We start from the raw sequence: 112,199 nt of genomic DNA on the forward strand, positions 1-112,199 counted from the left end.
TTGACCACGTAGCCGCTGGCCCCGGCCAGGATGGCGTCGAGCATGGCCTGTTCGTCGGTGAACGAGGTGAGGATCAGGCAGCGGAACTCGGGATGCTGGTTCAGCAGTTCACGGCATAGTTCGATGCCGTTGCCATCGGGCAGGCGCACGTCGAGGACCACGACGTCGGGACGCAGGGCCGGGATGCGCGCCATCGCGTGGGATACGCTCCCGGCCTCGCCGACGACTTCGAGATCGGGCTCGGCACTGATCAGGTCGGCCACACCGCGACGCACGATATGGTGGTCGTCCACTAGAAACACCCTGGTCATTTCGCTGTGTCTCTATGCAGCATTCACTCAGCCTAGGGCGGTGTTCGTGATCGCGGGTCGGAGTTCGACCCTTGATTGGTGACCGAAGCCCCTTGCCTTTCAGTGTGAATAATGTTGTGCCACGCGCAAAGTGCTACGGCGGTGGTGTCGGCAAGCATCAGACTGGTGTCCACGGGTAGCGCCTGAGGCCAGACCGCTGCGATGGCCGACATGTCGGCGGCGATCTGGGTGGTCGCGTCGGAATCGCCGTCGCCGCGCAGACGGATGCGGCGCTCCGCCACCGAGGGCGGGCATTGGCACCGCAGTTGCAGCAGGTCGGCGTTCGCCTCGGCCGCGAGTGTGGCGGTACGCTGCCGCTCGTCGGCGTCGATCCAGCTGGCGTCCAGGATCACTGAGCGGCCGAGGGCCAGCAGCTTTCGGGCTCTGCTCCGTAGTTCGGTGTAGACACGAGCTTTACCTGCAGCGGAATACGTTCCGGCGCCGAAGGTTCCGATCGAGCCGGTGACCTCACCGGTACCACGCAACTGCTTGCGCACATGATCACTGGAGAGCAGGACCGCTCCCGTGCTCGCAGAAAGCTCCACGGCAACGGTCGATTTCCCGGTGCCGGGCGATCCGCCGACCAGCACCAGGCGAACCGCGGCCCGCTCGAGATGGCGCAGTGCGAGCCACAGGTGCCGGTGCATACGATCGCGGGCCGTGGACTCGCCCTGGCCGAAGCGGATGACGTCCACCTTCGCTCGCACGAGCGCCCGGTAGGCAACGTAGTGGTCACGCAACGAGGCGGGCGCCGGATCCTCAGTGATCCGCTGGTAGTCGTCGAGCAGCCGCTCGCCCAGTTCGGTATGCCCGCGGAACTCCAAATCCATGGCCAGGAACGCGAGGTCGTCGAGGCGGTCGACGTAACGCAGCCGGTCGTCGAAGTCCAGGCAATCCAGGATGCGGAAGCCGTCGGCCAGTTCGAAGATGTCCTCGGCCTGCAGGTCGCCGTGCCCGTCCACGATGTGCCCGTCGGCGATCCTATTGTTCAGCAACGGTTCTCGGCCGTCGATGTAGCGCATCGCGAGCCGGTCGATCCGGTCGAGGAGATCCGGATCGGCGACGTCTGCCCGCTGTTCGGCAAGACTGCCCAGCAGCACCTGCCACCGATGGCGCAGTGCGTCCGCGGTGCCCTCCGCGTCGATCTCCGGTCCGCGACGGGCCCTGTCGTGGAAGCTTGCCAGCATCTGTGCCAGCGCCGACAGCTCCGCTGTGCTCTTAGCCTGGTCGGCCAGGATGTTGGACAAACGGCCGTCTTCGGGCATGCGGCGCATGACCAGCAGCGGCTCGGCGGGGGAGCCACTGGGGTCGCTGAGATGGGCCAGGCCGAGATATACGTCCGGAGCCAGGCGGCGATTCAATTCGAGTTCCCTGACACAGGCGTGCTCGCGCAGTTGCGGCGTGCTGAAATCGAGGAAGTCGGTGCGGACGGCCTTCTTTACCTTGTAGGCCCGGTCCCCGTACAGAACAACCAGTCCGGTATGGGTTTCCCGTAGCTCGGCGGGTGCGGCGAATCCGGGCATGGCGCAAACCCCTTTCGGTGTGCTCACTGGTTTTTCGGAAGAGGCCGTCCTGATCGGGCCTCCCAGCGTGCAGAGCCGCGACAGCGGCGGCATCGGCTGGAGCGGTCGATCAGGCCGGGGATCGGTGGGTCCTCGACCACCTAGGTGGTGATGTCGAGGTCACCGACCGGTGTGGCGGCCACCGTGGCGAACTCACTCGACGCGGCGACGGCGGCCGCACCTTGTTGCCGATACATGTCCTAGTGGATCTCACGGAAAGCGATGTTCGGTCCGAAGTCGACCGGGGCGGCGATGCCGTACACGATGTGCAGAGGTGCGCGGTGGTGGACAGCGTCGACGGCGGCCCATCGGGTGGCCGCGGCGGCGGTTTCGGAGCCGTCGATGCCGACCATGACGGGAGGGTTGATGGCGTTGGCAGACATGTGATGTCGCTACCTTCCTGTCGGAGCGGGGCTTACTCCGGGTGGACGACCATGACCGGGCACTGCGCGGTCTGCACCAGTGCGTTGCTGGTTGAGCCGAGCAGCAGCCCGCGGAATCCGCCCCGGCCCCGGCCGCCGACCACGAGAAGTTGAGCGGACTTCGACCAGTCGAGCAGCGGTCGGCGAGGCCCGGATAGGTACACCTTCCGGATGACATGGATGTCCGGATATTTCGCGTGCCACGTCGTCAGCTGTCCGGCAAGGAGCGCCTGTCCCGCGGTCTCGATGTCGCGGTCGGAGCGGATGCTGGGGAATGGGGTGAAGATGTCGAGGTACAGCTCACCGCAGGCATGGACCGCGACGAGTTGGCTTTCACGCTCGTCCGCCTCGGCGAACGCGACCGCGATCGCGGCCTCGCTGACCGGGCTCCCGTCCACGCCGACGACGACGGGACCGGCGTCGCGGGTCTGCTGTTCGGTACCGGTGTCGCGGAGTACCACGATGGTGCCGTGGCCGTGGTTGGTCACCGCGAGCAGGGTGGAGCCGAGGTGGGTGAGCGTACCAGCGGTGCCCGCCGCGCCGATCGCGACAAGATGCGCGGCTTCGGATCGGTGGATCAACAGCTGGGCCGGATTTGCCTGGGAGACTTCGGTTTCCACGGCCAGGGTGGAGTCGACCCGATGGGCCAGGCGCTGGGCCATCAGCACGTAGTCTTGGCCGCGTCCGCGGATCTTCCCGAGCACACCGGGTAGCGCACTGAACGCCGCCCTGATCGAGGAGAGATCGAGGCCGTGCACGATGCGTAGTCGGCGTTGCCGGCGTGAGGCCGTTTCGGCGGCCCAGCGGACGGCGAGGTCGGAGGCTTCGGAACCGTCGACGCCGACGACTACTTCGGCCGAGGTCAGTCGGTGCGGATCATCGTTGTTCGGGGTGGCCATGAGCGCGGTGTCCCTTCACTTCCGATGATCCGGTTACCCATACATTAGGAATCCGTACTGGCCGGGCACGGCTGTCGTTGGTCCCCAACCACAGGGCCTAAAGACAATTCATGCCATCGTGGACGGCAAGCAGCGCAGGGGCGCTCAGGGTAGGGGCGCCGACCAGCTCAACACCATGCCCCCGCCCTCGCCCCGCGCAATGCTGAAACTGCTGCCCGATCGCTCGCCCCGCAACAGATCTGCGCGACGATCTGGATGCGGCCGGACTGACCGCGAAGATCGGCGTGGACCATCTGTACCCGACCTTGCCGACCGCGATTTCGGCCTACCAGGCGGCCGAGAAAGCGAGGTCGGTGGACCCTGGGGAGCGATGACCTTCTTCTCTGCTCGCGTACGCGCCAACGCGCGATGCTCGAGTCAGGACAAATGCCACCGGAAGAAGGTGACTGGTGTTGTCGGAGGACTCGGTGTTCCCCGTCAGTGGCGCGTGGTCACCGCTGCTGCGGGTGTGGTGGTTGCGACCGTGGCGTCCGAATCCCCTGCTGCGGCCGTTGGATCGGATCGAGGCCGTGCTGCGGATCATAGTCGTCGTCGCGGTGCTCGTCGCGATTCCGGTTGCCGGAACGCTTGGGACGACGGCCTATACCGGCGCCGCCGCTCGGATCCGTACCGAGAACGCGGCGAAGTCCGCTGTCAGCGCGGTGATCACGGAGGAACCCCAGCTGATGTCTTCACATCTGCTCGAGGCACGGGTGCAGTGGCTCCGGGATGGCCGACCCGGTACCGCGACGGTGCGGGTGCGTGGCAGTGCCGCGATCGGTGATCACGTGACGGTGTGGCTGGGACCCGAGGGCGCTCCGACGGGCCCACCACAGCCGTCCAATGTCGCCGCGATGACCGGCATCGGCGTCGGTGTCGTGGTGCTGAGCGGCACCTGGGTGGTCGCATGGCTGCTGCTACAGGGCACCGTATGGCTGCTCGAGCGTCGCCGTCGGATGCAGTGGGACCAGCAATGGCGAAATCTCAACCGCCCGATAACAGAGGACAGGCAATGAAGGGAACGACCATGGGCAATTCCACAGTGCCGGAGATAATTGTGGCGGTCGACGGCTCGGCCAGTTCATATCAGGCGGTCGCCTGGGCGGCGGTCGATGCCGCGCTGCACCACTGCCCGCTGCGCCTTCTCACCTCGGTGGCGGTCCCCGACTTCGGCCCCGACCGGACCTTGAACGAGGCGGACATCGACTGGTTGCGCCGCGACGGTGAGCGGATCCTCACCGAAGCGACCCGCGTGGCACACCAGGCCGCCCCAGGCGAGGAGCTGGACTTGGCCACCGAGGTGATCTTCGCATCGATCATCTCGACCCTGAGCCTGCACTCGGCGCAGGCCAGGATGCTGGTAGTCGGCAGCCGCGGGATCGGCGCGCTCCACCGCGGACTTCTCGGCTCGGTCAGCACTGCGGTCACCCACCACGCGCATTGCCCGGTCGCCGTTATCCACGGGAATTCGGCCATCGATCCGGTGTCGGCGAGTAAACCCGTCCTGGTCGGTGTCGACGGGTCATCCAATAGCGTGCCCGCCATCGAGCTCGCGTTCGAGGAGGCATCGCGCCGCAAGGTCGGACTGACGGCGCTACATACCTGGAGCGATGCCAGCGGCATCGATCTGCCGCATTCCGGCTGGGAGGCCGCGCGTGAGTCCGAGCAAGAGCTGCTGGCCGAGAATATGGGCGCCTATCGCGACCGGTACCCGGACGTGTCCGTGCTACGCATCCTGAAGCTGGACAGGCCGGTTCGAGCGCTGCTCGAAGAGTCGGCAAATGCCCAACTGCTAGTCGTCGGAAGCCACGGCCGCGGCGGATTCGCAAGCATGGTCCTCGGCTCCACCAGCAACGCCCTGCTACATACAGTCGATTGCCCGATGATCGTGGTACGCAAGGGGTGACGGTCACCTGCCGCTTGCAGCAGTTTGGGGGTCTATACGCGGACTCGGGCTGGGTAAGACTGCTTTGGGCCTGTGCGCGGCGGCTCAGGGGTGGCCGTCGCGTGTGGCAGCCCGAGTGACGAGGCGATCAAGGTGGTCCAGGCGAGAATGGCGGCCCAGTCGCGCAGATCGCCGGGCCGCAGATCTGCCGCCGTCGACTAGGCACGTTCATCGCGAACATGCTGCACCGGTCGCTCGTCACAGACCCGACGGGTACATCTCCGGGGATCGTGCCCGTGACCGGCGTTGTGCGCGCGCAGCCAGTTGGCGAATTCGCGGGCCTCGGTGTTGCGCCACACCAAGGTCGGGAATCGTTCGAATCCGCGCAGCGCCTATTCGGTGCTGGTGTCGTTGCCGCGCCCGTGCACGTACTGGTTCACCCGGGTATGTATCGGGCCAGTCCGCCTCGGCGGCGACCGCGGTGAAGCCCTTCTTCTCGGTCAGCCAGCGGGTGATCGCCGGGCGGGCCCGGTAGAACTCGTGTGTGCCCTGCGAACTTTCGCCGATCAGCACGAACCGGGCCTTGCCGATGAGTTCCTCGAGCACCCGAGTGTGTGGGAGGCCGTCGGGTGCGTCGATGGCGGCGGCGCCGATGGTCGCCGCGGTGTCGACGAGCGCGACGCCGGTGGTCGAGAAGCCGAGCAGAGTACGCACCTGCTCGTCGGTGACCTGGGTGAAGTCCCAGAACCATTCGCCGACCGCGCGGAACGGCGAAGGCATTGTCGCGCAGACCATTTCGTCGATCGAGGCACCGAGTTCCCGGCAGGTCGACTCCGGTGCGGCGGGACCGCGACAACGATCCGCTTCGGCTCGCCCACCCAGGTCGCCTCGATGGCCGCGAACATGCTCGCGCCGTTGGCCAATCCGTTGTCCACCCAGGATCACCGTCCGCCCGGCCACCTCGATCGAGTCTCGATCGGCGCGATAGGTGGCCTCGCGCCGGCGCGCGGCCACCATCCAAGGGCCGAAGGTTGAGAGGTCGCGCCGGGACAGGCGTTTACCGCCGTCCGCTTTCCGCAGGACCCGGTCAACGAACTGATCTTGGCGCAGACCGATGGACCGATCGGTTCCCCGGAGCACAAGGTGACGGCTGTGGCCGTGCGCCGTGTAGCGAGCGGGGACGAACGTCCTCGGTGAGCGGGTCCTCGGGCTCTGGGGCAGGGGCCTATGCCAGCGGATAGTCGAGATAACCGGCGTCTCGCCGCCTGCGCGAAGGAAGGTGCCCCCGATGATTCGGATGGATGGGCTGACGAAATACTACGGCCGCAAACCCGCGCTGGTCGACGTGACGCTGCAGATCCCGGCCGGGGTCGTTTTCGGCTACCTGGGACCCAACGGCGCGGGCAAGACGACCACGATTCGGATCCTTGTCGGACTCATGCGCCCCACTCGCGGTACTGCATGGGTACAGGGAGCGGACACGGTCCGAGAACGCGAGGCCGCCCAGCGCTGCCTCGGGTACCTGCCCGGGCAATTCGTCGCCTACCACGATCTGACCGCACAGCAGTACCTCGAGTACCTAGCAAACCTGCGCGGCGACGTCGATCCCGCGGTGCGTGAGGCGCTGGTCAAGCGGCTTGACCTGGACCCGACGGACCGCATCGGCGCGATGTCGCATGGCAACCGGCAGAAGGTCGGCATCGTGCAGGCGTTCATGTCCGAGCCGGATGTGCTGGTGCTCGATGAGCCGACGCAGGGGTTGGATCCCTTGGTACAGCGCGAATTTCTCGCGATGGTGCGCGAAGCCCGCGACGCCGGACGCACGGTCTTCCTGTCCTCCCATGTGCTCTCGGAGGTGCAGGCCGTCGCCGACACCGTCGCCATCCTGCGGGAGGGACGAGTGATCGCCGAGCACTCGGTGGCCGAGCTGACCAATCAGGCACGCCACCGCATCGACCTCACCTTCGCCGGCGAGCCCCCGGACTTGGGCGTACTGCGCCGAATCGATGGCGTGCGGCGGGTCGAGCAAAGCGCCGTCGCCGTGCACGTCGACGTGGACGGTTCGACCGCCGAACTGCTCAAAGCCGTCGCACCCTACGACGTGGTCGACATTGTCAGCCATGAACCGGATCTCGAAGAGGTCTTCCTCGCCTACTATGGACAGGAGTGAAAGACCATGCTGCGCAACGTCTATCAGAAGAGTCTGCGTGATCAGCGGCGCGGGCTGCTCGGCTGGAGCATCGGGATCGTCGCGCTCGTGCTGATGGAAAGCGCGTTGTGGCCGTCGATCTCGGATATGGCCGGCATGCGCGAGTTTCTGCAGAACTATCCCGAGCCGCTGCGCAAGCTGTTCAATCTGGACACCTTCGGCACCGGGACCGGCTTCCTGAACGCGGAACTGTTCAGTATGTTGCTGCCGATCCTATTCCTGGTCTTCGCGATCGGCCGTGGCGCGCGGGCGATCGCGGGCGAAGAGGAACTCGGCACACTCGAGGTGCTCTTGGTGACCAGGGTCTCGCCCGTGCGCTTGGCGCTCGAACAGGCGGCCGTGCTCGCGACCGCCGTGTTCACGCTGGGCGCTGTGCTGTTCGGTGCGATCGTGGTGTGTTCGGCGATCTTCGGCTTGGACATCGCAATCGGCGCCGCGCTGACCGGAGCATTGTCGATGGTGCTGCTCGGCATCGAATTCGGCTGGCTCGCAGTGGCTGTCGGCGCTGCCACCGGTAAACGGTCTGTGGCACTTGCCGTCACGGCGGTGTTCGCGGTCGGCGCGTATGTGCTCTACGTCGCGAGCAAACTGGTCGAGGCCGTGCGGCCATGGGGACCGGCGTCGCCGTTCCATCAGGCGATCGAGGGCGGGCCACTCGGTGCTGGGCTGCCTGCGGCATATGGCTGGCTGGTGCTGGCGGGTGCGGTGGCTCTGGTGGCCGCCCTGCCGGTCTTCGACCGCCGCGACATCGCGGGAGTGTGATCCATCGCCGTGGCGGAATTCGGGCCTGCAGGTTTGATTTGGGACGGGCTGCGGCTGGGGGGCCGCAGCCACAGCCGCGTGCGGCAGGTGTTGTCTCGGCCTACTGGTGTTACGTCGTGAGGATATCGGTGAGCGGGCGGTGCGGCTCAGTGGCGCATGGTGAGGATGTCAGCGAGGGGGCGTCGCGGCGTCGGCGGGGTCTCGGCCTCGTCGTCGGGCGCTGTGCCGATGCGGATCACGACTTGCGGCACGCCTGGATGGGGGAGCAGGCTCGCGAGGGCCTTTCGGCCGGTGGGTAATTCGGTGATATGGGTCAGTGCGCAGGTCGCCAATTTGGCGGCGGTGCACTCGAGTAGTAGGGCGGACAGCGCCTCGCCGGTGTACAGCCAGTCGATTTGGGAATCGGTGATCGAGCTGAGCATCAGCAGTCGCGACTGGTCCTCCAGCGTGTCGCGGCGGGCCGAATGCGGCGCGGACGGGTATTTGCGTCCTACACTGACGCGGGCGGATTCGGCATCGGAGACCAGCGCGTTGCGCGGAATGCCCTCCGGACCGCTGGAATGTCCAACCCACCAACGCAATTCGGACTGGTACTCCATATCGTATCGACGCATCGCGGTGGCCTGCTCAGATGCCGCCGCGAGTCGGGAGCGGACGCTGTCGTCGAGGACGGACAGCTCCAGATCATGGAATGTCACCAGCATGCGCGCGGTGTGCACCAACTGCGGCCAGTCTCTCGGCGGCAGCATCGGCAACCGGTCGGTGTGCCGCCGATCGATGGCGCGAGCGCGAGCGAGCACACTGTCCGGTGGGTCGGGCCACCCGCGGAAGTCGATGACCGCGAGGTAATCGGGTTGCTCCGGATCAGGCAGGCGTGTGGTGTCGGTGTGCCAACCCTGCGCGGCGAACGCGGTGCGCACATGGTGCAGCATCGCACCGCAGCTGATCACCAACTGCCTGCCGAGCGGGTCCGCCGCGCTCAGCAGCCGGTCGTTGTCGCGGCGCAGATGCAGCCGAGTGCCGTCGAACTCCCAGCGCCACGGCTGGGTGTTGTGCACCGACGGCGCCCGGCTGGCCAGCCGCATGGCCGCCAACACGGTCGGATGGTCCGGCGCGGACGGGACTGAAGAGGGGTTGCTATCGGTCATACCGCGAGTGTCGTCCGTCGCCATATCGTTCGATATGGGATTTGCGCCCGTTCTCGAGGGCACATCGTCACCGGCCGGAACATTGGCGTCCCGGGTGTCGGAGCCGACCTCGATACGCCGGTGGTCGAGCCCTTCTTCGTCGAGTAACCGATCCAGCCGCGCGCCGACCTCCCGCCCGGCGGTATGTAATGCGACCGCCGAACCGCCCAGCCTGCCCACACATCGGGCGACATTGATCCCACCTCCGCCGCGGCTCACCGAGCATCGCCGCGCGCGGTTCCCGCCCTCGCTGATCAGCCGGTCCCCCTCGAAGGCGACGTCCACGGTCGGATTCAGGGTGACCGTCACAACCGTGGACACAGGATGACTCCTCTGCCCGGGCGTATGACTCAGCTTCGGCCACGGCGGCCGCAGTCGCACAGTGCCGAAGGCCCCCGAATGGATGCCGTTGGTCGGTCGGGCCGGATCGACCGTCGCCGTCACCCCGACCGCGGAATCATGACCTTTGCTGGTGTTGGAGTGTGAAACTAGTTCGGGTGCACGACCATGACCGGACAGTCCGCATGCTGCACGAGCCAGCTGCTGGTCGAGCCGAGGAGTAGACCGCGGAATCCGCCGCGGCCGCGGCTGCCGACGACGAGCAACTGTGCGGACTTCGACCAGTACGCCAACTGTTCGCGTGGCCCGGTAACGGAGACCTTGCGGGTTACGGTGACGTCAGGGTATTTCTCCTGCCAACCTGCGAGACGCTCGGCTAGCAGTGCGTGTTCGGCGATCTCGAGGTCGACGATGGGGATTTCGAGATATGAATTTCCGGCATACTCGCCCAAAGTCAGGTCGCTCCAAGTGTGCACGGTGACGAGTTCGGCATTGCGCTCGGACGCCTCGGCGAATGCCGCGCCAAGGGCGGCTTCCCCGACCGAGCTGCCGTCCGCGCCCACCACGACCGGCCCGCCGCGATGAGGCGGTTCTCTGGTGCCCCGCACGACCACGATCGCGCCGTGGCCGTGCCCGGCCACCGCGAGCAACGTCGATCCGAGGTGCGCGAGCGAGCTGACGCTCCTAGTGGCGCCGAGGACAACGAGGTGCGCGCTTTCCGAGAGCGCGATCAGCGACTTCGCCGGGTTTGCTTCGTAGAGTTCGGTGGCCACGCTGCGATCGGGAGCGATATCGCACGCAAGAGCACGGGCCTCGGCGAGGATGTGATCGCCATGGCCGCGCATCGCCTCGATGACCGAGGACATCCTGGTGAGGTGGCTTCCGAGGACCGCGCGAGTAACCGCGAGGTCGAGGCCGTGCACGATCAGCAGGTGCCGCCCCTTCCGAGCCGCCGTTTCGGCCGCCCATCGGACGGCGGCATCGGCAGTCGCGGACCCATCGGTCCCCACCACCACTGCAGCCGAGGCCAACTGGTGCCGATCCGCATCATGTCTCATTCCGCTGCCCCCTAGATCGCGATGTTCGCGTCGGTGTGTATCGGACTGTCGAACAAAGCATCTCGCCCGACCGACTCGGCTGTGAGGTGCCGAACGTCATCGGTCGCGATGACCAAGAGCATGTGACGGTTGTGTGGTCCAGCCGCGGGACTCAGGTCTCCATGGGCACTGGAACACGGGGCGCCGGTCATCGATTCATGACGGTCGCAAGAAGCGGGGAAGGGTTCGGTTTGCTGCACCGGGCCTCCCGCGGCTGAGGACTATCCGGTTGCGATCCCGGCGCGCGCCAGCTCGGTCAAGGTCGCCTGAACCACCCGTGGGCGCGCTGCCGCGACGGGGCCGGACAGGCCGACACCGAGGTCGAGGGTCGCTGCTTCCACGGCGATGACGACAAGCTCGTGGGGGAGGCGGCCGAGCGCGCGGCCGAGAGGCACCGCGTCGGGGATGCCGAGGGCGTGGGAGCTGGTGGCCGTGGTGAGTTCACGCAGGGCCTCGACAGTTGTACACCAGGCGCGGCCCGGAGTGGACGGTTCACACTCGACGGCGTCCACGACGACGGCGAGCTCGGCGCCGTCCCAGGCATCGAGCAGTCCGGTCGGTTCGCCGTCGCAAAAGGCGACGAGAACACCGGGCAGGTCCAGCGCTTCGATGTCTCGGGCCACGGCCGGGCCGATCCCATCGTCGCGACGGAACTCGTTCCCGACGCCGATAACGACGGCCTGCGGCCCGGTCACCGGCGCACCACATCGAGTGCGAGGAAGTGCGCCGAGCACGAGATGCATGGGTCGTAGTTGCGGATGGTGCGTTCGCACAGTGCGGTGAGCGCCGCGTCGTCGAGGTCGAGGTGGTCTGTGACGACGCGACGCAGGTCGTCTTCGATGGCGGCCTGGTTCTGCGAGGTGGGTGGAACGATGTCGGCGGAGCGGATGATGCCCTCACCGTCGACGTCGTAGCGGTGATACAACAGACCCCGTGGTGCTTCACTCACTCCGTGGCCGGTAGCCGCCCGAGGGGCGACGGGAACGAATGCGCTCGGGGGTGTTTCGTAGTCTTCGATCAGCCGTAGCGCCTCCTCGATGGCATAGACGACCTCGACGGCGCGAACCAGGATGCTGCGGAAGGGGTTTCGGCATTCACCGCCCAGTCCGATCTCGGTGGCAACCTGACGGGCTAGCGGCGACAACCGGGTGGAGTTGAGTGTGTACCGGGCCAACGGTCCGGTGAGGTAGCGGCGGCCGTCGAGGGTCGCATGCAGGGCGGTGGAGTGCGGAACCTGAGCTTCGGCGACGTGGTCGGGGAATTCGGCAGCGGAGAAGGTGAGCCCGGTACTGCTGTGGATATCTCCGGATTCGATCGCATACCGGTGCGGGTCGGAGGCGGCGAGCAGGTCGTAGTTCAGCTCGACGTCCGGAAATTCCAGGCCGCCAGCGTAGCGGGCGGTATGCACGGCGTCATCGAGGGCGCGGCGCAGCTGTTCGGCTAGTGGCGCGAAATCGATAGGGGATGGAACCGAGTAGAAGCCGCCGACCCGCACGTTGATCGGATGGATGGACCGTCCGCCGATCAGTTCGAGCACGGCGTTGCCGGCCTTCTTCACCGCCAGGCCCCGTTCGACGAGCTCACGATGATCGGCGGCGAGGGTAATGGCGTCGGGGTAGCCGAGGATATCGGGTAGGTGCAGCAGGTAGATGTGTAAGGAATGGCTGGAGATCCACTCTCCGCAGTACAATAGGCGGCGCAGCCGCGCCAGGGGTGGGTCGAGTTCGGCGCCGCACAGCTGCTCGAGTGCGTTGCAGGCGCTGGTCTGGTAGGCGACGGGGCAGATGCCGCAGATGCGGGAGGTGATGTCGGGTGGTTCGGTGTAGGCGCGGCCGCGCAGGAACGCCTCGAAGAAGCGGGGCGGCTCGTAGATGTTCAGTTCGGCCCGTTCGACGGCACCGTCGGCGACGATGATCCGCAGCGCGCCTTCGCCCTCCACTCGCGCAAGCGAACTGACTCGCAACTGCCTAGTGCGATGACTCATCGGATCTCCTGTCCGCGAAGGCCGGGGCGGCCGCCGCGACAGTGTGAAACACTCGGTCGATATCGTCGGTGGACATGCCATTGACACTCAGAATCGGTAGCAGCGCACGGATATTCGGAGACGCCATCGGGCCGAAGCAGCCGTAGCAGCCGCGATGAAAGGCCGGGCACAGCGCACCGCACCCGGCGTGGGTGACCGGGCCCAGACACGGAATGCCGTGTGCGACGGTCACACATGTGGTACCGCGGCGCTTGCACTCGGTGCAGACGCTGGTGTTCGGCAGGTCAGGTTTGCGCCCGGCGAGGAAGGCGCACAGCGTGTCCAGCAGTTGGCGACGGTCGATCGGGCAGCCGCGCAACTCGAAATCCACCGGCACGTGTGCCGAGATCGGTGTCGAGGTGGCCAGCGTCGAAATGTATTGTGGGCTGGCATACACCACGGAGGTGAACTCGGTGACGTCGGCGAAGTTGCGCAGTGCTTGGATGCCGCCGTGCGTTGCGCAGGCACCGATGGTGACGAGAATCCGTGACTGCGCCCGGATCTCGATGATGCGGCGCTGTTCCTCCGGCGTGGTGACCGATCCTTCGACCAGCGACACGTCGTAAGGTCCGGGTTCGACCGTGCTGGTCGCCTCGGTGAAATGTGCGATGTGCAGGCGTCCGGCCAGGCTCAGCAGCTCGTCCTCGCAGTCGAGCAGGGTCAGCTGGCAGCCGTCGCAGGAGGTGAACTTCCACACCGCCAAGGTCGGGGTCTTCGTCTGGGAAGTGTTCATCACAGCTCCCGAATCGATAGCAGCGGTTGGGCTGTCGCGTAGTCGACGACCGGGCCATCGCGGCACAGCAGCAGCGGTCCGAGTTGGCAGTGCCCGCAGCGGGCGACGCCGCACTGCATGTTGCGTTCGAGCGCGATCCGGATGTCGGTTGCGGCGATTCCCTTGCGCAGCAAGGTTTGCGCACAGAATCGCATCATCGGTTCCGGACCGCACAGGAACGCTGTTGTGCGACCGGTATCCAGCGTGAGCCTGGTCAATGGTTCGGTGACGAAGCCGACCGTGCCGGTCCAGCCCGCTGCCGGATGATCGACAGTTTGCTGTAATTCGACGTCATCGCTCGCGGCCCACTGCTGTTGGTCGTTTCGGAACAGGATGTCGGTCGGGGTCCGGGCACCGGTGATCAGCACCATCCGCCGGTAGTGGTCGCGAGCCGCGAGCGCAGTGAGTACGACCGGCCGCAGCGGCGCCAGTCCGACGCCGCCGCCGACGATCACAAGATCGCGCCCGCGTGCGGATTCGGGGTCCCAGCCGCTGCCGAACGGCCCGCGCACGCCGATCAACCCACCAACCATCGTGTCGTGTAACGCGCGGCTGATCGCGCCGACGGCGCGGATCGTGTGTTCGAGGACGTCGTCGTCGGCGGCCGGGTTGCCGCTGATCGATATGGCGATCTCGCCGACCCCGAAGCTGTAGAGCATCATGAACTGCCCGGCCCGAAACCGTTGCGCTGCCTGGTGAACCGGTTCGAGCATGAGGGTCACGGTGTCGCGGTTGTGTGGGATTCGGCCGACGACCCGGTAGGGCAGCATGGTGTCGCCCGGTGCCGGTGTACCCCGTGCGATGGTGGCGCTCGTCGTCGCGCCGGGGCGGCTCATCGACTGTTTCCTCGGTCGCCGATGCCGCTCAGCGGTGAGGGTGTGGAGGTGTCGCCAGGATTTCGGTACAGATCGAGCAGCCGTGCCCGGGTGGCCTGCAGGCGTTCCAGCACCACTTCGAGCAGCATGCGGTTCAGGGCACGGCCGAATACCGGGTCCAGGTCGGCGAGCTCGGTTAGTCGAGCGGAATCGAATTCGATCGCGAGTACCGGTTCGATCGTGTGTGCACCGAAATGCCAGCGGTATGGCGGCATCAGCCACGACCAGCCCAGCAGGTCTCCGCTGCCCAGCGTTTGGACGACGATATCGCCGCGGCCCGGGACGTGCGCGTCGAGCCTGACCAGGCCGTCGCGGATCAGCCAGCACCGGTCGGCCGATTGCCCCTCGGTGATCAGCTGCCGCCCGGCCGGGAAGCTGACGTCGCGACCGGCGTCGGCGAGTACGGCGAGTTCCGCGTCGGTCAGTGACGCCAGCTGAGCGAACTGCGATAGTTCGTCAACTGCGGTCACTGGCACCCCCTTCGGCGAGCGCGGTCATTTCGGCGGTGATATCGATCCCGGCCGGGCACCAAGCGATGCAGCGTCCGCAGCCGACGCAGCCGGAACTGCCGAACTGGTCGTGCCAGGTGCCGAGCTTGTGGGTGAGCCACTGCCGGTACCGGCTCTCGCCGGACTGCCGGACACTGCCGCCGTGCTGGTGGGAGTAATCCAGTTCGAAGCAGGACACCCAGCGTTCCCAGCGTTCGGCGTGGTCGCCGGTCAGATCGGTGACGTCCTCGGCGGAGGTGCAGAAACAGGTAGGGCACACCATCGTGCAGTTGCCACATGTGAGGCACCGAGATGCCACGTCCTGCCACTGCGGCGACTCGTGGGATTCGCGAAGCACAGTAGGCAGGTCGGCGTCCGGCATCGACCGTCCCATCCGTCCGGCCGCAGCGTCGACCGCCGTCCGGGCAGTGGTGAGGTCAGTGGTTTCGGCGGGACGCGTGGCGAGGTACGCGAGCACATCCGCTCCGGTCTCGCTGCCGACATCGACCAGGAAGCGATGCCCGGCGTCGTCGATCGTTTCGGTGAGCGCGAGGTCATATCCTTTGGAGACGCCGGGCCCTGTGCCCATCGAGACACAGAAGCACACGCCTCCCGGCTCGGTGCAGTTCACCGCGACCACGAACAGGCCCGCGTTGCGACCGGTGTATCCGGTGTCGGGATATGTCCCACCGCCGAGTACGCGGCCCAGGATCGCGATCGCGGCGAGATCACACCCACGCACACCGAGAAACGCAAACCGTTGCGCGGAGTCTTCGGCGCGTTGCTCGATCAGGTCAGGTCCCATCTCCCACACCTTGCGGTGTGGCGGATGCAGGAACTGCTTCCACGAGCCGGGCCCGGCCGAATGCGCGAAGACAGCCGCATCATCGCGGCGACGCAGCCGATACCGTCCGGGCGAGGTATCCACGCTCCACCCGGCGGGCAGTTGCGCTCCGGACGTGAGGTCGTCCAGCACGATCGCACCGTCGCGCTCCTGCGGACCGATGACGCGATACTCCGCCTCGCGCAGGACTTCTACGAGGCGGTCCAGGCCGGCGCGGTCGATCACTATGGTGTCGCCAGGCTTCATGAGGCCCCCTGCCGATCGCAGTATTCGTACGATGTCGAGTCTTGTGAGCGGATACCTGTGCGACGAGGGCCGAAGGTCACCACTCACGGCGACCGATGCCCCGAGCGTGACGGCCGCTGCGCTCGCGACGTTCCCTCGGTCAACGGGCTGCTGCCTGAGGGGCAAGAGGGTCCCACCCTCAGGCGGGCTGACGGCAACCAGCAGGGCCGCGGACAGGTCGACCCCACCTTGGTGGGCGATGCCCCACAGGCCGATGAGGGTCGCTGCTCCGTGGGCAGGTAACTCTCGCACCGCCACACGTTGGGCCCGGATTTCCCATGCTGCCAGAGTCTTTCGTCGGTACCCAGGAGATTCCGTCCACTTGCTCGATACGCTCGTGGTTCGATCGCTCCGGATCAGACCGGTGTCGATCGAGATGCTTCGGCAGTGGCGTCGGCTTGCGGTGCGCACTCGCCGCCGAGGCGGAGCACGGTAGCGAAGCCTGCGGCGAGGCATTCGGTCAGGGTCGCGAGGTCGGGGATCGCGGCGGTGTCCGCGTTGATCGCGACGTAGCAGGTTCCGGTATGCGAGGTCATTGTCACGTTGACCGCCGTGCCGATGGTGGGGCCGAAAGCGTACATAGCGTCTATGCGCGCACCGGCGATATAGAGGGGCACCGGGGAACCGGGGACGTTGGAGGCGACAAAGTCGACATGCTTGAGCATCTCGGTGACCACTCCGACCGGCAACCGGTTGAACGCCGCCGCGACAGCACCTGATAGCGGTATGGCCGGCTCGCGGCGCCAACGGTCGACCGCGACGTCCACGGCGCGCATCAAATCTGCGGTCTCGGCGATGTCGACCGGCAACGCGAAACGTGCGAGCGTGATCCGGTTGCCGCCGAGTGGATCATCGGCCGTTCGGAGACTGATCGGCATGGTCAGCCGCAGATGGTCGACCGTCGCCCCGTGCTGCTCGTGATACATGCGCAGTCCGATGACCACAGCGGTCAAGAAGGCATCGTTCATCGTGCAGCCCACGGCACGCGCGGCGCGGCGTATTTGCTCGACGGGTGCATCGAGCACCGCCAGTCGGCGACCGAGACTGCGTTCGATCATCACTGGCGACAGCGTCGCGGTAACAGGCTTGGCCAGACGGACCAGCGAGGTCGCGAACGCGGCGCTGTCGCGTAGCGCCCGCGCGGGATGAGTGAGAGCTCGCCACGCGGTTTGTGGCGTCGCGCTGATACCGCCGCGAAGGAGATCTGAGCCGACCGACCAATTCCATGCCACGATATCGCGCAGTGCGCCGTCACTGTCGTGCGGCAGCTCGGGCGAATTGCCGCGATCGGTGCCAGCACGATCGAAATCGAGTAGCGCGGTGGCGATCTGAATGCCGCCGATACCATCGGTGAGGCTGTGGTGCACTGTCATCACCAGCGCGCATCCCCCATCCGACAAACCGCTGAGCAACGTCGAGCGCCACAGTGGACGAGCCGGATCGAAGGCGGTCATCGCCTCGGTGCGCGCGAATTCGAGTACCGCGGACATAGTCGCCGGTTCAGGCAGCGCAACCCGTCGCAGGTGCCAGGACAGGTCGAAGCCCGGATCGAGGGCCCACCTGGGCGGAGCGAGACCGAACGGCACGGTGATCAGCCGATGCCGCAACCTCGGCACGAGGCGGGTGCCGCGATCGATCGTCTGCACCAGGCGATCCCAGTCCGGATCGGTATCGAGGATCAGAACCGCGACGATGGTCGAACGCAGGACCGGATCGCGCTCCATGTTCCATGAGAACAGGTCCGATTGCGACATGTGGGATTCGCGGGGGCCCATAGCCTGCTGCCTTCGTCTTCGCCGTACCGCTTCGCTTGTGCTTCCCCAGACCTCCACGGTCCGGGTCGGTTCCGCCGAGGCGGTCGCGCGGATCTTGTCTTCCAGAACCGTCGATCGCCGCACGCGATGCCAAGGCATCGCCGCACATCCGTTCCGATAACTCGACGCTGAACGCGATGTAGGCAGAAACACTTGGCGACCACCGGATATCGTGTCCCACGCCGAGCAGCATGCGCTCGATGTCGCAGGCCCAAGGACGGCGCGCTCGGCGGTATCTGTATCAATAAGCCTGCTCGGTCCCGACCGAAGACAACCGATCACGAAGACCTTTATGTCGAGGCCCTTTGTCCTCTCCCTGGGCCGCTGGCGGGTCGGGAACCACCGATGGTCCGGGGTTACGCAGTTTCGCCGTACCCCTCGGTCAACGCGCGACTATGCACTCAGGCCCGGGGCCCGCCGACGCGGGTCTGCAGGTTTCTGTCCCGCTTTGGACAGACCTCGGCCTGGGACTCGGTAGAATCGAATGATGACGTTCCTCCGGGAATCCGAGGAACTTTCCGATCTCAGCAAGATCGAGGACCGGGCGTCCTCGGTCGCCCAGATGCTGGTCGACCGAATCACCGCGACTCCAGACGCGGAGGCGTTCCGATTTCCTGACGGCAAGGGCTGGACCAGCGTGTCCTGGAAGCAGTTCGGCGACCGCGTCAATATCCTCGCCGCCGGATTGATCGCACTGGGAATGCAGGCCGAAGACCGGGTCGCGCTCGTATCGTCCACACGCTATGAATGGGTGCTCGCCGACTTCGCCGTGATGTGCGCCGGTGCGGCCACCACCACCGTGTACCCCACGACCAACGCCACCGGCGTCGCGTTCATCGTCGCCAACTCGGGCAGCCGTATCGTGATTGCCGAGGATCAGACCCAGGTCGACAAACTGATCGAACACCGCGTCGAACTGCCCGACGTGCAACGGGTAGTGATCGTCGATGGCGAGGGCGACGGAAACTGGGTCATCACTCTCGACGACCTCGAAAAGCGCGGACGCGGACTGCTCGCCGAATCCCCCGACGCGGTCGCCGACCGCATCCGCGGGATCCGGCCCACGCATCTGGGCAGCATCATGTACACCTCCGGGACGACGGGCACCCCGAAGGGGGTTCGGCTGCCGCATTCGGCATGGACCTACAGCGCCGCAGCGATCGACGCCGTGAACGTTCTCAGCTCCGACGATCTGAACTTTCTGTGGCTGCCGCTGTCCCACGCGTTCGGCAAGGTGATGTTGGCGCTGTCGCCACTGATCGGCTTTCCCACCGCGATCGACGGCCGGGTGGACAAGATCGTGGACAACATGGCGGTACTGCACCCCACTATCGTGGCGGCCGCCCCGCGCATCTTCGAAAAGGCGCATGCCCGGATCGAGGGCACGATGGCCGAAGAACGCGGGCTCGAGAAGAAGCTCTTCGACTGGGCGATCGGGGTCGGCCTGAAGGTCTCGCGTGCCAGGCAGGCTGGCGAGAAACCGTCGCCTCTCGTTTCACTGCAGCACAAAGTTGCCGACAGGCTGGTGCTTTCCAAAGTCCGTGAACACTTCGGTGGTCGGCTGCGGTACTTCGTTTCGGCATCGGCCCCCTTGGACCGTGATGTCGCGCAATGGTTCGACGCGATCGGCATCATCGTGCTCGAAGGCTACGGCCTGACCGAGACCGCCGCCGCCTCGTTCATCAACCGCCCAGGTGCATACCGGTTCGGAACTGTAGGCAAACCGTTCCCTGGCACCGAGGTCAAGATCGCCGAAGACGGTGAGATCCTGATCAAAAGCCCGGGTGTGATGAGCGGCTATCACGACCGCCCCGACGCCACCGACGAAGCTTTCGACGCGGACGGCTGGTTCCGCACCGGCGACATCGGCGAGATCGACGCAGACGGGTTCCTGCACATCACCGACCGCAAGAAAGACTTGTTCAAGACCTCGCAAGGCAAATACGTCGCGCCCTCCGCGATTGCCGCCACATTCAAGGGAATGTGTCCATACGCAGCGGAATTCATCGTCTACGGAGAGACACGACCCTATTGCGTCGCATTGGTCGGCCTCGACGCCCAGGCCATCACCGAATGGGCCGGCAAGCACGACCTAGCCGACAGACCGCTCGCCGAAATCGCTCGGCACAAGAAGACCCATGACGTCATCGCCGCCTATATCGACCAACTGAACACCCAACTCGATCGCTGGGAACAGGTCAAGAAATTCGACATCATCGACCACGAACTGTCCGTGGAGGCTGGTGATCTCACACCGAGTATGAAACTTCGCCGCAAGATAGTCGTCGAGAACCTTGCCGACAGCATCGACACCCTCTATCACTGAAGTCGATCGAGCAGTGCCCGGCGCGGGCCCGACAGGTACACCTTGCGGATGACCTGAACGTCCGGGTACTTCTCCTGCCAGCCCGCGAGCTGCTCGGCGAGGATCGCCTGTCCGGCGGTCTCGGCGTCGTGGTCGGTGATTGTGTAGGGGAGTCCGGCGAAGCGGTCGTAATACAGATCGCTCCAGGCATGCACGGCGACGAGTTGGGCGTTGCACTCGCTGGCTTCGGCGAATGCGGCCGCCACCGCAGCCGAGCTGACCGGTCTGGCGTCGGCGCCGAGCACAACCGGGCCGATGCGCCGGGCCTGTTGTTCGGTGCCGGTGTCACGGACCACCACGATCGGGCCGCGGCCATGGCTGGCGACGGCGAGCAGTGTCGACCCGAGATGGCTCAGGGTGCCGCCTGCGCCCTGAGCGCCGATCGCGACCAGATGCGCGGTTTCGGACAGCTCGATCAGCAGGCGTGCCGGATTGGCTTCGGAGACTTCGGTTTCCACGGTCAGCGTCGGATCCACTTGGTGAGCCAGCCGACGCGCGGTACGGACCAAGTCTGCACCTTCGCGGCGGATCGCATCGATCACCGGGGGCATGATCACGTCATAGATCCCATAGACGGCCTCGGCGGCAGCGAGTCCAGGCCGTGCACGATCCGCAGGCCGCGGCCCCGACGCCGTCTCGGCGGCCCCTCGGACGGCGAGATCGGCGGCTTCGGAGCCGTCGATGCCGACCACAATTTCGGCCGACGCCAGTCGGTGTCGATCATCGTAATGCTGGGCGGTCATGGGCAGTGTCCCTTCGGATTCCGAAAAATCTGCTACCCGAAGATTCGGAATCCGAGATGGTCCGGCACGCCTGGCGTTGGTCCCGAACCGCAGAGCACAAAGGCCGCTCCTGTCGTAGCTGATTCGGCATGCACGAGGCCCTGCATGGTGGACATGCGCGTGCCATCGCCAGGTGCGAGCGTGCGTGCTGTACCGGTAGAACTCAGGGCAGCGGCGCGGACCAGCGCAGCACCGTGCCTCCGCCGAGACCGTTCGCAACGCGGAAGCTGCCGCCCGCTTGTTCGGCGCGCGTCGCCAGATTCGCAAATCCGCTCAATCGCGCGACATCGTCGGGCAGGCCGATACCGTCGTCGGTCACCTCGATAGTGACGTCATCGCCTACACGCAGATGGACCGTCACCGTCGTGGCCTGCGCGTGCCGCACCGCGTTGCTGACTGCTTCGCGCAGTACTGCCTCGACGTCTTCAGATAGTGGCGGCGCCAGCACCGAGACCGGGCCGACGAGTCGAATTGTGGTGCGCAGCCCGCTTTCGCCGACCATGTCGGCAATGATCGCGTGCAGTTGTTTGCGCAGCGTCGGGGCGCCCGCGGTGGTGCTGCTGTGCAGGTCGAAGATCGATTCCCGGATGTCTTGGACGATCGACTGGATGTCGGCGATGGTGTCGATGAGCCGGGATTTGACCTCTGGTGCGCGGGCCCGCTGCGCTGTGCCCTGTAGTGAGAGACCGACCGCGAACAGGCGCTGAATGACATGGTCGTGCAGGTCGCGCGCGATCCGGTCGCGGTCGGAGAGCACATCGAGTTCGCGCATCCGCCGCTGGATAGTCGCCTGCCGCAAGGCGAGTGCGGCTTGATCGGAGAAGGCGGCCATCATCGACTTCCCAGCCTCGTCCAATTGTTGCGCACCCGCCGGTTGCACGGTGACGAGCACGCCGATGACCGAATCCTCGGCGCGTAGCGGCAGGATCAGCGCGGGCCCGAATTTCGATGGTTCATAGAAGACCGGCCGGAAGCGCAGTTCGTCGACCGCGACGACCCGGCCGGACCGGAACGCTTCGCCGGAATTCGATTCACCCATCGGGATGCGCTCGCCGAGCAGTTCGTCGGCGCCGACGCCCGCGGCGGCCTCTACCATCAGTTCGGTGACATCCTCGACCGGGACTTCGGGGTCCTCGGGCAGGGCGAGGAAGGTGCACGCCGACTGGGTGAGTTCTAGCGCCCGTTCGGCGACCAGCTCGAGTGCCGTACCCGGTTCGCCGCCCGCGAGCAGCTCGGTGGCCACATCGTGGTTGGCTTCCAGCCATTGCTGGCGGGTCTGGGACTGCTCGTAGAGGCGGGCGTTGGCGATGGCGATGCCCGCCGCAGCGGCGAGTGCCTGCACCACGACCTCGTCGTCCTCGGTGAACTCCTGGCCACCGGCCTTCTCAGTCAAATACAGGTTGCCGAAGACTTCGTCGTGGACCTTCACCGGTACGCCGAGGAAGGTGTGCATCGGTGGGTGGTGGGAGGGAAAGCCGACCGAAGAGGGATGCCTCGAAAGGTTGGTCAACCGAAGGGGTTTGGGCTCCTCGATCAGCAAGCCGAGCACACCGTGACCGCGCGGCAGATCGCCGATCATGACCCGGGTGCGGTCGTCGATGCCCTCGTAGACGAACTCGGAGAGCTCATTGCTGGTCTTATCGGTTTCTCGTACGCCGAGCGCGCCGTATCCGGCGTCGACCAGCTCGATGGCGGTGTGCACGATCGAGCGAAGCGTGTTGTCCAGGTCCAATCCGGCGGTGACCACCAGCATCGCCTCGATCAGGCGATCCATCTGATCGCGGACACCGACGATCTGGACGATCCGGTCCTGGACTTCGCCGAGCAATTCACGAAGTCGCAGCTGGGCCAGGGTCTCCGTCACCGGAGTTTGGCCGGGTCCGGTGGACATGCCGCCATCCATCCCCCCATTTTCGCATGACCTCTACCCCATGGGGCGCCGTGTAAACCTCCCCGCGCAGCACCCATGACACCGATGTGTTTTTGCGCAGCTGCGCGGACGCGGCTGGGGTCACTGCCATGTTCCGTGCGCTTCAGCGGGTTCGACGAGTGTCATGCCTGCGGTAGCGCCACCGTCGATGACGAATTCCGATCCGGTCGAGAAGGTGGCCTCATTGACGATGAAGCCCACCATCGCCGCGACCTCCTCTGGCTCGCCGAAACGCGGAAGCGGCTGGGCCGCAGCAATACTGGTATCGAAGCCGGCTGTCATCGGAGTGTGGATCGGTCCAGGGTGCACCGAGCAGACCCGGATACCGGCGTCGCCGAGTTCGAGTGCGGCGGCCTTGGTCAACCCGCGCAGGCCCCATTTGCTGGCAACGTAACCGGCGATCCCGGAATAGCCCATCAGACCCGCGGTCGAGGAAATGTTGACAATGACACCTCCGCCATTCGCGCGCAGCCGCGGGGCCGCCAGATGCATACCGAGCCAGGCGCCGAACAGGTTCACATCGACGACGTGCCGGAACATCGCGGGGGATTCGGACTCGATACCGCCGAAGTCGATGATGCCCGCATTGTTCACCACAACGGCCAGTGGTCCGAAGTCCGCTTCGGCGTCGTCGAGTACCCGCCGCCAACCATGTTCGTCGGTGACATCGAGGTGCCGGAACATCACTGTCGGACCTAGGGATTCGGCCGTCGCGGTGCCCTCGGTGTCGAGGAGGTCGGCCACCACGACGCGCAGGCCGGATTTGACGAGCGTTTGCGCGATGACCGCGCCGATGCCGTGCGCCCCGCCGGTGACGACGGCGCTTCGGCCATGGAAATCGGGCATGGTGCCCACCTCCTTATCGCTGACGCGCAGCGGTTCCTGCTGATGTACTCAGGATTTCGCAACAGGCGCCCCAGCGTGATGGCCGAAGGTCATTGATGTGACGGGACTTCTGGACCGTCCGCGCACTCCCGTTGCCGGCGGCCGACCGTAGCTGGCGTCCTGGAAGTCCCGCCAGGATGGGGCGTCTTGCCCTACCTGCGGTATCGCCGCGGTGAGAGCGTGAATTGGGAGGAAAGAAAGGATGACGATGGACCACGGACTGCCCGATGATCACAGCGTGCGGGTTGCACTAGCGCTCGCGGTGCGGGCGCCGTCGGTACACAACACCCAACCATGGCGATGGCGGATCGCGGACCGCAGCGTCCACCTGTATCTGGATCCGACCCGGGCTTTGCCCCCTCCCGACCTCGACCAACGCGATCTCGTCTTGAGCTGTGGTGCCGCGCTGCATCATCTGCGCGTCGCGTTCGCCGCGCTCGGCTGGTCAGCAGTGGTGCGACGGCTGCCGAATCCGGCGCAACCGAACCATCTGGCATCGATCGAACCGGTGCGCCATCGGCGAACCCCGAATGAAATCGAGTTGAGCGCCGCCATCACCCGCAGACGAACCGATCGCAGGCTCTTCACTGAGAGGCCGGTGCCGCCCGGGTACCTCGGATTGGTCACCGAGCGCGCGGCGATCCTGGGGGCGACCGTGCGGCAGGTGACCGACCGGTCGCGCGACTACGTGGTCGAAGCGATGCGGGCCGCGGCGGAGCAGCACGCCGGAGAGCCAGAATACCGGTTCGAGCCGCCGGAATGGCGTGACGGACCGGCCACGGCCGCGGTGCCCGCACACGAATGCGACTTTGCCGAGCTGCTCGTAGTCGGCACCTCCGCCGACGATCTGCTCTCGCGATTGTGCGCGGGCGAGGCGTTGAGCGCGGTGCTGCTGACCGCGACGAATGTCGGGTTGGCCACCTGTCTGCTGACCGAACCGCTCGAGACACCGACACTGCGGGACCGTGTCCGTGCCGGCGTCCTGAACAATTACGGCTACCCCCAAGCCGTGATCAGAGTCGGCTGGGCACCGACGAGCGATGGACAGTTACCCCGCACACCTCGTCGGGCGGTCGAGGATGTGTTGGCTCCATCGACGGTAGGGGTCGCCGAGGCGACCGCCTGCTGACTGACGGACTTGGACTACTTCGGATCGGGCGATCGCTTTTCCGCCGTCTCCAGGCGTTTTTTCGCGGTCGCCAGGGCAGCCGCCAATCGGTCGCGTGCTTCTCGGGCAACCGCACGCAGCTCCGGCCGGTCGGTGTGGTGCAGGACCTCGCCGCACAGCAGCAACACCGGGTCGACCGCTTCGACGAGGGTGGTGTCGCCGTCAGTGCGCACTACGACGTTGCACGGCAGCAGCAGTCCGACCCGGGGATCGGCGATCAGCGCACGCTGCGCGAGGATCGGGTGGCAGGCGCCGAGAATCAGGTAGTCGTCCATCCGCACACCGAGCTTCGTCTGCAGCGTGGCGCGCACGTCGATCTCGGTCATAACGCCGAAACCCTGTTCGGCCAATGCCTTTCGCAGTTCCGAGACGGCGTCGGCGAACAGCGCTTGCACCCGCACAGCGAGGGTGGCGGCGATCGGCCGGCGGATCTCGGTCACGAGATCCCCGGTCCGCACAGCGGCGTCCAGCGCCACCAGATACACCTCGGTCGGTGGCCCCATCGGTTGATAGTCGGAGCATCGGATCCAGTCGTCCAACGCGCGGTACGCGTCACCGATGTGTCGATAGTCGCCGTGGTGCCTGGTGCTGGCGCACAGCCTCGGCTCGGGACGGCGCAAGCCGGCTTGTTCAGTGGTGCCGTCGAGTGCGCCGTCGGTCACTGGGAGACCGAAGTCCACCTCGGTGGTCATACCTGGTCCGAGCATACCCAGATACGTCGTCGACGGTGGTCCGGCCGGCGCGATTCCGGTGCGTTCGGCTAACTCGTAGAGTGCTCGCATCCCCTCCCGGATATCGTCGCCGGCAAAGTCGCCGCGCACCGAGCGGCGCAGTTCGAGCATGGTGGTGGTGTTCGATTCGACGACCTCGACCCGATATGACATCTCTGGCCTCAGGACCGGTGCGCGATATGGCCGAGTTCGGCGCGGGCGAGGCGGTCTGCCCAAGCCCGCGCGCGCTCCAACTCACCCGGCGTTACCGGGCCGAGGATGCCGTCGACGAGGAAGTCCACCGGTCGGTCGACGAGCTCATAACCCAGGCGCCGCAACCGTTTTCCGGCACCACGTGCGGCCGATCCCGGTAGCCAGGTGGGTTTCGCGGCCTTGGTGGCGAAGGCGGCGGCCCGGGAGCCCGGCGGCACCGGCAGTGCCGCGTCGAGCCATTCGCGCATGCCGATATCGACCGCGACCGGTGCCTCGGTCCGGCTCGCCGCGTCGCGCCGAGTCCGAGCCCGGCTCATCCCGAGGGCGTGTGTCGGGGCACCGACCACCAGCAGATCCACCGTCGGTTCGGGGCGCTGGGCAGCGGCGGCCACATCCAACACCTCCACCTCGCCGTATTCGCCCAATGCCGCTGCGATGGCCTTGGCGATGGCGGCGGTGTTGCCGAACATCGACTCGTAGACGACCCGGATCCGCATCTCGGTCTCCCTCTGCACTGATACCTGCGGAAACTTCTGCGCTCCCGACGCTACGGCCGCCCGACGGCCGCACACAGTGCCGAACCGACGCAGGCCGAGGGACTTTCGACCATCCCTTCCCGACTTGCCGATCGCGGCCGCGGCCTACCGGGCGTACGAAAACACGAGGTCGGTGGAGCCCGAACAGGGAACCTTTCCGCTCCGCTCTGGATCGCGACTCCCTCGCCTTCGTCGAAAAGCTCACCCGCACAACCGGAGTCCGCATCGATGAGGCCGACTACCTGCACCTGGCCTCCATCGATTTCCTCACCACGGCCGGATAGCGCAACAAACGGCAGCGGCCATCGGTCAAGACGAACCGACCTCGAGAAACTCGTCGAGTGGTCGTCGGGGCGTCGGGGCCGATTCGGTGTCCTCGGGTGCGATGCCGATGCGGACGATGACCTGGGGGAAGTCCCAGTGGGGGATCAGGTCGGTGATCACCGAGCGGCTGGCGGCGAGTTCAGTGATGTGGGTCAGAGCGCAGGTGGCCAAGCCGCGGGCGGTGCATTCGAGCAGCACCTCCGAGAGCGCCTCGCCGGTATGCAGCCACTGTGCCGGGGTATCGCCTAGGGTGCTGAGCACCACCAGCCGGGCCTTGTCCTCGAGCCCGTCTCGGCGGGCCGAATACGGCGTGGACGGGAAACTGCGTCCGACATCGACCCTGGCGGCCTCGGCATCCGATACCAGCGCGGCCGCGGGGACTCCTTCCTGGGCGTCGGAATGTCCGGCCCACCAATGCAATTCGGTCTGATACTCCATATCGTAACGGCGCAACGCCGTGGCATGTTCGGTGGCCGCGGCCAGTCGGTGCCTGCTGCTGTCGGCGATCTCGTCGACCGCCACATGATGTGGTCGCGCCAGTTCGCGCACAGCGCTGAGCACGTCGTGCCAGTTGTCCGGCGTCAACATCGGCAATCGATCGGTATGGCGCCGGTGGATGGCGCGCACCCGAGTGGCTGTCGTGTTCAGCGCACCGGGCCACGGCCGGAACTCCAGCGTGGCCAAAAGGCCCGGCAGACCGGGGTCGGGGAGGCGAGTGACCTCGGCGAACCAGCCCATCGACAGGAAGGCCAGGCGCGCATGGTCGAGCACCGCGCCGCAGCTGAGCACCAACTGCCTGCCGAGCGGATCCGCCGACTGCAGCAGTCGATCGGTATCGCTGCACAGTTGCAGTCGTGCGCCGTCGAACACCCAGCGCCACGGCTGGGTGTTATGCACCGAGGGGGCCCGGGAGGCGAGCTTTAGCGCCATCCGTACGGTCCGCAGATCGGGTGTGCTCGCACGATCACTTGCGTTCATATTCCGAGTCTCGCCTTCGGGACCCGACCGCCACGACGGGCATTGCGCACCTATCCGGGGGGCCATGGTCACCGCCGCACCGGCACACCACTGGCCTGATCTCGGTCTGGACGGGTGATCACCAGGCCACGTGGCGTCAGGGCGCACCGCGACAGCTGGAGCGCGAAGCACGCGGCATGTCGGTGGCGCTGGTCTGCGAGGCCATTGCGGTGCCGGGTTCGGGCTTGTACGCGCCCATCCGGTCCCCCTGATCAGGAGCGATTGTCATGGGATCTCGGACGTCCTCGTCATGCCGAGCACGATGAAGTTGCCCAGGCCGACGATCCGGTTATCGACAAAAGCGCCGAGCGCACAGGGCGCAGGATCGCGCACCGCGAGGGCGCGCGACATTCGGTAACTCGGTCGGACGCGGCACGAGAATTCGGAAGAGGCTGTTGTTCTCGGGCATCCCAGCGTGCAGATCCGCGACAGTGGCGGCATCGGCAGGGCCGAGCGGGCGGACGGTGATGTGTCGGTCGAGGTGATCATGCCGCGGTCTCCGAACCGAGTCGACTAGCGTTGGAGCGCTTCTCTGAACAGGGTCGGATCGGAATTGGGGCCGAAGGTCTCCAATTGAGGACCGAACAGCACTGAACGCCGGGCGTTCTGTGGGGTCCGCGCTCGAAGGATGGCGCCGCTAGGCGGTTTGGGTGACCATGACGGGGCAATGGGCGTGCTGCACAAGAAAATTGCATGTGGAGCCGAGCAACAGGCCGGCGCAGCCGCCCGCTGTCGGCTGCCGACCATGATCAGTTGCGCCGTTATCGGTCATATCATCGAGTGTCGTCGGGCGATACGCCAGCCGATGTGGGCCTTCAGGCCCGTACCCGAAAGTCCATCGTTACCGGCCGCCGACCGCGGCCGGTGGGTCGGACAGTTTGACGGCAGGTACGGCCTTTACAGAGGTACGCTCGGCGCGCTGTTTGATGCCGAGCAGCATCTTGCGCTCCATGACCCAACTACCCGGCTCCATGATGAACCGGCTGAGCATGCGAGTGGGCACCGCCGCCTCGGGCAGCGCGATCCGGTTACGGCTGACCAGCCGAGTGCCTTCGGCGCTCGAATAGAGCCCGAATGCCCACACCCAGTGCTTATCCTCCGAGGCGAACACCACTGCCCGTTCGGGTTCAACGATGGCTATCCGCATCCGTGGGCCGGTCTCACCGAGCACGAAAGTGTCACCGACGGCAAGGTTTTGGAACTGCGGAAGAATGGTGTCGGCGCTATGCATGTTCAGTCCGAGCAGGTTCTCGATCCAGTCGTAGGTGTAGGCGCCGCCCCGGCCGGGTCCCATCTGGACCAACCACGGCCAGATCCGCTCCGGAGCCGCGTCGACCGTAATGGACCTGGTGGCAACGATATCCGGGTCGGTGAGTAGGTCATCACCCGGCATCGCACGGGCGATTTCGTCAGCGCTGGAGCCCCAAGTGAGGCAACGATCACGCAGGACCACTTCATAGCTCACCGCCAACCCGACCAAGCATGTGCCGATTCCGATCGCGCAAGCTGTCATTGTCTTCATATCCCGTACGGTCCACCGAAACCAGTGGCGGGCACAGGGTCGTTCGGCAGCAGGGGCGACGACCTTGGTCCGCCGCAGCGGAACCGCTCGGCCGCGCACGCCGTCACCACCGGCGTTGCGCCGGGTGCGTCTACCCGGATCATGGGACCACCATCAGCCTTCGGCTCCGTCACCGCCGCTGCCGCCGCCTAACGACGCTTGCGCGGCGACACCCTGATCGGCGCGCTCATCTACCGGCTGGCCGACGAGTATCCGTGGCTGTGCGCCTGCGGAACACCACTCGCGGTACTTCCCGCGGACACCGGAGACTCGACAAAGGACCGCTACGTCGGCAATAAGGCCTTTCGGCCCTGATGTCGCGGGCGCCCGGACTGGAGGCTATGTCGCGTGACCGATATTCAGCCGGTACATCGCTTTGAACGGATGCAGTGCGAAGCCGAACCGATGGCCTGGACCATCGATCGGCTGTGTTCGGAATTCAGCGACAGGGTCTCCCGGGAACGGGTGATCGGTGTCGTCGACGGGTGTGCACGGGATCTTGCTGGAACCCCACCCGGCGCAATGCCGGAACTGTGTGAACGACTCGCCCGCCAGTGCTTGCTGGACGTACTCGAACCGACCGCCGTCTGACCTCGACACTGCTGAATTACGGCCCTTATTCACTTCCGCCCGCCGAACGGATAGTCGGTGCCATGGCTCTCACACACCAGGTAGAGCGAATCGCACGCGGAGCGCTGTACTGACGTTCCTGGCCGGAATGTTGGCGATCTGGGCTGCGGCGGGTGCGCTGGCGATGATATTCGGTCTCGTCGACTTCGGTCCGGCGATCGATAGCGCCTGCCGCTACACAGCCCAGTCCGCGGCGGAGTGGCGCTCTGTGTCATTGTCGGGGCCCCGATGGCAGCGACCGCCCTGCTTACCGCCCGCGGTGAACAACACGCGCCGTCGATCGCGATGACCTCCGGGGTGCTGCTGATCGGCGGGATTGTGATGCAACTGGCTGTTATTCGCCACACCAGATGGCTGCAACCGGTGTGCGTGCTGCTCGGCTCGTGCTCGGCTGGGCCGGGCGGCGACGATGATGTCCGTCGCTGACTGTGCCAACGAAGCCGACATACGCGGGCCGACCGGTGGTCGATGCTCCTGCCGGGGTCGGCCTCAGAATCGATGCGCGATCCGATCGGCCCCGGTATGTGCGAGGCGTTCGCCCCAAGCACGGGCGCATTCCAGCGCACCCTGGGCCAGTGGTCCGGTCACGCCGTCGACGAAGAAGTCCACCGGCTGGTCGACGAGTTCATAACCCAAGCGCCGCAATCGTTTACCGGCACTGCGGGCGGCTGAGCCCGGCAACCACGATGGCTTCACAGCCTTCGTGCCGAAGGCCGCGGCCTGGGTGCCCGCTACAACCGGCAGCGCCGTGTCGAGCCATTCCCGGATGCCGACCTCGATGGGGACCAGCGCGTCGGTCCGTTGCGCAGCATCGCGGCGGGTCCGGGCTCGGCTGAGCCCGAGCATATGTGTCGGCCCGCCCACCACCAACAGATCCGCAGCCGGCTGGGGCAGCTCCGCGGCGGCCGCCACGTTGAGCAGCTCCACTGTTGCGTACTCGCTCAGCCCCTGAGCGATGGCAGCGGCGATGGCGGCGGTGTTGCCGAACATCGATTCATAGATGACCCGCGCCAGCATTTCGGTCTCCTCCTGATATGAAACTGGGTGGAGGGTGAAATCGACGCTACGGGCGAACGGCGCCGTCGAACAGGGCCGAACCGACGCTTACTGGGGTACCTTCGGACATCCGAGGGGGTTCCCGATGACTCTCGGCCGTCGCGTCGGGGTCCACGGTGCACAGCGCTGGAACGGTTGCCGGCTTGGAACTTCGAGGCAGGTCGGTCAGGCCTCTGGTCAGGGCACGACCGTCGTCGATTGCGGCTGTGGCAGGCCCAGCGATTGCGCGATCATCGACGACCAGGCGCGGATAGCGCCCCAGTCGCGCAGATCGCCGTAGCGTCCGCCGCCCATGAGGCGGTAGAGCGTACGTGCCTGTAGCGAGACACCGGTGCGTTCGTAATGCCCGGCGAAGGCCCGATAGTCCCGCGGGGCGACCGACGCGACGAGGCCCGCGATCTTCTTCGGCACGGTGCCGCCGATCCATCGCCCGATTGGCCCGCGCAGTGCCGGACCGAGACCGACACTGAACATCCAGACATCAGTGTTGCGCAGGGCTTCGCGGTGGGTCCGAACGAAGGTCGTCGCGGCGGGCAGGAGGTCCCTATTGTGCACGGCGCTACCGAGGATGATCGCGCGGAAATGAGACAGGTCGGGCGCGTGTTCGATGTCGCTCAATTCCACATCGGCGCCACGAGCGCGGAAATCATCGGCGATGAACTCCGCAATATCACGAGTGGATCCCTCTGCGGTCGCGTACATGACCGCGATCCGGGGCGTATTCGATTCCATGCCCTCAGCGTGGTTCAATGCGGGGCTTACCGGTCAGAGTCGTGGTACCCGGGCTACCGGGACCAATGACCCATCGGAGGCAGTTTCGGCGCGGATCAGGCGACGGCAGTGCTGGGTCTCATAGAATTGTGGTTCGAAAGGCAGGTCGCATGTCCACCAACGGCAACTGGCTCGCCCGCAGCGCTGCGACCACCGTGCCCGGCTCGGTGGTGCTGATCGGGCGCGGTCTTTCTCTTCGAAGGCATTCTGAAGTTGCTGGGCCTGAGACGCTCGGCACCGGCCGGTTCGACAAGGCTGATATCTCGGCGGCGGATTCGTTGCAGCACTCGACGGAGTATTCGAAATCGGCTGCGGTGCATTGATTCCGGCTGGTCTGCTTACGCGGCTCGTGGCGATCCCGATGATCGTGGACATGATCGGCGCACTGCTGATCACCAAATTGCCCATCCTCTGAGGTACGGCCGCATTATTCACCGGCAAGTCCGGGTGGTGACCGCGATCCGAAAATGCTGTTCGTCGACTACAACCCGGGATTTCGTCCACGAATCCAGCGCCGACCTGGCCCAACTATGCGGAAGCGTGTTCTTGCTCATCGTCGGTGCGAGCGCCTCCTCGGCCGACGCCGCGCTGGGCCGGGGCACCGGAAGTCGTTGGTAGGTGTCATTCGGCGCGTGTGTCATTGGTACCCACAGGACAGGGCGATCGGCCCTGCCGACGCCGTGCGTGCGGGCGCACAGTGGTGCTACCTACCGAACCGATCCGCAGTCTGCCCCGGTTCGTGATGTCGAGGAGATGCCCGAGATGATGTATTGGTACGACCACGACCTCAATGGGTGGGACTACGCCGGGATGAGCGTCGGAATGGTGTTGTTCTGGGGTCTGCTGATCACCGCGTTCGTACTGGTGGTTCGCATGGTCACCCGCTCCGATCACCCCGCCTCGACCGGTCTGTCGCTGCGGACCGCCGAGCATCTGCTCGCGAAGCGCTTCGCGCGCGGCGAGATCGATGAGAAGGAATACGTGAGTCGGCTCGAAACGCTGCACGCGCATACCGCGCCGCGGGGGTCACGGCGGTGATGAACGGCCCTACCCAGGAGACGATCGGAGTCGCGATGTCAGTGATCGAACGAAACAGTGTGGGGGATCGGGTCGAAGCTTTGCCGGCTCGTCGGGCGATGGTGGGATCGGCATTGGCGGTCGTGCGGGCGGGGAAGTTGGAGTTCTTCTCCGGCAACGGTTTCGCCGATCTCGCCGCGCATCGGCCGATGACCGTGGATACGGTGGTGCGGGTCGCGTCGATCACCAAGACGTTCACCGCACTCGGGGTTATGCAGCTGGTGCAGCGGGGCCTGGTCGACCTCGATGTCCCGGTGGAGAAGTACCTGCGCGCCTTCCCACTCGTTCCCGCCGACCCCGCTTTTCGGCCCGCCACCGTGCGCCACTTGTTGACCCACACCGCAGGGATCGGCGAGACAGCGCATCCCGCACGGGTTTTGCGGCCGGACTTCGGTGAGAGCGTGGATCCGGGCACGCCGATCCCAGCGTTGGCGGACTACTACCGAGCCGGCTTGCGCCTGCGGGCCGAACCGGGCACTCGGTGGACCTACTCCAACCATGGGTTCGCCGCGCTCGGGCAGATCATTGCGGACGTCAGTGGAACCTCGTTGGCACAGTATCTGCGCGAGAACATCTTCCGACCACTCGGCATGACCGATACCGACCTGGAGCTCACGCCGAGTATGCGCGCACGCCTCGCGACGGGCTACCACCTGCGGGGCAGCGGACCACGCGCCATCACCCTTCGCGAGATGGTGACCGCTGGAGCCGCGTCGGCCTACTCGACGCCCCGCGACATGGCGCGCTATCTGGCAGCGCTCTCCGGCGGCGGGGCCAACGAATTCGGCGCGGTTGTCGAATCCAGCACGCTGGCGACGATGTTCGAGCCGCAGTATCAGCCGGATCGGCGGATACCGGGGATGGGTCTGGCTTTCTTCCGTGGCGTCGCGGGTAGTCATCGAATCGTCGAACATCAGGGCATACTGCCCGGGTTCGACTCCCAGATCTGGGTCGCGCCCGACGACGGGCTCGGGATCTTCGCAAGCACCAACGGCGCGCACCGTGCCATGCTGTGGCTACCCGCGGAGGTTTCCGAGTTGATGAATGATCTGCTGGGTGTGCGCGCCGACGCGATTCGAACCGATGCCGGTCACCATCCGGAGATCTGGAACGAGATCTGCGGCTACTACCGCCTGCCCGGCGCCCTCACTGATCTTCGTGCCCGTTCGATGATCGGCGCTGGGGTGCAGGTCCGGATCCATGCCGGGAGGCCCGTGCTGCGGCTCTTGACCCCCGTTCCGAGCTTGCTGCGCGGATTGCCGCTGCATCCTGACGACCCCAGCGATCCGTGGGTATTCCGGGTCGACCTCACCCGGTTCGGCATCGGTACGGGCCGGATCGTGTTCACGCGAGACTCGGCGGGCGACTCGATGCGCATGCATTTCGATCTGGTACCGATGACGCTGCTGCGCCGCGGCGACCGATAAACGAGGAATCAGCCGCGTGTGGCGCCGATGTCGGTCTGCACGGTCGCCGCGGCGCAGACACCGGATTGGGCTGCTGGTCGGGGCGGTTGGGTTGGCGAAAGCGGGCGAGCGCTGTGCTCCAGCCAGCGGCCCGCCATCGCCGTACGCCGATGGTGCGGTGTGATGCCGCGGCCGAGCAGGAGCCGTCGGTTCCCGGCATCCGCCCGATCGCCTGGATGTGTCGGGGGCATTCGGCTCCTCTCCACATGACCTCCGGCTCTTGATCGGGCCGACAAATCGCCCCAGCCTTGAGCTGTGAGCACAGGCGAGCAGGCCGCACAATTGATCGACGCGCGCCGATATGACGCGGTGATCTTCGATATGGACGGTGTGGTCACCGACAGCGCATCGATGCACGCCGCCGCGTGGACCGAACTGTTCGACCCCTTCGTGGCGTCTCGGCCCGCCGAGCCCGGGCAGGACCGCTCGCCATTCACCGCGGTGGACTACCAGCGCTTCGTCGACGGCAAGCCGAGATATAGCGGTGTGGCGGATTTCCTTACCGCACGCGGTATTTCGCTGCCCTGGGGGGATCCGTCCGATCCGGAGGACGCTGCCACGGTGTGCGGTCTCGGCAATCGGAAGGATCACCTTTTCCAGGATCGGCTGGCCCGCGACGGCGTTCCGGTCTTCGAGTCCACGGTCGCCTTGGTGCGTGAACTGCGGGACGCGGGGATCGGTACCGCGGTCTTCTCCGCCAGCCGCAACTGTGCCCAGGTGCTCGAGGCGGCCGGGATCGGGGACCTGTTCGCGGAACATGTCGACGGGGCCGTCGCCGAGAACCTCCGGCTGCCGGGAAAACCCGATCCGGCCATGCTGGTCGAGACGGCTCGGCGGCTCGGCGCGGATCCGGGCCGGACGGTCGTGGCCGAGGACGCCGAAGCGGGGGTGACGGCCGGGCGGCGCGGCGGTTTCGCGCTGGTGATAGGTATCGATCGAACCGGGCACGCCGATCAATTGCGTGCCCATGGGGCCGATGTCGTGGTTGCCGATCTGGCCGAGGTGCGGGTGCGCGCTGGGTTCCGACGCATGTCGGAGATTCCGGGTGCGCTGGAGTCATGGCCCCGGATATCTGCTCTGCTCGACACCGCGAATGTGGCCGTGCTGATGGACTTCGACGGAACGCTCGCCCAGATCGTGCCCGATCCGGATGCCGCCGTCCTGGTCGACGGCGTGGCGGCCGCGATTACCGAGCTCGCCGGTATCTGCCCGGTCGCGATCATCAGCGGTCGCGATCTCACGGACCTGCGCAAGCGGGTTGGTCTGGAGGGGATTTGGTATGCGGGCAGCCATGGTTTCGAATTGATCGATCCGGCCGGCGGTTACCACGTGCACGACGCGGCACCGACCGCCGAGCACGCCATTGCCGCTGCCGCGGATGAGCTGACCCGTCGAATGGCCGAAATGCCCGGAATTCTGGTGGAGCACAAGCGATTCGCCGTCGCAGTGCACTACCGCAACGCCGCACCCGGAGTGGTGGCCAGTGTGATCGGCGCCGTGCACGCGGTCGCGCAACAGTCCGGGCTTCGTATCTCCAACGGTCGCAAGGTAACCGAGTTGCGCCCCGATACGGACTGGGACAAGGGCCGGGCGCTGGACTGGATCCTCGATCAGCTCGCCCGCCCGGAGCTGCCGATCTACCTCGGCGACGATCTCACCGACGAGGACGCCTTCGATGCAGTCGCCGCACACGGGATCGGAATCGTCGTGCGCCACAGTGAGGATGGCGATCGCCGCACGGCCGCACGGTTCGCGGTGGACGGACCGGACCGGGTCAGGAAAGTCCTCGACCGGCTCGCCGGGACATTGCATCGCGAATCCGACGCGGACACCGCCGATGCCTGGACCCTGGCCTTCGACGGCTACGACCCCCAGACGGAGAAACTCCGAGAAGCACTCTGCACGCTCGGCAACGGATACGTCGCCACGCGCGGCGCGTCGCCGGAAGCACGGGCGGGGGAGCACCACTATCCCGGGACTTATGCGGCCGGCATCTACAACCGGCTCACCGACGAAATCGCCGGGCGGCAAGTCTCCAACGAGAGTCTGGTGAACCTGCCGAACTGGCTGCCGGTGTCGTTCCGGATCGAGGACGGCCCGTGGTTCGACCTCGACACCACCGAACTGCTGTTCTACCGGCAGGAACTGGACCTGCGCCGGGCCGTGTTCACCCGCCGCTTCCGGTTCCGCGACGCCGCGGGCCGGATCACCGCGGTCGAGCACCGGCGGGTGGTCGCTATGCACCGGCCCCATGTCTGCGCTCTGGAGACCACGGTTGTCGCCGAGAACTGGTCGGGGCGCCTGGTGATCCGTTCGGCCCTGGACGGAGCTGTCCGAAATGAGCTGGTGCAACGCTATCGGGGACTGTCCGGCGACCATCTCACCGATATGCAGGGGACAAAGCTGTCCGCTGATTCGGTGTTGCTGACGGTCCGGACCAGCCGGTCTGGAATTTCGGTGGCACTCGCGGCGCGCAGCAGGATCCTGCAGAACGGGGAAATCATCGACCGGGCAGGAGATTTCGTCGAACAAGATGGAGTGGTGGGACATGATTTCACCGTCGAGGTGGTCGGCGGGGCAGCGGTCACCCTGGAGAAGACGGTCACCATCTGCACCGGGCGTGATCACGCGACCTCGACGCCGGAGGAGGAGGTCGTGCGCTGGCTCAGCGCCGAGGGCGGATTCGGGCAACTGCTCGACGGTCATGTCGCGGCCTGGGAACGCCTGTGGGATCGGCTGTCCATCGAACTCGAAGATCGCAAGAACGCGGCCCGCGTGCTGCGCGTGCATCTGCTGCATCTACTGCAGACGCTCTCGCCCAATACCGCCGATCTCGACGTCGGTGTCCCCGCGCGCGGACTGCACGGTGAGGCGTACCGCGGACATGTGTTCTGGGATGAACTGTTCGTCTTCCCGGTGCTGAACCTGCGTTTTCCCGCCCTGACGCGATCGTTGCTCCGGTATCGCTACCGGCGACTACCCGAGGCGCGACGCGCGGCGCACGAAAACGGCCTGTCCGGAGCGATGTTCCCATGGCAGTCCGGCAGTGACGGGCGCGAGGAAAGCCAGCAAATGCATCTCAATCCACGCTCCGGACGGTGGAATCCCGACCCGAGCCAGCGAGCCAATCACATCGGCATCGCGATCGCCCACAACGTGTGGCAGTACTACCAGGTGACCGGCGACCGCGAGTTCCTGCGCGAATGTGGTACCGAGATGCTGGTGGAGATCGCCCGGTTCTGGTCCAGTATCGCCAGCTACGACACAACCCGGGACCGCTACCGAATCCGGGGTGTGATCGGACCGGACGAATTCCATTCTGGTTATCAGGCACGGCCTTTCGACGGAATCGACGACAACGCCTATACCAACATCATGGCGGTGTGGGTGATTCGTCGCGCTCTCGACGCGCTCGACCTGCTCGCGCCGCGCGAACGCACCGAACTGCTGGAAACCCTCGGTGTGGCGCCATCGGAACCACAGCATTGGGCCGACGTCAGCCGCCGCATATACGTGCCGTTCCATGGTGGCATCATCAGCCAGTTCGAGGGCTACGACCAACTGGCAGAACTGGATTGGGCACGGTACCGGCAGCGGTACGGCGATATCCAGCGACTGGACCGCATACTCGAGGCGGAGGGCGACGACATCAATCGCTACCGGGCCGCCAAGCAGGCCGACGTGCTGATGCTGTTCTATCTGCTGTCCTCCGACGAATTGCGGGAACTGCTGGGAGAACTCGGCTACGACCTGCCCGCATCGATGATCCCCTGCACCATCGACTACTACCTCGCCCGGACCTCACACGGATCGACACTGAGCAGCGTCGTCCATTCTTGGGTGCTGGCCCGCGCCAACCGGGAGCGAGCGATGGAATTCTTCGACAGTGTCCTCGAGTCCGATATCGGTGACATCCAGGGTGGCACCACCGCCGAGGGTATCCACCTCGCCGCGATGGCAGGCAGCATCGACTTGTTGCAACGCTGCTTCACCGGGCTCGAAACCCGTGCCGAGCGTTTGATATTCGCGCCGCACTGGCCGTCATCCCTCGGTGCGCTGACCTTCCCGATTACCTACCGCGGGCACCAACTGAGAATCCGAATCAGCGGCAGCGACGTCGAGGTCAGGTCGGAGCCGGGAAACTTGCCACCGATCGAGATCGAATGCCGCGGACAGATCGAACAGTTGGCTCCCGGCTGGACCTTCCGGGCTCGCGCCTAGCGGCCCCTGATTCGAACAGCACACTGTGGCAACGGAGGAGCCGATCATGCGGTGGTATCACGACTATCTGCGCTGGCTGTATCGCACCGGCCGTCCGAATCTGTTTGCGCGCGTACAGAATTGGCTCTCAGCCCGCGCTTTCGCGGCCGGAATCATGCCCCGCCGGGTCGCGGCGTTGGGGATCCGGGGGCGGCGCAGCGGTCGCCTCATCTGGTTTCCGATCGTGCTGACCGAATTCGACGGTCGGCGCTATGTGGTGTCGATGCTCGGTGTCGACGTCAACTGGGTGCGCAATCTGACCGCCGCGGGCGGCCGAGCCATCCTGCGGCACGGTCGCCGGGAATCGGTCCTGCTGGTGTCGGTCGATCCGGAAAGCCGGGCCCCGATCCTACGGCGCTACCTCCAACTCGCACCCGGCGCGCGACCGCACATCCCAGTACCACGCGATGCCCCGGTCGCCGCCTTCGAGCCTATCTCCCCGGACTATCCGGCATTCCGAATCGCCCCGGGCCAGTAGGCCCCGCACCGCGCCGCGCGACAGGACATCGGCCACAGGACGTCGTTGAGACCGTTCCGCGCGCTTGCCCGAGTGTCGGGGGCCAACGTCACCATCCCCGGTTACCTTGGCATCGGCCCGGCGGCACCCCACTGAGAAGAATTGCCGTTATAGCAGGCAGTTTCCCAGCCGGTGGCCGGGCCTCGGCGGCTGCCGGGGTAGGTGGCTGTGATGAGCGAATTGGGCCCGCTCGATTCGGGTTTCATGGAGATGGAAGACGCCGACCGGCACATCAGTCTCGGGATCGGCGCGGTTGCGATCATCGCCGGTCCGGTACCGACGCGCCAGGAGTTCACGGCCGCGATGGCTGGCAGCCTGGTGAGCGATAGTCGGCTCCGCCAGCGAGTACGCCGGACCGTCGCGGATCTCACCGCCCCGGTGTGGGAGGACGATCCAAATTTCGATCTGGCACATCACCTGCGGTGGACGGCGCTGCCGGAGCCCGGCGACGAGGCGGCGCTGCGCGAATTGGTCGCCGCCGAACTCGAGGAACGACTCGACCGAGACCACCCGCTGTGGCAGTGCATCGTCGTCGAGCATCTGGCAGCGGATCGCTGGGCGCTGATCATCAAAGCCCATCACACTATGGTGGACGGCGCGTCCGGCATCGGCCTGTTCGAGAGTCTCTGCGATCCGGAATCCAGCACGAGTGCGCCGCGCCTGAGCACCGGTACACGTCAACGGATCAACGCTTTCGGCTTGGCGGCCGAGGGCATTCGACTGTCGATGGCCATGCCAAGAATGGCCTTCGACATCACGCGGGCCCTGATTCCGGTCGTGTACGCCGCGGTAACGCCGACCGGCACATCCTCGTTCAACGGCCCGATCGGCCGACAGCGGCGCTACGCCGTCGCACGCACGTCACTGGCGGACATCGCGAAGATCCGGGCCGCATTCGGTGTGACTGTCAACGATGTCGCCCTCGCAGCCATCGCCTCGGCCTACCGCACCGTGCTGCACAAGCGCGGCGAGGAACCGACCGCCGATAAGATCCGCATTCTGGTGCCGGTGTCCATGCGTCGCGAGGACGCGAAATATGTTCTCGACAACCGAGTTTCGGCGATGCTGCCGTATCTGCCGGTCGAGATCTCCGATCCGGTCGAGCGGCTCACCGCCGTCCACCAGCGCATCGCACGACATCGATCACGCGGTGAGGCCGAAGCCGAGAAGTCCGTACTGTCGATGGCGGGTCGGCTCCCGTTCGCATTCGTCGCGTGGACCCTGCGGCTGGCCATGCATTACCCCCAGCACGGTGTCAGCGCGCTCGCCACGAATGTCCCCGGCCCGAGGCGGAAGTTATCGCTACAGGGCCGTGAGGTCCTGGAAATCCTGCCCTGTATCCCGATCGCCATGCGACTGCGCACCACCATCGCGATCCTCAGCTACACCGACCGGCTGACCTTCGGCATCACCGGTGACTACGACACCACCCCGGATATCGACCTGATCGCCGACGAAATCGAGCACGGAATCACAGAACTGCTGGACCGTGCCCGCGAACGAAACCAGAAGACGACTCTCGGCGATCGGCCGTCTTGACCAGATACGACCGGCAAGCCGTATGGGCATCTGGACCGTACCGCCAGCGTGACCCGTGTGCGCGTGGGTTGACCGACCGCATCATCGGACGTCGAGTCAGTGGTCTTGTAGCGATTGGATGGCTGCGCGGAGTTTGGTGGTGGCTTCGGCGGCGATGGGTTCGAGTTCGGGTTCGCCGGTGACCTGGACCATGAGGTCCGGGTTCATGGCTTCGACGATGATGGTCTCGGCGGCCGTGGGGTCGCTGCGGACGATCACGTTGCAGGGCAGTAGGAGTCCGATCTGGCGGTTCACGCCGACGGCGCGGTGAGCCAGGGGTGGGTTGCAGGCACCGAGGATTCGGTAGTTCTCCATATCCTGGCCGAGTTTGGCCTTCAGTGTGGCTTGCATGTCGATGTCGGTGAGGACGCCGAATCCCTGTTCGGACAGGGCTTTACGGGTCAGTTCAACGGCTTCGTCGAAGCTGGTGTGCAGTGTGGTCGAGAGGGCTAGGTTCATGATTGCGGTCTGCTTTCTGCCGGTTCGGTTGGGTGATGCGGTGTCGGGTGTGTGGCATTGCGCAGTTGGTCGCGGTGTCGGGAACGCCCAGGCGATGGAGCAGTAGTGTCGCCGGACACCATCCCATGGCGCTGTAGAACAGCAGGTTCGCGCCGACGATTCCGGTCAATATCAGCCACCATTGCGAGGCCACCGCGGCCAGCAGTGTGCTGACCAGTACGAACGTGCCTGCCAGCAGCGGCACGAGCCGCGCGATGGACCAGCCGCGCTGGCGAGTCGGTATGTGCATGATCTCCAATCGTGTGGGGACTCTTGGTTGTTCAGGCCAGGGCGAGGAAAAGCTTCTCCAGCTCGGCTTCGGTCATCGGCTCGGAACCGTCGGTGCTTTGTCCGGTGAGGCATTCGCGCAGTCCGGTGGCGACGATCTTGAATCCGGCCCGGTCGAGTGCGCGTGACACGGCGGCGAGTTGGGTGACGACGTCCTTGCAGTCGCGGCCCTGCTCGATCATGGAGATCACTCCGGCGAGTTGGCCGTGTGCGCGGCGCAGCCGGTTGAGTACCTGGGCGATAGTTTCTTCGTTGCCGACCATGGTGTTTCCCCTTTCGTTTGAATACCTCACTCAAGGATACCCGTGGGGGTATATGCGGGTCGGTGGGTGCGGTGCGCGGTGGAGGTGATTTCAGTGGTGGGCGAAGCTGATCGGGGGGAGTGCCTTGCGCAGCCAGTTCGGTGACCACCAGGCGCCGTGTCCGGTCAGCCGCAGTAGTACCGGCAGTAGCACCAGTCGTACCGCGGCCGCGTCGAGCAGGACCGCGACGCCGAGGATGATGCCCATCTCCTTCGGGGGCAGCGGCTCGGAGAGTGCGAAGGTGAAGAACACCGCGACCATTACCGCGGCGGCGGCGAAGATCACCCGTCCGGAGTGCGCCAGGCCGTCGACCTGGGCGGTCTTCGGGTCACCGGTGTGCTCGTAGTGTTCCTTGGCGGTGGCCAGCAGGAATACCGTGTAGTCCATCGCGATCGCGAAGATCATGGCGAAGAAGAACACCGGTCCCCACCCGTCGAGGAAGCCTTGCGGGGTGAAGCCGAGCAGTCCTGCGCCGTGTCCGTCCTGGAAGATCAGTTTCGCGACGCCGAAGGCCGCGGCGGTGGACAGCAGGCTGACCACGGTGCCGAGGGCGGCGATCACCGGTGCCTGCAGCGCGATCAGCAGCAGGGCAAAGCCGAGGACGAGGATGATCGCCACGATGATAGGGAAGTAGTCGTCGAGAGCTTGCTGCAGGTCGAGGTTCTCCGCGGGTGCGCCGCCGACCAGTGCGGCAGCGGGCAGCTCGTCACGCAATCGGTCGAGGATTCCGCCCATCCGCGGGTCCGATGGATCGACCTCGGGTAGTGCCTGCATCGTCGCTAGGCCGCTGTCGTCGAGTGCGAGCTGCGGCGGGGTGACCATGCTGATCCCGTCAACCCCTTTGGCGGCCTCGGCAGCCTGTGCGGCCTGGGTGGCCGGGGTGATGATCTGCAGCATGCCGGGTGCGCCCTCGCCCATCTGGGCTTGGATCAGTTCGTAGCCTTGGCGCACCGGCGCGTCAGTCGGCACGACCTGGATGGAGGGCATGGCTACTTTCAGTCCGAACACTGGGATCGACAGGGCGATCAGCACCGTGACCGCGCCGATCGCGAACGGCCACGGATGGTTGTGTAGCAGCCCACCCCACGCGGCGAACCGCGGCGAGCGATGCTGCTGACGCATGGCGTGCGGCAGCGCACCGGCATTGATCTTGCCGCCCAGCGCCCCCAACGCGGCGGGCAGCAGGGTCATGGTGGCCAGCAGCACGAAGAACACCGCGAACATGATCCCGACCGCCATCGTGCGCACCGCGGGCGCTGGGACGATCAGCACCGCCGACAAGCTGACCAGGACCGTCAGCCCGGACAGCGCAACCGCCTTGCCCGCGGTATTCATCGTTTCGGCAACCGCCGCGTCGGGGCTGGGGGCGGTGGTGCGTGCGTCACGGAATCGGGCGACGATGAACAGCGCGTAGTCGATACCGAGCGCCAAGGCGAACATCATCGCGAAGTTCATTGCCCACACCGAGATCGGGGTGAGGTGGTTGAGCAGTACCAGTCCACCGGCCGAGGCGACCAGCCCCGCCAGGGTGAGCAGCAGCGGCAGCCCGGCGGCGACGAGGGATCCGAACGCCAGCACCATGATCGCCAAAGTCACCGGCCAGGAAAACATTTCGGCCTTGATCATGGCGTCGTGGTTGGCCTTGTTGAAGTCGCTCCACAGCGCTGAGCTGCCCGTGGGATAGACCTCGATGCCGTTGCCGGACAAGGCGCTCAACGCGTCGGAGTGCTCGTCGACGGCCTTGACCATGTCATCGGTGGAGGCGTTCGCACCCGCAATGAAAATCCCGGTGTGCCCGTCCGGGGTGATCGAGGTCCCCGACTGTGGTGCGATCAGTTCACCGAAGCGCGCATCGCCGGTGAAGACCTCGGCGATCTCGCCGAGAACCCGCTGGACACCCGGACTCTCGATGGTCTCGTTATCGGAATGGACCACCACCTCCACCGCCTCCGAGGAGTTCCCGCCGAAATGCTGCTGCGCCAGCTCGCGCACCCGCACCGACTCCGACCCATCGGCCTGCCACCCCGCTCCCGCGAGCGAGGTGAACACACTCGGCGCGGCGGCGCCCAGGACGATCAACACCAGCAACCAGACACCGAACACGACCCGGGCATGCCTGGCCATCACGGATCCGAGCCTGCCCAGCATCCCGCCGGAGCTGCTCGGCCGTGCGGTGTCGCGAGCCGGGGAAACAACCACAGAGTCGGTCATCGCTATCTCCTTCATACCCCAGGGGGTATATTGACGTCAGACCCGAAGATACCCCCAGGGGTATATGAGAGTGAAGGGTGGCATTCGGCACAGCGCATGTCGGAGTCGCCGGACGCCGATATGGAAGGAAGCTGAAAATGGCCGCGATAGATCTCTACCTCGACCCGGTGTGCCCATTCGGATGGGTGGCCGCCCAGTGGCTGCTGGATGCCGCCAACGAGCATCGGACGCCGGTCACGCTGCGGCAAATGAGCTTGGCCGTGCTCAATGACGGCAACGACGTCGACTCCCATCATCGGCCCATGATCGACAGATCGCGGCGGCTCGGGCGCCTCTTCGCGGCCGTCACCGACCAGCACGGACCGGATGGGTTCGCGCGCCTGTATCGAGCCTTCGGCGCGAGCGCCCATGACCAGCGGGAAGAGGTCACTCTCGCCGCCATCGCGGACATACTCCAAAGTCTCGGAATGGACCGGTCACTGGCCGATACCCTCGACGCCAGCGAACTGGACCAAGCCGTTGCCGACGCCCACGAGGTCAGCCAGCAAGTGCTAGGAGGGCGCGGTGGCAGCCCGATCATCGCCATCGACGGCCACGGTTTCTTCGGCCCGGTCCTCACTCGGATTCCCGATGTCGAGAAAGGCGCCGCCCTGCTCGACGCCCTGATCATCGCGGCGAGAACGCCGGAATTCGCTGCCCTGCAACGGCCGTACTCGGGCCCGCCGACCACCGAACGCGAGCAGGGCACCTGATGTGCTACTCGGTCAGCTGCCGCAGACGCGGAAAGACGACACGGTCCGGGCGCGGAGCCTACGTCGACCAGGTCCGGGTCATTGTCCCGAAAACACAGTGATCCAAGAATATCGGGTCAGACCGCTTGACAGCACTCACGGCAACGTCGGTGACTCGGGGTGCGCGGTAGCGCGCACAGCGAATGGAACGGACAGCAGACCCGCTCCGGCCATCGGCTGATGTGCAGGGCGGGTGTGGTCACACCCGCAGAATCGAAAGTCGTGGCAACGACGGTGTCGTCCATGGCTGTCCGCGCGCCCGCCGACAGCGCGAACCAGCATCATGATGCGGACTTCGGGAACGCCGGATTGCTCGATCGTCCACACGGGTACGTCCGGCGGGGTGAACGCGCCACAAGCCCTGACCGCCGCCTATCGACTCAGCGGTGGCCTAGGACATCGGCAAAAGGGACCCCGGCCTCTTCCGTCGATCATGCGCGCTGCGGTGCAGTGGGATGGATCGGCGTTTACCCCGGTCGGGAGGAGTATCTGATGAGTCGAATGACCAGGCAGGCTCGGTCGTGGGCGGCACGGCTGGGCGGTTGGCTGGCACCGGTGCTGGTGGTGGTCACTGTGGCAGCGCTGGCGATCGGCGCGGTCCTGTGGGTGTTCGGTTTAGGCGGTGCTGCCGACGGGTTCTGGATCGCGGCGACAGCGGCGGCGTTCGTTCCCGCGCTCTTCTGGATGATCGCCACGCTTGTGAAGGGCCGGGCCGGTGTCGACCTGATCGCGGTGTTGTCGTTGGCGGGAACGCTGTGGGTCGGCGAGTATCTCGCAGGCGCATTGATTGCCGTCATGCTGGCCGGTGGGCGAGCCCTCGACGCCGCCGCCGAACGCCGTGCTTCACGGGATCTGCGCGCCCTGTTGGAGCACGCACCCCGGTCGGCTCGCCGTCGTGTCGGCGATGAGGTGACGGTGATTCCGCTCGGCCAGGTCGTCGTCGATGACGTGCTGGTGGTCGCCGCGGGTGAGATAGTGCCGGTCGACGGGCGAATCCTGAATACCGTTGCGGTACTGGACGAGTCGGTGCTGACCGGGGAACCGCTGCAGGTGGAGCGTGGGGTCGGCGAGCCGGTGCGCAGCGGTGTCGTCAATGCCGGCGATGCGTTCGAGATGCGTGCGAGCGCGACGGCGGCCGAGAGTACCTACGCCGGGATTGTGCGGCTGGCCGAGCAGGCCGGCGCCGAGAACGCGCCGGTGGTGCGGCTTGCCGACCGATATGCGGCGTGGTTCCTGCCGCTCGCGCTACTGGTCGCAGGTGCCGCTTACGCAATGAGCGGGTCGGCGGTGCGGGCGGTCGCCGTCTTGGTGGTCGCGACACCGTGCCCGCTGCTGTTGGCCGCCCCGGTGGCGATCGTCTCGGGACTGTCGCGGGCGTCGCGCCTGGGAGTCGTCGTGCGTGGCGGTAGCGCATTGGAAAGCCTCGGCGACGCAACAACTTTGGTGATGGACAAGACCGGCACTCTCACCGCGGGCCGCCCACAAGTCGTCGAAGTAATAGCCGCACCGGGCCGCGAGGCGGCGGAGATGATGCGGCTGGCCGCGTCGGTGGATCAGGTGTCGCCGCACGTGCTGGCCGAAGCGATAGTCACCGAAGCACTCTCGCGCGGTATCGACCTGTCGGCACCCACCGAAGTGGCTGAGCAGGCCGGGCGCGGGGTGTCGGGCACCGTGGACGGCCACCGGGTTGATGTCGGCAAACTGCGCGACTCGTTCACGAGTGCCGGCTGGGCCCGCGCGGTCGTCAACAAAGCAAGCCTGGACTCGGCCGCGATCGCCTGGATCGTCGTCGACGGCGAACTCGCAGCAGCGATCCTGCTGCGAGACCCATTGCGCCGACACGCACCCCGCACCATTCGGCGACTGCGTGAGGCCGGTCTGAACCGACTGGTCATGCTCACCGGCGACCGGCCTGAACCCGCGCGCGAAGTCGCCACCGTACTCGACCTGGACGAGGTGTATGCCGAGCAAAGCCCCGCCGACAAGGTCGATGCCGTGCGCCGCGAACGTGAACACGCGGTGACAGTGATGGTCGGTGACGGTGTCAACGACGCCCCAGCACTGGCCGCCGCCACCGTCGGCGTCGCGATGGGGGCGCGCGGATCCACCGCCTCGTCGGAAGCCGCCGACATCGTGCTCACCACCGATCGGCTCGACCGGCTCGCCGATGCCATGGACACCGCCCGCTGGTCACGCCGCATCGCCGTGCAGAGCGCCGTCGTCGGCATGAGCCTGTCGCTGCTGGCCATGATCGTCGCTGCCGTCGGCTGGCTGCCACCCGCCGCCGGTGCGCTGCTGCAGGAAGGCATCGATGTGGCGGTGATCCTCAATGCGCTACGCGCCCTGCGTGACAATCCGGCACTGCGCACCGAACTCGCCCCTGAAACCGAGGCTATGCTGCGCCGCTTCGCCGGCGAACATGAGGCGCTGCGCGACACACTCGGATTGCTCCGCGCCGCCGCCGATCGTCTCGCCGAGCGCAGCGGCGACGAGACTGCGTTGTCCGCGGTCGAGGCCGCGTACAGGTTTCTCGTCGAGGAACTGCTGCCTCACGAAGTCGCCGAGGAAACCGAACTGTATCCGGCTCTGGCGACTCCACTCGGCAGCGTCGAGGCCACCGCCACGATGAGTCGCACGCATGCTGAGATCCAGCGACTCACCGTCCGGATCGGTAACCACCTCCGCATGGCGCGTACCACTGGCCGCATCGGCGCCGACCAGATCGATGATCTCCTGGCCTGCCTGTATGGACTCTACGTCCTGCTGAAGCTGCACTTTCGACAGGAGGAGGAGAACTATTTCACGCTCACCGACGAACCCGAATACGCCTCCCCAACAACCCAATCCGGCATCAGGCCATCCCTGCGGCGATGACCGACCTGCCAGTGGACCGCCTCCGGCTACACCGTGTCCGACCCTGGACACCCAGGGCAAGGTGGGTACAGCGACCCCGCAACAATGGGAGTCGTTGTCATTAACTCCCAGCCGATAGGGCGCCAGGCCACCACCACTGGTCGATCGAGACGGGTTCGCCGAAGTGCGAGAATGCGCGGGTGATCGATACCGATCTGCCGCGGGTGCTGGTCGTCGAGGACGACCCGCAATTGCTCGCGATGCTTGGTGGGTTGCTCACCGAGGAGGGGTATCAGGTCGACATCGCCGCAGACGGCCAGCAGGGATTGCACCTCGGTCTCACTCGCGAGTACGACGTGATGCTGTTCGATCGGGGGTTGCCCGCGATTGATGGGCTGGATCTGCTGATGAGGCTGCGGGTCCGTGGCATCGTCACTCCGATGTTGATCCTGTCCGCACTCGCCAATCCGGCGGATCGGGTGGCGGGACTCGACGCCGGCGCCGAGGACTATCTGGGTAAGCCGTTCGATGTGGCGGAATTGCTCGCCAGGCTGCGGGCTCTGCGACGCCGACACCTGGATGTCGCGCGTTCTCTGCCGGTGCCGAAAGGAAGACTCGAGCTGGACAGCCGCTGCGTCGTCGTGGCTGATACCGCGGCGGTGGTCCGGCTCTCCGAACGGGAATGCGATCTGCTGGCCACGCTGGCATCGCGGCCAGGAGTTGTATTCTCGCGCAAACAATTGCTGGCTATCGTGTTCGACGACGCCGAGAGCCCGGTGGTGGTCGATACCTATGTCCACTACCTGCGTCGAAAGCTCGGTCGCACGGCGATCGACACCGTACGTGGCCGCGGGTATGAGCTGGGACGTGGTCGATGAGGCGGCGCCGGACCGACTCAGCAGACGCGCGCCTGATCCGGCGGACGATGCTGCGGGTCGGACTGCAGTCGGCTGCCGCCGTGCTGGTGACCGTGCTGTTGCTCGGCGTGGCCGTGATCATGGTCGTATCGCACAGTGCGCGCAATGACCAGAACAGGTCGCTGGCCACAGCCATCGCCGAGGCCGACGATGTTAACGACCCACCCGCGGGGACCTGGCTGGTGATCCGGCGGGCAGGCCGCACGCAGGCCAGTCCGGGGCTGCCGCCGGGTCTGCCCGACGAGGCCGCCATGCGGCAGGCCGAACACGACGGTGCGCCGCGAACCGCGGAGGTGTCGATCGGTGACCGACGGTACCGGATCCGCACCGAGCAGCGCGGCGACGCGGTGATCCAGGCGGTGTACGACCTGCGGGCGCCCGAGCGCGAGGCACGGGGTCTGGGCGCGGTCTTGCTGGTGTGCGGAGCCATCGGAATGCTGCTGGCGATACTGACCGGTGCCTGGGTCGCGCGCAGGGCGGTAATCCCCCTTATCGCGGCGCTGACATTGCAACGCCGGTTCGTCGCCGACGCCGGCCATGAACTGCGCACCCCGCTGACGCTGTTGAGCACCAGGGCTCAGCTATTGCGGCGGCATCTGCGCGGCCACCCGGCCGAAGCCGAGGTCGACAGCCTGGTAGTCGATGCTGGTCAGCTGGCCGACATTCTCGATGACCTCCTGCTGGCGGCCGATCCCCGACAGGAGGCTCAGCCTCGGCCCTTTGATCTGGCTGCCCTGCTACGGGATGCGGTGACCGCCGCCGAACCGGCGGCCGACCAGCGTGGGGTCCGACTCGAAATGATCGCCACACCGGTGCAGCTGCAAGGTTTCGAAGCGGGCCTGCGGCGAGCCGTGAACGCGCTGTTGGACAACGGAATACGTCATGCGGATAGTCTGGTGCGGGTGGTGCTCGAAAGCGACGGCCGACATGCGCGGATCGATGTCACCGACGACGGCCCCGGCATCGATACCGATGTTCTGCCCAACCTGTTCACCCGTTTCGCGTCGACGCCGACCACCGCGAACCCGAGCGAACGACGTCGCTACGGGCTCGGTCTGTCATTGGTCAGCGAGATCGCCGCCAGGCACGGCGGTACGGTTTCGGCTCGCAATCACGACGGCGGCGGCGCGACGCTGTCGATGACGCTGCCCACCGGTGCGCAGCGCTGAATTGCCTTCATCTCCGCGTCCCAGAAACCTCCAAGAATCGGCTCATAGGGTTGGTCGCACCACGTTACCCGGTGACCGAGGAGATTCGAATGGCTATGGGGTTCAATACGATCAACGGGCTACCTACCCACATCCTGCTGGTTCACGTTGTCGTCGTACTGGTGCCGCTGGCCGCGCTAATGCTGGTGGCGTCCGTGCTGTGGCCCGCTGCTCGAAACCGCTTGAGCCCGATCACGCCCCTGGTGTCGTTGGCCGCGCTGGTGGCGATTCCGTTGACGACCGAATCCGGCGAGTGGCTCGAACACCACGCCGCCCATGATCCGTTGGTGCGCATCCACACGCAGTTGGCCGATGGTCTGCTGCCGTGGTCGGCGGCGACTTTCCTGCTGGCGGTCGTATGGTGGGCCGCGCACAGCGAGTGGGTCGCCCGGTGGTCTCGGACCGCCGGGATCGCTGCCGTTACCGCGAACCGGCTTGTCATCATCGCGATGGTTGCCGTCGCGATGGCGGTGTCCGCTGGTTCGGTGGTGCAGGTCTACCGAATCGGTGACAGCGGCGCGAAGGCCGCCTGGCATGACCGGCTCGGATCGTAGCCGGGACGGGATCGGAGCGTCGATCAGGCTGTTTTCAGGTTTGCGCTCAGGGGGCTGCGAGGCGACATCGAGCAAGCCCACGAGGTCGTGCAGCAAGTTTTCGTCGCGGTGTGGCAACAATACGTACGCGACTTCCAGGGAGAGTCGGACGATCGGGTAACGCGGCTGATCATGAAAATGGCATCGCTGCGTGTGGTCGATTACTGGCGGCGATCGGCGCGATCCAAGGAGTTCGTCGTCGGCAGTGGCGAAGACCTGGAGATGGGCTTCTCGGACAACGAGATAGCCCGAGCCCTCAAGACCTCCCGGAAGAGCGGTATCCACGCACAGATCTCGCGCCCGCAGGAAGATAGTAGAGATAGTGAACGTCGTGACGCCCGGATCCGGTTCGACCACGGATCGACTGGCGAGGGCCCTCACACAGAACTCTTCGGTGGAGGAGGTCCGCGCTCATGAGCAACGAGGAACACAGCAGTGCCGAGAAGTCCGCCCCGGTATCCATCGGCAGGGCATTCGAGGAGCTGGACGACTACCTCGCCGAGAACGACGAAACGTACCGGTTCGATGTGGACGCCGCACTGGCCGGACTAAAGCGCGCCATTGCTTCGGAGCAGCGAGACTCTGCGGGCGAGGGGATAGCGTCCCCGAGTAACGCCCGGCCGGTGGCACGCCAGCATTTGGACAGCGAGACCGTCGCGGCCTACGTGGATGGCGAACTGCGGATGAACGCCTATCTGAGCGCCGCCCAGCATCTTTCCGTCTGCACCGAATGCGCGGCGGAGGTCGACGCCCTGCAACAGCGGCGCATCGCGCTGCGCCGGGCCGGGCTGGCAGAATCGTCTGCCCCTGAAACCACGGACGCCACCCCGGCAGGTTCACCAGCCGCAGACAGCGCCATCACTGCGTCGGACGCAGGCTTCGGCAACGTGGCGCTCGCGGTGAAAGTGTCCAGCGACATCGTGACCGTGCGCCGGGCCGCTCGGGATCTGGCACGTGAGCTTGGGTTCAGCCATACCGACATAGCCATGATTTCCACCGCCATCTCCGAAATCGCCCGCAACATCACCAGTTTCGCGAGTGCAGTGAAATCCGGCTGTTCGCCGACAGCCGAGAGGGCCGCCAAGCGCTCGTAGTCCAGGCCGAGGATCGCGGTCCCGGCATCCGCGACATATCCCGCGCTCTGGAGGACGGCTATTCTACCGGCCGCGGACTCGGCCTCGGTCTACCTGGAGCCAAACAGCTAATGGATCGTCTAGTGATCGAATCCACGCCGGGACAAGGGACTCTGGTCGAGATGTGGAAGTGGATGCCCACGGCTGCATCACTGCATTCCGCCGAGGGCCACGCGAGGCCTCCCATCGAGGATGAACCAAAACCCCCTGCCCGAACGAACCCAACTCGACGCAACCAGCCCGAAACGCTCCCAGACCAAGGGAACCTGACCTCCGCGGGCTCGACGCAGACTGCCAAAGCTTCTGCGGGCACGCATCGCCCCGTCCCCGCCACCGTGACCACCTCCGTCGCGGAGTACGACGATGCGACTGTGCTGACCGTGACCGGCTACGTTGACCGACGGACTGCCCCCGCGCTTGGCAATGAGATCGAGGCAGTCCTCCGAGACCGGCCCTCAGCCCTGATCATCGACCTGTCCGCAGTCGTAGCAATGGTCATGTCGGCGGTCATTGCTGAACTGGTCCAAGCTCACCAATCGGTCGTCCCCGCCACCACGATCGTGGTGGTCGCCGCACCGGGGACCGTCCGCATACTGCGGAAGGTCAATCTGGATCAGATATTCGCCTACCCGACCCTGGACGAGGCGCTCGCCAGCGTCCGCCCGCACTGATTGCAGACGATACGACCAACGCGCTCGATCAGGCTCCGGAGACCGTGAAGCTTGTCGGCCGCATTGCCGAGCAATCGGACTCGCACAACCAGCGGTAAGCCGGTGGCGCGAACAACGGCCACCGCATCAACTCCGACCGTGTCAAAGGAGCTAGCTGTCTGCGGCAGCGCCCCTGCTTGCCCTCGCGATTTCAACTGCACTTCAGTTCACACCCCCAGACCTTCCCCGCAAAGCGGGAGACCCTCATATCTATACGCGCTGGTCAAACTCACCACCGGCGGCATCGCCCGCCAAACCTGCGGGGCCCCCACAGAAATTCGCCCTCGCCGACGCCTGACCCCCGCCTGCGCGGCCCGGGTCCCCAGGACCAGCCCAGGGGCCAGGGCACCGCACCCGGTTTCTCGTCCGACTCGTTCGTCCAATTTCCTGAAAGGCCCTACCCGGTCATTAACGACATCTCCCTTCCCGCCGTCGTCGCGACGGCCCTGCATCGCGTGTTCGCCTCTCCCCGCGCGCCCCCGACAGCCTCGAGATGTGGCTGGTGGTCACCGCTGAGGCCACCCATCAACTTGAGACTCCCGCCGAACATGCTGTGTCGCAGTGGCTTCCGGTGTTCATCTATTACGACCAGTAGCGCATCGGGGCCGAATACCACCCCGTCACCGCCGCTGTGCGGATCACCACGGGACCGCTGACCGGCATCACCTATCCCGACCCCGACAGCGCGTGCCGCGCACGTCACGGCCTATTCCACCCCCGCCCCCGACGTAGACCTCGACGTTGACATCGATAGTGACGGTGAGATCGTCAGTGGCGGTGAGGTAGTCGGTGACGACATGGTCGAGCTGATGACTCTGTTACCGACGTGGCGGCTGGGTGTCGACGACGCCCCGGCCTTCAGCCCGCTGAGCCGCGCACCACGACCCCGATGAACGGCTAGCCTGCCCGCACCCTGAAATGGCCGGTGGGACCGAGCAAAAGCCCGGCCCCACCAGCGGTTTCGTCGTCGGGGTGTCTAGTTGTGTGCGGGGTGTCTAGGTCGTGTGGTCGATGGCCTGTTCGAGCCACTCCAGCAACGCCGTGGTGGCGGTGGTGGTGTAGCCGGTGACGTGGACCCCAGAGGCGGCGAACCCTGCCGCGTCGCTGCCCTGGCGGGCCAGATCGGCCAACGCGGTACCGGTGGCCGGTGTCGTGGTAGCGGTGTAGGTCTGGGCCAGCGTCCCGAACTCCGGTGCGGTGAACGCGGAAGCGGTGGCCGCGAGCAGGTCGGTGGCGGCCGGGGCGAACCCCGTCACCGCGAGCAGCGCGGCGAGAGGATCACCGGCGGCCAGAGCCTGCACAGCGGTCCAGGCGATCTCCTGGGCTCGGCCGATGTCGGCGGCGATCCGTGCGATGTCCAGACCCGCCACGAGCCCGACGATCTGAGCGGCCACCCCGACCCACCCGGAGGTGTCCAGCGGCGCGGCCAACGTCAACGCGCGAGCCACGAGACGCAGGTCGATACCGGCGACCATGCGAACCAGGGGGGGCGAATTGGTTGTTGAGGTCCCCGGCGAGGCGGTGCAGGCCGGGGATGTCGCCGGTGCCGACGAGTGCGGGTAGCTGGGCGAGGTCGCCGATGATGGCGGGCACGTTCGCGGCGAACCCCGACAGCCCACCGAGCATGGTGACCACTTGGGCGAGCATCTGGGAGGGATCCAGACCTCCGATCGAGGTCGGAGTCGTGGCCGGTGCTGTCGCAGCCGTGCCCGGGGCTGTGCTGGGCATCGGTGCCGACGTCGAGCCCGGGATCGGTGCGGAGCTGGTCGTCGCGGTGGTCGAGGGCCAGGCGGGCGCGGGGGTGGCCTGGGCCGGAGCAGGATTGGGGGGCGAGGTCACGGCGCGGCCCACCGCGGCCAGGGCAGGCGATGCCTGCGGCGAGGTCGAGCAGTAGAGGTCACCCTCGGCACACAGCGTGCGGACACGGTCAGTGAGGGCGCCGAAGTCCTGGGAGCGCGGTCCGGCGATGCCCTGGCCGGACACGGGGTTCCCGAGCTGGGCGGTGGCCGGTCGCGGTGGGGGTCGGAGACGAGTCCGATCGCCACGACTCGGGAGGCGGGTATCGGGCATGCCTGGTTGCCGATCGCGGTGGCGAGGTCACCGACGATATCGGCGCCTTGGGAGTAGCCGGCGAGAACCACTCTCGTGCCCGAGCACAAGCCTGCGAGGGTGGCGGTGAGTGCTTGTGCGCCTGCGGTTTGCGAGGTGGTGTAGGGGGCGGTGTAGGCGAGAGTGCGCACGTCGATGTCGCTGCCGTAGCGCGCGGTGAGTCCCTGGGCGACCGGGGTGAGCATCCCCACCGGACGGGTCGGGTCGGCGGCCGGGGTTGTCTCCCATGTGCCCGGTACCAGCAGCGCGGTCCAGCGCGAGCAGGAGGCTGCAGTGGGGGCCGGTGTCGGGTCTGCGGCGGCGACACCGGCCCCGACAACGGTCGCGGCGGTGACGGCCGCACACAGCAGGCCACGAGCGGAGCGACGGGCGCGAGAGGGCCTTGGGTGGGTGTGGTGGTGAAGGCGCATGAGGGGTCTCCTATCGGGTCGGATTCGTCACTGGGGGCTCGGCGGCGGCGCGCTAGGGTGAGTCGCGCGAATCCGGTTGTGCGGGTGAAGCAATGGCGGAGGGGCGGGTCGCGCCGTAGAAGTCGTCTCCAGGCCACCGGTAGTCACTGACCTGGACGGGAGCTCCCACATCCGGCGCGTGCACCATCCGCCCGGCTCCCAGGAAGAGACCGACGTGGTGGACGTTGTTGTCGGTGGTGCCGTAGAACACGAGATCACCAGGGGCGAGCTGGTTTTCGGGGATGCGGGGGCCGGTGTGGACCTGGTCGTCGGTGGTGCGAGGCAGGGTGACTGCGGCGGCCCGGTAGGCGGCCTGGGTGAGCCCGGAACAGTCCCAGCCACCGTTGACCTCGGGACCGTTGCCGCCCCACACGTAGGCGACCCCGAGCTGAGCACAGGCGAAGGAGATCGCCTGCGCGGCAGCTGTGCTCGCGGCTGCGACGGTGTGGCAGTCACCGTCACCGGAGGGAGTGGTGGCGCGGTAGCGGGCTGCCTGGTCGAGGACTTGGTCGACGTAGGAGTCGGCGTGGTTGTAGGCGAAGATCGCCGCACGCAGATCCGCGGGCGCACCGGAGTCGCACAGGTAGTGGGCGGCGGCGTGGATGGCGTCGCTGGGGTTGTAGCGCGAGGGCGGGCTCGCCCCGCCCGTAGGCAGGTGGTGCCGGGCCACCACAGCCTCGAAGGTCGGTTCGAGGAACTGCATCAGGCCCCCGGCCCCGGCCGAGTTCTGTCCGGCCTGCACCCCCGGCAGAGGTGAGCGGCGGTGGTCGGTCTCGATCTTGCCGATCGCGGCGAGCACCGACCACTCCAGACCGGGACAATCACTCGCCGCGTTCTGGTAGAGCACCAGCAGTTCCGGCGGGATGTCTTCTCGCGCTTGGGGACTCGGGGTGCTGCGCGCACTCGCCGACGAACCGGAGCTGGGAGTGGGGAGCGGTTGCTGGTAGACGATGACGGTGGTGACCACGGCGGCGATCACGACGACACAGAACACGACCGAAGCGCAGCCTGCGCCGAGGGCTTTGACCAGCATCGGGTATCGGCGACCGCGTTGTTGATCAGGAGGGGGATTACGTCATGAGCCGGCGACGACGTGCGGTGACTCGGATTGTGTCGAGGAGCTGGTTGTGCAGACGCCGTCGGATCCACCGATGTTGGGACCGGCAGCGGCTGATGCGGTGCTGCGTCTGCTGTACAACGCCGCGCAGCGGCAGGGGCGGGGCAAGTCTGGAGAACCAGCCCGGCGACAGGGCGAGTTCCGCGATGAACGGAGGGCGGCGTAGTGGTGAGGTTCGCGTTCTACGGGCGAGTGTCGACCGAGGATCAGCAGGACCCGGAGGCGTCCCGGAATTGGCAGCGGGCGCGGGCGCGGGCGTTGACCGATCGGCACGGCGAGATTGTGGCCGAGTTCTTCGATGTCGGTCAGTCTCGCTTGATTCCCTGGAAACGTCGACCGCAAGCGACGCGGCTGCTGCAGGCGATGCGGGACCCGGATCGTGGTTTCGACGCGGTGGTGATCGGCGAGCCGCAGCGAGCGTTCTACGGCAACCAGTACGGCCTGACCTTCCCGATCCTCACCCACTACGGACTGCAGTTGTGGTTACCCGAGGTCGGCGGTGCGGTCGATCCGGACTCCGAGGCCCACGACTTGGTGATGTCGGTGTTCGGGGGTATGAGCAAGGGGCGAGCGCAACCGGATCAAGATACGGGTTCGTGCGGCGATGGCCGCCCAAGCCAGTGTCGAGGGCCGTTTCCTGGGCGGGCGGCCTCCGTATGGATACCGGTTGGCCGACGCTGGGCCGCATCCGAATCCGGCCAAGGCCGCCGACGGGAAGCGGTTGCATCGGTTGGAAACCGATCCAGTGACCGCCCCGATCGTGCGACGGATCTTTGCCGAATATCTCGGTGGCCGAGGGATTTTCGCGATCGCGGAGGCGCTGACCCGCGACGATGTCCCCTCGCCGTCGGCCTACGACCCTGCACGAAACCGACACCGCCCCGGGTTGCTTGGTCCAGGGGCGCGATTCGGGTGATCCTGTCCAACCCCCGCTACACCGGGCGGCAGGTGTGGAACAAACAACGCAAAGACGAAATCCTCATCGATGTCGAGGCCATCGCTTTGGGGCATGAGACCCGGATGCGATGGAACGACCGTGACCAGTGGGTCTTCTCCGATCACCTGGTGCACGACCCGATCATCGACCCAGACACATTCGAACGCGCCCAGCAGGTCTTGGCCGCGAAGGGAGCCGGCCGGGGAACGCGGGAACGGCACCGCACCCACCACACCTATATGTTTCGCGGTCGGCCGCGGTGTGGGCTGTGCCAACGGCGGATGCAAGGCCAGCGAAGCCGGGAAATGCTGCTCTATCGATGCCGGTACCCCAACGAGTACGCCCTGGCGAACAAAGTCGTCCATCCCCGCAACGTGTATCTGGCCGAACGAGATCTACTCGGCCCACTCGATGATTGGCTGGGCACCTGCTTCGCCCCGCACCGAGTCGCCGAGACCATAGAAACTCTCTACCGGTCCCAACCCGACCATGACCTCGACCCGTCAGCGGCGGCCGTCGCACAGGCGATCGAGGATTGTGACCGGATCCTGGCGCGACACCGGGCAGCCTTGGAAGCCGGTGCCGACCCGCATCTAGTGGCGCAGTGGATGGCCGAGGTGCAAGCCCGCCGTGCCGAAGCCCTCTCACGCTCACGTCCGACCGCGAGGCAACGGCGAATGACCAGCGAGGAGATCCGCGGTCTCATCAAGGAACTCGGAGATATCCGGCACGTGTTGTCCGGGGCGGATCCGCTGGACAAAGCCGAGGTCTACCGGCACCTCAACCTGCAGATGGCCTACCACCCCGCAAAACGACTCGTGCGGGTCGAGACATCTCTCGACCCGCACAGTTGGGGTTATGGTACGTGTCCGGAGGGGGACTTGAACCCCCACGCCCGATAAAGGGCACTAGCACCTCAAGCTAGCGCGTCTGCCATTCCGCCACCCGGACCGGTGTGCTCAGCAAGGTTATCGGATGTGGCTGCGTTGACCAAATCGCGGGTTTAGCTGGTGATTTTCGGTGTTTCTGCCCCGCGTTGCCCGAGCTGACGACGAGTACCTACTATTCGAGCCAGTACTTGCCGATGCGCATGTGGAACGGGTAGCGATGGGTGCGAAGAGATCCGGGCCGTACTTCTGCGGCATCGACGCGGCGATGGATGTGGTGGGCGGCAAGTGGAAGGCGCTGATCCTGTGGGAGTTGGCGAATCATGGCGTGCGCCGCTTCGGCGAGCTGCGCCGCGGCTTGCCAGGTGTATCGGAGAAGATGCTGATCCAGCAGCTGCGGGAGCTGGAGGAGGACGGCATCGTGGATCGCGAGATCTACCGCGAGGTGCCGCCGAAGGTCGAGTACCGGCTGACCGAATTGGGTAGCGCACTCAATGCGGCGCTGGAACCACTGGGTGCGTGGGGGCGCGATCGCATCGATCGGATCGGCGCCGGGCGCGTCCACCCGCCCGCGTGAGGCTCATCCCAGGATCGGCAGCGTGCGTTCCTCGGCCAGTTTCGACAATGCCTCCTGCATGATCCCGGTGACGTACTCGTAGCCGCGATCCACATCGAGCTCCGACCCAAATATCTGGTGCAGGTCGATCGGCGGCAGGAATTCGACCGTCACTTTGGTCGGCAACGGAATATGCCCGGCGAGGTCGCTGATATTCAGCCCCCACGGCAGCGCCAGCGAAATCGGGAACACCTTCAATCGCAGCGTCCGATCCAGCCGCAGCAGCCGGGCGATCCGGTCGCCGCGGGTGAGCATGAGGGCGTTCTGCTGAGCGCCGTAGTTCACGAACGGCACAATCGGCACGTTTTCGTCCCAGGCCACTCGCAGGAATCCGGTGCGCCCGGCGAAATCGAGCTGGTCCTCCTCCCAGGTCGGGCGGTGCACCTCCCAGTCACCGCCGGGATACACCAGTACCGCCGCACCACTGCGCAGCGCCGCTTTGGCACTTTCGGGGTCGGCCGCCACCGTGCCGAAACGGGACAGGAACATGCCGAGCAGCGGCACGGCCATCACCAGATTGTGGGCGAGTTGATAAAAGGGACGGTCGGGTCCGAAATAGCGCGCGAACGCCAGAGTCGTCACGAGCGCCTCGGGCGAGACATTGCCACCGGAGTGGTTGCCGACCAATAGCATCGGGCCGTTTTTCGGTATCCGCTCCATACCGCGTACCTCCGCCCGGAAGTACGCGCGAACCAGTTGCCAGGACGGTCCGACCGTGTGGGCGATGAATCCAGGATCCCGGTCGTTCATATCCGCCTCGGGAATCCGCGCTCGTACCTGCTGGGCGACCCAGTCGGTCGCGGTATCGATCGGTGGCAATGGCAGGTTCGGGAGCTTCATGGGTCCGGCTTTCCGGTCAAGGCTTTTGACCGGGACATACCCGGCCGTGCCGCGACCACACAGCGTCGGCGATTGCGATCAGCGTGAATCGACCCGCACCCGCGCGCGATCGCGCACCTCGCGACGGCGGGCGGTGCCGTGCGGGAACGGCTATGGCGACACGCGGGCGGTGTCAGGTGGTAGGAAAGGGTACGTGTCTGCAACTGGCGAAGTATCCGGTCCGAACACCACGTCTCGTGCCGTGTCCGAGGTGGTCGAATTGGTCAGTACGCTGATCCGGTTCGACACTTCCAACACCGGAGATCTGGCAACCACCAAGGGTGAGCGCGAATGCGCGCAGTGGGTGGCCGATCAGCTGCATCAGGCGGGATATACGACCGAGTACGTGGAGTCGGGCGCACCGTGTCGCGGAAATGTGTTCGCGCGGTTGAAGGGGGCCGATTCGAGCCGCGGTGCGCTGCTGATCCACGGGCATCTGGATGTGGTGCCCGCAGAGGCCGCGGACTGGAGTGTGCATCCGTTCTCCGGCGCGGTGCGCGACGGCTATGTGTGGGGGCGCGGCGCGATCGATATGAAGGATATGGTCGGCATGATGCTGGCCATCGCGCGCCAGTTCAAGATCGAGGGGACGGTGCCACCACGCGATATCGTCTTCGCCTTCCTCGCCGACGAGGAGAACGGCGGCAAGTGGGGTTCGCAGTGGCTGGTGCAGAATCGGCCCGACCTGTTCGACGGGATCACCGAGGCGGTGGGGGAGGTCGGCGGTTTCTCGTTGACCGTGCCGCGCCCGGACGGCACCGACCGTCGGTTGTATCTGGTGGAAACCGCCGAGAAGGGGCTCGGTTGGATGCGGTTGCGCGCCAAGGCGCGTGCCGGTCACGGCTCATTCCTGCACGAGGACAATGCCGTCACGATTCTGGCCGCGGCGGTGGCGCGCTTGGGCAAACACACCTTCCCCCTGGTACTTTCGGATTCGGTCGCCGAATTCCTGGCCGCGGTCGCCGAGGAGACCGGCCTGGAATTCGATCCGTCGAGTCCCGATATCGAGGGCCAGCTCGCGAAGTTGGGCACGATCTCCCGCATTATCGGCGCGACACTGCGCGATACCGCGAACCCAACCATGCTGCAGGCGGGTTACAAGGCGAATGTGATCCCGCAGACCGCCGAGGCGGTCGTGGACTGTCGCGTGGTGCCGGGGCGGCAGGCCGCGTTCGAGCGTGAGGTGGACGAGCTGATCGGCCCGGATGTCGAGCGCGAGTGGATCACCAAACTCGATTCCTACGAAACGACATTCGATGGACATCTCGTCGACGCGATGAACGACGCCATTCTCGCCCACGACCCGCAGGGCCGCACCGTGCCCTATATGCTCTCCGGCGGCACCGACGCAAAGGCCTTCGCCCGCTTGGGTATTCGCTGCTTCGGTTTCGCACCGCTGCAGCTGCCGCCGGAGTTGGACTTCACGGCACTGTTCCACGGCGTCGATGAGCGGGTTCCGGTGCAGGCACTCGAATTCGGCACCCGGGTGCTGGAACACTTCCTGTTGAACAGCTGACGATCGAAAGGACTCACCGTGCCCGACTACTCCTACAACCCGTACGACGCGCTGCCGGAGGTGCCCAGCTTCACGGTGACCTCAGAGGATGTCGCCGATGGCGAGAGCTTCGGCAACGATCAGGTCAGCGGCGTCTTCGGCGCGGGCGGCAAGGATGTCTCGCCGCAGCTGTCCTGGTCTGGATTCCCTGCGCAGACAAAGAGTTTCGCGGTCACCGTCTACGATCCGGACGCACCGACCGCGGCCGGTTTCTGGCACTGGGCGGTGGCCAACATCCCGGTGAGCACCACCTCGCTGCCGCGCGGGGCGGGCAGTGAGGGTGGTGTGCTGCCCGAAGGGGCGGTCACGTTGCGCAATGACGGCGCGTTCCCGGGATTCGTCGGTGCGGCGCCACCAGCCGGACACGGGTACCACCGCTACTTCATCGTCGTGCACGCGGTGGATGTGGAGCGGTTGGAGATCGACGAGAACGGCACCCCCGCCTTTCTCGGGTTCAACCTTTTCTCGCACACCCTGGCCCGCGCCACCATCGTCGCCAAGTACGAGGTCGTCTAGACATAGCGGGAAAACGACGGTGGCCCTGAGCTTTTGCTCAGGGCCACCGGTCATTACGAGACGTTCACCACCGATTCGGGCAGCGGCGTGGTGTAGAGCGAGGCGATCTCCTCGGCGTACTTCGCCGCGATCGGGTTGCGCTTGAGCTTCATCGTCGGGGTCAACTCATCACCGCCCGGCTCCCACGGCGTCCCGACCACGGTGAATCGCTTGATCTGCTCGACTCGCGACAGCTTGCGGTTGCCCGCGACGACCGCGGCCAGCACCTCGTCCAGAATCTCCTTGCGGGTGGCCAGTGCGGCCAGATCGTCGGCGGGCGCGTCGATTTCCTTGGCCCGGATGGCCGCGGTGTCCGGGTCGAGCACGATCAGCGCGGAGATGAACGGTTTGGCCTCACCGATCGCCACCACCTGACCGACCAGCGAGGAGGCGGCCTTGACCGCGTTCTCGATATTGGTCGGGGAGATGTTCTTACCCGACTCGTTGATGATCAGTTCCTTCTTGCGGTCCACGATCCGCACATAGCCGTCGGCATCGATGGTTGCGACGTCACCGGTGGCCAGCCAGCCGTCGTCGAGCGCGTCCTTGGTCTTATCGGGCTGCTTGCGGTAACCCGGCGTGACGATCGCGCCGCGCACCAGCAGTTCGCCGTCCTCGCCGAGCCGCAACTCGAGGCCTTCGACGGCCCGGCCGACCGAACCCGGGCGCGGCTTGGCCAGTTCGGTGTAGGTGGCCACACCGGTTGTCTCCGACATGCCCCATACCTCGCTGACTGTGAACCCGAGTCCGAGGAAGTATTCAAGGGTTTCGGCCGGGATCGCGGCGGCGCCCGAGGCGGCCACCTTGAGGTTGTCCAGGCCGAGCGCGGCCCGCAGCTTCGAGAGCACCAGCGCGTCGGCGACCTTGTACTGCGCCGCGAGCAGCGGGCTGCGGCCCTTACCTGCCAGCTCGGCGCGCGCCGCCGCGACGCCGGTGTTGATGGCCCAGTTCGCCAGTGCCTTCTTCACCGGGCTCGCTTCGGTGGCCACCTTGCCGTCGATACCGGCCTTGATCTTCTGCCACACCCGGGGCACACCGAAGAATACGGTGGGACGCGCGTCGGGCAGTGCGGCGGCGATCTCACGCGGATCCGGTACGCAGGTGATCAGGATGCCGGTGAGCAGGCTGATGGCATGGCCGGAGATGCGGTCGGCGACGTGCGCGGCGGGCAGATAGGAGATCGCGCGGTCGTCGAGGCCGACTCGCAGCGGGCCGTTGACCAGCGCGATGATCTGGGCCAGCACATTGCGGTGGGTGATCTCTACACCCTTGGACGGGCCGGTGGTGCCCGAGGTGTAGATCAGCGTGGCGAGATCATCGGGGGTCACCGCCTGCCAAGCGGCGTCGAAATCGAAGTCGGCGGCCGGATTCGCCTCCAGGTCGGCGAGGCCGACCGCATCGGCGGCCGGACCGTCCACCACCACGATGTGTTCGAGCTGCACACCCGCGCCCTTGATGACGTCGAGGAAGGCGCGCTCGGTGATCACCACCTTGTTCTCCGCATTGGTGAACAGATGCGTGATCTGCTCGGATGAGCTGGTGTTGTAGATCGAGAACGGTGTAGCGCCCAGATGCAGTGCCGCCGTATCGACCAGATTGAACTCGGGCCGGTTGGTGAGCATGATGCCGACGGTGTCGCCGTGGCCGACGCCAAGGCCGGCCAGTCCCGCCGCCAGCGTGCGCACCCGCTCGCCGTATTCGCGCCAGCTGATCTCCGTGGTGCCGCCGACCGTCCGTAACGCCACCTGATCCGGTCGTAACTTCACGGTCTCCTGGAATGCCTGCGGCACCGTGTACACCGTCTTGCCGGACTCGTGCGCGAAACCGATTTCTGTTGTCGTCATCTTCCCGTTTCCCGATATCTCTGGCGTGAACCGCGCCCGGAGCGACCGCATGGTTTCCACACGGTTCGAGACCCGCTGCTCCTGATAAATTGCAAGCGACTCTATCTCATCGTGTCACACGGTTCGATAGCACCATGTGGCGCGGCTCACTCATGGTAGCCAGACCGGGGTAATCGTGTCCGTTACTTCTATACGGACGAATCGGACCCCGCATCGCGCCCCCACGGCAGATCCGCGCCCCGCAGCCAGATCCGGCGAAGTGTGCTTGGCCGCACTTTGACGCGCACGCGCCGGACCGTGTGACGCGTGCGCAGTGCAGGTCCGAGCCGCGACCAGATACGCAGAAAGGGCCCCGGTCGCTCGGGCACGGACTCCATGCGCGGCTCGCACAGCATGCCGTACGGCGGGATCATGTGCCCGCGACGGCGCCGTTTCGCCTCCAGATATTCAGCGGCCCGTTGGCTCAGCGGTTCGGTGTGCAACGGCACCCGGGTGACCGCCAGACCGGTCGAACGCAATTGGTCGACCTTCGCGGGATTGTTCGTGAGCAGTCGCACTGTGGTGAGTCCGAGATCCTGCAAGCTTTTGGCCGCAGCGTGGTAGGTGCGGCTATCCGCGGGCAGGCCAAGACTCTCGTAGCTTGCGAAGGTATCAATTCCGCGGCGTTCACTCTCCCGGTAGCCGAGCGCCTTCGCGATCAATCCGCTACCCCGGCCCTCCTGCTCCAGATAGATGAGCACGCCGCCGCTCTCGTCCCATATCCGGTCCAAGGCCTGGTCGAGTTCGGGCCCACAGTCGCAATCCTGCGAGCCGAGCGATTCGCCGTACAAACACCGCGAGTGAATTCGGACCAGACATCCGTCGCTCACCTCGCCATATAGCAGCACATACCCGCACTCGGCACCGCCGGACACCTCCATCACACGAAGTTGCAGGTCCCGCCCGTTGCGGGTGAACCGATGGGCGGTGTCGTCGTGAGCGCTCGAGTTGTCCACCACGGTGACCTCCGATTTCACGACCGGGATATGTAGCCTGGTGCGCTTGCTCGATCGCGGCGCCATACGCGCGGGAGCTTCCCCACGCCGATTTCGCCGCGCGAGGTCGATCGAGCGACATCGGCGCGCTCGCGCGACCGATGTCCGTCCCGTCCGGACGTCCGAGATGTCTTGACTCGCAGACGGAATCACTGGCCGGTCGCGATGGGAATTCGATATCGGTTGTGCCGCGGGAAGATCATCGACCAGCCGATCTGGATAATACTGCGCCATACCAGATCCATGCCGCGTGGTCTAAATCACAGCTGCGAAGAATTTGCGAATGTGACTGAGCGCCTAGCCGAATGAGCGGACCCTGTTGTCGGAAAAGCCAGCCACGCACATCGGTTCGCGCATCATCCGACCAGGGCTGCTGTCCGATTGCTGAGAAAGCTGGATCCGGGAGCGCGCCGGCCTATCGTCCGGGCGGCGAGAGCCGATGCACACCACTGCCGACAGTTCGGCGAGCAGCCTTGGAGCCGTGTCGTTTTCGCAGTTACGTACCGAACTGGTCCGCACCGGCGTGCGCCATTGCGCGAGCACGTCGGCGCCCGATCCCGCGAGGTGTGGGAGGGCGAGGTTCTCCTGGCGCGCGGATGTCATCCGATACCTCACCCAGGTCCGGATACAGGTAGCACGGCTGCTCGACATCGACCACCGACCGACGTGCCGCGTTGCGTATTCGTCGAGCGGGTCGGTACCCCCCACGCCTGTCGGGCCACATGCAAAGACCCAGGACCACCAAGCCCGTCGCAGCCGAAATCGTGGCGACGCCTATGTATCCGAGCAGAGCAGAGGGCAGCGCCATCACCGGAATCGCCACGGATGCCAGGTGAATACGGGCGCGTCGCTCCCGACTGACTTGCTCGACCGGCGAAACAGCCAGCAGTCTCGGGATCTGGTGTCCGCGATGACGCCGTTTGGCCTGCAGATATTTTCGCGCCCGCTCGCTGCGCGGCCAGGTGTGCAGCGGCACCCTGGTCACCGTGAGTCCGGCCTGCTCCAGCGGTTCCACCTTGTCGGGATTGTTCGTCAGCAGTCGTACCGATGTGAGTCCGAGATCACGCAAGCATTGGGCGGCCAACTCGTAGGACCGTGAATCCGCGCTCAGCTCCAGCCGCGCATAACTGGTGAAGGTATCGATGTCGAAGCGTTCGCTGGTCTGTAGCCCACGGGCCTTGTTGATCAGCCCGGCGCCGCGGCCCTCCTGTTCCAGATAGATCAGCACGCCCGCGCCCTCGTTCTGGATCATGTCCATGGCCATATCGAGCTCGGGGCCGCAGTCGCAGTCATCTGACCGCAGCGCGTCGCCGTAGAGGCAGCGGGAGTGGATCCGGACCAGACAGCCATCGCTGATTACGGGGGATCCGTGTGTCGCCTGCCCGAAGACCAGTGCGTGCCCGCCATCGACACCGTGCGGTATCGGCACGACGCCGACCTGTAGTTCGCGACCCCGGCGGGTCAAGCGGTGCCCGGTCTCATCGAGGCTAGACGCCGCTTCGGTCACGCTGGCCCTCCGATACATGGGATGAACTTGCAGGTGATGTGGCCTCGCCGATCGCCGTAACGTCCGCCCGTGACGGGTGCGAGCCAATTTACACACCAACCGAGGGGGGCCGCGTCAGCGGGGCCTCGACGCATCCTAGGCGCTCAGCCCGTGGTCGGCTCGTCGGCGGCGATGTGGACGATCCGATCGATATCGTGCTCCCGCGGCATCGCGTCCGGCACATCGCCGAACGACTGGGTGGCCACCATTGCCGCAGTGGCCCAACGGAATACCCGCTGGTCGACCGGTCCGGCCGTACCGACGAGTTGGCGCGCCAGAGCGGCCGAGAATGCGGCCGCCGCACCTGGTGAGTCGGCAAGCGCGACGGGGAAGTCGGCGATGCGGGTGTTGACGGCATCGGATCGCACCGTGCAGTGGAAGCCGTCGATCACACACACCGCACGAACACCCAGCATGCGCAGCCGTTGTGCGATGTTCTCGGCCGAGCCGATATCTTCCCCGGGCAGCATCTTGGCGAGTTCCCCTGTGGTGCCGACCAGGTAATCCACGGTGTCGAGGTAGCCGTACAGATACTGAGGGCTTTCGACGGCCGGGGTGGCATTCACCAGCAGCAGCGGACGCGGATTCAGGGCACGGATGGCGGCCATGGTCCGCTCGACGACATCGATCGGCTGCTCGAAGGTCAGCAGCACCGCGTCCGAGGCGGCCAGAGCGGACCGCACCTCCGGATCGCGGGGGTCATGGGTACCCAACCGGATCCGCTCATCCTTACAGCTGATGTAGCTCGAGGTCCCGGTGCTGGTGATCATCACGGCCGTCACTTGGGTCTGCGCGCCGGGGACCTCCTTGACCAGGCGGATGTCGACGTTCTCGGTTTCCAGATAGTCGCGGATATATCTGCCCGCGTCGTCGGCGCCGACCGCGGAGACCAATCGCACCTGAAGTCCCAGCCGTGCCGCTGCCACCGCACGATTGAGCCCCTTGCCACCCGCGTGCATCTCGAATCCGCCCGGCGTCGACTTGCCCGCCACCGGAATCTGCCCGATGCGGTATATATGATCGATCACGGAGTCGCCGATGACTGTGACGATTCCGCGTTGCGGCTGCGAATCCGGCAGCGTCACAAGCACTTTCGGTTCGGGAGTGAAACGATATCCGGATCGGCCGGCGTAGCTCGACGCGGCCACGAGCTGTCCCGCCAACGCGGTGAACGCCCGGCGCTCGGGCGTCGCTCGCAGGGAGCGCACGCTCGGCGGAGACGTGATGTCGTCTGCTCCGACCGTGCGATGCAACAGTTCCCACACCGCCGTGAGATATTCACGCCGCTCGCCGAGATCGGCCGCGTAGAGGCGCGCCAGATCGATTCCGTGCGGCGACTTTTCGCGCAGGAGTCCCAGCGACAACTCAGCGTCGGCGATCAGCCGGTGCGTCGGCGCCAATTGCCGGGCGAGGTCCCGAATCACCGGCAGGACGGCCTGCTCCACCGAGATGCCCTCGCGGCCCGCTCGCTCCTTGACAACGGGCAAATCCAGCAGGGGAGCGACGTCGATTTCCGTGGTGCGCAACCGATCCGCACTCAGGCCCGAACGTTTGCTGAGCCTGGTGAGAATGTTGCGGATGGCAACCGTGCGTGAGTCCTGCTGGACCATAGGCGGGCCTGTCCTCCATGACGCTGCGATCGTTCCCTGTGCCACTCTCACGATATGCCAATCGTCCGGGGTTTAGCCGTCGAGCGAACCGGCAATTACCAACTTACAACGGCAATTGACCGTAGTGAACGGCAAATGCCACACTGAGTTACGGCGACCAAGCGTCGTCCGCCAGATGACTCGGGAGGGCCCTGGTGATGAGAGTGATTCTGCTGATACGGCACGCACGGCGGCACGGGGAGCCGAGAGCCGGCGGCACCGAAACCGAGCTCGTTGCGAACCTCGCCACGGCCTAGGCGAACGAATCGAGTTCGCCGGAACGACATTTCACCCGATCAAGTCGACTCGTCGCCTGCTCCATCCGACGGCAACGAGCCCCGGCTGACCGCGACACAGTGGTCGACCGGGGCTCAGTGCACCCGAAATGCGGTCGGCGACAGCTCGGGCACCCCGGAGACAGCCGTGACGATCTATGAATGCAGCCGGTCGATGACCAGTAGCGTCACGCCCGACGAATGGGCATGGCGAGCAGGCCGCGAGGAACCGGCATGGCGATTGAGCTGGCTACCCGACCAGCTGACCCGCGAACAGGCCTGGGCCGGAATGCGATTGCAGGAGATGCTGAGCCACCCGGACCCGGCATCGGACCACGACGCGCACGCGCGGGCATTGGCCGATCAACTCGGTATCACCGTGCAGCAGGCACTGCACACGCTGCACCAACGGATGCTCGACCGGAGGCATTCGTGACCAGCTACGTACCCCCCGAGCTCATCGGGCTCGAATTGCTACACCGGAGGCACCCATGACCGTCGACACCACCGACTGGACCATGATCAGCGATATCACCCCCGAGTCGGCATACCGTCAGATCGGGTCGGGGGCCGCGGTCTGGCGACTGAGCTGGCTGCCGGATCGGCTGCTGACCCGCGAACAGGCGCTCGCGGGCATGGAACTCGACGAGATCCTCAGCGATCCGGATATCGTGCACGATCGGCACGCCCACGCCGACGCGGCCATCCTGGCCGGACGTGTCGGCATCATCTGGGAGCAGGCGGTGATCCTGTTGTCGAAGCGGATACTGACTCGACTACGCCAGCGTCCCAGCGGGATTCAGGACGACCCGGTGGACGGTGAATCCGCCTCTTGGATGTCGCTGCACGGCGACCGGACACCGTGGGTGTTCCGATAGTGTGCGGCGCCGCGGGGCATCGGCCGCCGGGAGGGGAGGCGGCCGATGTCATCGCGACGCGGGATACCGAGCCACGACCGCATCGATCGTGGCGGAGGTCGGCATACCGACCGGTACCGGACCCTCCACGGAGGTCGATGCCATCGCAGCGGTTGCCCAGTAGTAGTCCGGGCCGGTGGCGGGTCGCTCGGTCAGCAACAGCCGATACGCCAGCGCGGCACCGAACGCGGCACCGCCGCCAAGTGAATCTCCTTGTCGCGCTGCTGGATTCGCGGGCAGATCGAGGTTCACCGTGTCGGATCGGACGCGGCAGGCGAGGTGCTCGACCGCGCAGACACTGCGCACCCCCCGCGCGCGCAACCACGGCGCGACCGACGAGTCGAAATCCGCATCGCGTGTGCCTGCCAGGTCACCGAGCTCCCAGGGCGCCCCGATCAAATAATCGATCCTGTCGAGGTGGCGGAGCAGGTCGTGAGGTGCCTCGATCGGCGGTGCGGCGTGCACGATCAGCACGGGCGCGGGCCGCAGGCTCCGGACGGCGGCCAATACCCGATCGATCACCCAGCTCGGCTGTTCGAACGTCAGCAAGACCACATCCGCGGCGGCGAGCCCGTCACCGATGTGCTCGACATCGGGCACGATGCCATCCTCACGACAACCGATCGTGGTGCTCACGCCCGTCGGGTTGACCACCACCATCGTGATCGCGCTCGGCACGCCGGGTACGACGCGCACATGTTCGGTATTCACCCGCTCGGCACGCAGGTAGGCCAGTATCCGCCCGCCCGCGTCGTCGTCGCCCACCGCTGAAATCAGTCGCGATCGCAGGCCGAGTCGTGCCGCGGCGACGGCGCGGTTCAGCCCCTTGCCACCCGGATGGGCTTCGAAGCGTCCGTGCGCCTCCGGCCCTGCGGAAGGAACGTGATCGACACGGTAAATGTGATCGCTGACGGCGCCCCCGACGACGGTGACCACGCCACGAGGAACACACGCGTTCGCCGGTTCGGCATTCGTTCCCGGGTCGTGCGGGACCATGCGCCGCCCCCTCTGGGTGCTGCATTCGATATGTCTTGCCGCACACCAGCTTAGGCCCCACACACGCGAAATGGCATGTGCCGCAACAATGCATCGACCGCGCGAAACGACCGGTCGGGATCAGGTATGAGCCACGTGCTCCGCGCCGACCGCCTCGGCGATCGAGTGGTAACCGGCTTCGCGCAGCCGCTGGGCGATCCCGCGGTGGATATGGCGCATCCAGAACGGACCGCCGTAGATGAAGCCGGTGTAGCCCTGCAGCAGGGTGGCGCCGGCCTGGATGCGCTCCCAGGCCTGGTCGGCGGTTTCGATACCGCCGACCGAGATCAGCACCAGATGGTCGCCCACGCGGCGGTAGAGCCGCCGCAGCACCTCCAGCGAGCGCTCGGCAACCGGAGGACCGGACAACCCGCCCGCGCCCATGGCCGCGACCTGGCCGGCATCGGTGCGCAGGCCGTCGCGGCGGATGGTGGTGTTGGTGGCGACGATCCCGGCCAGGCCGAGTTCGACCGCGAGGTCGGCGACGGCGTCCACATCGTCGTCGGACAGGTCGGGGGCGATTTTCACCAATACCGGGACCTCGACGCTGTCGAGGACGGCCTGCAGCACCGGGCGCAGGGATTCGACGGCCTGCAGATCCCGCAGACCGGGAGTGTTGGGGGAGCTGACATTGACGACGACGAAGTCGGCCAGCGGCCCGAGCAGAGATGCGCTCACCGCGTAATCGGCCGCCGCGTCAGCGGGTTCGACGATCTTCGTCTTTCCGATATTCGCGCCGATCGGGACACCGCCGCGGCGGTTGCGCAGATGTTCGGCAGCTGCTGCGGCGCCGTGGTTGTTGAATCCCATCCGGTTGATCAGGCTGTGGTCGGCCGACAGCCGGAACAACCGCGGCGCGGGATTGCCCGGCTGGGCCTGCGCGGTGACGGTGCCGATTTCAGCGAATCCGAATCCCAGTGGCGCCCAAGCGTTGACACCGTCGGCGTTCTTGTCGAACCCGGCGGCCAGCCCGAGCGGCGCGGGGAAGTCGATGCCGAAGGCGTGATTGCGCAGGATCGGATCGTCAGTGGTCAACACCTTGGTCATCGCCCAGCGCGACGGCGCGAACCGGGCCGCCAGCCGCATGACCGTGAACGCCAGATGGTGGATGCGTTCCGGCGGCAGCAGGAACATCAGGCGCAGCAGCAGTGAATACATGGCCTCACATTCCCGGTTCGGGCTGGGGTAGTAGTGCGGTTTTTCGGCGCCGCAGCAGTACCCGCCTGCTGCCGTCGGTGTAGGCTCGCACCCGCGACAGTTCCCAGCCGCCGAATTCGGCTTGGATGGCCAGCCGCATCGAGGCCGTCACCCGGGTCACCTCCGGTGGGAGCCGCAGTGGCACGTATTCGTAGTCGTCACTGGTGGTTTCCCAGCTCGCCGGTAGCGCTGCGCGTGATTGTGGCGCCATCACTGCCCTTTCTTCCGCTGGTCCGCGCGGATCCGTTGCAGACCGTCTCCGGTCGCGGAACCGACGAACAGGTCACCGGTGCGCTCGTCGATGGTCACCGAGTTCGGCTGGCGAACCGTCGGATAACGGCCCACCTCTCTCGGTATACCCGTCGACAGGTCGAATCCGACGACTTCGTTGCTCTGGGTACACGTCACCCACACGGTGTCGGACCGCTGATCGTAGGCAATCGCGTAAGGCGACGATCCTACCGGGAATCGCTGCCGCAGCACGAGCGGTCCGGCGGTGTAGACCAGCAGTTCGTCACCGGCGGTGTCGGTGACGGTGATGCGGCCGAACGGATCGGTAATCAGGTTGGTCGCGCCCTCACCCGCGCGCAGTGCCAGGCCGAGGCGGTCTTTGCCGAGATCGAGCTGGGTGAGCGAGGTCTGGCGGCGGTCCAGGACCGAGACATGGTTGCCGGTGAGGGCGAGGGCATCGGCGGAGGCGAGCCCGGAAATGGTGTCGGTGACCTTGCCGTCGGGGGAAAGTTCGCGCACCTTTCCATCGGCGGTGCCGACGAACAGCGTGCCGTCGTCGCGGTAGCGCACCGATCTGGCGTCGCCGTCCACGGGCACCTCGGTGGTCACGCCGGAGGTGATGTCGACACGCATGATCCGGTGGTCGCCGGGGATCAGCACTTCACCCGGCTTGCCCTGCGCCAAGCCGACACCGTGGGCGGGCAGCAGGAGGGTGCGCATCTCCTCGTTCGGCGCGCCAGTGGGATCGACGCGGGTGAAGGTCACGGGGTCGATGATGAACATCGTTGTGCTGGTGTCGCGGCTCGCTTCGAGCGCAACCAGTTGTCCAGTCGCCGCCTCGGCGAATAGTCCGCCGACCGGGTTGCCGAGCCCCCATATGTCCCCGGCGGGGTGCGCGCTCTGCTCGGGCGCGACCGCCGCAGTCGCGGCCGGTCGAGTCTCGAGCTTGTCGCTATCGGAATCGGAGGAACATCCGGCGATCAGCGCCAGCACCGCCGCACCCGCAAGCGCAGCAGGTAGCGAACTATATGGGCGCATCCACCGAACTCCTAACTACGACAAATCATCGGCTACAGCACCATCTGACCATGATGGCGCACTTGACCGGCCTACCGGGGTAGTCGCTGGCGGAGAATGTCGGTGATGGGGGTTACCGTTGACTTGAATCAATATCCAATTCAGGGAGATCCGGTTGAAAGCCGACCATCCATCGGGATTTGCCATCGATGACATAACCGTTGGTCCGTTTGCTCACGGATTCGGCACCACGGCCGACGGCAGGCCCTACGCCTTCCGCACCGTGCGCTCCACCGTCGAGCTGGAGATCTATCGCGCCGATCTCGACAGCGATGTGCCCGGACCGGAGGACGTCGTCGCCGTCGCGCAGGCCCGCGCCACCGATATCGACCTCGACGACGAACGCAGCGTCGTCGCTCTGGTGCGCGACATGATCCCGGATGCGGTACCGGTCGAATCGGCCCCGGATCGGGACATGACGACCGTGCGGGCCCTGCTCGGCCGCATCAGTTCGGTCATTGATGGTATGTAGATGGTGATGCCAACCACACGATTCGTCCGTTCCGTGCTGACCGCGGCCATCCTCGTCGCGGCGGCTGCGGCGTGCAGCACCGGACCGGACGAGGCCTCGGTCGATGCCGCGCGTTCCTCGGCCAATGCCTCGCTGTCCTCCTCGATCGCGACCTCCTCCAGCGCCGCCCACCGACCACTGCCGAGCGCCGCCGAATTGGATGCGCAGATCAAACGCGCCCTGGATCCGGCGCTACCCGACTCCGAACGCACCGACCTCATCGAGGACGGCGAAGCCTTCCGCGACGCCATCCCGGACATGTACAAGGCACTGCAGGACAATCCGCGCGCCGTCTACGGCGTCACCGATCCGGTCTTCGACAACCGCGACGGCACACTGACCGCGACCATGCGGCTGGACAAGGACGGCACCGGCACCGCGGTCCGCACGACCGTCGTGCATTTCGTGCTGCTCGACGGCAGGTGGAAGATCTCGCGCACCGACCTGTGCGGCATTCTGCGCTCGGCCGATTACCGCACCGCGGCCTGCGGCTAGATGATCGAATCCGGTTCGCTGCGGTGGGGTCGTCTCATCCACCGCCACCGCTATCTGGTGCTGGGCATCGCCATTGTCGCGGTGCTGCTCTCGGGCTGGTACGGCCGGGATCTGGCGGGCCGGCTGACTCAGGAGGGCTGGTTCGACGAGAGCAGTGAATCGGTGGCCGCCGCCAAGATCGCCGATGCCACCTTCGGCCGCGATACCGACAGCGACATCGTCTTGCTCTACACCGCGCCCGAGGGCATGACCGTCGACGATCCGACCGTGCGTGCGGCAGTGACGAATTCGCTGAAGCAGCTGCTTGCCCGGCACCCCGACCGGATTCTGAAGATCGACAGTTATTGGGACAGCCCCTTCGCCGCGCAGGCCACCGATGCCTCGCGCACCCATGCCTTCGCCAGCGTCGGATTGCGCGGAGAGGGCACCGCGACGGTCGAGAACTACACCGCGATCAAGGGTGAGCTGGGTGCCGGGCGCGCGGGCGGTGGCCCCGGCGGCACCACGGTGCAGTTGGCCGGGCTGCAACCGATTGTCGAGGGCATCAATCAGGGCATGCAGGACGATATCCGCCGGGCCGAGATCATCGCGCTGCCGATCGTGGCGATCCTGCTGTATTTCGTATTCGGCGGGGTGGTCGGGGCGTTGCTGCCGGTGCTGATCGGCGGGATGACGGTACTCGGCACCCAGGGCACCATCCGGATGCTCACCGATCACATCGCGGTGAACGTTTTCGCCAGTGCGGTGGTGACGCTGGTGAGTCTGGGGTTGGCGATCGACTACGGACTGTTCACCGTGACCCGATTCCGGGAGGAGCTGGCCGGCGGGCACAGTGTGGAGGATGCGACGGCGCGCACCGTGGCCACGGCCGGGCGCACCGTACTGTTCTCGGCCGCGATCATCGCGATCAGCCTGGCGGCGTTGTTCATCTTCCCGAACGGGGTGTTGCGGTCGGTGCCCTATGGCGGCATCAGTTCGGTACTGCTGGCCGCACTGCTGTCGGTGACGGCGCTGCCCGCGGTGCTGAGCATTGTCGGACGGCGAATCGACCTGTGGGGTTGGCATCGGTTCTCGCGCACCAAGACCGAGGCGCAGATCGACTCGGGGTTCTTCTCGCGGCTGGCGACACGGGCGATGCGGCGACCATGGGCGGTGGTGGTGCCGATCGTGCTCGGGCTGCTCGCGTTGATCGTTCCGATTCGCAATATCGAGTTCGGCGGGATCAGCGAACGCTATTTGTCCGAAGACAATCCGGCGCGGGTCGCGCAGGAACGGTTCGACCAGTTGTTCCCGAGTTTTCGCACCGAGCCGATCAAACTGGTGGTGGTGGGCGCGAATCCGCAGCAGCTCAGCGATATTCGCTATGAGGCGAGCCGGATTCCCGGTCTGACGGGGCGTTTCGAACCCGGTGCGCCGACCAAGGACCAGATCAATGTGCTCAACGCCGGTCTCGCCGACAAGCGCAATGCGGACGCGGTGATCGATTCGCTGCGTGCGATTGCGGAACCTTCCGGGGTGGAGATCATGGTGACCGGGGTGCCCGCGCTCGAGCGTGACAGCATCAACGGGCTGCTCGTGCGGCTGCCGTTGCTGGTCGGGCTCCTGGCGGCCGCGGCGTTGGTGATGCTGTATCTGGCATTCCGTTCAATCGTGTTGGCGCTCAAGGCGGTATTGATGAGCGCGCTGAGCTTGGCCTCCACACTGGGTGTGCTCACCTGGGTGTTCGTCGAGGGGCACGGGGCCGGGAGCTTCGACTTCACACCGGGGCCGCTGATGTTCGCGGTGCTGGCGCTGATCGTGACGGTGGTGTTCGGGCTGTCCACCGACTACGAGGTGTTCCTGCTGTCGCGGATGGCCGAGGCGCGCGCGGACGGCGCGTCGCCGCCGGAGGCCATCCGCTACGGTATCGCCCACACCGGCGGGGTAATCACCTCTGCCGCAGCGATTCTCATCGTGGTGACCGGCGCTTTCGGGTTCTCCGACCTGGTGTTGATGAAATACATCGCCTACGGCATGATCGCGGCACTGGTCCTGGACGCGTCCGTGGTCCGCATGCTGTTGACGCCCGCGGTGTTGAAGCTGGTCTGGCGTTGACGGGGCTGCTCGTCAGCGGGTGAGAGGGATCGAGAATGACTGTGCTCGAGGGCGCGAATCTGGGCCTGATGTTCTTGCTCGAACTGGGTGTACTCGCCGGAGCGGCGATCTGGGGCTTCACCCTCGATGCGAACCCCATCGTGCGCGTCGTCGCCGGAATCGCCACCCCCGCGGTATTCATCGTGGTGTGGGCACTGTTCGCGGCGGGCGGCGGCAAGAATGCGCGATACCCCCTTACCGGCCCGTGGCGCGCCCTGTTGGAGATCGTCTGGTTCGGCGGCGCGGCGGTACTGATCGGTCTCGCCTTCACGGCACTGGCCGCAGCCGTGTTCTTCGCGATATGGGCGATCAACGCCGCCTTGCGGATGCTGTGGCATCAGGCCTGAAATCGCCTGTTCGGAGCCCGATCTCGGGCTGAGCGTTCACTTTTCGTGCGAACGTGACAGCAAACCGTCGACGACTCCGCCCGGTGTTAGTGGATGTGGCTCGGCTGCCAGTCGTGCTTGCGCGACGGCCGGCCTGTTTCGAAGCGGGGTCCGGCGACGGTCACCGACGGACGGGGAGGACCAGTTGGGCGCCGGTCACTGGGTGGTCGAGGACTTCGACAGGGTGTTGGTAGACGCGGGTGAGGAGTTCGGTGGTCAGAACTTTGCGGGGTGGGCCGTCGACGGCGATGCGGCCGGATTCCAGGACGGCGACGCGGTCGGCGTAGGCGGCGGCGATGCCGAGGTCGTGCAGGACGACGACGACGGCGGCGCCCGCGGCGGCCCGGGCGGTGGCCAGGCGTAGAACCGCTTCTTGATGGCCGAGGTCGAGAGCGGCGGTAGGTTCGTCCAGCAGCAGGGTTGCGGTGTCCTGAGCCAGGACGCGGGCCAGGGCGACACGGGCGCGTTCACCGCCGGAGAGTGTCGGAAATGGCCGGGCGGCAAGGTGTTCTACGTCGGCGACGGTCATGGCGGCGGCGATTCGCTCGTCATCGCGGTCCCGCCGCTCGGTCCGCACCCACGGCGCGCGCCCCATAGCGACCACCTCGCGAGCGGTGAACGGGAATCCGACGGTGTGGCTCTGCGGCAATACCGCCCGGCGCCGCGCCATATCCAAATGTGACCAGTGGCCCAGCGCCCGACCATCGAGTTCGATCGTGCCCTCGCTCGGCTCCAACTCACCCGCGAGCGCCGCCAACAGTGTCGACTTGCCCGCCCCGTTCGGCCCCACCAACGCTACGATCTCGCCCGCGACCACGTCGAAGTCGACCGCTTCGAGCACCCGCCGCGTATGCGCCCCCGAAGCACCACGCCTGTCGACGCTCACACCGCTGGCCCGAAGCGTCACCGCACCCGGCTGCGGCGGCACCGGCAACTCATGCGTCCGTGCGAACACCGACCCCAACCCCTCCAGCACCCTGCTCACACCTCCGCCCCACCTGCGGGCTGCGGCATGTATGCGCGACATTCGCTGATAATGCTGCCGCGCCGGGCCGTCGAGTTCGACATTCCTGCCTGCACTGCCTGTCGGCCCCTCGGCGCGTCGCGCCCGTCCACTGCCGGCCCGCGGTCCAGCATCGGCGTGCGAGGCCACCAGGAATCTGCGTTCGACCTGCCCGGTTGCCCCGCCCGCACGCTGCATGACTGATCGGCGGGAGAGATACATTTTCGGCCGAACACTCCGACGCGCTGGTGAACGGCGTTCGCGACAGGGGCCCACCACATTCCGAGCGTGCGCGGAACGGTTGCGTCCCAGCTGATTTCGCGACTCATGCCCAACCTCCCGCGCGAGCACGCGTGCGGCGCAGGAGCCAGAAGAAGAAGGGGCCGCCGATGAGGGAGGTGAGCATGCCGAGGGGCAGGTCGGCATTGTGGACCAGGGAGCGTGCGGCCACGTCGGCGGCGAGCAGCACGACCGCGCCGAGGATGGCGCTCAATGGGATCAGGATGCGGTGGGCGGGGCCGACCAGCATGCGAACCACATGCGGCACGATCAACCCGACGAACAGCACGATGCCGGTGAAGGCGACGCCCGCGGTGGCGAGGACGGCGACTACCACGATGACATTGCGCCGCAAGCGCTCCACGTCCACACCCAGGTGCCGGGCGGGGGATTCACCGAGAGCGAGCAGGTCCAGGCGGGGCGCGATGAGCACCGCGGCGAGAATACCGAGAGCGGCCAGCGGAGCGACGACGTGCACCGCATCCCAGGTGGCTCCATTGAGACTGCCCAATTGCCAGAACACGATCTGGTCGCGGGCGGCGGGGGTCGCGATGAACAGCAGCAACGCGATCAGGCCACCGGCGAAGGCATTGATCGCGACACCGGTCAGCACCAGCGTGACCACCTCGGTGCGCCCATTCGAGCGCGACAGCAGATACACCAGCAGTGTGGTCAGCAACCCCGCCGCGAATGCGGCCGCCGCCACCGACCACGCCGCCACGAACGCACCACCCACCACGATCACCGTGCCCGCACCGACCGCGGCCCCCGCCGACACTCCGATCACACCGGGTTCGGCGAGCGGATTCGCGAACACCCCCTGCAACAACGCACCCGCTGTCGCCAATGCGGCGCCGACCAGGATCGCGAGCACCACGCGCGGGAACCGCACCTCCCACAGCGTCACCTCACCCGCCGGATGTGCGGGCATCGGCCCCCAGTCCAACCCGATCCGATGCAACACACTGCCCGCCACCTCAGCGGGTGTCGTCGGCACCTGCCCGATCGCCGCCGACGCCAACGCCAACACCACCAGCGCCGCCACCGCCACGGCGAACACGATCGCGGTCCGCGACCACCCTCGCGACTCGGGCGCAACGGGATGCGGACTGTGCGGCATCGCCGAGCCGGTCGCGGTTGCCCCGGTAGCCCTTCCGTTCACACCGGCACCTCGCCGCCATCCGCCCGTGACCTGCCGCTCATGCGGGCTTGGTGCCGTACACGGCCTCGCTGAGGGCGGCGATCACCCGGCCGGTATTCGGGCCGAAGCTCAACACCACCGAGTCGGCCATATCGACCACGCGCTTGTTGCGTCCGGCGGGTGTCTGGGCGATGCCCGGCACTTTTTCCAGTCCGTCGACGCCGCCGACCGACTTCAGCCCATCCGACATCACCAGCAGCACATCCGGTGCGGCCGCGATCATGGCCTCACTGGTGATCGCGACGAACGGCTCGGTCAACCCGGCCGCAGAGCCCGCATCACGTGCGCCGAGCGCGGTGATGAGGGCGTCGGCGCCGGAGCCGGGTCCGGCGAGCATGGTGATGGCGGTGCTGCGCAGGTAGAGAAAGGCGACGGTGAGGGCTTTGTCCTGCTTCGGCACCCCGGCACTGGCGGCGGCGATTTCGTCGCGGGTGCGCTGGGCAAGGGCCTGGCCGCGATCGGGTACACCGAGTGCGGCGGCGACTGCCACGATCTGCGGTACCACGCCGTCCATGGTGCGCTGCGGATCGAAGTAGACGACGGTCACCCCGGCCGCGCGCAACTGCTCACGCACCTGCGGGGCGGCGCTGGTGCTATCGGTGAGAAAGACCGAAGGACGCAGTGCCAGAACGGATTCCACGTTCAGCGAACCGCTGCCACCGGTCACGATCGGCAGATTCGCCACTGCGGGAAACCCGGCCGCGGTGCTGCGCCCGACCAGTTTGGCGCCCAAACCCAACGCCCAGACCGTCTGCGCGAGGGTACCGAAGCGGTCGGCGGCGATGATGCGGCTGGCATCGGTGATGGTGACTTCGGCGCCGTCGAACGATCGGACGATCGCGGGCAGCGCGGGCGTGGGTTCGGGCCCGATCGGCACCGGGTCGAGGTTCTCCAGTTTCGCGGTGACCGGCCCGCGGCCGCCGCTGCCCGTGGCATCACTGTCGGTACCGCAGGCCGAACCGACCAGCAGGGTCAGTGCCAGCAGGGCCAGGAGGGAACGCACCCCGCCGGATCGGACACGGTCGAGAAACCTCATGCAGGTAAGGCTAGCCTCCCGCATCGATTCACCCCGCCGCGCGTGCGCTGACATCGTCGAGCGCGGCCGCGATGGCACGCGGCAGTTCCAAAGTCTCGGCGGCCAGTACCCCGGTGAACTGGCCGATATCGCGTGCGCCGACGATCATGCTCGCGATGCCGGGACGGTCCCGGATCCAGGCCAGCGCAACGGCCAATGGTGAGGTGGCAAGTCCGTCGGCAGCGGTCACCAACGCTTCGACCACCCGGGTCGCATGGTCGTCGAGCCGGTGCCGGATCTCGGCGGCGGTCGCCTCGTCCGCACCGCGCGAATCGGCGGGCACCCCATCGCGGTATTTGCCGGTGAGAATGCCCCCGGCCAGCGGCGCGGTGGCGATCAACCCCACACCATGATGCTGGGCGGCCGGAATGAATTCGGTTTCGGTGTCGCGGGCCAGCAGCGAGTACGGGGTCTGGGCGACGGTGACGGGCGCGACCGCCGCCAGGCTGGCGACCTGCCACGCGTTGAACCCGCGCGCCCCCGCGTAACGCACCCGCCCGGAGCGCACCGCGAATTCGAGGGTGGCGGCGACCTCGTCCAGCGGAGTCGCCGGATCCCAGGCGGCGACATGCCAGATATCGAGATAGTCGGTGCCCAATTCGAGCAGCGTCCGATCCAGCTGGCGCAGCAGCGCGCGCCGCGAGGTGTCCACGGCCGGCCGCACCGGCTCCGGCTCGGGCACGTTCGGTCCGACGGGTGCGGGTGTGATCCACGGCGCGACACCCGCGCAGCCACTGAGCACCAGCTCGTCGCGGGAGACCAGATCGCCGAGCAGTTCGGCCAGGATCCGTTGTGCCGCACCGCCGGCGTAGGCGGGGGAGGTGTCGACCAATGTGCCGCCGGCCTCGGCGAAAGCCACCAACTGCACCGCAGCATCGTCGGCATCGGTATGCGCACCCCAGGTGTGGGTCGCAAGTCCTATCCGGGACACCCGTAGGCCGCTGCGGCCGACCGTCCGCTGTTCCATCACCGTGCCCGCGCTATCGTCACGGCGCCAAGCCTAGAGTGTGGATACGCAACTCGACGCCCACCAGCGCCGTGGGTCGCACGGTCGAGCCGGGCATGCCGACGCCATCTCGACACTGTACTGTCGCTGCGTGATTGCGGCGGTGGTCACAGTGATGGGATCGATCGCCGGACCAATTGCCCAGTAGGAACATATATTTCGGGCGGAAGTGGAGGCTGGTTCGTGGTCGGCGAGTCGATGACCTGGGTGCAGGCCTTGATTCTTGGTCTGGTGCAGGGTCTCACGGAATTTCTGCCGATCTCCTCTTCGGCGCATCTGCGCATCGTGTCCTCGGTGTTCTTCGGCGATGACGCGGGCGCCTCGTTCACCGCGGTAACCCAGTTGGGCACCGAGGCGGCGGTGCTGGTGTTCTTCGCCAAGGACATCTGGCGGATCATCGTCGCGTGGTTCGCCGGCGTGCGCGATCGGCTGACCAGCCGTGGCGAGCCGGAGCTGCCGCTGCACGACCAGCCCACCATGCGACTTCCGGTCATCACCGCCGATCACAAGCGCGTGCTGGACGAGCAGGCGCAGCGTGAACTCGACTATCGCATCGGCTGGTATGTGATCATCGCGACGATCCCGATCGGGGTGCTCGGGTTCCTGTTCAAGGATCAGATCCGCACCGGCGCCCGCAATCTTTGGCTGGTGTCGTTCATGCTGATCGCGTTCGCGCTGGTCATCGCGGCCGGTGAGTACTACGGGCGCAAGATCCGCCCGATCGAGCAGCTGACTACCCGCGACGGTTTGATCATGGGCTTCGCGCAATGTCTGGCCTTGATCCCGGGTGTGTCGCGTTCGGGCGCGACCGCGACGGCGGGTCTGTTCCTCGGGCTGGAGCGCGAAGCGGCGGTGCGGTTCTCGTTCCTACTCGCCATTCCCGCGGTGACGGCATCAGGCCTGTTCAGCCTGCCGGATGCGTTCGAACCGGCGGGTGAGGGCCTCAATGCCAGCGGTCCGCAGCTGCTGGTCGCGACGATTCTGGCGTTCGTGGTCGGGTATGCCTCGGTGGCGTGGCTGTTGAAGTTCGTCGGCAAACATTCTCTGGACTGGTTCGTCGGCTACCGCATCGTGCTCGGGCTGACGGTCATGGGCCTGCTCGCGAGCGGAGTGGTTTCGGCGACATGATCGTTAGGCTGGTGCCATGACGGTGATCCTGCTGCGGCACGGTGTTTCGACCTCGAATACCGCCCGCACCCTCGCCGGGCGCAGTGCGGGCGTCGATCTGACCGAGCACGGCAATACCCAGGCCCGCGACGTCGCCGAACGGCTCGCCGCGCTGCCGATCGAGCACATCGTGCATTCGCCGCTGCTGCGCTGTCAGCGCACGGTCGCGCCGCTTGCGGAAAAGCTCGGTCTGGAACCGCAATACGATGATCGGTTGATCGAGGTCGACTATGGCGACTGGACCGGCAAAGCGATCGCGGATCTGCTGACCGAACCGCTGTGGAAGGTGGTGCAGCGGCACGCCTCGGGCGCGGTTTTCCCCAGCGGCGAAGGTCTGGCACAGGTGCAGATCCGTGCCGTGGCCGCGGTGCGCGAGCACGATCGACGCTTCGCCGAAAAGGCGGGTCACGATGTGTTGTGGGTGGCGTGCACGCACGGCGACGTGATCAAATCCGTGCTCGCCGACGCGCTCGGTCTGCACCTCGACGGTTTCCAGCGCATTGTGGTCGAACCCGCCTCGATCAGCATCGTGCGCTACACCCCGACCGCGCCGTATGTGGTTCGGCTCAATGACACGGGGGATCTGTCCGGTTTGGCTATCAAACCGCAACGGCCCGCCGCAGATTCCGGGACTCCCGCAGACCCTGAAGCCGGTCCGGTTCCCGGTGGCGAGCTCGGTGCGACCCCGAGTGCGGATAATGGGAATGCGGAGCTTTGAGATTCCTTGTAAACGAGTAGGTGGCGTGTTGCGGAGTCCAGCGCCGCGGGTAGTCGATCAGGGTCACGTATCAGGAGGTGCAGATGTCTCGCGCAATCCACGTATTTCGCACCCCCGATCGTTTTGTCGCCGGGACCGTCGGTGAGCCGGGCGATCGCTCGTTCTACCTGCAGGCGGTGCAGGAACCACGGGTGGTCAGCGTGTTGCTGGAGAAGCAGCAGGTAAAGGTGCTCGCCGATCGGATGGGTCTGCTGCTGGACGAGGTCGCGCGCCGCTTCGGCGCCGAGGTGCCGCCGCAGGCCGAGGACATTGCCGACAGCGACCCGCTGCTGACCCCGATCGACGCCGAGTTCCGGGTCGGCACCATGGGCTTGGGCTGGGACGCCGATGCTGGTGCGGTGGTGGTGGAGTTGCTGGCGATCACCGAAACCGAGGTCGACGAGTCGGTGGTGCTCGATGACACCGAGGAGGGTCCCGACGCGGTGCGGGTGTTCCTGACCCCGATCCAGGCGCGGGAGTTCGCGTTGCGCTCCACCCGGGTGATCGCGGCGGGTCGGCCGCCGTGTCCGCTGTGCGGGGAACCGCTCTCGTCGCGCGGACATATGTGTGTGCGAACCAACGGATATAAGCGCGGGGATATTTTCGGCGCGGCTGAGCTAGAGGAGTAGTCCGTGGCCGAGCCTCGGTGGCACACCGCGGAATTGACGGTGATCGGGCGGGTGACGACCGCGAGCAATGTCACCCTCGTCTGCGATGCGGATGGCTTCGACGGCGTTCGCGTGGTCTACAAGCCGGTGCGCGGGGAGCGGCCGCTGTGGGATTTCCCGGACGGCACCCTGGCCGGGCGTGAGGTGGCCTCCTATCGGGTGTCGGATGCCCTCGGATGGGGTGTCATTCCGGAGACGATTCTGCGCGATGGCCCCTACGGGCCGGGCATGGTGCAGCGGTGGGTGGAGTCGGTGGACAACCACACCGATCAGGGCGACCGGCTGGATCTGGTGGATCTGGTGCCGTTGGGTGCGGTGCCGGACGGGTTCTGCGAGGTGCTGCGCGCCCAGGATGCGGCGGGTAACGAGGTGTCGCTGATCCATGCCGACGATCCACGGTTGCAGCGGATGGCGGTGCTCGATGTGTTGCTCAACAATGCCGACCGCAAGGGCGGGCACGCGTTGGAAGGTACCGACGGGCAGGTCTACGGTGTCGACCACGGTATCTGCCTGCACACCGAGCACAAGTTGCGCACGGTGCTGTGGGGGTGGGCGGGCAAACCCATCTGTGACGGGTTGATGGCCGATATCGCCGCCTTCGCCAAGGAGCTACCCGGCACGCTCGCCGATGATCTCGCACCGCATCTCACCGATGCCGAGATCGAGGCGCTCGCCGACCGTGCGCGGGAGTTGCTGGACGATCCGGTGATGCCGATGCCGAGGACCTCGCGACCGATTCCGTGGCCCGCGTTCTGAGTCGTGCGCTGCCTGCGATAGCGGACGGCGCCGTGTTGCGAACACTGTGGTCGCGCCGGCCGACGGGGTCGTACCGCGCTCAGCTCAGTAGCGGGCGGACCTCGGCCCCGGCGAAGCGGACGAATCCGACCAGGTCGGGATCGTCGTCGGCGGGTTCGAGGACGACGGTGTCCGCTCCTGCCTCGGCGTAGCGGCGGACGGCTTCCGCGATGGCATGTGCGTCGCCCGCGACGCCTGCCTCGGGCGGGTGCTCACCGGAGTTGCGCTGCTGGGCCGCGGTCAGGCGTTCGACCGCGTCCGGGCCGGTGGCGGTGAGCAGGTTGACGATGACGCGATGCGGTTCGGTGCGTTGGACTTTCGCGCGGCCTTCCTCGATACGCGCTCGGGCGGCGCGGACGCCGTCTGGGGTGGTTCGTGAGGTGAGGATGGTGGCGTCGGCTAGTTCACCGGACAGTCGCAGGGTCTGCGGGCCGGTCGCGGCGGCGGTGAGCGGTGGGGGCGTGCTGGGCGGCCAGGCCAGGGCGACATTGTCCAGGCGCACGTATCGGCCTGCGGCACTGACCTTTTCACCGTTCAGCAGCCCGCGCAGCGCACCCAACTGTTCGCGCAGCAGCGTCATCGGCGACTCGACCCGCGCACCGATCTGTCCCATCCAGTCCTGCACTCCGTGCCCGAAACCCGGAATCACCCGCCCCGGATGCAGCCGCAGCAGCGCCGCTACTTCCATTGCCGTGAGCGCCACGTTCCGCAGTGGTACCGGCATCACCCCGATCCCGACACGCACCCGCTCGGTCCGCGCCAACACCGTTGCGGCGGTGGCGATCCCACCGGACCAGAAGCAATCCTCCCACAACCAGAGTTCTTCGAGACCACCGTCCTCGGCCGCGGCCGCCACCGCGAGCAAACGTTCCGGGGAAACCTGGGGCATCGACACCGCACCGAGAACAGTCACCCGTCCAACCTAGCGCGGTCCCACTCGGCCCCGGTCGAATTCGGGCGCACGGTGCTCGCAGCAAACTCATCGACAGTGACCTACGCCACTCGCGGCAATTCGATCCGCCGGACGGCAAACATTGACATCCGACTTTTGCGACATAGGGGCAGGTCAGCTCCGGGGTGGTTGCCATACAACCTACCGTTGCGAGCAGGGTGCGGCGCAATGGCCGCCACCACACCTTTACCCTCGTAATCATGCAGTCCTGGTCCGATACCGCCCTACCGACAATTCCCGGCGCAGGGCCACCGTTGCGGTTGTACGACACCGCCGACCGGCAGGTTCGCCCGGTGACCCCGGGCCCCACGGCCACCATGTACGTCTGCGGGATCACCCCCTATGACGCCACCCATCTCGGGCATGCCGCCACCTACCTGACCTTCGACCTGGTCAACAGGTTGTGGCGCGATGCGGGCCGTGAGGTGCACTACGTGCAGAACGTCACCGACGTCGACGACCCGCTGTTCGAGCGCGCGGCCCGTGACGGTGTGGACTGGCGCGATCTGGGCACCCGAGAGATCAATCTGTTCCGCGAGGACATGACTGCCCTGCGCATCGTGCCGCCGCGCGACTACATCGGCGCCGTGGAATCGGTCGACGAGGTCATCGAATTCGTGCAGAAGCTGCTGGCCTCCGGCGCGGCCTACACCGTCGACGACGCCGAATATCCCGACATCTATTTCCGCGCCGACGCCACCGAACAGTTCGGCTACGAATCCGGCTACGACCGCGCAACCATGGAGCGTCTGTTTGCCGAGCGCGGCGGCGACCCGGACCGTCCCGGCAAGCGCGACACCATCGACGCGCTGCTGTGGCGCGCCGCGCGCCCCGACGAGCCGTCGTGGCCGGCGCCGTTCGGTGCGGGGCGACCCGGCTGGCATATCGAGTGTGCGGCGATTGCGCTCAATCGCGTCGGGCCCGAATTCGATATCCAGGGCGGCGGCAGCGACTTGATCTACCCGCACCACGAATACTCCGCCGCGCACGCCGAGGCGCTGATCGCGGGCCGCCGCTTCGCCCGCCACTACGTGCACGCCGGCCTCATCGGCTTGGACGGCGAGAAGATGTCCAAATCGCGCGGCAACTTGGTGCTCGTCTCGAAGCTGCGCGCCGCGGGCGTCGACCCCGCCGCCATCCGCCTAGGCCTGCTCGACGGTCACTATCGCCAGGACCGCATGTGGACCGACACCGTCCTCGCCCACGCCACCGCCCGCCTGGACCTGTGGCGCCGAGCCACCGCCCTCACCTGCGGCCCCGCCGCCGAAGACACCGTCGCCCGCCTGCGCCAGCACCTTGCCGACGACCTCGACACACCGAAGGCCCTTGCCGCCGTGGACAACTGGGCCAACCAGGCCCTGAACTACGCAGGTCAGGACCGCGAAGCCCCGGCCCTCATCTCCACCGCCGTGGACGCGCTGCTGGGCGTGCAGTTGTAGTCCGAATCGGTGAAGCGCAGGTTTGCGAACATGAATCGCGCTGCCCGAGGGGAATTCTGTGCAACACCTACCACGGAAGTAGGTCGGTCACGGCGGGGAGGTCCTTTCCGTCGAGAACCATGTCGACGGTCAGTGCCGACGCCAGCGCCATGCTGGCGAGGGGTTCGGGCAACGGCCGGGTTCTCGCCATGGTGAAATGGCCACGGACCGTCGCGACCTCGTTGTCGGTCTCGTCCCGAATCGACCACGTGGTGATCCGGAGCATGCCGTTGCCGTTCATGCCGCCGACCCGTTGCCCTGCGCCGGAGACGAACGAAAACCGCTTCTGGCCCCAAACCTTTTCCTGCACAGCCTTTCCGATGTACTCACCATCGGGTCCGTGCACGATCAGCGTGTTCTTGAAAACCTTGCGGGGTCGGGTCACGGCGAGGACACGAGCGCTGAATTCGTCCCGGATCTCCAGGCGGCGTGTGAAGGGGCCGTCGATCCGCAAGAGCAGAAGACGAGCGAACATTTTCCCACGACCCTCGCCGCTCTCGGAAACCGCGCCGATACGCGCGCCATTCTGGTCGTATATGTCATGCGTCGCAGCCAGATCGAGGATTGTGACGGTCCGGTCGAAAATGAGGGCGGGTGCTGTGTAGAGCGGCTGATGCTGTCGCATGTCGAACACCTCTCCGTCCTGGGCGGGCGCTCCTTCGGTTCTTCGAGCCGATGACAGACTCCTCGTCGATATTGTCCTCAGTTGATGATCCGGTCGCGCGCGTACCGAAATGTTCGGTCCGGATCAGCGCGGGATCGGGGTGTGGGTTGTTCGGGGAGGTGATCCGTGATGTTGTACACGGGTGTGTGGGATTCATCCTCGGGGTTTGATGGGACGGTGGGCTGCGCTCGGTAGTGTGATCGGCGCTCGTGCGGCGGGGCGGTTGCAGGCCTCGGCGGCGCAGGCGGATCCGCGGACGGTGGCGGCGCGGGTGCGGTTTTTCGGGGCCGATGTCGTGGATCCGGATACCGGTGCGGTACGTGCGGATCGGGTGGTGTTGTCCTGGGTGGGGTGCACGACCTATGCGTTCGCCGTGGCCGGGTCGGTGTTTCTGCTGGATGCGTGGGTGCCGCGGCTGACGAGCACCGGTTATGTGCCCGCGACGGCGCAGGATCTGGCGGATCTGGCGCCGGAGGCGATCTTCATCGGGCATGGGCACTTCGATCATGCCGCTGATGCGGGGCGGGTCGCCGAGGCGTCGGGGGCAGTCGTGTACGGAACCGCCGAGCACGGCGTGAATATCCGCGCGCAGGTGGCGGATTCGACATTCCGGACGGTCGCGCTCGGGGATGGGACGTCGCTGCCAGGGGAACGGCACGAGTTCAGTGTGGGACCGGTCGAGGTCACCGCTATCCGTCACGTGCACTCCGCGCCCACCGCTCCCGAGCGGCCCGGCGGGTCGGCGCCGTTCTTCCCGCTACCGGAGCTGGGCGCGCTGGTGCGGCATCCACCGACGCTGGCCGGTGTCCTGCAGAGTGCGGCGCGCCTGAACGATCCGGAGGGCGGTAGCCTGCTCTACCAATTCCGCATTCCCGGATTCTCGCTGGTCTGGCACGATTCCTCCGGTCCGCTCACGGAAAAGGCCCCGCAGGTCTTCGACGTCTTCGCCGACCTGCCACCCACTGACGTCCAGATCGGCGCGGTCCAGGGCTTCAACCAGATCACCAACGGTCTTCGCGATCCCCGCCGCTACATCGAGGCCATCCGCCCCGAATTGTTCGTCCCCACCCACCACGACAACTGGTTTCCCGGCCTGACCGCCTCCGCCGCCACCTACGACATCCGACTGCGCGGCGAACTGTCGCGCATCCCCACCGACCACCGACCGAACCTGCGCCCTCTGCACGACCCGCTCGACTACGTCAACCCCCACCGCCTGACCTTCCCGCTGTAACCCCAACTCCCACAGCGACTTACAGCTGCTCGCCCGATCTGCGAGGGCCATTCGTCCGAACCTTCTGCCGCACAGATTCCTCCAGACGGCAGGGCCGTTCAGGGGGCTGGTTTGGGTGGGAGGCGGGCTGCCATGGTCGCGAGGTTGTCGGCGAAGGTGAGGACGAATTCGACGCAGAGGTCGATGAGTTCGTCGCGGGTGACGTCGATGCCGCCGTCGAGCCAGGCCAGGATCAGTTCGGCGGCGCCTCCGGTGATCATCAGCGAGACCGCGCGCACCAGGGTGTCGCTGCCCGGCGGCGGGTCGAGCAGGGCACGTTCCTGATCGGCGACGACGTCGGCGATGGTGCGCATGGCGGCGGCGCGGCGGCGCATCAGGGTATCGCTGCCGTGGGCTTCGGCGAAGGCGATGCGGGCGCGGCGGGGGTCGTCGATGACGGAGGTGACGATGGCGGTTACCGCCGCGCGCGTTTTCGCCGCAATCCCCTCCGGTGCCGCGGCAAGCGCGTCGAGGGAACTGCGGACAGCGGTATCGATGATCTCGTCGTGCACCGCGGCGGCCAAGGCGTCGAGATCCGGGAAGCTTTCGTAGAAGAAGCGTGGGCCGACCTTGGCCTGTTCGCAGACTCCGCGCACCGTGGTGGTCGCCCAGCCCTGGGTGCCGATGATGTCCAGGGCAGCGTCCATCAGGCGACGGCGGCGTTCCTCGCGCCGCTGCTCGGCGGAGGCGCCGCGGTAGATCCCGGTCGCTGCCCGTGTCACAGGCTCAGTATGCCGCAGGCAAATCAGGAAACAATCGTTTACGGAAACCATTGATTCCTGTATGGTGTGGATCACATGATTTTCGCAAGGTTGCGAGAGGACGCATGATGTCGACGATGGGCCGACGGGCAAAGTACGCCGCATCCGCGCTGGCCGAGCGCTATCCGACACGGACCCGAGCCCTCGCCGAACCACCCGCCGGTAGCCAATTGCGGCCGATACTAGGCGATTACGGCTTACCGGTGATCGGGCACGCCCTCCCAGCCATGACGGACAACCTCGATTTCGCTCGGCGGCGTTTCGAGAAATACGGTCCCGTGCAGTGGTCCGGACTGCTCGGGCGTCAGGTCGTGATGGTGGTGAGCCCGGAGGCGATCGAGGAGGTGCTCGCGGACCGGGACAAGGTGTACTCCGCCAAGGGCGGCTACGACTTCTTCATCGGCCCGTTCTTCCGTGGCGGCATCCTGCTGCGCGATTTCGACGAGCATCGCTACCACCGGCGCATCCTGCAGCAGGCCTTCACCCGGCAGCGGCTGGTCGGCTACCTCGACATCACCACACCGGCGATCGCCCGCGGCATGGACGACTGGGTGCCCGCCAACGAGTTTCAGCTCTTCCCGGCAACGAAACACCTGCTGCTACGCATGGCATCGGAGGTTTTCATGGGCGCACGCCTCGGCCCCGAGGCAGCGCGGCTCGAACGTGCGTTCATCGATGCGGTGCGCGGCGGACAGGCGTTGGTGCGCACCAATCTGCCCGGCGGTGTGTGGGCGAAGGGCTTGCGCGGGCGCAAGGTACTCGAGGACTACTGCCGCCGGGAAATGCCCGCCCGACGCGCCGGTACCGGTGACGACCTGTTCAGCGTGCTGTGCCACACCGCCAGCGATGAGGGCCACACCTTCACCGATCAGGACATCGTCGACCACCTGATCTTCGTCCTGATGGCCGCACACGACACCAGCACCATCGCACTGGCGATGATGGGCTATCAACTCGGTCTGCACCCCGAATGGCAGGACCGGCTGCGCGCCGAATCGCAAGCGCTGGGCAAGGATTGGCTCGATTACGACGATCTGGACCGGCTGCCCGCTCTGGATCTGGTGTTCAAGGAGATCCTGCGGATGTACTCCCCGGTCGGCCAGCAGATCCGGGAGACGGTGCGCGACACCTCGATTCAAGGCCACTTCCTCCCTGCGGGCACCATCGTCGTCATCGGCTCGCATTCGGCGATGCGCATCGACCGCTGGTGGCGTGACCCGGATGTCTTCGATCCGGAGCGATTCACCGCCGAACGCCACGAGGACAAATCCCATCGCTACGTCTGGGCGCCCTTCGGCGGCGGAGCCCACAAATGCATCGGCCTGTACTTCGGCGGTATGACCGTCAAGGCGATCATGCATCGCATGCTGTTGCACTACCAATGGTCGGTACCCGCCGGATATGCGCCGCCGATGGGCTGGGCGACCGGCCCCATCCCACTCGACGGCCTCCCGATCCAACTGCAAGCCGCACGCGTCGAAACACGGCGGCCCGCATGAAAATCACTGCCGACCGAACCCGCTGCCAAGGCCACGCCATGTGCGAAGCCCTCCTTCCGCACATCTTCCAGGTCGACGACTCCGGCAAAGTCCGCATCCTCACCACCCCCATCCCCACCCGCGACCACCCCGACGCCCAACTCGCCATCGACACCTGCCCCGTCGAAGCCCTCCGCGCCGAGGCGTGAGAACGTGCTGGCGGCCAGGCGCTCTCGACGTTCGCCGCCACCGTGACATGGTGATCGCTTGTCCGGGTCAGACCTCGGAGGGGACTTGGGTGGCGGGTTCGTGGGTGGTGGCGGATAGGGTTGGGGTGTAGAGGGTTTCGATTTCGGCGGCGTATTTGGTCGCGATGGGCTTGCGGCGCAGTTTCATGGTGAGGGTGATTTCGTCACCGCCGGGCTCCCAGAAGGTGGGCAGGATGGTGAAGCGTTTGATCTGTTCCACTCGGGACAGTTTCGCGTTGCCCGCGGCGATACCCTGGGCGATTTCGGCGATGACGCCCGGGTCAGCAGCCAAGGCGGTGGCGGAGGCGTCGGGCAGACCTCGTTGGGCCGCATAGGGTGTCGCGGATTCGGCGTCGAGCACGATCAGGGCGGTGTTGTAGGGACGGGCGTCGCCGATGGTGACGATCGAGCCGACCAGTGGGGTGGCGGCCTTGATGGTGTTCTCGATATTGGCCGGGGACATGTTCTTTCCCGCCGCGTTGATGATGAGTTCCTTCTTGCGGTCGACTACGCGCAGGTAGCCGTCCGCGTCGCGGGTCAGGATATCGCCGGTGTGTAGCCAGCCGTCGACGTCGACGGTATCGGCGGTTTTGCCCGGATCCTTGCGGTAGCGCTTCATGACGAGCGGTCCGCGGACCAGGAATTCGCCGTCGTCGGCGATTTTGGCCTCCGAACCGGGCAGCATACGTCCGACGGTGCCCAGGCGCGCCTGGGCGGGTGGGCTGGCGCTGGCCACACAGGTCAGTTCGGACATACCCCAGATCTCGCAGATGGGGATGCCAAGGCCGCAGAAGAAGCCGAGAGTCTGCGGCGGTATCGGCGCGGCGCCCGACATCGCCCACTTCACCTGGTCCAGGCCGAGTTCGGCGCGCAGCTTCGACAGCACCGACTGGTCGGCCTCGGCCCATTCGGCGGCCAACTCCGCATCGACGGTCCCGCCCTCCAGCAGCACGGCGGCCTTGCGTGCGGCCACATCGAGTGCCCATTGCAGTGCGGCCCTTGTGGTTTCGTCGGGTTCATTGGCGACCGAGAATTCGACCGCGGCCTTGAACTTCTCCCACACCCGCGGCACCGCACCCCAAATCGTCGGACGCGCATCCCGCAACGCCGCCGGCAGTTGGTCGCGGTCGGGCACGACGGTGATCTGGATGCCGTAGTACTCCTGTAGATATAGCGCGGTGAACCGGTCGGCCATGTGAGCGGTCGGCAGGTAGGAGGTCTGCCGGTCGCCGAATTCCACGGGGAGGACGGCGTTGAAGGCATGCGCCTCGGCGGTCAGGTTGGCGTGGGTGATCTCGACACCCTTGGGATTTCCGGTGGTGCCGGAGGTGTAGACCAGCGTCGCGATATCGTCGGCCCGCACCGACCGCCACGTTGCCTCGAAGTCGAAATCGTTGCGGCCCTTGGCCTTCAGTTCCGCGAGGCTGATCGTTGCGGCGTGCTCGGCATCCATGCACACGATGGTCTCGATCTGGGCACCGCAGGTGCGCACCCGCTCGACGTACTGTTCCTCACAGATCACCACTCGATTGCCCGCATTGCCGAACACATAGTTCAGCTGCTCGGGCGCAAGGGTGTTGTACACCGAGAACGAGGTCGCGCCGGTGTGCTGCGCGCCCACCTCGATCGGATAGAACTCGACCCGATTGGCCATCATCAGCGCGACGGTATCCCCGCGCCCGATGCCGAGCGCATGCAGTCCCGCCGCGATATGGCGAACCTGCTCGGCGTACTCCCGCCAGGTCAACGCGTGCCCGCCACCAATGGAGCGCACCGCGATCGCCTCGGGATCGATCGCCGCCACCCGCTGGAAGGCGGCACAGGAGGTATTCGGTTCGGTCATCGCACACCACAATCACTACGCCCACATTTTTCTTCCCGACCGTAAGTTGCCACCCGATCCCGCGTGCCGTTTTCACCGGATTTCGCGGGATGGACCCGCCACCGACAGGATCAGCCAGTGGCTTTGACGAATTCCGGCTGCTGGCACGGTATCTGGGTGGCCAGGCGCCACAGGGAGGTGACTTCTGCGGCTCGGGCTGCGTGCAGCGGGTCCGTGGTGTCGCGAGATCGGGAGTGGCGGGGCCTGGTGTCGATGCGGTCGATGAGGTGCAGGCCTGCCGAGTCGATGGCGGTGAGAAGTTCGGTGCGGGTACGCAGGCCGAGGCGTTCGGCCAGATCGGATAGGACCAGCCAGGCCTCACCGCCGGGTTCGAGGTGCGCGGGGAGTTCGCTCAAGAAGGCGCTGAGCATGGCGCTGTCCGGGTCGTAGACACCCTGTTCGACGGCGGAGGTCGGACGGACCGGGAGCCACGGCGGATTGCAGACGATCAGGTGTGCGCGGCCGCCGGGGTACAGGCCGGGGCCCTGGACATCGATGCGGTTCGTGAGACCGAGGCGGTCGATATTGTCGCGGGCGCAGGCGAGTGCGCGCGGATTGATATCGGTGGCGACGATGTGGTCGACGCCGCGGCGGGCCAGCACGGCCGCGAGCACGCCGGTTCCGGTTCCGAGATCGAAGGCGGTGTGGTGTTCGACCGGTAACGGCGCCTTCGCGACCAGATCGATGTATTCGCCGCGTACAGGGGAGAACACCCCGTAGTGCGGGTGGATCCGCGCGCCGAGGGCAGCTACCGGGACACCATTTTCGCGCCACTCGTGCGCCCCGATCGCGCCGAGTAGTTCGGTCAACGCGATTACCATCGGCTCGCGCGCGGAGCCATAGGCCTCGGTGCACGCCTGCCGCACATCGGGTGCGCGCCGCAATGCCAGCGAATGGTCCGGCTCCAACTGCACGAGCAGCCGGCCCAACACCCGAGCCCGCTGCCCACGCGCCCGCCGATACAGGTGAAAGGATTCGGTCGGGTCCGCGCCCGCCGGTGGGGGTTTGCGGTCGATGCGGCGGCTCAATGCCCGCAACAGCTGGCGCGCGTTGTGGAAATCGCCGCGCCACAGCAGCGCCGTGCCCTGGCAGGCCAGGCGGTAGGCGGTATCTGCGCGCATTCGGTCATCGGCGATGGTGACGTGCGCGGGCGCTGTCGCCGCGCTTTCGGAATACCACTGTGCGCTGCGTTCGGTGTCTGCTTCGGTCCAGTGAATGGTCGACATGGGGTGCTCCTCGTGATCGGACGTGCGATGGCACGGCGAGCACTTCGACGAGGAGCGGTAGAACGGCCTGAGTCAGCGGGGCTGTAAGGACGGACTAGCGGTTCCGCGTCGAAGCGCGAGCACCGAAGTCGCCGAGGACCATACCGAGCGTCATGAGCAGCCCTTTCCCTGAGTCGACACCTCAAGATTCGCACATGAGTCGCCGCTGCTACGCACCGGGTCCGTACTAAGGGTCACCGAAGTCGAATCTGCTCTAGGGTCTGCTCTCGGGTGCCGGAAATGTCGCACGACGCGGTTAGGCGAGGCCCATCCACTTGTCGATCCGATCGATCGCCCCGGGGGTGAACGCACAGGTGACGTGGTCGCACGGCAGCAAGGTCAGAGACACGTCCACCCCGGCGCTCTTCCACTGCTGCTGTAGCGCCTGTGCGCCGGCGGCCGGAATCCATTCGTCGAAGAGCCCGTGCCACAGGTAGATCGGCATCGTCGGGGTCAGGCCACCGGCTTTGGTTTCGCGGTAGATCCGCTGGACGACTTCGGTCGGGTATGGGTCGACCTTGGTCAATGTCCGCAGCGCGACCGGCACAGCACCGAGCAGGGCGGCGCTCGAGCAGAGGTTCTTGTTCTCCTGCGCGGTCCGCACTCCGATGTCGTTGAGCAGGTCGAACGCTTCGGGCGTGGCTCGGGCGACCCCGAGCGCCGCCATCAGATACAGCGCCCCGGCGGGTGGTTTCCCGTCCATCGTCTTGCGCAGCAGGCTCAGGTCGGCGGGTGTGCCACCGGCGGCGGCGCCGAGGATCCGCAGTTCGGGGGCATAGGTTGGCTGCAGCTGTGCCGCCCATACGGTGGCGATGGCGCCGCCGCTGTAGCCGATCATCGTGGTCGCACTGCCTGCCAGTCCGGCCGCTGGAAACTGTAGTGCGGCACGGATTCCGTCGAGCACTTCGCGTGCCTGGGTGGGCCCGTGCGCATAGGCCATCTTGGGGCCTTGATAGTCGGTCATCACGACCGCGTAACCGTGGCCGAGTAGTTGGCGGGTGATATCGGGCGCTTCGATGGAGACCGAGTGGGTCAGTTGGTAGGACGGATTGCATTGCAGCCCGACACTGTCGATCGCGTAGTTGTTGCTGACGACGCGGCCGTTCCAGGTCTTCGGTTTCATGATCGTGGTGATCGCGGCGATCGAACTGCCGTTGGCGGCAGTGGATTTGAACCACACCTGCCAGGCGGCGAAGTCGTTGGTGGCGGCCAGCGGCGGCAGAATCTGCACCGACCGCGATGCCAGGATCGCACCGTTGGGCAGACCGTCGGTATTGAAATGCTGATCGAGGTAGGCGTCGCCGGTCGGGTCGGGATCGAATTCGGCGTAGTCACCGCTGTCGGCCGCGACAAGTGCCGAGGCCGCGAACATGGTGAGCGCGAGGGTGGTCGCGACGCAGAGGGCGCGCCGCGGCAGCCGAAACATGAACATGTCGCCTTTCGCTCGAACAACGCGCTGACCGGGGACACCGCGTCCGGCAGAGGTTAAACCAGCCCAGGCCCCGGCACCGGCATTTCACGTTCAAACGCCGAAATTCGCATCGCACAACCGGGCTCGCCACGCGATAGCTGTACACGTCTGGGACAGTGGCCTACATTGCTGGCATGAACACCATCGAGCTCGACACACCGGACGGCGCTGTCGAGGCGATTCTGGCCCGCCCGACCGGGAACGGTCCGTGGCCCGGTGTCGTGGTGCTGCACGACGGTGTCGGCTTCGGCCAGGATATCCGCGGCAATGTCGAAATGCTGGCCGACTACGGCTATCTCACGATTGCCCCGAATCTGTTCGCCAATGGCCGGGTGCGCTGTATCCGTGCGGTGATGCGGTCGCTGATCTTCACCGGCGCGAGTCCGACGATCCGGGAGATCCTCGCCGCCCGCGACCGACTGGTCGTCGATCCCGATTGCACCGGCAAGACCGCCGTTATCGGCTTCTGTATGGGCGGTGGCTTCGCATTGCTCACCGCGCCAATGGGTTTCGACGCGTCCGCACCGTTCTATCCGGGCCTCTATGGCGACTACCGCGCCCAGCTCGAGGGTGCATGCCCGGTGGTGGCCAGCTACGCCCAGCGCGATCCCTCGCTGGTCGGTGCGGGCCGCAAGCTCGATCGTGCGCTGACCGATCTCGGCGTCGAGCACGACATCAAGACCTATCCGGGCACCATGCACGGCTTCGCGAACGTCTTCGGCATCGACCCGGTCCTGCGCGTCGCCGGCCTCGGCTACGACGCGCAAGCTACCCGCGATGCCTGGCACCGCATCTTCGCGTTCTTCGACAAGCACCTGACGGATACACCGGCCAGCGGATCCGAGTAGTGCAACCCGCTGGCCGCGGCGGCGAATCGACCGTCTACGAGGCGGATTCGGTCAGCTTGGCGACGGCCGGACCGAACATGATGTTCTTGATCGCGCCCAGTGTCGCGGGATCCTTTCCGCCGAGCGGGGCGAGCATGGCGAGGGCGGCGGTGGCGATCGCGGCTTCGCCCGCGGTGGCGTCGACGATATCCAGGTCCGAGGCATCGATTCCGCCGAAGCGGCGACCGGTGGTCATCGCGGCCACGGCGGCCTTGGGTGTCAGCTTGGACTGGATCAGCGCGGCCATGCCCGGGGTGAACACGATGCGGATATCGACCTCGGGCAAACAGAAGAACCCGCGGTCGGCGCGCATCACCCGATAGTCGTGGGCCAGCGCGAGCATGGCTCCCGCGCCGAAGGCGTGGCCGGGCAATGCGGCGGCGGTGGGGATGGGCAGGGTGAGCACGCGGGCGAACAGTGCCTGTACTCGGCCGATGTACCACTGAGTGCGCTCACCATTGGCGACCAGCCAGTCCAGGTCGAGGCCGTTGGAGTAGAACTTGCCGGTCGCAGTGGTCACCAGGCCGTGTGCGCCCTCGGCGAGCGCGGTGTCGAGATGGGCGTTGACCGCGTCGAGAAACTCCGGAGTGAAACGGTTTTCGTCGTCACCGAGGTCCAGGACGGCGATCTTTTCGTGGTAGCTCAGCGTGCTCATGATATTCCTACTCCGGGGTTGATTCGGGTGGGCCGACCGCGAGCACCGCACGCACGGCGGCGCGAAGGTGGTCGCGGGCAATGGGTTTCGCGATTCGGTCGCGGCGCAGCAGGATGCCGGTCGGCAGGTCGACGACGCAGGTGGTGATCACATCGACCGCGGCGGCGTCACCGCGGCCCCACATGGCACGTGACAGGCGGATGAGCAGTCGCACCAGCGCGTCGTCGGTTCCGGCGAGTTCGGCAACGACCTGTTCGGGCAGTTCGTCGCCGAGCAGTTCGTCACGTGAGACGGTCAGCAGCAGTTTCGAGGAGTCCGGGTATCGCCGCGCGAACTCCACCGGCGTCTCGGCCGCGGCTACCACCGCCTCGAGCGCGCGTGGGGCGCCGGCGTTGGCGGCGAGATGTGCCTCTACCGACTCGGTCTGCATCCGCAGAAACCGCCCCGCCGCCCGTAACCAGCTGCGTCCGAGCAGTTCGGCACGCGAACCGAAGGTGTGATAGATCGCGCCGTTGGATACACCGGTCGCCGCCGCGACGGCCCGGATGGTGACCGCCGCGGGACCCGAGCGCACCGCCAGCGACTCCGCGGCATCGAGCACGGTGTCGGGGTCGTGGGTTCGCGGGCGAGGCATGCCACGACTATAACAGAGCAATTGCTCTGTTATAAATCTGCTTCGCATCAGCAAACCCGCTTCCGCTATGCCACTGCATGTTTCGCCCGGTCACGGGTACTTTCGCGGCGCGGCGACGCCGATGCGTGGACTTCGTTACGTTTCAGCGCGACGGCAATACGATGAGGTACTGTCTGGTCCTCCGCCTTGCCCGCACGAACAGAAACGGCGCTTGCGAAATGTCACGAGTGGTCACCAAGGAGCAGTACTTCGACACCGCTCTGGAGGTCTTGGCCGAACTCGGCTTCAAAGGCCTCAATATCGGCGTGCTGTGTCGCCGACTCGGTGTCACCAGCGGTTCGTTCTACCACCATTTCGGCAGCTGGCAGGGCTTCGTGGACACGCTGCTCGAGCATTGGGAGAACCGCCAGGTCGTCATCCTACGCACGCTGAAGTTCAACCAGGGCAATCCCGACGACGACATCCGCGCCATGTCCGATCTCGCCGCGGGCCTGCACCATGCCGCCGAGGCCGCGATCCGCGCCTGGGCCGCCAATGACGAATCGGTGAATCTGGCGCTCAAGCGGGTCGATGAATCGCGCCGCCGCACCGTGCACAAGGCGATCAAAGGCGTTGTGGGCGATGAGCAGACCACCGCGGTGGTCACCGCGCTCGGCATGTCGATGCTGATCGGCTACCAGCAGATCGCCGCGGGCGGGGAGGACATTTCACTGGACCAACTGCTGGCCCAGTACGCGCGGTTGATCTACTCCCACGCCCGCCGATCAGCCGAGTAGCTCGTCGACATAGCACCACCGCCACGCCTCGCCCGGCTCCACGCTGCGCATCACCGGATGTCCGGTGCTGCCATAGTGTTTGGTGGCGTGATTGCCCACCGAGGAGTCACAGCAGGCGATGTGCCCGCAGTCCAGGCACATTCGCAGATGCACCCAGGTGTATCCCTCGGCGATGCATTCCTTGCACTCGTCGGGTTCGGTGGGCTCACGCACCAGCGGCGCGGACTCCAAATGCGTGCAGCTATCGGCCGCCGCGGGGGCGGCGAGCGGTTCGACGCGCTCCTCTTCGGTTTCGTCGAAGCGGTCGATCATCGATTCCTCGAGATCGAGCCGCGACAGCACGTACTGCAGGATCTCATAGTCCGCGCCACCCGAATCCCGCACGCGCAGAACCGTTTCCCGTTCCGCACGCAACATTTCCAGCCGCAGCCGCCGATATTCGGCGGTCGGTGTCGCCAGTTCCGATTCCGATCGGCCGAGGCGTTCCCAGGCCGCGTTGGTCTTCCAGGTGACCCGATCGCGGAGTGTCTCGACGACACCCGGCGGCGTATCCGGGGTGATGTGCTTTTCCAGCTCGGCCAGTCCCGCCGCGGTCGCCTGCTGCAGCAGGTTCGCCTTCTGTAGCGCGTTTTCCGCACGACTCGGGCCGCGCACATGCAGCCACCGCACCACCCAGGGCAGTGAAGTCCCTTGCAGCAGTAGCGTTCCGGCGACCACGACGAGCGCGAGCAGTTTGAGCACCGGCAGCTGCGGGGTGTCGGCGGGCAGCAACAACACCGCTGCCAGAGTGACCACACCGCGCATGCCCGCCCACGACACCACCACCGGATGACTCACCGGCACATCGGCATTCGACAATCCGAGCTTGCGCGAGAGCAGCGCGACCGGGAAGACCCACAGCGGCCGCGACAGCATCGCCGCCACCATGACCGCCACCGCCGCCACAATCAGCGTGGAGTGGTCGAGGCCGCTGTCCCACGCGCCCTCGATGATCGCGCGCATCTGCAGCCCGATCATCAGGAACACAACGCTCTCGAGAATGAATTGGATGGTGCGCCAGTTGGTGCGTTCGGCAATCCGGGAGGCGGCGCTCTGCCACACCGGCGCACCGTGGCCGAGGACCATGCCGCAGGTCACCACCGCGATCACACCGGAGGCTTCGATACCCTCGGCGGGCAGATAGGCGACGAACGGCGCAAGGAACGACAGCGTGGTGTCCAGCACCGGATCGGTGATGCGCCGCCGCAGCATCGCCAGCAGATAGGCGACCACGATGCCCACCGCCGCACCACCGCCCGCGGCGAGCAGGAAGTCACCACCGGCCTTCCACACCGACACCGTGCCCGCAGCCGCGGCGATCGCGGTGCGCACCGTCACCAGCGCGGTGGCGTCGTTGAACATCGACTCGTCTTCGAGGATGGTGACGATCCGGCGCGGCATGCCGATGCGCCGCGCGATCCCGGTAGCGGCCACCGCATCGGTCGGCGCGACTACCGCGCCCAGGGCCACCGCCACCGCGAACGGCACCGGCAGCAGCCACCACACCACCCCCGCGACCGCGAACGTGCTGAACAGCACCAACCCCACCGACAGCAGTGCGATGGTGCGTGCGTTGGCCCGGAAGTCGACCAGGGAGGTGCGAATCGCGGAAGTGTAGAGCAGCGGCGGCAGGAAACCCAACAGGATGACCTCGGGATCCGGGTGGACCTGCGGAACATGCGGCAAATACGACGCGACCACTCCGGCCAGCGTCAATACCAGCGGTTCGGATATCCCGAACCGTCGCGCGAGCGCCGCGAGCGACGCCGCCGACGCGACTAGAACAACCAGGCCGATCGCGACATGCACTATGGCATTCTCGCAGAGCAAACATCCGGCTCGAAAAGACCATGCGGTACGTGACACGGACAGTGCGGTTCAGTTCCTCGGAATGCCTGTGGCGGTAGCGTTCGCGCGCAATAGTTGTCGGCACGAAGGAGGTAGACATGGAAGAGTTTGCGTCCTGGCGGGCGAGCGGTCGCCGCCACACCCACCGCGGCCATCAGATCTTCTGGCAGGACAGCACCGGCGACGGTGCCGGAAATCTGCTCTGCATCCACGGTTTCCCCACCGCGTCCTGGGACTGGCATGCCCTATGGCCGGGTCTGCGCGAGCGGTTCGCGCGCCTCATCGCCCCGGATATGATCGGCTTCGGTTGGTCGGCCAAACCCCGCAACTACGATTACCGGATCGCCGATCAGGCCGATCTCCACGAGAACCTGCTGCGTGAGCAGGGGATTTCCCGCACACACATCCTGGCCCACGACTACGGCGACACCGTCGCCCAGGAGTTGCTGGCACGCGACGCACAGCGCCGCGCCGACGGCGACGAATCCCTGGTGATCGAATCGGTATGCCTGCTCAACGGCGGACTGTTCCCCGAGACCCACCGCGCGCGTCCGGCGCAGAAGTTGCTGGCGAGTCCGCTGGGACCGCTGGTCGGGGTGCTGGGCACCGAGCGGGTCTTCCGCCGCAGCCTCGCGGGTGTCTTCGGTCCCACCACCCGCCCCAGTGCCCATGAGCTCGATCAGTACTGGATCCTGTGGTGCAGTAAGCACGGCAAGAGCAACGGGCACAAGCTGATTCGCTATATGGGCGAGCGCAAGGCCAACCGGCGGCGCTGGGTGGGCGCGCTGGTCGACACCCCGGTTCCGGTGCGGCTGATCGACGGTCTGCTCGACCCGGCATCGGGTGGGCATATGGTGCGCCGCTATCGCGAGCTGATTCCGGATCCGGATGTGGTCGAGTTGCCGAAGGTCGGGCACTATCCTCAGCTCGAAGCCCCCAGGGAGACCTTGGCCGCGGTATTGGATTTCCACACCAGCCGCGTGCGATAGACGGGCACCCCAGCGTTATGGGGTGTCCCATACTATGGCTACATGGCAGCGACACGCCGATCGAAGAAGGAGGCTCCGGAGCGCCCACGGCTGCGTGACGCGCGGCGGCGGATGATCGAGGGCACGATCGAATCCCTGCGCATCCACGGTGCGAGCGCCACGAGCGTGGACCGGGTGCTGGCCGATACCGGCGCGCCCCGCGGGTCGGTCTATCACCACTTTCCCGGCGGTCGCACCCAGTTGATCGCCGACGCGCTGAGCGCCGCCGGTGGTTCGATGTCGGAATTCATCGAAACGATCACCCGCGAGAACGATCCGGGGACCGCGCTGGATATGTTCGTCGCGCTCTGGCGACGAACCCTGCTCGACAGCGAGTACCGCGCGGGCTGCCCGATCTTCGCCGTCGCGGTTGAAACCAATGACGACGCACCGGAATTCGCCGCATCCGCCGCGGCGATCTTCGCCCGTTGGAATACCGCACTCACCGATCTGCTCATCAGTCAGGGTCTCGACGCGGTGCGTTCGCGTCGCATGGCCACGCTCACCGTCGCCGCCGTCGAGGGCGCGATCGCGCTGTGTCGCGTCGAGCGTGCCACCACACCGCTCGAGGACACCGTCCGCGAATTGCAAGCTCATCTCACGACCGTCATCGACGCCTCCAAGCAGTAGCGCGCCCGACACCCGATCGGCGAAGTGCGCTTCGGCCGGATTCGGCGGTCTCATTGGTGCGAAGAATGCCCGCTCAGGCCCGTTTTTCTCGCCATGTCATGGAACATCTCGACAGGGTGGGGCCTTGACATGCCGATTATGGTGGGGACCATAATCAGGGTCGAGTGCAGGTCCACCGCACCCACCAGGACCCGAGGAGACGCCGATGTCGCGAGCAGCCGAGCTCGACCTGCTTCGACGATCTCGACCGACTCGGCGATACACCGTTCCTGGCCGAGCCGAAGGCGTGGATCAACGGCACTCGCGTCGACCAGACCAGTTGATCCCGCGCATCCGTATTTCCACCGGCGGTTTCGCTTCCGTCCTCGATCAACGACAACTCACAGGAGCATCGATGAGTACCGCCGCACCACAAGACAGCCGAGTCGATCACAGTGCGCGGCCTGGACGCAATGATGCTGCGGCGCAACAGGAATGGCACAAGACCGCCTGCATACTATGTGAGAACAACTGCGGCCTGCTGATCCAACTCGACGGCCGCAGCTTCGCCAAGATCCGCGGCGACAAGGACCACGTCGCCTCGGCCGGATACACCTGCAACAAGGCGCTGCGTCTGGACCACTACCAGAACGGCGGTGCCCGCCTGACCACCCCGCTGCGCCGTGAAGCCGACGGCAGTCTCACCGAAATCGACTGGGATACCGCGATTTCCGAGATCGCCGCACGGCTCACCGAGGTCAAGAACACATACGGCGGCGACAAGATCTTCTTCTACGGCGGCGGGGGACAAGGCAACCACCTCGGCGGCGCCTACAGCGGCGCCTTGCGTCGGGCGCTGGGCAGCCGCTACCGCTCTACCGCGCTCGCCCAGGAGAAGACCGGCGAAGGCTGGGTCGACGCGCATCTGACCGGCGGACACACCACCGGCGATTTCGAACATGCCGAGGTTGCGGTATTTCTCGGCAAGAATCCCTGGCAGTCACACGGTGTGCCGCGCGCCCGCACCGTCCTGCAGCAGATCGCCAAGGATCCCGCGCGCACCATGATCGTGCTCGACCCGGTGCGCACCGAAACCGCCGATCTCGCCGATATCCATCTACAGGTCCGTCCCGGTACCGACGCGTGGTGTCTGGCCGCGATGCTCGCGGTGCTGGTGCGCGATGATCTGCTCGATCACGCATTCCTCACCGAACACGCCGACCAAATCGACGCCGTCACCGCCGTGTTGCGCGAAATCGATATCGCGTCCTATGCCGAAATCTGCGGTGTGCCAGTGGAATTGCTGCGCACCGCCGCCCACCGGATCGGCACCGCGAGCAGTGTCGCCACCTACGAGGACCTGGGCGTCCAGCAGAGCCCCAACAGCACCCTGATCTCCTACCTGAACAAGCTGCTCTGGCTGCTCACCGGAAACTTCGCCAAACCCGGTGCCATGCAACCACATTCGTGGATGGTGCCGTTGGCGGGATACAGCCGCGACATCAAACGCAGCCCGGTGACCGCCGCACCGATTCTCGGCGGCATGGTGCCGTGCAATTCGATCGCCGAGGAGATTCTCACCGATCACCCCGACCGGTTCCGGGCAATGATCATCGAGTCCGCGAATCCCGCCCACTCACTCGCCGAATCGGCGGCCTTCCGTGCCGCACTGCACGCACTCGATCTGGTGGTGGTCATCGATGTCGCGCTCACCGAAACCGCACGTCACGCCGACTATGTGCTGCCCGCGGCCAGCCAGTTCGAGAAGTGGGAGGCCACCTTCTTCAATCTGGAGTTCCCGCACAACACCTTTCATCTGCGCGCGCCGGTGCTCGACCCGCTACCCGGCACATTGCCCGAACCCGAGATCTACGCGCGCCTGATTCGCGAACTCGGAGTCGTCGGGCGTGCCGAGCTGGCGGTACTGCGGACCGCCGCGAAACTGGGCCGCCGACCCCACGCGTTGGCCTTCGCCGCACTGTTGACCATGGACAAGAATATCGGCGGCCTCGCCCCCTACCTGCTCTATGAAACCCTCGGCCCGACCCTGCCCGATGGCGCGCGTTCGGCCGCCGTGCTGTGGGCGCTCGCGCAGCGCGTCGCGAAGGTGCATCCGGCCGCTATGCGTCGCGCGGGGCATCGGAATGCCGATGCGCTGTTCGATGCCATCCTGGCGGGCCGCTCGGGCGTCACCTTCACCGTCGACGACTATCCGGACGCCTGGGACTATGTGCCACACTCGACAATCCCGTTGGCGATCCCGGAATTGTTGCACGCGCTGCGCGAACTCCCGACCACACCCGCCACGCACACCAGCCCCGAATTCCCCTTCGTCCTGTCGGCCGGGGAGCGGCGTTCCTTTACTGCCAACACGATCTTCCGCGACAACAGCTGGCGTCGCCGTGATCCGGAGGGCGCGTTGCGGCTCAGCCCCGACGATGCCACCGTGCTCGGTCTCACCACCGGGGACCGTGCCCGCATCACCACCCGGCGGGGCAGTGCCATCGCCGCGGTCGAAATCAACGATCGCATGCGGGCCGGGCACGCATCTCTGCCGAACGGGTTGGGCCTCGACCTGCCAGATGGCACCCGCACCGGTGTGGCCGCGAATGAGCTCACCGATGCGAGCTGGCGTGATGCGATTGCCGGAACGCCCTGGCACAAGCATGTTCCTGCCCGTATCGAACCGCTGCGCGAGGTGTAGCTGTTCGCCAGGTGTGTGAGCAACCGAACTTCGGGACGCTCCAGTGTTTTTCGCGCACCTGGCGACACCGTACAGTCGGCCCATGGTTTTCCGGCTCGAGCTGCAACCTGCCCAACCCCTGCACCTGACACCCGACTGCGTGGTATATACCGGAACGGTGCGACTATTCGTCACCGGCACGCTCATCCACGCCTCCGCAGCCCCCGCCGAACCGTTCGGCTTCTTTCTCCCGAACACTCGCCCCCTGCCCGAGGACGCACCCGAACCCTGTCTATGGGCGGAGATGCATCTGATGACCGCCACTGCCACCGCGGCATCCGGAAACTTTCCCTTCGGTATCACCAACACCCACGCCGCCTACGTCCCCGACCCGCGCGCCGGTCTGCACCGCTGGCTCCACCTCACCGCGGCCGCCCACCCCGCCAGAGAACTCCGCCTCGGCTACCGCGTCACCGTCCAAACGCCCTGATCTCGTCTGGATGGCGTCCGCCGAGGTGCGACCTCCGCCGCGCGCTCCGGCTCAACAGTCAACCTCTGCCACACAGTGGTGAACGCGCCAGGTGACCTGCGCACTCTACGGAGTCGGTGCAGCCTCGCGATCGGCATCCGATGCTGTCGGCGCGGTGACCGCAGGACCGACCGTCACCCATGTGTTGTTGACCGCCGCGTTCCCGGAGAACGTATCGGTGAGCGACGGATCGTGCAGCAGGTTGACATTCGCCCCCGGCAGGGAGGCGGCGACTTGCCAGCCGACACCCGGTTCGCGGTGCCCCCAGCCGTGCGGGATGGCAATGGTGCCGCGGCGGATGTCGTCGCTGACCTCCAGGGTGACCACGATCGAGCCGGTGCGGGAGGTGACCGTGACGGGGGTGGCGTCGATGAGGGCGCGTTCGGCGGCGTCGGCGGGATGCATGAGCGCGGTGCAGCGGTCGCGGCCCTTGACCATGGACGCGACATTGTGCAGCCAGGAGTTGTTGCTGCGCAGGTGGCGGCGGCCGATGAGTTTGAGGTCGTAGTCGTCGGTGGGAGCGGTCAGCGCGTTGCCGTGGCGCGCGTCGTCGAGTAATTCCTGTGCGGCCGTGACGAAATCGTCGGGCGCGAGGTGTACTCTGCGATCCTTAGTGCCGATCAATGCGCGCAATCGCGGCTGCAGCGGACCGAGATCGATACCTCCGGCCGCGGCGCGCACCTTCGCCACGGACAAGCCCTCGCGGCCACGCCGCAGTACCCCGTACGGACCCGCTGCCACTGCGAGGGTCGTCAACCGCATCGGACTGAACTGCGCCAGCAGCGCATTGACTGCCCGCGTGGTGAATCGGCGCGCGGGCAGCGGCACCACCTCGGTGATCAACCGCGCCAGGATCTGCCAATCCTCGAGTCCGTCGGCCGGAGGTTCGAAAACGCGGGCGTCGTAGCGCAGATTGTTCCGCACACTGAATACCGGGAACAGAATATTCACATCCTCGCGCTCGAGCGGGGAGATCGGCGGCAGGATGATATCCGCGTGCCGAGTCGTCTCGGTCACGTACATATCCACCGCCACATAGAAATCCAACGAGTCCAGCGCGGGGTCGAGTTTCCCGCGCTGCGGTGTCGACAACACCGGATTACCGGCGTAGGTGATCATCGCGCGGATCTGCCCCGCGCCCTCGGTGAGGATCTCATCGGCCAGCACAGCGACCGGCAGCTCCGAGCGGAATGATTTGTAGGTGCCGGAGCGGTCGGTCCAGGCCCCGTGCCCCACGGGCAGATATTTCCCGAACCGCGGCGCATCGATCGGCGGCGTCGCGAACATCTGCCCGCCGGGCCGATCCAAATTCCCGGTCACCGCGTTGATGGTGTTGACCAGCCAATGCGTCAGCGTGCCGGTCACCTGGTGGCATATCCCGATCCGGGCATACAGCAATGCCGAATCCGCCGCCGCATGTTCGCGCGCCAGCCGCCGAATCGTCTCGGCATCGACACCCGTGAGCGGTTCGGCGAGTTCCGGTGTGACCTCGGCGACCAGTGCCCGCAACTCCTCCCAGCCGGTGCACTGCGCGCGAATCCGGCTTTCATCACACAGGTTTTCGCTGACCAGCACCTGCAACATGGCCAACAGCAGATACACATCACCACCGGGTGCGATGGCTACATGTTCGTCGGCCAGCCGCGCGGTCTCGGTGCGCCGTGGATCGATCACGACCACTTTGCCGCGCTTGCGCACGTCTCGAATGCGCTGCTTCGCATTGGGCATGGTGGTCACCGAACCGTTCGACACCGCCGGATTGGCTCCCATGATCACCAGCCGATCCGTGCGATCGATATCGGCCACGGGCATCAACACATTCGATCCGAACATCCGCCACGCCACGAACTCCTGCGGAAACTGGTCGATCGAGGACGCCGAGAAGAAGTTCCGCGTCATCAGCACCGTACGCAGCAGCGCGCCATAGATCACCGACGAACTGTGCGCGGCCGGATTCCCCAGGTACATTCCGATCGCGCTGGCCCCGTGCTCGCGACGCACCTGCCGCAACCGCAGCCCGATCTCCCGAAACGCCTCATCCCACCCGATCGGCTCGAAACGGTCACCGACCCGCCGCACCGGCGTGCGCAATCGATCCGGATCATGGTGCAGCCCACCCATCGCCGTCGCCTTCGGGCAGATATATCCGTGCGAGAGCACATCGTCGGGATTGCCCTCGATCCGCGTGACCTGATCATCCTCGACGGTCACCAGAATCCCGCAGTGCGCCTCACACAACGTGCATTGCCGAGCGACGGTGGTAGCACCCATCCCGTGTTCCTCCACACCATTGAGAGAGTTACCGTCTCATCGTAGCGGCGCCACCGTGTCGGGTACACCGTTCCGATCCAGCCCCGGCCCCGGGATTCGCCCGTGCGCGGGATCGGTTGCCGTACCGTCGATCACGACCCGCCGGGCCGCGACGCCGAACGGTAGCGATCGGAAACTTCGGAAGTTGTTATACGCGAGCGGATTTCGTGCCGCGATCGGTCCGCGGACCGAGATCTGCGCCTCGCTCTGGACCAGCGACGTTGCGACTGCCGGCATTTCGGGTGCGCTCCTCGCGCGAAATCCGGCAATGCCCCTGCCGCGACATACTGGTCATCGGTGCATATATCCCAGTGTGTATGACGCATCGTCCAGTCGTGGAGCGATCGATTCCCCGCCCAGTGCCTGCCGCAATATGGCTTGTTCGTCCTGGATGACGTGCATTACCGCGTTGATCAGGGCCAGGTGGGTGAACGCCTGGGGAAAGTTGCCCCAGTGGCGGCCCGTAAGAGGATCGATCTCCTCGGCGTAGAGGCCAAGGGGGCTGGCGTAGGCGAGCAGTTTCTCGCACAACTGTTTGGCTCGTGTCTTCTCGCCGATCTCCGACAGCGCCGAGACCAGCCAGAACGAGCAGATCGTGAAAGCACCTTCCTCCCCTGCGCAGCCGTCGTCGGTTTCACTGACGCGGTACCGCAATACGAGACCGTCTTCGGTCAGTTCGTCGGCGATCGCCAACACCGTGTTGCGCACCCGCTCGTCATCGGCAGGCAGGAACCGAACCAGCGGGATGAGCAGTGTCGACGCATCCAGCGCCGTGCTGCCGTAATACTGGGTGAATACCTGCCGAGAATCGACCGCATGAGCGCATATATCGGCGCGGATTTCGTCCGCGGCCTGTTGCCAGCGATGCGCGCGTCCGAAGTCCTGTTGGATGCGGGCCAGCCGGGCGCCGCGATCGGCGGCAACCCAACACATCACCTTGCTGGAGGTGAAATGTCGAGGCGCCCCGCGAACTTCCCAGATGCCGTGGTCGGGCTCGCGCCAGTAGGTGAGGGCGCTTTTGACCGCCCGGCCCAGCACCGGCCAAGCTCGTGCGTCGATCAGGTCCTGATTACGTGCGTAGAGATAGACCGCGTCCATCGCAGCGCCCCACACATCGTGCTGGCGTTGCCGGTACGCGTCGTTGCCGATGCGCACCGGCCCGGCATTCTCGTAGCCGCGCAGATGGGTGAGGGTCTGCTCGGTGAGGTCGCTTTCGCCACCAATGCCGTAGACGATCTGCATATCCCGGACGTCTTCGGTCAAGCTGATGATGTAAGAGAAGAAGTCGTTCGCCTCCCAGCTGAAGCCCAGTGTGTACAGGCCCCACAACGCGAAAGCGGAGTCGCGTATCCACGAGTAGCGATAGTCCCAATTGCGCTGTCCGCCCGGGGTTTCGGGTAACGATGTGGTGGCGGCGGCGCTGATAGCGCCGGTGGGGGCGAAGGTCAGCCCCTTGAGGGTCAGCGCGCTGCGAGTGAGCTGGGCAGCCCACGGATGATCCGGAAACCGCCCGCCGGCAAGCCAGTGCCGCCAATGGTGGATTGTCCGCAGCAGCCGTTCATCGGCCTCCTCGACGGCGCGGGGCGCGTCGCGACTACCCCAGGAGAGCGCGCAAAACCGGGTGTCGCCCGCCTTCAGCAGAGTGCGGGCCAGCGCGTGCGTACCTTCCAGTCCCAAACGCAGGTCGGTGCTCAGCGTCAACTGCAGATCGATCCCGTCCGCGCTGGCCTGCGCAATGTGGTAACTATCGAGGTACTCCCAATGAGCGCGATGTCTGCCGTAGTCGAAGGACGGCTGGCAGTCGAGCACGAAGTGGATTTGCCCGGTCTCACAGTGCACCGTCCGCAGCAGAATGTGCTCGGCGTCGTAGTCGGTGGGAGTTCGAATATGGGCGCTGCGGCCCGGTGTCTGGTGTCGCCAGGGCCCGACCAGCAGCACATCGCGGACGGTCGCCCACCCTTCACCACTGCGCCAAATCGTCTCCATGACCATCGTGCCCGGGATGTAGCGGCGATCGGTGGGCACCATGAAGTCGGCGGGGGCGAACCGAAACGAACCGGCGGAACGATCCAGTACCGCCGCGAAGACACTGGGGGAGTCCATGCGAGGTAGACACATCCATTCGACGGCTCCGCTAGGGGCGATGAGCGCGGTGACCTCGCAGTCTGAGATGAAACCGTAATCGTCGATGCGCGGGAACGCTGTGAGCTGCGGCGTGCGTTCGATGTCCTCGTCCATGTGTCGCTCCATCATCTCGGCGCTGAATGTGGCCGGCTACTCCATGCGCTTGCTGGTGCACCGCCTTTCTTCTCGACCGGACTGCGAGCGGGATCGGGAACGTGAGCGTTAGGGCGTTTCCAAATAGCCCACCACCTCGTCGGTCGTATCGGCAAGCCCGGAATTTGCCGCGACGGCGTCGGGACACCCCGCAGCCCTGCCGATCGCATGCGTCGGGCAACTCTTTTCCGGTGCCGACGGTGAGCTCCCCGACCGGTGTGTCCGGGGGGAGCATGTACAGGAGCGGTCGGCCCTCGGCGCCGTTACGCCAATACCCGCTTTCGGGCCGCCAGAGGCAGCGGCGGAATAAGTTTCGTCCAGAATTCGTGGCGGACCGCATCCCACAGCCGCGCCAGTTCCGGAAAGAGTTCTCGCGCATGCACGAGATCCGGGTAGTTGCTGTGGCTGAAGGACGCTACCCGCGAGGCGTCGGATGCGTTGTCCACGGCGACAATCGCGATCAGATGATGCTGAACCAAGCGCCACGTCACACAGAATCCGTCGACTTCGGTTCGGTGAAGATCGTTATCCATCTTCGATCCCCTGACATCGCCCGCGTACATCGCGCATTTGGCGACCATTGTCAACCGCCCGCTGTTGGCTATGCGCTGCCGTCTCGGCCGACAACTCAGAACGGCCGCACCACCGGAGGTGCTCCATAGGCAGAGTCGGATTCTCGGACATGAGGTATTCCCGCTTCGATCGTGACGCCGACGCGTCAAGGTGTCGGGGTGTTCACTCCTTGAACATAAGACATTAGATTTCATAGTTCAAGAGTTTCGTCGGTAAAGGTATCAGTTGAGCCCTCGCCGCCAACAGCTCGTACCGCGGCACTGACAGTTCGACCAGAGACAGCGGCGACTGGTCGGATGGATTGCCGAAGCGGACCTACAGCAGCCATGCGGGCCGCGAAAAACACGCCCACGCTCCGATGGGCGGCCCCGATCCGAGAGTCGCGCGATCCGGTCAAACGGGTGCGACGAGTGAGCCAGGGGAACCGGGGTGTGGAATAGAACCAAGTTACCTCTAACTTCATAGTTCATAGTTCAAGTGTTAGTTAGCTAGAATCCTGTTACGTCCTGCCACCCCGAGGAGTCGTGTTGCCCCAGCAGAAGAGGGTCGGATTGACCGCGCTCGGCGCCGTGCTGTCACCGCTCGAGGGCGGCGGTCCGAAAACCGAGGCCGTGGTGCAGCGGCTGTCTGCCGCGATCAGCCTCGGTGTGATGGTCGACGGCCAGCAGTTGCCGAGTGAGACCGATCTCGCCAACCAGTTGGGTGTATCGACAATGACGCTGCGGGAGGCACTCGTCGTTCTTCGGCAGCAGGGCATCGTCCACACCAAGCGCGGCCGCGGGGGTGGCAGCTTCATCAGCGCCTCGGCGGAGGTCTTCGAGAACACCTCGCTGGCGCGGTTGCAACAGATGAGCATCCAGGAACTGCGCGATCTGGGAGACGAGCACTTCGCCGTCACCGGAGCAGTCGCTGTGTTCGCCGCGCGCCGCGGGTTGCAGGCCGATATAGTCCGGCTCCGCGCCTTGGCCGACCGGCTGTTGGACAGCACCGATCTCGTCTCGGCACGCCGGGCCGATAGCCGCTTTCATATCGAGATGGCGGTGTGCGCGCAGTCCACCCGGCTGACCCGCGCCGAGGTCGGTCTACAGGCCGAGCTCTCCGCCCTGCTCTGGCTGCCGCGGCTGAAACTGGAACCGGCGGCCGAGGCGACCGCCCATCGTCACCTGGTGGACGCGATCGAACGAGAAGACGATGCCCGGGCGCGAGAACTGGCAGAATCGCATACCGAATCACGCATCCGCCGCCTCGTCGCCTTACGCTTGGAGCTCAGTGATAGATGAGGGATACCGATAGCTTTCCGGCCCCTGCGACCATCGAGTCGCTCGCTGATTCCGTCGCAAAACTGGCCGACGAGATATACCTGTCGCTGACAGCCATCGGGACCGCGCTGACAACCCTGTGGGATGGTCTCACCGAGATGCCGCGATCCGCTCCCCGGTCGACCGATCTGGCGCCGTTGCGCGAGACCATTATCGGCGAACTCGAGCGGCACGGAAAGCTGTTCGCCGGAGCAGGTGTAGTGATGGCCGACGGTGTCCTCACCGATCGCCCCCGGCACCTGGACTGGTGGCTTCCGGACGCGCAACGCCTGCTGCTGGAATTGAATCCCGATAGTGAATACTTCTACGACTACACCAAGATGGACTGGTTCACGGTGCCGCGCGAGCAGGGTCGGCGATGGGTACAGGGGCCGCACCTCGACTACGCGTGTACCGATGAGTACGTGTGCACATTCTCGATACCGGTCACGAGCACATCGGGAACTTTCCTCGGAATCGCCGGTGCCGACGTGCCGGTCGCCGCGATCGAGGAGGCCTTGCTCCCGCGATTCCAGGCATTCGGTCAGCGGGTAGTGCTGGTCAATAGCGAAGGCCGCGTCATTATGGGGACCGATCCAGAATTCACGACCGGTTCCAAGACGAGCCGGATGGACAGATCTGCTGCGACAGTTCCGGTCGAGGCGATGCCTTGGTCGTTGTATCCGCTGGGATCCACGACATCCCACTGAGCCTTTCCGGACCGGGGACCGCACTGTCGACCAGACAGGGTGGAATACCGCGTCTCATCAACGGCGCGGAGATCGTTTGCAGGGAAGGCCGGGTCGGGTAGCCAACAGCCAGACCGCACCCTCCTGCACACCGACCTGTGCAACGGCAACCTCATCATGCCTCGCAACGCGGGCTTATCCTGTTCGGGTTCATGAGCCAACGCGAAACCGAGGGCATCAGACCGGGGTAATCGGCAACCGAAGCGCTCCCGGCGCCGAGTCCGGCACCACCGGATTCTTCGGCG

General features: G+C 66.2%; 110 protein-coding genes, 1 tRNA gene and 4 pseudogenes (1 of these 115 running past the window's edge). 53 read left to right on the top strand and 62 right to left on the bottom strand.

Annotation, left to right across the window (positions count from 1 at the left end):
* The 4 genes from ACIBJI_RS30340 to ACIBJI_RS30355 all read right to left on the bottom strand — a co-directional run.
* The coding region (locus ACIBJI_RS30340; RefSeq protein WP_397086848.1) for a response regulator transcription factor at positions 1-311 on the bottom strand (311 nt) is incomplete at its 3' end.
* A gap of 32 nt (positions 312-343) precedes the next feature.
* Positions 344-1,873 (bottom strand): AAA family ATPase, encoded by a 1,530-nt coding sequence (locus tag ACIBJI_RS30345; protein ID WP_397086850.1) that lies wholly within the window; start codon positions 1,871-1,873, stop codon positions 344-346.
* A 239-nt stretch (positions 1,874-2,112) separates the two neighbouring features.
* On the bottom strand, positions 2,113-2,295 hold the full coding sequence (locus tag ACIBJI_RS30350; protein ID WP_396959058.1) for a universal stress protein: 183 nt from the start codon (positions 2,293-2,295) through the stop codon (positions 2,113-2,115).
* 32 nt (positions 2,296-2,327) lie between these two features.
* On the bottom strand, positions 2,328-3,233 hold the full coding sequence (locus ACIBJI_RS30355) for a universal stress protein (RefSeq protein ID WP_364348430.1): 906 nt from the start codon (positions 3,231-3,233) through the stop codon (positions 2,328-2,330).
* Positions 3,234-3,682: 449 nt separating this feature from the next.
* On the opposite strand from ACIBJI_RS30355, the gene ACIBJI_RS30360 reads away from it, so the two are divergent.
* Together ACIBJI_RS30360 and ACIBJI_RS30365 are read left to right on the top strand one after the other, a co-directional pair.
* Positions 3,683-4,288, top strand: coding sequence for a hypothetical protein (locus ACIBJI_RS30360; RefSeq protein WP_397086852.1), 606 nt, complete (start codon positions 3,683-3,685; stop codon positions 4,286-4,288).
* On the top strand, positions 4,285-5,178 hold the full coding sequence (locus ACIBJI_RS30365; protein ID WP_397086854.1) for a universal stress protein: 894 nt from the start codon (positions 4,285-4,287) through the stop codon (positions 5,176-5,178). Before ACIBJI_RS30360 ends, ACIBJI_RS30365 begins: the two co-directional genes overlap by 4 nt.
* A 284-nt stretch (positions 5,179-5,462) precedes the next feature.
* Here the strand turns inward: ACIBJI_RS30365 and ACIBJI_RS30370 are convergent.
* A pseudogene (locus ACIBJI_RS30370) lies at positions 5,463-6,159 on the bottom strand (erythromycin esterase family protein); the annotation flags it as partial.
* A gap of 286 nt (positions 6,160-6,445) precedes the next feature.
* On the opposite strand from ACIBJI_RS30370, the gene ACIBJI_RS30375 reads away from it, so the two are divergent.
* Together ACIBJI_RS30375 and ACIBJI_RS30380 are read left to right on the top strand one after the other, a co-directional pair.
* A complete protein-coding gene (locus tag ACIBJI_RS30375; protein ID WP_364348421.1) occupies positions 6,446-7,327 on the top strand; it encodes an ABC transporter ATP-binding protein in 882 nt (293 codons plus the stop codon).
* 6 nt (positions 7,328-7,333) lie between these two features.
* Complete coding sequence (locus ACIBJI_RS30380; RefSeq protein WP_364348418.1) at positions 7,334-8,128, top strand: ABC transporter permease subunit; 795 nt, start codon at positions 7,334-7,336, stop codon at positions 8,126-8,128.
* Between the two features lie 146 nt (positions 8,129-8,274).
* Here ACIBJI_RS30380 and ACIBJI_RS30385 read toward each other — a convergent pair whose 3' ends face one another.
* The 9 genes from ACIBJI_RS30385 to ACIBJI_RS30425 all read right to left on the bottom strand — a co-directional run bounded on the left by ACIBJI_RS30385 (position 8,275) and on the right by ACIBJI_RS30425 (position 17,792).
* On the bottom strand, positions 8,275-9,636 hold the full coding sequence (locus tag ACIBJI_RS30385) for an Acg family FMN-binding oxidoreductase (RefSeq protein WP_364348415.1): 1,362 nt from the start codon (positions 9,634-9,636) through the stop codon (positions 8,275-8,277).
* 167 nt (positions 9,637-9,803) lie between these two features.
* On the bottom strand, positions 9,804-10,712 hold the full coding sequence (locus ACIBJI_RS30390; protein ID WP_364348412.1) for a universal stress protein: 909 nt from the start codon (positions 10,710-10,712) through the stop codon (positions 9,804-9,806).
* A 260-nt stretch (positions 10,713-10,972) separates the two neighbouring features.
* Positions 10,973-11,446: a hydrogenase maturation protease gene (locus tag ACIBJI_RS30395; protein WP_364348409.1), complete on the bottom strand. Its 474-nt coding sequence runs from the start codon at positions 11,444-11,446 to the stop codon at positions 10,973-10,975.
* On the bottom strand, positions 11,443-12,735 hold the full coding sequence (locus ACIBJI_RS30400) for a Ni/Fe hydrogenase subunit alpha (RefSeq protein WP_364348406.1): 1,293 nt from the start codon (positions 12,733-12,735) through the stop codon (positions 11,443-11,445). Before ACIBJI_RS30400 ends, ACIBJI_RS30395 begins: the two co-directional genes overlap by 4 nt.
* Complete coding sequence (locus ACIBJI_RS30405; RefSeq protein WP_364348403.1) at positions 12,719-13,507, bottom strand: oxidoreductase; 789 nt, start codon at positions 13,505-13,507, stop codon at positions 12,719-12,721. Before ACIBJI_RS30405 ends, ACIBJI_RS30400 begins: the two co-directional genes overlap by 17 nt.
* Entirely contained in the window at positions 13,507-14,382 is an 876-nt protein-coding gene (locus ACIBJI_RS30410; RefSeq protein WP_397086858.1) for an FAD/NAD(P)-binding protein, read from the bottom strand. The genes ACIBJI_RS30405 and ACIBJI_RS30410 overlap by 1 nt, the downstream gene beginning before the upstream one ends.
* The gene (locus tag ACIBJI_RS30415) at positions 14,379-14,891 is read right to left on the bottom strand and encodes a cyclic nucleotide-binding domain-containing protein (protein WP_364348400.1); all 513 of its coding nucleotides are present in this window, start codon (positions 14,889-14,891) and stop codon (positions 14,379-14,381) included. Before ACIBJI_RS30415 ends, ACIBJI_RS30410 begins: the two co-directional genes overlap by 4 nt.
* Positions 14,878-15,999 carry a 4Fe-4S dicluster domain-containing protein gene (locus ACIBJI_RS30420; protein ID WP_397086860.1) on the bottom strand — a complete coding sequence of 374 codons (1,122 nt, stop codon included), beginning with the start codon at positions 15,997-15,999 and terminating at the stop codon, positions 14,878-14,880. The genes ACIBJI_RS30415 and ACIBJI_RS30420 overlap by 14 nt, the downstream gene beginning before the upstream one ends.
* 395 nt (positions 16,000-16,394) lie before the next feature.
* Positions 16,395-17,792: a wax ester/triacylglycerol synthase domain-containing protein gene (locus ACIBJI_RS30425; RefSeq protein WP_396959075.1), complete on the bottom strand. Its 1,398-nt coding sequence runs from the start codon at positions 17,790-17,792 to the stop codon at positions 16,395-16,397.
* Between the two features lie 547 nt (positions 17,793-18,339).
* Between ACIBJI_RS30425 and ACIBJI_RS30430 the strand changes: the two genes are divergently transcribed.
* On the top strand, positions 18,340-20,178 hold the full coding sequence (locus ACIBJI_RS30430; protein WP_364348390.1) for a long-chain fatty acid--CoA ligase: 1,839 nt from the start codon (positions 18,340-18,342) through the stop codon (positions 20,176-20,178).
* Here the strand turns inward: ACIBJI_RS30430 and ACIBJI_RS30435 are convergent.
* From ACIBJI_RS30435 to ACIBJI_RS30445, 3 genes are all read right to left on the bottom strand, one after another.
* Positions 20,172-20,960, bottom strand: a complete 789-nt coding sequence (locus tag ACIBJI_RS30435) for a universal stress protein (protein WP_364348387.1) — start codon at positions 20,958-20,960, stop codon at positions 20,172-20,174. The genes ACIBJI_RS30430 and ACIBJI_RS30435 overlap by 7 nt on opposite strands.
* Before the next feature lie 202 nt (positions 20,961-21,162).
* Positions 21,163-22,890: a GAF domain-containing sensor histidine kinase gene (locus ACIBJI_RS30440; protein WP_364348384.1), complete on the bottom strand. Its 1,728-nt coding sequence runs from the start codon at positions 22,888-22,890 to the stop codon at positions 21,163-21,165.
* Between the two features lie 120 nt (positions 22,891-23,010).
* On the bottom strand, positions 23,011-23,775 hold the full coding sequence (locus ACIBJI_RS30445) for an SDR family oxidoreductase (RefSeq protein WP_364348381.1): 765 nt from the start codon (positions 23,773-23,775) through the stop codon (positions 23,011-23,013).
* 247 nt (positions 23,776-24,022) lie between these two features.
* On the opposite strand from ACIBJI_RS30445, the gene ACIBJI_RS30450 reads away from it, so the two are divergent.
* Complete coding sequence (locus ACIBJI_RS30450; RefSeq protein WP_396959170.1) at positions 24,023-24,943, top strand: NAD(P)H nitroreductase; 921 nt, start codon at positions 24,023-24,025, stop codon at positions 24,941-24,943.
* A 14-nt stretch (positions 24,944-24,957) separates the two neighbouring features.
* Here the strand turns inward: ACIBJI_RS30450 and ACIBJI_RS30455 are convergent, their stop codons facing one another.
* The 7 genes from ACIBJI_RS30455 to ACIBJI_RS30485 form a co-directional block, all read right to left on the bottom strand.
* A complete protein-coding gene (locus ACIBJI_RS30455; RefSeq protein ID WP_364348378.1) occupies positions 24,958-25,866 on the bottom strand; it encodes a DUF302 domain-containing protein in 909 nt (302 codons plus the stop codon).
* An 8-nt stretch (positions 25,867-25,874) separates the two neighbouring features.
* The gene (locus ACIBJI_RS30460) at positions 25,875-26,402 is read right to left on the bottom strand and encodes a flavodoxin domain-containing protein (RefSeq protein WP_364348375.1); all 528 of its coding nucleotides are present in this window, start codon (positions 26,400-26,402) and stop codon (positions 25,875-25,877) included.
* 348 nt (positions 26,403-26,750) lie between these two features.
* Positions 26,751-27,743: an Acg family FMN-binding oxidoreductase gene (locus tag ACIBJI_RS30465; RefSeq protein WP_396959079.1), complete on the bottom strand. Its 993-nt coding sequence runs from the start codon at positions 27,741-27,743 to the stop codon at positions 26,751-26,753.
* Between the two features lie 136 nt (positions 27,744-27,879).
* A complete protein-coding gene (locus tag ACIBJI_RS30470) occupies positions 27,880-28,011 on the bottom strand; it encodes a hypothetical protein (RefSeq protein WP_397086862.1) in 132 nt (43 codons plus the stop codon).
* Positions 28,008-28,271: a hypothetical protein gene (locus ACIBJI_RS30475; RefSeq protein ID WP_397086864.1), complete on the bottom strand. Its 264-nt coding sequence runs from the start codon at positions 28,269-28,271 to the stop codon at positions 28,008-28,010. Before ACIBJI_RS30475 ends, ACIBJI_RS30470 begins: the two co-directional genes overlap by 4 nt.
* A gap of 148 nt (positions 28,272-28,419) precedes the next feature.
* Positions 28,420-28,554 (bottom strand): universal stress protein, encoded by a 135-nt coding sequence (locus tag ACIBJI_RS30480; RefSeq protein WP_364348366.1) that lies wholly within the window; start codon positions 28,552-28,554, stop codon positions 28,420-28,422.
* Positions 28,555-28,623: 69 nt separating this feature from the next.
* Entirely contained in the window at positions 28,624-29,304 is a 681-nt protein-coding gene (locus tag ACIBJI_RS30485) for an SRPBCC family protein (protein ID WP_364348363.1), read from the bottom strand.
* Between the two features lie 198 nt (positions 29,305-29,502).
* Between ACIBJI_RS30485 and ACIBJI_RS30490 the strand changes: the two genes are divergently transcribed.
* The 3 genes from ACIBJI_RS30490 (at position 29,503) to ACIBJI_RS30500 (ending at position 30,399) form a co-directional block, all read left to right on the top strand.
* The gene (locus ACIBJI_RS30490) at positions 29,503-29,658 is read left to right on the top strand and encodes a hypothetical protein (protein WP_364348360.1); all 156 of its coding nucleotides are present in this window, start codon (positions 29,503-29,505) and stop codon (positions 29,656-29,658) included.
* 33 nt (positions 29,659-29,691) lie between these two features.
* Positions 29,692-29,934: a hypothetical protein gene (locus tag ACIBJI_RS30495; protein WP_364348357.1), complete on the top strand. Its 243-nt coding sequence runs from the start codon at positions 29,692-29,694 to the stop codon at positions 29,932-29,934.
* 267 nt (positions 29,935-30,201) lie between these two features.
* Complete coding sequence (locus tag ACIBJI_RS30500) at positions 30,202-30,399, top strand: hypothetical protein (protein ID WP_364348354.1); 198 nt, start codon at positions 30,202-30,204, stop codon at positions 30,397-30,399.
* Positions 30,400-30,462: 63 nt separating this feature from the next.
* Here the strand turns inward: ACIBJI_RS30500 and ACIBJI_RS30505 are convergent, their stop codons facing one another.
* Positions 30,463-30,990 carry a flavodoxin domain-containing protein gene (locus ACIBJI_RS30505; RefSeq protein WP_364348351.1) on the bottom strand — a complete coding sequence of 176 codons (528 nt, stop codon included), beginning with the start codon at positions 30,988-30,990 and terminating at the stop codon, positions 30,463-30,465.
* A 216-nt stretch (positions 30,991-31,206) separates the two neighbouring features.
* The gene (locus tag ACIBJI_RS30510) at positions 31,207-31,761 is read right to left on the bottom strand and encodes a flavodoxin domain-containing protein (RefSeq protein WP_364348348.1); all 555 of its coding nucleotides are present in this window, start codon (positions 31,759-31,761) and stop codon (positions 31,207-31,209) included.
* A 149-nt stretch (positions 31,762-31,910) separates the two neighbouring features.
* Here ACIBJI_RS30510 and ACIBJI_RS30515 point away from each other — a divergent pair, with 149 nt between their 5' ends.
* Positions 31,911-32,123, top strand: coding sequence for a hypothetical protein (locus tag ACIBJI_RS30515; RefSeq protein ID WP_364348345.1), 213 nt, complete (start codon positions 31,911-31,913; stop codon positions 32,121-32,123).
* Positions 32,120-32,215 carry a hypothetical protein gene (locus ACIBJI_RS30520; protein ID WP_364348342.1) on the top strand — a complete coding sequence of 32 codons (96 nt, stop codon included), beginning with the start codon at positions 32,120-32,122 and terminating at the stop codon, positions 32,213-32,215. The genes ACIBJI_RS30515 and ACIBJI_RS30520 overlap by 4 nt, the downstream gene beginning before the upstream one ends.
* 16 nt (positions 32,216-32,231) lie before the next feature.
* On the opposite strand, the gene ACIBJI_RS30525 is transcribed toward ACIBJI_RS30520, so the two are convergent.
* Positions 32,232-32,441, bottom strand: a complete 210-nt coding sequence (locus ACIBJI_RS30525) for a hypothetical protein (RefSeq protein WP_397086867.1) — start codon at positions 32,439-32,441, stop codon at positions 32,232-32,234.
* 112 nt (positions 32,442-32,553) lie between these two features.
* On the opposite strand from ACIBJI_RS30525, the gene ACIBJI_RS30530 reads away from it, so the two are divergent.
* The 5 genes from ACIBJI_RS30530 (at position 32,554) to ACIBJI_RS30550 (ending at position 40,659) form a co-directional block, all read left to right on the top strand.
* Entirely contained in the window at positions 32,554-32,838 is a 285-nt protein-coding gene (locus tag ACIBJI_RS30530; RefSeq protein WP_396959089.1) for an SHOCT domain-containing protein, read from the top strand.
* A gap of 35 nt (positions 32,839-32,873) precedes the next feature.
* Entirely contained in the window at positions 32,874-34,304 is a 1,431-nt protein-coding gene (locus ACIBJI_RS30535) for a serine hydrolase domain-containing protein (protein ID WP_364348338.1), read from the top strand.
* Between the two features lie 294 nt (positions 34,305-34,598).
* Positions 34,599-38,564 carry a trehalose-phosphatase gene (gene otsB, locus ACIBJI_RS30540; protein ID WP_364348335.1) on the top strand — a complete coding sequence of 1,322 codons (3,966 nt, stop codon included), beginning with the start codon at positions 34,599-34,601 and terminating at the stop codon, positions 38,562-38,564.
* Positions 38,565-38,610: 46 nt separating this feature from the next.
* Positions 38,611-39,081: a nitroreductase family deazaflavin-dependent oxidoreductase gene (locus tag ACIBJI_RS30545; RefSeq protein WP_397086870.1), complete on the top strand. Its 471-nt coding sequence runs from the start codon at positions 38,611-38,613 to the stop codon at positions 39,079-39,081.
* Between the two features lie 210 nt (positions 39,082-39,291).
* Complete coding sequence (locus ACIBJI_RS30550; protein ID WP_364348329.1) at positions 39,292-40,659, top strand: wax ester/triacylglycerol synthase family O-acyltransferase; 1,368 nt, start codon at positions 39,292-39,294, stop codon at positions 40,657-40,659.
* Positions 40,660-40,755: 96 nt separating this feature from the next.
* On the opposite strand, the gene ACIBJI_RS30555 is transcribed toward ACIBJI_RS30550, so the two are convergent.
* The 4 genes from ACIBJI_RS30555 to ACIBJI_RS30570 form a co-directional block, all read right to left on the bottom strand.
* Positions 40,756-41,157, bottom strand: a complete 402-nt coding sequence (locus tag ACIBJI_RS30555) for a DUF302 domain-containing protein (RefSeq protein WP_396959096.1) — start codon at positions 41,155-41,157, stop codon at positions 40,756-40,758.
* Complete coding sequence (locus tag ACIBJI_RS30560; protein WP_396959172.1) at positions 41,105-41,446, bottom strand: DUF2892 domain-containing protein; 342 nt, start codon at positions 41,444-41,446, stop codon at positions 41,105-41,107. The genes ACIBJI_RS30555 and ACIBJI_RS30560 overlap by 53 nt, the downstream gene beginning before the upstream one ends.
* Before the next feature lie 31 nt (positions 41,447-41,477).
* Complete coding sequence (locus tag ACIBJI_RS30565; protein WP_364348323.1) at positions 41,478-41,747, bottom strand: metal-sensitive transcriptional regulator; 270 nt, start codon at positions 41,745-41,747, stop codon at positions 41,478-41,480.
* Positions 41,748-41,837: 90 nt separating this feature from the next.
* The gene (locus tag ACIBJI_RS30570) at positions 41,838-43,997 is read right to left on the bottom strand and encodes an MMPL family transporter (protein ID WP_397086872.1); all 2,160 of its coding nucleotides are present in this window, start codon (positions 43,995-43,997) and stop codon (positions 41,838-41,840) included.
* A gap of 137 nt (positions 43,998-44,134) precedes the next feature.
* Here ACIBJI_RS30570 and ACIBJI_RS30575 point away from each other — a divergent pair, with 137 nt between their 5' ends.
* From ACIBJI_RS30575 to ACIBJI_RS30610, 8 genes and pseudogenes are all read left to right on the top strand, one after another.
* Positions 44,135-44,749, top strand: a complete 615-nt coding sequence (locus ACIBJI_RS30575; protein WP_397086876.1) for a disulfide bond formation protein DsbA — start codon at positions 44,135-44,137, stop codon at positions 44,747-44,749.
* Between the two features lie 540 nt (positions 44,750-45,289).
* Entirely contained in the window at positions 45,290-47,662 is a 2,373-nt protein-coding gene (locus ACIBJI_RS30580) for a heavy metal translocating P-type ATPase (RefSeq protein ID WP_397086971.1), read from the top strand.
* Positions 47,663-47,841: 179 nt separating this feature from the next.
* Positions 47,842-48,519 (top strand): response regulator transcription factor, encoded by a 678-nt coding sequence (locus ACIBJI_RS30585; protein WP_364348314.1) that lies wholly within the window; start codon positions 47,842-47,844, stop codon positions 48,517-48,519.
* The gene (locus ACIBJI_RS30590) at positions 48,516-49,727 is read left to right on the top strand and encodes a sensor histidine kinase (RefSeq protein ID WP_397086878.1); all 1,212 of its coding nucleotides are present in this window, start codon (positions 48,516-48,518) and stop codon (positions 49,725-49,727) included. Before ACIBJI_RS30585 ends, ACIBJI_RS30590 begins: the two co-directional genes overlap by 4 nt.
* An 89-nt stretch (positions 49,728-49,816) precedes the next feature.
* The gene (locus ACIBJI_RS30595) at positions 49,817-50,320 is read left to right on the top strand and encodes a hypothetical protein (protein WP_397086880.1); all 504 of its coding nucleotides are present in this window, start codon (positions 49,817-49,819) and stop codon (positions 50,318-50,320) included.
* Between the two features lie 635 nt (positions 50,321-50,955).
* Positions 50,956-51,147, top strand: a pseudogene (locus ACIBJI_RS30600) (hypothetical protein); the annotation flags it as partial.
* 69 nt (positions 51,148-51,216) lie between these two features.
* Positions 51,217-51,641: pseudogene (locus ACIBJI_RS30605) on the top strand (ATP-binding protein); the annotation flags it as partial.
* Between the two features lie 186 nt (positions 51,642-51,827).
* Entirely contained in the window at positions 51,828-52,163 is a 336-nt protein-coding gene (locus tag ACIBJI_RS30610; RefSeq protein ID WP_397086973.1) for an STAS domain-containing protein, read from the top strand.
* A gap of 1,034 nt (positions 52,164-53,197) precedes the next feature.
* Here ACIBJI_RS30610 and ACIBJI_RS30615 read toward each other — a convergent pair.
* Positions 53,198-53,677 (bottom strand): hypothetical protein, encoded by a 480-nt coding sequence (locus tag ACIBJI_RS30615; RefSeq protein ID WP_397086882.1) that lies wholly within the window; start codon positions 53,675-53,677, stop codon positions 53,198-53,200.
* Positions 53,678-53,784: 107 nt separating this feature from the next.
* Here ACIBJI_RS30615 and ACIBJI_RS30620 point away from each other — a divergent pair, with 107 nt between their 5' ends.
* On the top strand, positions 53,785-54,096 hold the full coding sequence (locus ACIBJI_RS30620; RefSeq protein ID WP_396959104.1) for a hypothetical protein: 312 nt from the start codon (positions 53,785-53,787) through the stop codon (positions 54,094-54,096).
* On the opposite strand, the gene ACIBJI_RS30625 is transcribed toward ACIBJI_RS30620, so the two are convergent.
* Complete coding sequence (locus ACIBJI_RS30625) at positions 54,038-54,721, bottom strand: cutinase family protein (RefSeq protein ID WP_397086883.1); 684 nt, start codon at positions 54,719-54,721, stop codon at positions 54,038-54,040. The two genes, ACIBJI_RS30620 and ACIBJI_RS30625, sit on opposite strands and share 59 nt — an antisense overlap.
* A 52-nt stretch (positions 54,722-54,773) precedes the next feature.
* Positions 54,774-55,793, bottom strand: a complete 1,020-nt coding sequence (locus ACIBJI_RS30630) for an NlpC/P60 family protein (protein WP_396959108.1) — start codon at positions 55,791-55,793, stop codon at positions 54,774-54,776.
* A gap of 276 nt (positions 55,794-56,069) precedes the next feature.
* Between ACIBJI_RS30630 and ACIBJI_RS30635 the strand changes: the two are divergent.
* The 3 genes and pseudogenes from ACIBJI_RS30635 to ACIBJI_RS30645 all read left to right on the top strand — a co-directional run.
* Positions 56,070-56,234: pseudogene (locus ACIBJI_RS30635) on the top strand (serine recombinase); the annotation flags it as partial.
* A 247-nt stretch (positions 56,235-56,481) separates the two neighbouring features.
* Positions 56,482-56,793: a recombinase family protein gene (locus ACIBJI_RS30640; protein ID WP_397086975.1), complete on the top strand. Its 312-nt coding sequence runs from the start codon at positions 56,482-56,484 to the stop codon at positions 56,791-56,793.
* Positions 56,790-57,716, top strand: coding sequence for a recombinase family protein (locus ACIBJI_RS30645; protein WP_397086977.1), 927 nt, complete (start codon positions 56,790-56,792; stop codon positions 57,714-57,716). Before ACIBJI_RS30640 ends, ACIBJI_RS30645 begins: the two co-directional genes overlap by 4 nt.
* Here the strand turns inward: ACIBJI_RS30645 and ACIBJI_RS30650 are convergent.
* Positions 57,681-57,765: transfer RNA gene (locus tag ACIBJI_RS30650), tRNA-Leu, on the bottom strand. The two genes, ACIBJI_RS30645 and ACIBJI_RS30650, sit on opposite strands and share 36 nt — an antisense overlap.
* Positions 57,766-57,921: 156 nt before the next feature.
* Between ACIBJI_RS30650 and ACIBJI_RS30655 the strand changes: the two genes are divergently transcribed.
* Positions 57,922-58,278, top strand: a complete 357-nt coding sequence (locus ACIBJI_RS30655) for a helix-turn-helix domain-containing protein (RefSeq protein WP_364348269.1) — start codon at positions 57,922-57,924, stop codon at positions 58,276-58,278.
* 3 nt (positions 58,279-58,281) lie between these two features.
* Here the strand turns inward: ACIBJI_RS30655 and ACIBJI_RS30660 are convergent, their stop codons facing one another.
* Positions 58,282-59,157, bottom strand: coding sequence for a lysophospholipid acyltransferase family protein (locus tag ACIBJI_RS30660; protein WP_397086885.1), 876 nt, complete (start codon positions 59,155-59,157; stop codon positions 58,282-58,284).
* 193 nt (positions 59,158-59,350) lie between these two features.
* On the opposite strand from ACIBJI_RS30660, the gene ACIBJI_RS30665 reads away from it, so the two are divergent.
* Together ACIBJI_RS30665 and ACIBJI_RS30670 are read left to right on the top strand one after the other, a co-directional pair.
* Complete coding sequence (locus ACIBJI_RS30665) at positions 59,351-60,712, top strand: M20/M25/M40 family metallo-hydrolase (protein ID WP_364348263.1); 1,362 nt, start codon at positions 59,351-59,353, stop codon at positions 60,710-60,712.
* 18 nt (positions 60,713-60,730) lie between these two features.
* Complete coding sequence (locus ACIBJI_RS30670) at positions 60,731-61,267, top strand: YbhB/YbcL family Raf kinase inhibitor-like protein (RefSeq protein ID WP_397086887.1); 537 nt, start codon at positions 60,731-60,733, stop codon at positions 61,265-61,267.
* A gap of 53 nt (positions 61,268-61,320) precedes the next feature.
* Here ACIBJI_RS30670 and ACIBJI_RS30675 read toward each other — a convergent pair whose 3' ends face one another.
* From ACIBJI_RS30675 to ACIBJI_RS30690, 4 genes are all read right to left on the bottom strand, one after another.
* Positions 61,321-63,150 (bottom strand): AMP-dependent synthetase/ligase, encoded by a 1,830-nt coding sequence (locus ACIBJI_RS30675; RefSeq protein ID WP_397086889.1) that lies wholly within the window; start codon positions 63,148-63,150, stop codon positions 61,321-61,323.
* 188 nt (positions 63,151-63,338) lie between these two features.
* Positions 63,339-64,166, bottom strand: coding sequence for a GTP cyclohydrolase II (locus ACIBJI_RS30680; RefSeq protein WP_364348254.1), 828 nt, complete (start codon positions 64,164-64,166; stop codon positions 63,339-63,341).
* Between the two features lie 514 nt (positions 64,167-64,680).
* The gene (locus tag ACIBJI_RS30685; RefSeq protein WP_397086891.1) at positions 64,681-65,691 is read right to left on the bottom strand and encodes a GTP cyclohydrolase II; all 1,011 of its coding nucleotides are present in this window, start codon (positions 65,689-65,691) and stop codon (positions 64,681-64,683) included.
* Positions 65,692-65,834: 143 nt separating this feature from the next.
* On the bottom strand, positions 65,835-67,340 hold the full coding sequence (locus ACIBJI_RS30690; RefSeq protein WP_364348248.1) for a PfkB family carbohydrate kinase: 1,506 nt from the start codon (positions 67,338-67,340) through the stop codon (positions 65,835-65,837).
* Between the two features lie 489 nt (positions 67,341-67,829).
* On the opposite strand from ACIBJI_RS30690, the gene ACIBJI_RS30695 reads away from it, so the two are divergent.
* Both ACIBJI_RS30695 and ACIBJI_RS30700 read left to right on the top strand, forming a co-directional pair.
* The gene (locus ACIBJI_RS30695; RefSeq protein WP_396955594.1) at positions 67,830-68,090 is read left to right on the top strand and encodes a hypothetical protein; all 261 of its coding nucleotides are present in this window, start codon (positions 67,830-67,832) and stop codon (positions 68,088-68,090) included.
* Between the two features lie 55 nt (positions 68,091-68,145).
* A complete protein-coding gene (locus ACIBJI_RS30700; protein ID WP_396955593.1) occupies positions 68,146-68,532 on the top strand; it encodes a hypothetical protein in 387 nt (128 codons plus the stop codon).
* Positions 68,533-68,580: 48 nt separating this feature from the next.
* Here ACIBJI_RS30700 and ACIBJI_RS30705 read toward each other — a convergent pair whose 3' ends face one another.
* The 4 genes from ACIBJI_RS30705 to ACIBJI_RS30720 all read right to left on the bottom strand — a co-directional run bounded on the left by ACIBJI_RS30705 (position 68,581) and on the right by ACIBJI_RS30720 (position 72,072).
* Positions 68,581-69,567: a PfkB family carbohydrate kinase gene (locus tag ACIBJI_RS30705; protein WP_397086893.1), complete on the bottom strand. Its 987-nt coding sequence runs from the start codon at positions 69,565-69,567 to the stop codon at positions 68,581-68,583.
* Between the two features lie 120 nt (positions 69,568-69,687).
* On the bottom strand, positions 69,688-70,764 hold the full coding sequence (locus ACIBJI_RS30710; protein WP_364348236.1) for a quinone-dependent dihydroorotate dehydrogenase: 1,077 nt from the start codon (positions 70,762-70,764) through the stop codon (positions 69,688-69,690).
* Positions 70,765-70,768: 4 nt separating this feature from the next.
* Positions 70,769-71,014 (bottom strand): DUF5703 family protein, encoded by a 246-nt coding sequence (locus tag ACIBJI_RS30715; RefSeq protein ID WP_040691094.1) that lies wholly within the window; start codon positions 71,012-71,014, stop codon positions 70,769-70,771.
* Positions 71,014-72,072: a YncE family protein gene (locus ACIBJI_RS30720; protein ID WP_397086895.1), complete on the bottom strand. Its 1,059-nt coding sequence runs from the start codon at positions 72,070-72,072 to the stop codon at positions 71,014-71,016. The genes ACIBJI_RS30715 and ACIBJI_RS30720 overlap by 1 nt, the downstream gene beginning before the upstream one ends.
* A 154-nt stretch (positions 72,073-72,226) precedes the next feature.
* Between ACIBJI_RS30720 and ACIBJI_RS30725 the strand changes: the two genes are divergently transcribed.
* Genes ACIBJI_RS30725 through ACIBJI_RS30740 form a run of 4 tightly spaced genes read left to right on the top strand, consistent with a single transcriptional unit; the run spans position 72,227 to position 75,597 of the window.
* Positions 72,227-72,583, top strand: coding sequence for a hypothetical protein (locus ACIBJI_RS30725; protein WP_364348229.1), 357 nt, complete (start codon positions 72,227-72,229; stop codon positions 72,581-72,583).
* A 6-nt stretch (positions 72,584-72,589) separates the two neighbouring features.
* Complete coding sequence (locus ACIBJI_RS30730; RefSeq protein ID WP_364348226.1) at positions 72,590-73,117, top strand: hypothetical protein; 528 nt, start codon at positions 72,590-72,592, stop codon at positions 73,115-73,117.
* Positions 73,118-75,211 (top strand): MMPL family transporter, encoded by a 2,094-nt coding sequence (locus tag ACIBJI_RS30735; RefSeq protein ID WP_397086897.1) that lies wholly within the window; start codon positions 73,118-73,120, stop codon positions 75,209-75,211.
* A 35-nt stretch (positions 75,212-75,246) separates the two neighbouring features.
* Positions 75,247-75,597 (top strand): YrdB family protein, encoded by a 351-nt coding sequence (locus ACIBJI_RS30740; protein ID WP_364348220.1) that lies wholly within the window; start codon positions 75,247-75,249, stop codon positions 75,595-75,597.
* A 160-nt stretch (positions 75,598-75,757) separates the two neighbouring features.
* Here ACIBJI_RS30740 and ACIBJI_RS30745 read toward each other — a convergent pair whose 3' ends face one another.
* The 4 genes from ACIBJI_RS30745 to ACIBJI_RS30760 form a co-directional block, all read right to left on the bottom strand.
* On the bottom strand, positions 75,758-76,621 hold the full coding sequence (locus ACIBJI_RS30745; protein WP_396955588.1) for a heme ABC transporter ATP-binding protein: 864 nt from the start codon (positions 76,619-76,621) through the stop codon (positions 75,758-75,760).
* Positions 76,622-76,964: 343 nt separating this feature from the next.
* Positions 76,965-78,038, bottom strand: coding sequence for an iron ABC transporter permease (locus tag ACIBJI_RS30750; protein ID WP_364348484.1), 1,074 nt, complete (start codon positions 78,036-78,038; stop codon positions 76,965-76,967).
* Between the two features lie 79 nt (positions 78,039-78,117).
* On the bottom strand, positions 78,118-79,155 hold the full coding sequence (locus ACIBJI_RS30755; RefSeq protein ID WP_396955587.1) for a hemin ABC transporter substrate-binding protein: 1,038 nt from the start codon (positions 79,153-79,155) through the stop codon (positions 78,118-78,120).
* Between the two features lie 28 nt (positions 79,156-79,183).
* A complete protein-coding gene (locus ACIBJI_RS30760) occupies positions 79,184-80,161 on the bottom strand; it encodes an aldo/keto reductase (RefSeq protein ID WP_364348481.1) in 978 nt (325 codons plus the stop codon).
* A gap of 237 nt (positions 80,162-80,398) precedes the next feature.
* Here ACIBJI_RS30760 and ACIBJI_RS30765 point away from each other — a divergent pair, with 237 nt between their 5' ends.
* From ACIBJI_RS30765 to ACIBJI_RS30780, 4 genes are all read left to right on the top strand, one after another.
* Complete coding sequence (locus tag ACIBJI_RS30765) at positions 80,399-81,328, top strand: undecaprenyl-diphosphate phosphatase (protein WP_364348478.1); 930 nt, start codon at positions 80,399-80,401, stop codon at positions 81,326-81,328.
* Between the two features lie 16 nt (positions 81,329-81,344).
* A complete protein-coding gene (locus ACIBJI_RS30770; RefSeq protein WP_364348211.1) occupies positions 81,345-82,085 on the top strand; it encodes a histidine phosphatase family protein in 741 nt (246 codons plus the stop codon).
* An 83-nt stretch (positions 82,086-82,168) separates the two neighbouring features.
* On the top strand, positions 82,169-82,753 hold the full coding sequence (locus ACIBJI_RS30775; protein ID WP_364348208.1) for a DUF3090 domain-containing protein: 585 nt from the start codon (positions 82,169-82,171) through the stop codon (positions 82,751-82,753).
* 3 nt (positions 82,754-82,756) lie between these two features.
* Entirely contained in the window at positions 82,757-83,548 is a 792-nt protein-coding gene (locus tag ACIBJI_RS30780; protein WP_364348205.1) for an SCO1664 family protein, read from the top strand.
* Positions 83,549-83,627: 79 nt separating this feature from the next.
* Here ACIBJI_RS30780 and ACIBJI_RS30785 read toward each other — a convergent pair whose 3' ends face one another.
* Entirely contained in the window at positions 83,628-84,500 is an 873-nt protein-coding gene (locus ACIBJI_RS30785) for an LLM class flavin-dependent oxidoreductase (RefSeq protein WP_396955586.1), read from the bottom strand.
* 239 nt (positions 84,501-84,739) lie between these two features.
* Here ACIBJI_RS30785 and mshC point away from each other — a divergent pair, with 239 nt between their 5' ends.
* Positions 84,740-85,978: a cysteine--1-D-myo-inosityl 2-amino-2-deoxy-alpha-D-glucopyranoside ligase gene (gene mshC / locus ACIBJI_RS30790; RefSeq protein WP_397086899.1), complete on the top strand. Its 1,239-nt coding sequence runs from the start codon at positions 84,740-84,742 to the stop codon at positions 85,976-85,978.
* Between the two features lie 67 nt (positions 85,979-86,045).
* Here mshC and ACIBJI_RS30795 read toward each other — a convergent pair whose 3' ends face one another.
* On the bottom strand, positions 86,046-86,642 hold the full coding sequence (locus tag ACIBJI_RS30795; protein WP_364348199.1) for a hypothetical protein: 597 nt from the start codon (positions 86,640-86,642) through the stop codon (positions 86,046-86,048).
* 208 nt (positions 86,643-86,850) lie between these two features.
* Between ACIBJI_RS30795 and ACIBJI_RS30800 the strand changes: the two genes are divergently transcribed.
* The gene (locus ACIBJI_RS30800) at positions 86,851-87,915 is read left to right on the top strand and encodes an MBL fold metallo-hydrolase (protein ID WP_397086901.1); all 1,065 of its coding nucleotides are present in this window, start codon (positions 86,851-86,853) and stop codon (positions 87,913-87,915) included.
* A 98-nt stretch (positions 87,916-88,013) separates the two neighbouring features.
* On the opposite strand, the gene ACIBJI_RS30805 is transcribed toward ACIBJI_RS30800, so the two are convergent.
* On the bottom strand, positions 88,014-88,676 hold the full coding sequence (locus tag ACIBJI_RS30805) for a TetR/AcrR family transcriptional regulator (protein WP_396955585.1): 663 nt from the start codon (positions 88,674-88,676) through the stop codon (positions 88,014-88,016).
* Positions 88,677-88,792: 116 nt separating this feature from the next.
* On the opposite strand from ACIBJI_RS30805, the gene ACIBJI_RS30810 reads away from it, so the two are divergent.
* Positions 88,793-90,214: a cytochrome P450 gene (locus ACIBJI_RS30810; RefSeq protein ID WP_397086903.1), complete on the top strand. Its 1,422-nt coding sequence runs from the start codon at positions 88,793-88,795 to the stop codon at positions 90,212-90,214.
* Positions 90,211-90,402 carry a ferredoxin gene (locus ACIBJI_RS30815; protein ID WP_364348187.1) on the top strand — a complete coding sequence of 64 codons (192 nt, stop codon included), beginning with the start codon at positions 90,211-90,213 and terminating at the stop codon, positions 90,400-90,402. Before ACIBJI_RS30810 ends, ACIBJI_RS30815 begins: the two co-directional genes overlap by 4 nt.
* A gap of 67 nt (positions 90,403-90,469) precedes the next feature.
* On the opposite strand, the gene fadD11 is transcribed toward ACIBJI_RS30815, so the two are convergent.
* The 3 genes from fadD11 to ACIBJI_RS30830 form a co-directional block, all read right to left on the bottom strand.
* Positions 90,470-92,284, bottom strand: coding sequence for a fatty acid--CoA ligase FadD11 (gene fadD11, locus ACIBJI_RS30820; protein WP_397086905.1), 1,815 nt, complete (start codon positions 92,282-92,284; stop codon positions 90,470-90,472).
* A gap of 110 nt (positions 92,285-92,394) precedes the next feature.
* A complete protein-coding gene (locus tag ACIBJI_RS30825; RefSeq protein ID WP_396955583.1) occupies positions 92,395-93,549 on the bottom strand; it encodes a methyltransferase in 1,155 nt (384 codons plus the stop codon).
* Between the two features lie 295 nt (positions 93,550-93,844).
* On the bottom strand, positions 93,845-95,014 hold the full coding sequence (locus tag ACIBJI_RS30830) for a lipase family protein (protein ID WP_364348178.1): 1,170 nt from the start codon (positions 95,012-95,014) through the stop codon (positions 93,845-93,847).
* Positions 95,015-95,193: 179 nt separating this feature from the next.
* Between ACIBJI_RS30830 and ACIBJI_RS30835 the strand changes: the two genes are divergently transcribed.
* Positions 95,194-95,907 carry a dienelactone hydrolase family protein gene (locus tag ACIBJI_RS30835; RefSeq protein WP_364348175.1) on the top strand — a complete coding sequence of 238 codons (714 nt, stop codon included), beginning with the start codon at positions 95,194-95,196 and terminating at the stop codon, positions 95,905-95,907.
* A 34-nt stretch (positions 95,908-95,941) separates the two neighbouring features.
* On the opposite strand, the gene ACIBJI_RS30840 is transcribed toward ACIBJI_RS30835, so the two are convergent.
* Together ACIBJI_RS30840 and ACIBJI_RS30845 are read right to left on the bottom strand one after the other, a co-directional pair.
* Complete coding sequence (locus ACIBJI_RS30840; protein ID WP_397086908.1) at positions 95,942-96,601, bottom strand: enoyl-CoA hydratase-related protein; 660 nt, start codon at positions 96,599-96,601, stop codon at positions 95,942-95,944.
* Between the two features lie 7 nt (positions 96,602-96,608).
* The gene (locus ACIBJI_RS30845) at positions 96,609-97,235 is read right to left on the bottom strand and encodes a helix-turn-helix domain-containing protein (RefSeq protein ID WP_364348172.1); all 627 of its coding nucleotides are present in this window, start codon (positions 97,233-97,235) and stop codon (positions 96,609-96,611) included.
* 218 nt (positions 97,236-97,453) lie between these two features.
* On the opposite strand from ACIBJI_RS30845, the gene ACIBJI_RS30850 reads away from it, so the two are divergent.
* Complete coding sequence (locus ACIBJI_RS30850) at positions 97,454-98,011, top strand: TetR/AcrR family transcriptional regulator (RefSeq protein WP_364348169.1); 558 nt, start codon at positions 97,454-97,456, stop codon at positions 98,009-98,011.
* On the opposite strand, the gene ACIBJI_RS30855 is transcribed toward ACIBJI_RS30850, so the two are convergent.
* Positions 98,000-99,859 carry a Na+/H+ antiporter gene (locus tag ACIBJI_RS30855; protein WP_364348166.1) on the bottom strand — a complete coding sequence of 620 codons (1,860 nt, stop codon included), beginning with the start codon at positions 99,857-99,859 and terminating at the stop codon, positions 98,000-98,002. The genes ACIBJI_RS30850 and ACIBJI_RS30855 overlap by 12 nt on opposite strands.
* Before the next feature lie 137 nt (positions 99,860-99,996).
* On the opposite strand from ACIBJI_RS30855, the gene ACIBJI_RS30860 reads away from it, so the two are divergent.
* The 4 genes from ACIBJI_RS30860 to ACIBJI_RS30875 all read left to right on the top strand — a co-directional run bounded on the left by ACIBJI_RS30860 (position 99,997) and on the right by ACIBJI_RS30875 (position 104,708).
* Positions 99,997-100,887 (top strand): alpha/beta hydrolase, encoded by an 891-nt coding sequence (locus ACIBJI_RS30860; RefSeq protein ID WP_364348163.1) that lies wholly within the window; start codon positions 99,997-99,999, stop codon positions 100,885-100,887.
* Positions 100,888-100,929: 42 nt separating this feature from the next.
* Entirely contained in the window at positions 100,930-101,556 is a 627-nt protein-coding gene (locus ACIBJI_RS30865; protein WP_397086910.1) for a TetR/AcrR family transcriptional regulator, read from the top strand.
* Between the two features lie 394 nt (positions 101,557-101,950).
* Positions 101,951-104,239 (top strand): molybdopterin-dependent oxidoreductase, encoded by a 2,289-nt coding sequence (locus ACIBJI_RS30870; RefSeq protein ID WP_396955579.1) that lies wholly within the window; start codon positions 101,951-101,953, stop codon positions 104,237-104,239.
* Positions 104,240-104,321: 82 nt separating this feature from the next.
* Positions 104,322-104,708 carry a hypothetical protein gene (locus tag ACIBJI_RS30875; protein ID WP_364348154.1) on the top strand — a complete coding sequence of 129 codons (387 nt, stop codon included), beginning with the start codon at positions 104,322-104,324 and terminating at the stop codon, positions 104,706-104,708.
* A 105-nt stretch (positions 104,709-104,813) separates the two neighbouring features.
* Here the strand turns inward: ACIBJI_RS30875 and ACIBJI_RS30880 are convergent, their stop codons facing one another.
* From ACIBJI_RS30880 to ACIBJI_RS30895, 4 genes are all read right to left on the bottom strand, one after another.
* Positions 104,814-107,018 carry a molybdopterin oxidoreductase family protein gene (locus ACIBJI_RS30880; RefSeq protein WP_397086912.1) on the bottom strand — a complete coding sequence of 735 codons (2,205 nt, stop codon included), beginning with the start codon at positions 107,016-107,018 and terminating at the stop codon, positions 104,814-104,816.
* Positions 107,019-107,054: 36 nt separating this feature from the next.
* On the bottom strand, positions 107,055-107,294 hold the full coding sequence (locus ACIBJI_RS30885; protein WP_364348148.1) for a hypothetical protein: 240 nt from the start codon (positions 107,292-107,294) through the stop codon (positions 107,055-107,057).
* A gap of 54 nt (positions 107,295-107,348) precedes the next feature.
* Complete coding sequence (locus tag ACIBJI_RS30890) at positions 107,349-109,295, bottom strand: glycoside hydrolase family 15 protein (protein ID WP_364348145.1); 1,947 nt, start codon at positions 109,293-109,295, stop codon at positions 107,349-107,351.
* 302 nt (positions 109,296-109,597) lie between these two features.
* Positions 109,598-109,867 (bottom strand): hypothetical protein, encoded by a 270-nt coding sequence (locus tag ACIBJI_RS30895; RefSeq protein WP_364348142.1) that lies wholly within the window; start codon positions 109,865-109,867, stop codon positions 109,598-109,600.
* Between the two features lie 567 nt (positions 109,868-110,434).
* Here ACIBJI_RS30895 and ACIBJI_RS30900 point away from each other — a divergent pair.
* Positions 110,435-111,187 carry a FadR/GntR family transcriptional regulator gene (locus ACIBJI_RS30900; protein WP_396955577.1) on the top strand — a complete coding sequence of 251 codons (753 nt, stop codon included), beginning with the start codon at positions 110,435-110,437 and terminating at the stop codon, positions 111,185-111,187.
* A complete protein-coding gene (locus ACIBJI_RS30905) occupies positions 111,184-111,915 on the top strand; it encodes a cache domain-containing protein (protein ID WP_397086914.1) in 732 nt (243 codons plus the stop codon). The genes ACIBJI_RS30900 and ACIBJI_RS30905 overlap by 4 nt, the downstream gene beginning before the upstream one ends.
* Positions 111,916-112,131: 216 nt before the next feature.
* On the opposite strand, the gene ACIBJI_RS30910 is transcribed toward ACIBJI_RS30905, so the two are convergent.
* Positions 112,132-112,199, bottom strand: partial view of an FAD-dependent oxidoreductase gene (locus ACIBJI_RS30910; RefSeq protein ID WP_397086916.1) — the 3' end only. The gene runs 1,627 nt beyond the window's last position; the window shows 68 of its 1,695 coding nt (coding positions 1,628-1,695); its start codon lies off the right edge, out of view — the gene reads right to left on this strand; it ends in the stop codon at positions 112,132-112,134.

The organism is Nocardia sp. NPDC050408 (assembly GCF_044458905.1).
In the GTDB taxonomy this organism is placed as follows: domain Bacteria; phylum Actinomycetota; class Actinomycetes; order Mycobacteriales; family Mycobacteriaceae; genus Nocardia.

Coding starts and splice junctions, on each gene's coding strand:
- ACIBJI_RS30345 (WP_397086850.1), bottom strand. CDS start 1,873: ATGCCCGGATTCGCCGCACCCGCCGAGCTACGGGAAACCCATACCGGA.
- ACIBJI_RS30350 (WP_396959058.1), bottom strand. CDS start 2,295: ATGTCTGCCAACGCCATCAACCCTCCCGTCATGGTCGGCATCGACGGC.
- ACIBJI_RS30355 (WP_364348430.1), bottom strand. CDS start 3,233: ATGGCCACCCCGAACAACGATGATCCGCACCGACTGACCTCGGCCGAA.
- ACIBJI_RS30365 (WP_397086854.1), top strand. CDS start 4,285: ATGAAGGGAACGACCATGGGCAATTCCACAGTGCCGGAGATAATTGTG.
- ACIBJI_RS30375 (WP_364348421.1), top strand. CDS start 6,446: ATGATTCGGATGGATGGGCTGACGAAATACTACGGCCGCAAACCCGCG.
- ACIBJI_RS30380 (WP_364348418.1), top strand. CDS start 7,334: ATGCTGCGCAACGTCTATCAGAAGAGTCTGCGTGATCAGCGGCGCGGG.
- ACIBJI_RS30390 (WP_364348412.1), bottom strand. CDS start 10,712: ATGAGACATGATGCGGATCGGCACCAGTTGGCCTCGGCTGCAGTGGTG.
- ACIBJI_RS30400 (WP_364348406.1), bottom strand. CDS start 12,735: ATGAGTCATCGCACTAGGCAGTTGCGAGTCAGTTCGCTTGCGCGAGTG.
- ACIBJI_RS30405 (WP_364348403.1), bottom strand. CDS start 13,507: ATGAACACTTCCCAGACGAAGACCCCGACCTTGGCGGTGTGGAAGTTC.
- ACIBJI_RS30410 (WP_397086858.1), bottom strand. CDS start 14,382: ATGAGCCGCCCCGGCGCGACGACGAGCGCCACCATCGCACGGGGTACA.
- ACIBJI_RS30420 (WP_397086860.1), bottom strand. CDS start 15,999: ATGAAGCCTGGCGACACCATAGTGATCGACCGCGCCGGCCTGGACCGC.
- ACIBJI_RS30425 (WP_396959075.1), bottom strand. CDS start 17,792: ATGTCGCAATCGGACCTGTTCTCATGGAACATGGAGCGCGATCCGGTC.
- ACIBJI_RS30430 (WP_364348390.1), top strand. CDS start 18,340: ATGACGTTCCTCCGGGAATCCGAGGAACTTTCCGATCTCAGCAAGATC.
- ACIBJI_RS30435 (WP_364348387.1), bottom strand. CDS start 20,960: ATGACCGCCCAGCATTACGATGATCGACACCGACTGGCGTCGGCCGAA.
- ACIBJI_RS30440 (WP_364348384.1), bottom strand. CDS start 22,890: ATGTCCACCGGACCCGGCCAAACTCCGGTGACGGAGACCCTGGCCCAG.
- ACIBJI_RS30445 (WP_364348381.1), bottom strand. CDS start 23,775: ATGCCCGATTTCCATGGCCGAAGCGCCGTCGTCACCGGCGGGGCGCAC.
- ACIBJI_RS30450 (WP_396959170.1), top strand. CDS start 24,023: ATGGACCACGGACTGCCCGATGATCACAGCGTGCGGGTTGCACTAGCG.
- ACIBJI_RS30455 (WP_364348378.1), bottom strand. CDS start 25,866: ATGTCATATCGGGTCGAGGTCGTCGAATCGAACACCACCACCATGCTC.
- ACIBJI_RS30460 (WP_364348375.1), bottom strand. CDS start 26,402: ATGCGGATCCGGGTCGTCTACGAGTCGATGTTCGGCAACACCGCCGCC.
- ACIBJI_RS30465 (WP_396959079.1), bottom strand. CDS start 27,743: ATGAACGCAAGTGATCGTGCGAGCACACCCGATCTGCGGACCGTACGG.
- ACIBJI_RS30470 (WP_397086862.1), bottom strand. CDS start 28,011: ATGACAATCGCTCCTGATCAGGGGGACCGGATGGGCGCGTACAAGCCC.
- ACIBJI_RS30475 (WP_397086864.1), bottom strand. CDS start 28,271: ATGATCACCTCGACCGACACATCACCGTCCGCCCGCTCGGCCCTGCCG.
- ACIBJI_RS30480 (WP_364348366.1), bottom strand. CDS start 28,554: ATGACCGATAACGGCGCAACTGATCATGGTCGGCAGCCGACAGCGGGC.
- ACIBJI_RS30485 (WP_364348363.1), bottom strand. CDS start 29,304: ATGAAGACAATGACAGCTTGCGCGATCGGAATCGGCACATGCTTGGTC.
- ACIBJI_RS30500 (WP_364348354.1), top strand. CDS start 30,202: ATGGCAGCGACCGCCCTGCTTACCGCCCGCGGTGAACAACACGCGCCG.
- ACIBJI_RS30505 (WP_364348351.1), bottom strand. CDS start 30,990: ATGCTGGCGCGGGTCATCTATGAATCGATGTTCGGCAACACCGCCGCC.
- ACIBJI_RS30510 (WP_364348348.1), bottom strand. CDS start 31,761: ATGGAATCGAATACGCCCCGGATCGCGGTCATGTACGCGACCGCAGAG.
- ACIBJI_RS30515 (WP_364348345.1), top strand. CDS start 31,911: ATGTCCACCAACGGCAACTGGCTCGCCCGCAGCGCTGCGACCACCGTG.
- ACIBJI_RS30525 (WP_397086867.1), bottom strand. CDS start 32,441: ATGACACACGCGCCGAATGACACCTACCAACGACTTCCGGTGCCCCGG.
- ACIBJI_RS30530 (WP_396959089.1), top strand. CDS start 32,554: ATGCCCGAGATGATGTATTGGTACGACCACGACCTCAATGGGTGGGAC.
- ACIBJI_RS30535 (WP_364348338.1), top strand. CDS start 32,874: ATGTCAGTGATCGAACGAAACAGTGTGGGGGATCGGGTCGAAGCTTTG.
- ACIBJI_RS30545 (WP_397086870.1), top strand. CDS start 38,611: ATGCGGTGGTATCACGACTATCTGCGCTGGCTGTATCGCACCGGCCGT.
- ACIBJI_RS30550 (WP_364348329.1), top strand. CDS start 39,292: ATGAGCGAATTGGGCCCGCTCGATTCGGGTTTCATGGAGATGGAAGAC.
- ACIBJI_RS30555 (WP_396959096.1), bottom strand. CDS start 41,157: ATGAACCTAGCCCTCTCGACCACACTGCACACCAGCTTCGACGAAGCC.
- ACIBJI_RS30560 (WP_396959172.1), bottom strand. CDS start 41,446: ATGCACATACCGACTCGCCAGCGCGGCTGGTCCATCGCGCGGCTCGTG.
- ACIBJI_RS30565 (WP_364348323.1), bottom strand. CDS start 41,747: ATGGTCGGCAACGAAGAAACTATCGCCCAGGTACTCAACCGGCTGCGC.
- ACIBJI_RS30570 (WP_397086872.1), bottom strand. CDS start 43,997: ATGACCGACTCTGTGGTTGTTTCCCCGGCTCGCGACACCGCACGGCCG.
- ACIBJI_RS30575 (WP_397086876.1), top strand. CDS start 44,135: ATGGCCGCGATAGATCTCTACCTCGACCCGGTGTGCCCATTCGGATGG.
- ACIBJI_RS30580 (WP_397086971.1), top strand. CDS start 45,290: ATGACCAGGCAGGCTCGGTCGTGGGCGGCACGGCTGGGCGGTTGGCTG.
- ACIBJI_RS30590 (WP_397086878.1), top strand. CDS start 48,516: ATGAGGCGGCGCCGGACCGACTCAGCAGACGCGCGCCTGATCCGGCGG.
- ACIBJI_RS30595 (WP_397086880.1), top strand. CDS start 49,817: ATGGCTATGGGGTTCAATACGATCAACGGGCTACCTACCCACATCCTG.
- ACIBJI_RS30615 (WP_397086882.1), bottom strand. CDS start 53,677: ATGGTCGCCGGTATCGACCTGCGTCTCGTGGCTCGCGCGTTGACGTTG.
- ACIBJI_RS30620 (WP_396959104.1), top strand. CDS start 53,785: ATGGCGGGCACGTTCGCGGCGAACCCCGACAGCCCACCGAGCATGGTG.
- ACIBJI_RS30625 (WP_397086883.1), bottom strand. CDS start 54,721: ATGCGCCTTCACCACCACACCCACCCAAGGCCCTCTCGCGCCCGTCGC.
- ACIBJI_RS30630 (WP_396959108.1), bottom strand. CDS start 55,793: ATGCTGGTCAAAGCCCTCGGCGCAGGCTGCGCTTCGGTCGTGTTCTGT.
- ACIBJI_RS30640 (WP_397086975.1), top strand. CDS start 56,482: ATGGCCGCCCAAGCCAGTGTCGAGGGCCGTTTCCTGGGCGGGCGGCCT.
- ACIBJI_RS30655 (WP_364348269.1), top strand. CDS start 57,922: ATGGGTGCGAAGAGATCCGGGCCGTACTTCTGCGGCATCGACGCGGCG.
- ACIBJI_RS30660 (WP_397086885.1), bottom strand. CDS start 59,157: ATGAAGCTCCCGAACCTGCCATTGCCACCGATCGATACCGCGACCGAC.
- ACIBJI_RS30675 (WP_397086889.1), bottom strand. CDS start 63,150: ATGACGACAACAGAAATCGGTTTCGCGCACGAGTCCGGCAAGACGGTG.
- ACIBJI_RS30690 (WP_364348248.1), bottom strand. CDS start 67,340: ATGGTCCAGCAGGACTCACGCACGGTTGCCATCCGCAACATTCTCACC.
- ACIBJI_RS30695 (WP_396955594.1), top strand. CDS start 67,830: ATGACCAGTAGCGTCACGCCCGACGAATGGGCATGGCGAGCAGGCCGC.
- ACIBJI_RS30700 (WP_396955593.1), top strand. CDS start 68,146: ATGACCGTCGACACCACCGACTGGACCATGATCAGCGATATCACCCCC.
- ACIBJI_RS30705 (WP_397086893.1), bottom strand. CDS start 69,567: ATGGTCCCGCACGACCCGGGAACGAATGCCGAACCGGCGAACGCGTGT.
- ACIBJI_RS30710 (WP_364348236.1), bottom strand. CDS start 70,764: ATGTATTCACTGCTGCTGCGCCTGATGTTCCTGCTGCCGCCGGAACGC.
- ACIBJI_RS30715 (WP_040691094.1), bottom strand. CDS start 71,014: ATGGCGCCACAATCACGCGCAGCGCTACCGGCGAGCTGGGAAACCACC.
- ACIBJI_RS30720 (WP_397086895.1), bottom strand. CDS start 72,072: ATGCGCCCATATAGTTCGCTACCTGCTGCGCTTGCGGGTGCGGCGGTG.
- ACIBJI_RS30730 (WP_364348226.1), top strand. CDS start 72,590: ATGCCAACCACACGATTCGTCCGTTCCGTGCTGACCGCGGCCATCCTC.
- ACIBJI_RS30735 (WP_397086897.1), top strand. CDS start 73,118: ATGATCGAATCCGGTTCGCTGCGGTGGGGTCGTCTCATCCACCGCCAC.
- ACIBJI_RS30740 (WP_364348220.1), top strand. CDS start 75,247: ATGACTGTGCTCGAGGGCGCGAATCTGGGCCTGATGTTCTTGCTCGAA.
- ACIBJI_RS30750 (WP_364348484.1), bottom strand. CDS start 78,038: ATGCCGCACAGTCCGCATCCCGTTGCGCCCGAGTCGCGAGGGTGGTCG.
- ACIBJI_RS30755 (WP_396955587.1), bottom strand. CDS start 79,155: ATGAGGTTTCTCGACCGTGTCCGATCCGGCGGGGTGCGTTCCCTCCTG.
- ACIBJI_RS30760 (WP_364348481.1), bottom strand. CDS start 80,161: ATGGAACAGCGGACGGTCGGCCGCAGCGGCCTACGGGTGTCCCGGATA.
- ACIBJI_RS30765 (WP_364348478.1), top strand. CDS start 80,399: ATGACCTGGGTGCAGGCCTTGATTCTTGGTCTGGTGCAGGGTCTCACG.
- ACIBJI_RS30770 (WP_364348211.1), top strand. CDS start 81,345: ATGACGGTGATCCTGCTGCGGCACGGTGTTTCGACCTCGAATACCGCC.
- ACIBJI_RS30775 (WP_364348208.1), top strand. CDS start 82,169: ATGTCTCGCGCAATCCACGTATTTCGCACCCCCGATCGTTTTGTCGCC.
- mshC (WP_397086899.1), top strand. CDS start 84,740: ATGCAGTCCTGGTCCGATACCGCCCTACCGACAATTCCCGGCGCAGGG.
- ACIBJI_RS30795 (WP_364348199.1), bottom strand. CDS start 86,642: ATGCGACAGCATCAGCCGCTCTACACAGCACCCGCCCTCATTTTCGAC.
- ACIBJI_RS30800 (WP_397086901.1), top strand. CDS start 86,851: ATGGGACGGTGGGCTGCGCTCGGTAGTGTGATCGGCGCTCGTGCGGCG.
- ACIBJI_RS30810 (WP_397086903.1), top strand. CDS start 88,793: ATGGGCCGACGGGCAAAGTACGCCGCATCCGCGCTGGCCGAGCGCTAT.
- ACIBJI_RS30815 (WP_364348187.1), top strand. CDS start 90,211: ATGAAAATCACTGCCGACCGAACCCGCTGCCAAGGCCACGCCATGTGC.
- fadD11 (WP_397086905.1), bottom strand. CDS start 92,284: ATGACCGAACCGAATACCTCCTGTGCCGCCTTCCAGCGGGTGGCGGCG.
- ACIBJI_RS30825 (WP_396955583.1), bottom strand. CDS start 93,549: ATGTCGACCATTCACTGGACCGAAGCAGACACCGAACGCAGCGCACAG.
- ACIBJI_RS30830 (WP_364348178.1), bottom strand. CDS start 95,014: ATGTTTCGGCTGCCGCGGCGCGCCCTCTGCGTCGCGACCACCCTCGCG.
- ACIBJI_RS30835 (WP_364348175.1), top strand. CDS start 95,194: ATGAACACCATCGAGCTCGACACACCGGACGGCGCTGTCGAGGCGATT.
- ACIBJI_RS30840 (WP_397086908.1), bottom strand. CDS start 96,601: ATGAGCACGCTGAGCTACCACGAAAAGATCGCCGTCCTGGACCTCGGT.
- ACIBJI_RS30845 (WP_364348172.1), bottom strand. CDS start 97,235: ATGCCTCGCCCGCGAACCCACGACCCCGACACCGTGCTCGATGCCGCG.
- ACIBJI_RS30850 (WP_364348169.1), top strand. CDS start 97,454: ATGTCACGAGTGGTCACCAAGGAGCAGTACTTCGACACCGCTCTGGAG.
- ACIBJI_RS30860 (WP_364348163.1), top strand. CDS start 99,997: ATGGAAGAGTTTGCGTCCTGGCGGGCGAGCGGTCGCCGCCACACCCAC.
- ACIBJI_RS30865 (WP_397086910.1), top strand. CDS start 100,930: ATGGCAGCGACACGCCGATCGAAGAAGGAGGCTCCGGAGCGCCCACGG.
- ACIBJI_RS30870 (WP_396955579.1), top strand. CDS start 101,951: ATGAGTACCGCCGCACCACAAGACAGCCGAGTCGATCACAGTGCGCGG.
- ACIBJI_RS30875 (WP_364348154.1), top strand. CDS start 104,322: ATGGTTTTCCGGCTCGAGCTGCAACCTGCCCAACCCCTGCACCTGACA.
- ACIBJI_RS30880 (WP_397086912.1), bottom strand. CDS start 107,018: ATGGGTGCTACCACCGTCGCTCGGCAATGCACGTTGTGTGAGGCGCAC.
- ACIBJI_RS30885 (WP_364348148.1), bottom strand. CDS start 107,294: ATGCCGGCAGTCGCAACGTCGCTGGTCCAGAGCGAGGCGCAGATCTCG.
- ACIBJI_RS30890 (WP_364348145.1), bottom strand. CDS start 109,295: ATGGACGAGGACATCGAACGCACGCCGCAGCTCACAGCGTTCCCGCGC.
- ACIBJI_RS30895 (WP_364348142.1), bottom strand. CDS start 109,867: ATGGATAACGATCTTCACCGAACCGAAGTCGACGGATTCTGTGTGACG.
- ACIBJI_RS30905 (WP_397086914.1), top strand. CDS start 111,184: ATGAGGGATACCGATAGCTTTCCGGCCCCTGCGACCATCGAGTCGCTC.